This is a genomic window from Phytohabitans sp. LZ39 (assembly GCF_059359075.1).
This window is the reverse complement of the sequence record NZ_JCADBM010000028.1, coordinates 55,887-154,627: the sequence shown is the minus strand read 5'-3', so window position 1 is coordinate 154,627 and position 98,741 is coordinate 55,887. Positions and strand designations below refer to the sequence as shown.

Sequence of the window (98,741 nt, the reverse complement as noted above, 5' to 3'; positions counted from 1 at the left end):
GCCTTGGTGGTGACCTCACCGGCCACATGCACCTGACCGGTCGTGATCAGCGTCTCGACCGCGACCCGGCTACGCGGGTCCTGGGCGAGCAACGCGTCGAGAATGCCGTCACTGATCTGGTCAGCGATCTTGTCCGGGTGGCCCTCCGTGACCGACTCGGACGTAAACAGACGACGCGCCATCGACCTCTCCCTGGTGAGTTCGGCTCACCACATCGTCGCGGGTCCGGGCGGCGAGCGGGAGTGGACGGTTGAGGACGGTCCGGCGAGTGTCCGCATCGGACCAGCATGTTGACGTGTGGCCGGTGTCATCGGCCGTACGTCAGGCGCCTGAGTAGCCACTCAGCCGGTCCGCGTCGCCGACGCGACTCCATGGCGCTCGCGACCAGCACCGACGTGAACCACACCACGACGGCGGCGGCGAACGCGGTGTACGTGGAGCCGCCGAGGTCGAGGGTGAACGGGACGAAGAGCACGGTCCAGGCCACCGACTGGAACAGGTATCCGCTCAAGGATCGCCGTCCGAGCGTGGCGACCGCGTCGACCGCGGGCCGCCGCCGGCTGTCCGAGAACCGCAGTGCCAGCAGACCGAACAGGGCGACGTAGCCCGGGCCACCGGACATGCCGCTGGCCGTGTGTAGGTAGGTCATGGCATCGAGTGTGGCGGTGTCGACGTGAATGGTGCCGGCGGCGGCCAGCGCGTATGGCAGCCCACCGAGGAACGTGATGGCGAGAGCGCCGACCGCGACGCGGCGCAGCAGGACCCGGTGCGCCGCCGGTTCCTCCAGGATGTGGCGGCGGCCGGCCCACATGCCCAGCCAGACGATCACGATGAACGGCAGCACAGAGGCGGTGTGCGCCGGCCACTCCTGTATCCGGTCCACAATGGAGCTGTCGTAGGAGTTGGCGGCCAAGGACGGGTTAGGGGAGTTGGTGACGATCGCGTCACCGCTTCGGGCGCTGGCGGTCAGCCTGGCGGCGATCACCACGACGGAGGCGAGTTGCAGGCCCCACAGAAACAAAACGATGTGGTGGAACCGGTCGCCGCGGCGCAGCAGCAGGACCGTCGCCACGACCCCGACGATGCCGTACGCGCCGAGGTAGTCGCCGTAGTAGAGCAGTGTGGCGTGGGCGGCGCCGAAGCCGACGAGCAAAGCGTTGCGGCGCAACAGGACCGCGCGCGTGGCGGTGCCGGCGGCATCGCTTCGGCGAGCCAACTGCACCACGCCGTAGCCGAACATGATCGCGAACACCGGGTACGCGCGACTGTCCACAAAGGTTGCCAAGAAGAAGTTGAGGACCCGTTGGAGCCCATGCGGCGTACCGTCGAGACCGGGTTGGCCGGCGAAGGCGAAGTTTGCCGCGTTCGCGAGCGCGATGAACAACAGCATCCCGCCGCGGGCCAGGTCCGGCGCGAGCGCGCGGGCGGCGCGGGGTACCGGCCCCGCCGTCGCCGCCCGTAATGGCGAGGTGACTGTCGATTGTGTCATGGGCCCACGCTAGGCCGTTAGAGGCCCACCGTCGCTTGGGCAGAACATGCCACGTAGGGCACAGGGCTAGCGCAGGCCGGCGAAGAGGTCGTCCTCGCCACCGGATGGGTGGACGTCGCCGTGCTGAAGGATGAAGTATTCCTTCGCGAAAACCAGGTGCTGGATCTCGCGCGGCAGGAACAGGAAGAACATGTTCTCGCCCTGACTTGTGTGCGCCTCGAGTGCCTTGCACTTGCCCTCCGCGTAGGGAGACACGTCCACTCTCGTGCTGACCTCGTCGTCCGGGATGCCGAAGTCCTCCGGCGGCTCGAAGCCGAGCTCGATGCCGGCATCCCGCATGTGCTCGAACAGCTCTCGGAGCGCGCCACGGGGGATGGCGGTGTGGTAGAACTTGCGCGGAATACCGGTCGTTCTTGACGCTTCCACGGCGATGCGGTGGGCCTGGATGTGGTCGGGATGGCCATACCCGCCGTTCTCGTCGTACGTCACGACGACGTCGGGCCGGTACCGCCGCATCAGCGCCGCGAGGGGAGCGGCGGCGTCGGCCACGGGGATGTTGCTGAACGCCTCGGGGTGGTTGTTCGCCTCCCAGCCCGGCATCCCCGAGTCCCGGTAGCCCAGCAGCTCCACATGGTCGATGCCCAGGTGGCCGGCCGACGTCTGGAGCTCCTCCAGCCGAAGCCGGACGACCTCAGCCTCGTCGTGCCCGTCCTGGTCCGGCTTGATGCCGCCGGGGCCGTCGCCCTGCTCACCGTTGGTGCACGTCACCAGCACCGTTCGCACGCCCTCGGCGGCGTAGCGGGCGAGGATCCCTCCTGTGCTGATCACTTCGTCGTCGGGGTGCGCGTGCACCGCCATCAGTGTCAGTCCCATGCTCGCACCCTAGATGGCAATCTCAGCGGACCACAGAGAGCTGAACGAGAGGAGGCCGACAGGTTGGGGACACCGTACGCCCTGGCACGAACAGACCACTTCCGGGACGAGAAGGGGGCGCAAAAGATAGCCAGCGTAGGCGGTTGATGCCCCGTCCTCGGAAGGAGCCGTGCGGATGGCCCTCAATACCTCCACCGAAAAGTCCGGTGTCGGCAGACACGCGAGCGAGGTCCGCAGGCTACTGAGCCCCGTCGAGCGCTGGCTGTGGATCTCGCATCAGATTTCGCCGATGAACGGGTTCGCGTGGGTGCAGGTGCGCGGCCGGCTTGTTCCGGAGCAGCTGGCCTGGGCGGCGGCCGCGGTGGTCGCCGAGCAGCCCCTGTTACGGGTCTCGATCCACGCCAAGCCGGATGGCACCGATCCACGGTTCGAGCCCGCCACCGGCCCGGTCATGCCGATCCGGATCGTGCACGCCGATGCCGACGACGAGCAGGCGGCCGAACGGGAGCTCGACACCCGCGAGATGAGGGAGCCGGTGGACACCACCACCGCCCCGATGGCCCGGCTGGTCGACGTGGTGCGGGGCGCCGGCACCGACGCGGAGACCCACGACCTGATCCTGACGATGTCGCACACCATCGTCGACGCCACCGCCCGGGTCGGCATGCTCGCCCAACTGCTGCGCTACGCCGCGGAGTGGGATCCGAACAGTGACGAGCCACGCCGTGTCGTCTCCCGAGAGCCGGTGCCCCCGATCGGCTACGCGCTGCCGCGCGGCGTCCGCGGTCTCGGCCGCGCCATTGCGACGGTGTTCACCGAGCACATGGCGTCGCTTCGGGCGCACACGAAGCCCATGGCACCGGAGCGACACGTACCACCGGCGGACAAACGCACCCGACTGCTGCTCCGCAAGCTGTCCGGCGACCAGCTCGATGCGTTGCTGTCCACCTGCCGGCGCAGAGGCGTGACCGTCCACGCTGCGCTGTCGACAGCCACCGCCCGAGCGGTCGGCCGCGAGATCGGCATCACGAACGGCAAAGTCACCATCCGCACGCCCGTCCAAGCCCGCGCGGAGCTGTCCCCGCCACTGACAAAGAGCGACGTCGGAAACTACATGTGCGTCACGCAGACGTACGTGAACGTGGACCCGAACGCCGACTTCTGGGCCGTCGCCCGCCAGTTCAACAAGGACCTCAGGAAGCGATTGCGGCTGCGGGCACACCTGTCCTCCATCGCTCTCATGCGCAAGTTCGCGCCGAAGTCCCTCGCGACCAGCACGCGCTTCGTCGACGGGATCGACGACCGGGCGGCCGGGGCCGTGCTGGTCTCCAACCTGGGCCGGGTCGACTTCCCCGACCGAGTCGGGGACTGGGAGCTGTCGGCGGTTCAGTTCTTCTCCACCATGTCGGTCACCGGCCAGATGGCCATCTGCGCGGTGACGAGCAACGGCGTGCTCCACCTCAACACCTGCTATGTCGAGGGGCAGAGCTCGGCCGAGCGCGCGGCCCGTGTCACGGACGACACGCTGGCGATCCTGATGGCCGCGGTCGGTAGGGGATAGCCGATGATCAAGACCGACGCCTGGGTGCTGTACGCGCATCCGGCGCATGCGGAGCGACCGACCTTCGTCGAGGACGTGCTACGCCGGGAAACCTTCTCGTTCCCCGAGCCCGACGAGGACGAGGTGCTTGTCGAACCGCTGTTCGGGTCCTACGAGGCCAACATGGACCACGCGTTGACCCGCGACCCGATCGACGTGTGCCGGCAGCGCGGCGAAGAGTCGACGGTCATCGGCAACCTCGGCATCGTCCGAGTGCTGCGACCCGGATCCCTTGCCCGGACCACGTTGCGCGAGGGCGACGTGTGCATGGTCATGCCGTTCGGCAAACAAGACCGCCACGGCTACGCCGAACTCGTCTACGCCTTCGACATGCCGGGGACCGTCGGCCTGATGGCCAAACGCACCAAGGTGCGGGCCGAAAACCTGCTTCCCGTTCCCCAGGACAGCGCCTACTCACTGCCGCAGTGGGCCGCCTACGCGCGCTACTTCACCGCCTGGGACAACTGGAAAGTCGCCCTCCGCTGCTGGAAGGCGCAGCTGGACAACGTCGACCCGGGCGACCATCTGGTGTTCGGCTGGGGCGGCGGCGTCTCCGTCGCCCAACTGGAGCTGGCCCGGCGTGCCGGCTTTCGGGTGGCGATGACGGCGAGCAGCGACGACCGGCTCGCCTATGTGCGGAGCAAAGGAATCGAGCCGGTCGACCGCAGACTCTTTCCGGATCTGGCGAGAAACGGGCCCAGCGGGCAGTTCGACGCGATCGCGGAACGCCGCTACCGCGCCTCCGAACGGGAGTTCCTGCGGGTGATCTCCGACCTCAGCGACGACGCGGGCGTCGCGATATTCGTCGACTACATCGGCGCACCGGTGTACAAGGCAACGCTGAAGTCGCTGGCCCGGGAGGGCGTGGTGACGACCGCGGGCTGGAAAGGCGGGATGGACCTGCTCAACCGTCGAGCCACCGAATGCATCAAGCGCCACCTGCATGTGCACACGCATGTCTGGCGTTTCCAGGATTCGCCGGTGATGCGGGACTACCAGGAGGAGACCGGCTGGATCGCCGACATCGATCCGGACGCGATCTACGGCTTTGACGAGATCCCCGTGCTCGCCCAGGACTACCGGATGGAAAAGCTGAGCACGTACTTCCCGATGTACCAGGTCAATCCAGTGTAGGAGCGGTATCGATGACCGAGTCCATCCTCGCCAGCGCTGCCGAAGAGCAGTCGCTTGCGTTTCCCATGGCCCGAGGGTGCCCCATGCACCCGCCCGCCGAGTACGCGATGCTGCGCCCGGATCGGCCGGTCGCCAAAGTCACCCTGCCGTCCGGCCTGACCGCCTGGCTGGTCACCCGGCACGAAGAGGTGAAGCAGCTGATGGTCGACCCGCGGCTAAGCTCGGACCGCACCGCACCGGGGTTTCCGCTCATGCTGCCGGTGCCGCCGGGCATGCTCAAGCAGCTGAACCTCTCGCTGATCTCGATGGACCCGCCGGAGCACCCGGCGCACCGGCGCATGCTGATTCCCGAGTTCACGATGAAGCGGATGCAGGTCCTGCGTGCGCGCATCCAGCAGATCGTGGACGAACGCGTCGACGCGCTTCTCGCCGCGGACCGCCCAGCCGACCTGGTCGCCGAGCTAGCGATGCCGGTGCCCTCCCTGGTGATCTCGGAACTGCTCGGCATCCCCTACCCCGATCGTGACTTCTTCCAACCGCTCGCCATGCGGATCGTCAGCCGCGACAACAGCCCGCAGGTCCGGGCCGCGGCGGGCCAGGAGCTCGCCACCTACCTGCACGAGCTGGTCATCGCCAAGGAGAAGGACCCGACCGACGACCTGCTCGGGCGCCTGATCGTGAAGAACCGCGAAGAAGCCGTGATGACTCGTGAGGACATCACGAACCTGGCCCGGCTGATGCTGATCGCCGGACACATCACCACGACGGACATGATCTCGCTCGGCACCATCGTGCTGCTGGAGAACCCCGACCAGCTGGCCCTGATGCGCGAGAACCCCGAACTCGTCGGCAACGCGGTCGAGGAATCCCTGCGCTACTTCGGCATCGCGGACATGTCGCGTGCGGTGCTCGAGGACGTCGAGATCGGCGGTGTCGTGATGCGCAAGGGCGACGGCGTCATCTGCGCCGCCGTGGCGGCCAACTGGGACGACGAGGTCTACGAGCACCCGGAGCGGTTCGACGTCCGGCGCGGCGCCAAGAACCACCTCGGGTTTGGTCACGGCGCACACCAGTGCCTCGGCGGCAATCTCGCCCGGCTGGAGCTGGAGATCGTGTTCAAGACGCTGTTTTCCCGGATACCGACCCTGCGGCTGGCCGCCCCGGTGGAGGAGATGCCGTTCAAGTCCGACGCCACGCTCTACGGGGTCTACAGCGTGCCGGTCACCTGGGACGCGGACGCGAGCTAGGGGAGCCGACCGCGCAGGAGGCATCCCTTGCGTAGCGCGCCGCAGAGTGCCATATCGATATCAGGGCTGGTCAAGAACTTCGGACGCACGCGTGCGCTGGACGGTCTCGACCTTTCCGTGAACACCGGGGAGGTGCACGGGTTTCTCGGGCCGAACGGTGCGGGCAAGTCGACGACGCTTCGCGTCCTGTTGGGTCTGATCCGTCCGGACAGCGGCACGGTACGCGTGCTCGGCGGCGACCCGTGGCGCGACGCCGTCTCACTGCACCGCCGCCTCGCGTACGTTCCCGGCGACGTGACACTCTGGCCGACACTGTCCGGCGGCGAGATCATCGATCTGCTCGGCAGGCTGCGCGGCGGACTGAACCCGGCCCGCCGCGCGAGGCTGATCGACCGCTTCGAGTTCGACCCCCGCAAGCTAGGGCGCGCCTACTCGAAGGGAAACCGGCAAAAGGTGGCGCTGATCGCCGCGCTCGCGTCCGATGTGGAGCTGCTCGTGCTCGACGAGCCGACATCGGGCCTGGACCCGTTGATGGAGGCGGTCTTCCGCGACTGCGTCGCCGAGGAGAAGCAGCGTGGCCGCACCGTCCTGCTGTCCAGCCACATTCTGGCCGAAGTGGAGACGCTGTGCGAACGGGTCAGCATCATCCGCGCCGGCCGCACAGTGGAGACCGGCGCCCTCGCCGAGCTGCGCCACCTGAGCCGTACGTCGATCAGCGCCGAGCTGACCCGGCCTCTGGTCGGATTGGACGAGCTGCCGGGGGTGCACAGCGTGTGGATCGACGGCCGGCGGGTCAGCTGCCAGGTCGAGGCCGAAGCCCTGGACCTGGTGTTGAGCCATCTGGTCGCGGCCGGTGTACGCGGTCTGGTCAGCCGACCGCCCACACTTGAGGAGCTGTTCATGCGCCACTACACCAGGGGCCGGGCGGATCAGGTGGTGGGCACGTGACCGGTCTCGTCGGCACCGGCATGCTGGCCCGGCTGGTGCTGCGACGCGAGCGGGTGGTGACCGCGGTCTGGGTGCCGCTCCTCGCGGTCGTCCTGATCGGCTTCGCGGCTGGAGTGCAGTGGCTGTACCCGACAGCGGCGAGCCGGCAGGAGTTCACCGCGTCCGTGGCGGACAACCCGTCGCTGGTCGCCATGTACGGCCCGGTGTTCAGCTCCTCGATCGGCGGCCTCGCCGCGTGGCGCAGCGTGTTCGTCCTGCTCGGTGCGGCGATCGCCGCCCTGCTCACGGTCGTCCGGCACACCCGCGCTGACGAAGAGGTGGGGCGCCGGGAGCTCCTCGGCTCCACTGCCGTGGGGCGCCACGCGTCCGCCGCCGCGGCGCTGGTCGTCACGTTCGGCAGCACCGCCGCGCTCGCCACCCTCATCGTGCTCGGCCTGATCGGGCGTGGACTGCCGGTCGCGGGATCGGTCGCGGAAGGACTCGCGGTGGCCGCTGTCGGCATGGTGTTCGGCGCGGTGGCCGTCCTCTGCGCCCAGTTGACCGAGAGCGCCCGGTCCGCGCGCGGGATCGCCGCCGCGGTGCTGGGCGGCGCGTTCCTGCTGCGGGTCATCGGCGATCTGAACTCCGACAACGGCCTGTCCTGGCTGTCGTGGACCTCGCCGTTCGGCCTCGTGCAGCGGGTCAGGCCATTCGCCGACGAGCGCTGGTGGCTGTTCGCGCCGATCGCCGCGCTCGTCGCGCTCCTCGTCGGCCTGGCCTTCGCGGTCGAGTCGCGCCGAGACCTCGGTGCCGGCCTGCTGCCGGCGCGGCTCGGCCCGGCCGCCGGCGGGCCGAGACTCAGCAGCCCCTATGCGCTGGCGTGGCGGCTGCACCGCGGCGCCCTGTTCGCCTGGACGGCCGCGTTCGCCGTGGGTGGTCTGGTCGTCGGCGGCGCGGCGCAGGGAGCGGTGCGGATGCTCGACGACAACCCACGGCTGCGGGTGATGTTCGAACGGCTCGGTGGCAGCGGTGCGGCCGCCGACACATTCCTGGCGGTGGTGCTCGTGTACATCGGCACAGTCGCCGCCCTGTACGCGATCCAGGCGGTGCTGCGGCTGCGAGGCGAAGAGCTCGAGCACCGGGCCGAGCCGCTGCTGGCCACACCGGTGTCCCGGCTCGAGTGGACAGTGAGTCACCTGGGTTTCGCCTTCGGCGGGCCGGTACTGCTCATGGCGGCGGCCGGTGCCGGCGCCGGCGTGGTCCGGGGGGCGGCGAACGGCGACGTCGCGCACCACGTCGCCCAGCTGCTCGGTGCGGCGCTGGCGCAGCTACCCGCCGTGTGGGTGCTGCCGGGTCTGGCGATCGCGGCGTTCGGGCTGGTGCCGCGATGGGCGCCGCTCGTCTGGGCCGCCGTGGCGTTCTTCGCGCTGCTGGGAGAGTTCGGCGCGATGCTCGACCTCAACGGCTGGCTGCTGGACGTGTCGCCGTTCCACCACGTGCCGCGGCTGCCCGGTGGCACCTTCGCGGCCACTCCGCTGATCTGGCTGACGGTCATCAGCGGATCGCTCGTGCTCGTCGGCCTGATCGGCGTCCGCCGGCGCGACATCGGCTAGTCCGAGACGAACCAGAAGGGCGGAAGCATGCCGCACGACTCCGATCCGCGCCGGTGGTGGGTGCTGGGCTTTCTCGCGGTGCCGTTGCTCGCGATCGGCCTGGACGGCGCGATTCTCAACGTCGCCCAGCCCACGCTCGCCGCGGACCTGGGCGCCTCGATCACCGAGCTTCAGTGGTTCAACAACGCCTACACCTTGGTGCTCGCCGCAGGCATGCTGCCGGCCGGCCTGCTGGGCGACCGCTTCGGCCAGAAGCGCCTGCTGGTCGCGGCCGTCATGCTCTTCACCCTGGCCTCCGTCGCCTGCGCGTACAGCACCTCGCCTGAGATGCTGATCGCGGCCCGCGTCTTACTCGGCATCGCCGCCGCGTTCATGCTGCCGCTGTCCTTTTCGATACTCACTGTGGTATTCCCGCCCGAGGAACGCCGCAAGGCGCTGTCCATCTGGGCGACCGCCACCGCCGCCGGCATACCGCTCGGCCCCGTGCTCGGCGGCTGGCTGCTCGAGCAGTACTGGTGGGGTTCGGCCTTCCTGATCAACGTGCCGCTGCTGGTCGTGACGGCGATCGCGCTGGTGCTGCTGATCCCGCCCGCGCCCGGCTCCCGCGAGGTGCACATCGACCTGACCGGTATCGCGCTGTCCAGCCTCGGCCTCACCGCGCTGACGTTCGGCATGATCGACGCCGGACGGCACGGCATGCGGTCCGGGGTGGCACCCGCGGCGATGACCCTGGGCCTGGCCCTGCTGGTCGCGTTCGTCATCTGGTCGCGCCGGGCGAAGAGTCCACTGGTCGACCTGGGCCTGTTTCGCAACAGCGACTTCTCCTGGGGCGCGGCGCTGGGCACACTCGCGTCCTTCGGACTGATGGGCGCGCTGTTCATGCTTCCGCTCTACTTCCAGGCCATCGACGGCACCAGCGCACTGGAAACGGGTTTGCGCCTGCTTCCGGTCGTGGCCGGGATGCTCGTCGGAGTCCCGGTCGCCGAGCGGATCCAAGGCAGGTACGGTCCTCGTTCCGTCATCCCGCTCGGCTTCGCCCTCATGACCGCAGGCCTGGTGGTCGGCACCGCGACGCGGGTCGGCAGCGGGTACTGGCTGACCGCCGTGTGGCTGGCGATCCTCGGGCTCGGCCTGGGGTTCGCCCTGCCGATGTCGCTCAACCTCGCCCTCGGATCACTGCCCGTGGCGCGCAGCGGCGTGGGTTCCGGGCTCGTCCAGGTGCTGCGGCAGTTCGGCAGCACGGTCGGCGTGGGCCTCCTCGGCACGGTGCTCAACCTCACGTACCGCGCCGGCGTCGACGTGTCCGGACTGAGTGACGACGAGGCGCGGACCGTGCGGCGCAGCGCGACGGCCGGCGTCGACGAGGCACGCGATCTGGACCTGCCCCACCTGGAGGCGTCGGTGCGTGAGGCGTTCCTCCACGCCATGCACACCACCCTCTGGGTGGCCGCGGCGGCCATGCTCGCCGGGACCGGACTCGCCTACGTGTTCTTGCGCAAGCCAGTGCGGGAGCCGGCCGCGCCGGCCGTGTTACAGGCCGTCGACAAGTAGGCCCGTCCCGAACGCCGCGATGGCGACGGGGCTCGCCGCCGCTCCGGTGCCGCCGGCGAAAGCGACGTCGGTGGCACCTTCGCGGATCAGCCAGGCCCCTCGCCGATGGCATGCGCGCCTGAGGCGCGCGCCGTCGTCACGCTCATATTCGACCGCGCCAACCCAAGCGGATCGCGAGGACCGTGGCCGGCCCGTGCGGCCTGGACCGTCGGTACCGGCCCCGGGTGAGGCTAGACGTCAGCCGCGGTTCGAGAGAGCTGCGACTCGGTTTGCGTCCTTTCCCGGGCGACCTCCTCGGCGCCGTATACCTTTCCGCGCCGGTCGCGCCCGAACAGGCCACGTACGCCGTGGATCGCGCGGCGCACCGCGGTGTCAGCGACGTCGTAACCCAGCGCCCACGCGGTGATGACGAGGAGGAAAACCCCGAACGTCTTGGTAACGGCGGGTGGCCTGGAGCCGACCTTGAGGTCGATGAACGAAGGCTCCTTGATGGCCTTCATGGTCAGGTCCGCGCGCCGCCTGAACCGCAGGAACGGCAGCCGCCACAGCGCCGGCATCGGCGCGTCCGCCCGCATGGCGCCGGTGGTCGCGCGCAGGTTGACGCCGTGGTCCATCCGCCAGATGGCGCGCCGCGCGGCCCGCTCGTGCAGCCGTTCGACAAAACGCGCGACCCGTGCGGGATGCACCGAGCTGAACGGCACCACCGACTGGGACAGGAAAAGCCGTCGGCTCAGGCGCGTCCGTAGCTTGGCCAGGTCGGGCGTCTCGTTGCTGGTGTAGCCGTCGGTCTGGGACAGCCAGCGCGAGATCCCCCACCTGATGCCGGTGGCCGAGCCGAAGACGAGGTAGTCGATCCAGTGATCGAGGATGAAGAACCGGCTGTCCGCGATGGCCCGGCCGTACTTCGACTGGACCATGCTGCGCATGATCCGCCAGTCGGCGAGTACAGCGTCGTTCACCCGCTTGATGTACTTGGTGTCGAGGACACCCTCGCGCAGGTCGCGTTCGACGATGTTGGCGCCGTGCCACGAGGTGGCCAGCGACAGTGAGATGCCCTGGCTGTAGTAGGCGTCGATGATGGACGACGCGTCGCCGACGATGACGTACCGCTCGGGCGAGACGTAGGTGTCGCTGATGTACTGGAGATCGCGGTAGGCCGAGAAGTCCAGGACGTTCTCCGGCTGGAGCCAGTCGAGCATCGGGTAGCGGCGGATGATCTGCCAGAACGCCGTGCGGAGGTTGCGGTCCAGGTCGGTCCGGGTCTTGTGCAGGCTGACGCCCACGCTGATCCGGTCGTCGGTGAGCCGGATGAGCCAGATCCAGTAGCCGTCACCCCACAGGTGGACGGTGTCCAGGTCGCGCCGCACCACGTCGCCGTCGGGAAACTGGAAGTTCCACCGCTCGTCGAAGAACTCGTCGGTGCAGCCGGAGAACTGTCCCCAGACCGATGAGCTGACGAAGTCGTCGTCGAGGGGGACGTCGTGCCCAAAACGCTTGACGAGCAGCCGAGCCCGGCCCGAGCAGTCGACAAGCCAGCGGGCATGGACCGTGCCCTCGGCGCTGTTGTCCTTGGACCGCCAGGTCACGACGTGGTCGGCGTCCGATCCGCGTGAGCCGCCCAGTTCCAGGTCGCGGACGAGGCCGCGGTCGATCAGGGTGATGCTTTCGAACTGCTTGAGGCGGTCGCGGAGCACGGCCTCGATCTCCGGCCGGACGATCTGGCAGTCGCCGAACATGGTCCGCTGGAACTTCTTGTCGGTGAACGCGTCCTTCCAGCGCTCCGGGATGGCGTGCTGGAAGCCCCATTCCGAGACGTTGCCTTCGAAGCTGGTCTTGCCTTCCAGGCCGTAGCTGAACCAGACACCTCGCTTCTCGAAGGATTCGGAGAGCTCCTTGTCGAGCTCGCCGATCGTGCGCAGGAACGCGTTCGAGAAGATGAGCAGGGACTCGCCGACCTTGTAGGCGCTCTTGCTGCGTTCGGTCAGCTCGTCGACGACCACGACGCTGAATCCGCGTCGCGCGTACTGTAAGGCGTTGTGTAGACCGACGATACCGGCGCCGATGACGCAAACGTCAGCGCGCACTGTTTCGGACATCACCCGGCTCCCTTCACGACGCCCGACGACCGGTGATCTTGGCCGGGAACACCCCGGCCCTCGCCATGCCGGTGACGGAGTCGCCGTCGAAAGTCAGCTCCATCTTGGCGATGACCTTGATCGGCCGGGTGATCTTCGACGTCCAGCTCAGCGTGTTGCCCTCCAGTTGCGGATTCGTCAGCTCCTGCGCCTCTTCCTGCTCGTACCTGCTCTGGCCGGAGATCTGGTCGGGCCCGTGTTGCACCAGGTCGAGCTCGAACTTCCGGTCACCCACCGGAGTGGCGATCGAGAGCTGCCAGGTACCGGTCAACGACATGTTGGTCCTTTCCTTAGTCCTGGATGAGCGACAAGGCTTCGGTGGGGCACCCTTCGACCGCCGCCGTGACGGTGTCCAGTTGGTCCGGGGCGACGTGTTCGGCGAGGACGAGCACCGCGCCGTCGTCACCAACCTCGAAGACGCCTGGCGCCGTGACCTCGCAGAGGCCCATCCCCAAGCACGTGATGCGATCAGCAGCGACCTTCATGGCCCAACTCCCAGCTGGAGTCAGTCGCGGGTGGACACAGTTCCTTTCAGACCATGCTCACCGGCGCGGGCGCCGATCGGGAGTGGACGCTTCATGACGGTTGGCCACCTGTCCGCAATGGACCACCTGGGAAAACGTCAGGCGCCGTCGGTGAATCGCCTGACGATGCGCCGGCGCAGCGTGACGGCGACGGCGAGAGCGGTAGTGGCTCCGACGCAGCATCCGATCACGACGTCCGCGGCGCTGTGCGGGCGCCACTGCACGAGGGTGACCGCGCCCGGCGGCGTCAGCAGACCGAGCCAGCGCAGCGGTGAGGGCAACCACCAGGGCGCGACGGCCAACAGCAGGAGCAGTCCACTGAGGACCTTCAGGATCCCGACGCCCTGCGTCCGGTCACCGGCGAAGGCGGCGGCCGTTAACATGATCAGCGGCGCCTGCGCGGCACCTAGCACGATCGCCGGCAGCAGTGCGGGCAAGGCGTTGGGCACGAGGCCGCAGAGCGGCACGGCGACCAACAGGCTGGCCAGCGCCAGCAGGCCGGTGAACGCCATCCGGTACCCGAGGTAGCGCTCCAGCGTCACCGGCGTCACCCGCAACAGCTGGAGCCGGCGCTCGGCCACGTCGTCGAGCGTCAACAGCGCGCCCACCATGCCCATGATGAGCGGCACGTGGATGACCACACCGACGGTGAGCAGCAGTTGCCGGTACGGTTCGAGGTCGAATCCGGCGCGGTCCCGCACCAGGTCGGCCAGCCACGGGTACCCAAACCGGATGCCAACGGCCAGCGCGACCGGCACCACCGTCAGGAAGGTGGGGAGGAGGTCCAGGCGAGCGGTGCGCATGTCGGCCCGCGCGAACGTCACCACCCAGCCGCCCCGCCACTGGATCCGCCGTGTCCTGTCCACCCGGGCGGGCCGGGTGGCCGGGGCTTGCACCGCGTGCCGGTGGAAGCGCCGCCGCGCCAGGACGTACGCGCCGCCGATCCACAGCAGCAGGTAGCCGGTCGCCGCGGCGCCCGCTGCCGGCGTGAGCGCCCCGCCGGTGAGCCCGGCGGCGATGAGGTCGGCACCGCCAGTGGTGGGCAGCGCGTACAGCAGGGGATGGTCGGCGACACCCGCGATGTGCGCCAGCGGCGCGGCCAGCAGCGGAGCGATCACCATCGGCGCGGTCGTGAGGTACCCGACCAGGGTGCGGTGCGGCTGCACCAGCGCGAACGCCAGCAGCAGCGTGAGGATCGCGACCAGACCCACGCCCAGCAGTGCGAGTGCCGGCTGAGGCGGGCGCAGCCGGGCCGCCGCCAGCCCGACCGGCACCGCGGCGGCGAGCGACAGGCCGGTCAGCACGGCAAGCCGCACGCCGAGGTACTCCGCGAAGCGCAGCGGGCTGACAAGCAGCGCGGCGAGCGCGCCGTCGGTGCGCTCGCCAAGAAACAGCGCGGGAAGGAAGAACCCGCCGAACGTGGCGGTGTCCAGCACGAGAACGGCCGTGCCCAGCCGCCCCGCCACGGACGCGGGTACCACCGCCAGTGCGACCGTCCACATAACGCAGACCGCCGCCGCGACGGTGGGGATCTGCGCGTGCAGCTCAAGCCGCCACTCCAGGCGGGTCAGCGCCGCGATGCGCCGCACCGCTGGTGCGGTCACAGCCGCCCACCCGTGATCCGCACGAACACGTCGTCGAGCGAGGCCTCCGTGGTGTGGATGGTCTCCACCCGGCCGGCGCGCAGGAGCTCCAGGAAGTCGGGATCGGTTGGCAGCTCGGCGAGCCGGAACTCCCTGCGGGCGGGCGCGTCTCCGTCCCGGTACTCGACGGTCACGCCGTGGTGCCCGTACCGCAGCCGGAAGCCCCGTGGCGAGTCGATGTCGGCGATCGTGCCGGAGACCACGAAGGCCACCCGGTCGCACATCTGGTCCGCGGTGGCCATGTCGTGGGTGGTGAGGAAGATCGTGCGTCCCTGGTCGACCTGCTCCCGGATCAGCGCCCGGACCGCGGCCGTGTGCACCGGGTCGAGACCGGAGGTCGGCTCGTCCAGGAACACCAGGTCGGGAAGGTTGACGAAGGCCCGGGCGAGACCGAGGCGCACCTGCATGCCTTTGGAGAAGGTGGCCACCGGACGATCGGCCGCGTCCGCGAGGTCGACCCGTTCCAGCAGCCGGCGCGCGTCGGCGACCGGCGGCTCGAACAGCGAGGCGAACGCCTCGAGGTTTTGCGCGGCGGTGAGCTTCGCGAAGTGGGCCGGCAGCTCGAAGCCGACGCCGATGCGCTGGTAGTAGTCCGGCCCCCAGGCGTGGACCGGACGGCCGAGCACCTCCGCCCGCCCCTCGTAGCCGCGCAGCAGCCGGGTCAGCACCTTTTGCGTGGTGGACTTGCCGGCGCCGTTGGGCCCGAGAAATCCAAACACCTCACCGCGAGCCACGTGGAAGGACATGCCGTCGACGGCGTACCGGTCGGCGCCGCGGTAGCGGACCCGCAGGTCCTCTACCTCGATCACCGGACCGCCGTCACCTGGGTGGCTCATCGATCGATCGTAAGCAGTCCACCAAGGGCGTCCCGATGCTGGGCGGCCGTGCCCAGCGCGATCGAGTCCGCCTTGGCCCGCTTGAGGTACAGGTGCGCCGGGTGCTCCCAGGTGAACCCGATCGCGCCGTGCAGTTGCACGCACTGCTCCGCGGCGTGTACCGCCACCGGCCCGCAGTGCGCCTGTGCCAGTGCCGCCGCTACCGGCGTGTCTGGGTCTCCCTCGGCGAGGCAGCCGGCCGCGTAGCGGGCCACCGCGCGGGCCTGGGTGACCTCCACCCACAGCTCGGCCAGCCGGTGTTTGACTGCCTGGAAGGAACCGACCGGCCGGCCGAACTGGTGCCGCTGTTTGACGTAGGCAAGGGTGGTGTCCAGGCACCACTCGGCGACACCGAGCTGCTCGCTGGCCAGCAGCACCCGGCCGGCGAGCAGCGCCGCCGCCACCGCGGGTCCGGCGTTCGCCACCCAGGTGGCTGGTGCGCCGGCCAGCGTGAGGTCGGCCAGTGGCCGGGTCAGGTCCAGCGAGGTGACCGCGGATACCTCGACCACCTCCCGTGGCACCGCCCACAGCCGGCCGCTGGCGGGCACCAGCAACAGGTCCGCGGCCGCCGCGTCGGCCACGCCGCCGACCGTGCCGGTGAGCCGTTCGCCGTCGGCGGTGACGGTCGCGGGCGGGCCGACGCCGGGGTGGGTGGACAGCGGCAGCGCGAGGACCGCGACGACGGCACCGGTGGCCACCTTGGTCAGCAGTCCGCAGTCGTGGCCGGTCAGCAGTGCGGCGGTGGCCATCGCCGCGCCCAGGTACGGCACCGGCGCGACCGCCCGGCCCATCTCCTCGGCGACCACCGCGGCCTCCCGGTAAGAGCCGCCCGCCCCTGCCCGATCCTCGGGGATGACGAGACCGGCGCAGCCCACGTCCGCCGACAGCGTCCGCCACAGGTCGGTGTCGTAGGGTTCGGAGCTTTCCACCCGGGCCAGTACCGCCTGCCACGGCGCCCGGTCGGTGAGCACCTTGCGTACACCGGCGCGCAGGTCGTCCTCGATCTCGGAGTACCGGAGGCTGATCACGCGGTCACCTCGCGGGGCAGGCCGAGCACCCGCTCGGCGATGATGTTGCACAAGATCTCCGAGGTGCCACCCTCGATGGAGTTCGCTCTTGCGTACAGGTATCGGTAGGCCGGCACGCGCCCCTGCCAGTCCCTGATGGACGGTCGGCGCATCGTCCAGTCGTCGTAGCGCAGCGCCTCGTCGCCGAGCAGTTCCAGCTCGAACCCGGAGATCTCCTGGTTGAGCCGCGCGTGAGCGTGCTTGACCGCGGAGCCGTCCGGGCCGGGCTGCCCGGCGGCCAGTTGCTCGCGCAGCCGCTGTGCGGTCAACCGGCTCGCCTCGGCCGCGACCCACAACCGCAGCAGCGCGTCGCGCGCGGCCGGCGTGCGCACCTCGGGCCGCTCACGCCACTGCCGGGCGACCACACCGATCATCCCGTGCTCGCGCGGCACCAGGTCGCCGCCGAGCACCACCCGCTCGTTCATCAGCGTGGTACGGGCGACCCGCCAGCCCTGCCCAACCTCGCCGACCCGGTCCGCGTCCGGGATACGTACCCCGGTCAGGAACACCTCGTTGAACTCCGCCTCGCCGGTGATCTGCCGCAGCGGCCGTACCTCGACGCCGGGGGCGGTCATGTCGCAGGCGAAGAAGGTCAACCCATCGTGCTTGGACGCGGACGGGTCGGTGCGCGCCAGCAAAAGCGCCCAGCGGGCCTCGTGCGCCGTGGACGTCCACACCTTCTGCCCGTCGACGACCCAGCCACCATCCTGCTCACGCACCGCCCGGGTGGAGACGGCGGCCAGGTCCGAGCCGGCGGCCGGCTCGCTGAACAGCTGGCACCACACGTCCCGCTGGATCCATAGTGGACGCAGCCAGCGCCGGTGCTGCTCCTTGGTGCCGTGCCGCAGTATGGTCGGCGCCGCCATGCCCAGCCCGATGCCGATCCGTGGCTGGACATCGGGCGCCCCGGCCGCAGCGAACTCGGCATCGGCCAACGGTTGCAGATCCCACGGCAGGTCGAGCCCGCCCAGCCCGACCGGAAAGCTCACCCAGGCGAGCCCGGCGTCGAACCGGGCGCACAGAAACGGCAGCCGCTCGCTGGTGGCCGGGTCGTGCTCGGCGAGAAACGCCCGAACCCGCCGGACCAGTTCGTCACTTCGCATTCGAACCCTCGACCGCGTTAGTCCACAATGGTGACCCGAGAATTGTGCTCACTACTCGAACGGGTAAACAAGCAACTGCCCCATACGACCTTGTGGCCGCTTCCGGGAGCCTGGTCCGGGCTGGCAGCAACTGTCCACTACCGCCATAGGTGTGGCCGGGGAAGCATGACTGGGACGGCCGGGTCATACCGGCGCCGCCGAGTCACTCACTCCGGGGGCCGCAACGCCATGTCCGCAAAGAACGTCTTCCTGTTCGCCGGCCAGGGATCGCAGTACTACGGAATGGGGCGCGACCTGTTGTCCGGCCATCCGGTTTTCGCTGCGTCCATGCGCGCCTGGAGTACGGTATTCGCGGACCTCGGCATCCCCGGCATATTCGACGAGATCTATCGCACCGACCGCACGGCGGCCGACGCGTTCGACGAAATCCGGTTCACCCACCCGGCGATTCTCATGGTCGAGCTCGCCATGGCGGAGACGCTGCGCGCCGAAGGCGTCGAACCCGACTACGTGCTCGGCGCGAGCCTTGGCGAGTTCGCGGCGGCGGCGGCGACCGGCGTGCTCAGCGCGGAGGACCTGGCCAGCTCGATCGTGGAACAGGTCGGCATGCTCAAGGCGCACCGGGTGCCCGGAGCGATGCTCGCGGTGCTCGGCGACGTCGCGCTGTACCACGACGACGCGTCGCTACGCGCCGACGTCGAGCTGGCCGGCGTCAACTCGGACCGCAACTTCGTGGTCTCCGGCGACCCCGCCGGCGTGGCCCGCGCCGAGCGCCGCCTGCGGGAGCTGCGCGTGCTGTACCAGCGGCTGCCGGTCAACTACGCCTTCCACTCCTCAGGGCTGGACGCGGTCGCCGAGCCGTACCTGACCTCGCTGGCACGGCTGACACTGCGACCTCCCGCGGTGCCGTTCGTGTCGTGCGAGTCGGCCGGCTACGTCACCCGGTTCGAGCCCGAGCACTTCTGGCGACTCGTGCGGTCACCCATCCGATTTCGTGACGCGATCCAGTTCCTGGACCGGCAGGACCCCGATCTGGTGTACCTGGACCTCGGTCCGTCCGCCACGATGGCGAACTTCGTGGCGAGCATCGTGCGCGGCGACGGCCGGGCCCGCGCGGTACCCATCCTGGATCCTTTCGCGCCGCGCGGACGGTCCCTGGAAGCCATCAAGGCCCAAGCCATCCGGTCACGGCGCGGTCCCACCACAGCCCAAGGCCAGCGGGGGAGTCAGATGAGAGCGGTTGTATTTCCGGGTCAGGGTTCACAGGCGCGCGGCATGGGCGGTGACCTGTTCGCCCGCTTCCCCGAACTGACCGCCATCGCCGACGAGATCCTCGGCTACTCCGTCGCCACGCTGTGCCGCGAGGACCCACGCGGCCAGCTCGACCAGACGCAGTTCACCCAGCCGGCGCTGTTCGTGGTCAACGCCCTCACCTACCTGGCCCGCGGGCAGGACGGCGAGCCGGCGCCCGACTACTTCGCCGGGCACAGCCTCGGCGAGTACAACGCGTTGTGCGCGGCGGGAGCCTTCGACTTCGCGACCGGGCTGCGCCTGGTGCGCGAGCGCGGCCGGCTCATGGCGGCCGCCACCGGAGGCGGCATGGCAGCGGCGGTCGGGCTGAGCGAGGGCGCGGTGCGCGAGATCCTGTCGCACGGCGGGCTGTCCGGCGTCGACCTGGCCAACCACAACGCGCCGGACCAGTTCATCCTGTCCGGACCGCGGGAGGCGGTCGAATCCGCGCGCGAGCCGATGCTCGCCGGCGGCGCGCGGGCGTACCTGATGCTCCGGGTCAGTGGCGCCTTCCACTCCCGATACATGGCACCGGCGTGGCGAGAGTTCCAGCAGGTGCTCGCGGACTGCGAGTTCCAACCCCCGCGGGTTCCGGTGATGGCCAACGTGACCGGCCGCCCGTACGAGCCGGGGTCGGTACGGGAGATCCTCGCCGAGCAACTGGTCCGGCCGGTGCTGTGGGAGCAGACCGTGCGTCATCTGCTCGCCGCTGGTGTGACCACCTTCGACGAAGTCGGGCCGGGGCAGGTGCTGACCGGCCTGGTCAAGAAGATCCGGCAGTCCCCGCCGCCCCAGCCGGCAAAGGCTCCCGCGCCACCGGCGGCGGTGTCGCCCCTGTCACCGGCCGGCGCCGCGCGGTTGCGGCCGGAGGATCTGGGCAGTGCGGAGTTCCGACGCACCTACGGCACCCGGTACGCGTACGTGTGCGGCGCGATGTACCGCGGCATCGCCTCCGAAGACCTGGTCATTCGGGCGGCCGGTGCCGGCATCCTGGCGTTCTTCGGCACCGGCGGCCTCGACCAGTCCCGCATCGCGGCGGCCATCGACCGGCTGGCCGCCGAGCTGGGCGACGGCCGCCCGTACGGCATGAACCTGGTGCACAACCCGGCACAGCCCGACGTGGAGGACGCCACCGTCGGGCTGCTGCTCGACCGCGGGGTGCGCAACGTCGAAGCCTCCGCCTTCATGAAGATCACGCCGGCCCTGGTCCGCTACCGGCTCGCCGGGCTCAGCAAGGACACCGACGGCGAGGCGGTCGCCGCCAACCGCATTATCGCCAAGGTGTCCCGGCCCGAGGTGGCCGAAAGCTTCCTCTCTCCCGCCCCCCAGCGACTTGTCAGCCAGCTGGAGCAGGCCGGGCTGATCACCGCCGAACAGGCCGCGCTCGGCGCCGGCGTACCGATGGCGGACGACCTATGTGTCGAGGCGGACTCCGGTGGCCACACCGACCGGGGCGACCCGATCGTGCTGCTGCCCACGATGCTGCGGCTGCGCGACCGGATGGTCGCCGACCACGGGTACCACGCGCGGGTACGGGTTGGCGCGGCCGGCGGCATCGGCACTCCCGAGGCGGCGGCCGCCGCGTTCGTGCTCGGCGCCGACTTCGTGGTTACCGGCTCGATCAACCTGTGCACGGCCGAGTCCGGTATGAGCCCGGCCGCCAAGGACATGCTCGAACAGATCAACATCCAGGACACCGACTACGCACCAGCCGGCGACATGTTCGAGCTGGGGGCGCAGGTGCAGGTGCTCAAGCGGGGCGTGTTCTTCCCGGCCCGGGCACGCAAGCTCTACGAGCTGTACCGGCGGCACGAGTCGCTTGAGGAGATCGACGCCGAGACCCGGTCGGTCATCGAGACGCGATACTTCCGCAAGAGCTTCGACGAGGTGTGGCAGGACACGCGCGCGTTCTTCACGGCCCGGGACCCGCGCGAGATCGAAAAGGCCGAGCAGAACCCGAAACACAAGATGGCACTGGTGTTCCGCTGGTACTTCGGGCACAGCCAACGCGCCGCGATGGAAGGCCGGGAGGAGTACCGGGTGGACTTCCAGGTGCATTGCGGCCCGGCCCTCGGCGCGTTCAACCAGTGGGTCCGCGGCACCGCCCGGCAGAGCTGGCGCAACCGGCACGTCGACGAGATCGGCGAGCTGATGATGCGCGAGACCGCGGCCTGCCTGGAGGAGCGGCTCGAGCAGCTGGTGAATGCGGAGGGCCGATGATGGAGCAGACCGCGGTGGCGGTGACCGGCATCGGCTGCCGCGCGCCCGGCGCCCGCGACCACCGCGAGTTCTTCGACAACCTGCGCCGGGGAGTCAGCTCGATCCGCGAGGTCGACCGGCAGCGGTGGAACCCGGCCGAGTTCTACTCGCCGGACATCTCGATACCGAACAAGACCGTCAGCAAGTGGTGCGGCCAGATCGCCGACCCGTACGGCTTCGACGACAGCTTCTTCCGGGTCTCACCCAAGACGGCCAAGCTGATGGACCCCCAGCAACGGCTGCTGCTGGAGGAGACCTGGCACTGCATCGAAGACTCCGCCACGCCGCTGCGCGCGCTCCAGCAGTCTCGCACCCTGGTCTTCGTCGGCGTCGCCTCGCGCGACCACCTTCAGCAGGGTACCGAGCCCGGCACCACCGTGGAGGCACACACCACGTTCGGCGGCTCCGACTACATGCTCGCCAACCGGGTATCGCACGCGTTCGGCCTGCGCGGTCACAGCATGGCCATCGACGCGGCCTGCGCCTCGTCCGCGGTCGCGATCCACCTCGGCATGCGCGCGCTGCTGGACGGCGACGCCGACTTCGTCCTCGCCGGCGGCGTGCTGCTCAACCTCCATCCGTGGAAGTACATCTCGTACTCCAAGGCGCGGATGCTCAGCCCGTCCGGGCTGTGCCGGACCTTCGACAAGGACGCCGACGGCTTCGTCCCGGGCGACGGGGTCGGGATGGTGATGCTGCGCCGGCTGGACGACGCGGTGCGCGACCGCGACCACGTCTACGGGGTGCTGATGGGCAGTGCCGTCAACCACAACGGCGCCGGTCGTACCATCACCGCCCCCTCGGTGGCGGCGCAGCGCGACGTCATCACCGCGGCCCTGGAGCGTGCCGGCTTCGACCAGTCCACGGTCTCCTATGTGGAGGCGCACGGCACCGGCACGCCGCTCGGCGACCCCATCGAGGTCGAGGCGCTGCACAAGGTGATGTCCGCCGTGCCGCGCGAGGACGGCGGCTGCTGGATCGGCTCGGTCAAGCCCAACATCGGACACCTGGAGGCGGCAGCCGGGGTCGCCGGGCTGGTCAAGGTGCTGATGATGATGGCGCACCGGCGGGTCCCGCCGAGCATCCACCTGCGCACGGTCAACCCACTGATCAAAGTGGACGACGGCGTGCTCCGCCTGGCCCGCGAGGAGAGCACGTGGGAACCGGCCGGCGATCGGCCGCTGCGCGCGGGAGTGAGCTCGTTCGGCGGCGGCGGCGTCAACGCGCACCTGTGCGTCGAGGAGTACCGCCCGGCACCGGACAGCGGCGCCGACCCCACGGCGGGCACCGCCCAGCCGTTCCTGCTCTCCGCGCCGTCCGCCCGTTCGCTGGAGCTGCTGCTGGACCGCTGGCGGGCCGGCCTGACCGGAGACGGCTGGATCCGCGGCCAGGTCACCGACATCTGCGCCACCCTGGCCACTGGCCGCGAGCACTTCGCCGTGCGCACCGGCGGCCTCGTGTCCACTGTAGACGACATTGTGTCCCTCCTGGCCGATCCGCCGTCCCCGACCACCGCAGAGCCCGCACGGGACTGGGCGCTACGGGTGGGCGAGCTGACCATGCCACCGCTCGGGCAGCTGCGCGCCCTCCTCGACGCGCCGCCCGTCGCGGACGTCCTCGCCGCGATGGCGGCCGAGGCGCCCGAGGCCGGCGCGGAGCTTGCCGGGCTGCGCCGCGGCGGCGATGGGCCGGAGGAGCGTTTCCTGCTCACCTACCTGGTGGTGCGGGTGCTGCGACAGCTGGGATTCCGGCCAGCGACGGTGACCGGGCACGGGGCCGGCGTGCTGGCCGCGCTCGCCGCCACCGGCGCGCTCGACTGGCCGGCGGCGCTGCCGATCGCCCGGGGCGGTTCCGCGGACGTCGCGCTGCGCGCCCCGGACGTGCCGCTGATGCACGCCGCCACCGGCCGGACCGCCTACCCGTACCTGGTCTTCGGCGGCTACTTCAGCGATCTGCTGGACGGGCTCACGGTGGAGCCGGAAGTGGCCGCCGCGGTTGGCGCCCGGGCCGCCCCGATCATCGGCGGCCAGCGGGTGCTGCGCCGCGCGGTCGACGAGTGGAACAGGGTGCTCGGCCTGCGCGGGCTGGGCAACTGGCGCGTCCCGACCGACGAGGCCGGCCTCGCGGTGGGCGCCGGCGCCGACCCTCGTGCCGTCCTGGTCCGCGTCCTCGCTCTGGAGAACGCGTTCGACCAACTCAACCGGGAGTGGAAGCTGTCGCTGGACCGGCTGGTGCCGGACGCCCGGGTCACCGAGTTGCTGGACCTGCTCGCCGACGGCCTGGTGTCGCCGGACGGGCTGCTCGGCCTGCTGAGCGGCGAGTCGGCGGAGCGGGCCGCCACCGTGGACCAGGTGCAGCGCGGTGCTGCCGGACTCGTGATTTCCGGGGACAGCCGGTACCCCGTGCTGCGCGGCCGGGCGCGGATGCCCGCCGGACTCGACACGGCCGCGGCGTGGATGCGGGACGCCGCTGCCGGTGATGCCGGCACCTCCGAGGACGCGGCGGCGACCGTCTCCGTCGGCACGGTGCCCGGCATCCCGGAACGCAGCGACCACGTAGCGATCGCCGATCCGCGGGCGCTGGCCAACCAGCTCGCGACGCCGCTGATCGCGCTGTGGCGGCGCGGCGTGGACGTCGACTGGCTCCGGTTCTACGCCGGCCGTGGTGCGCGCAAGCTGCCGCTGCCGACCACCGAGTACGTGCGGACCGTGCACCGGCAGGCGCCGGCCGCACCGGCGGACCAACCGCACGGGCCCGACGTGCGGCTGGTCGAGCTGGAGGCCGGTTGGGTACCCGACGACGGCTCCGCGAACCCGGTGCGGGACAAGACGGCCCTGGTGGTGGCACCTGCTGTGCTGCTCGACGACGTCCGTGCCGCGGCGGCCGCCGCGCTGCCCGGGTACCGCATCGCCTTCGCCGGCATCGGTACGCGGTACAGCCACGAGGCCGTGGAGGTGTGGACGGTCCGTGCCGAGGAGGACGACTGGGACCGGCTGTTCGCGGAGCTCGCCGAGCAGGGTCTGCGACCCGGCTACGTGGTGCGGCTGGCCGGGCCGGACGGCACCGACCTGGCCCGGCGGGTCGAGGACAGCGCGCTGGTGCCGTTTCTGCTCGCGCAACGACTGCTCCGGCGCCGCGACGGGACACCGACCCTCATCCTCGACGTGGCCGTACCCGGCGCGCCGGAACCCGACGCGGCGGCGGCCCTCGGCCGCTGCGTGCGCTGGGAGAGCGGTTCGGTGCGGCTACGACCGATCACAGTGGACAGCGCACACGCGGCAGCGGAGACCTGGCGCCGGATCGCCGAGGAGTTCGGCGTCGCCGGCGACGACCCGGTCCGCTACAGCGGCGATGTCCGGTACGCCCGGCGCTTCACCGCTCGGGAGCCCGAACCGCCTACGACCGCGCCGGATTCCGTGGTCCGGCCGGGCGGCGTCTACCTGGTCACCGGCGGCCGGGGCGGCCTGGGCCAGGCGGTCGCGGCCCACCTGCTGTCGGTGCCCGGGGTCCGGGTGGCGCTGGCCGGCCGCAGCCTGATGAACACCGAACTCGCCCGCGACCTTGCGACCGTGGCCGAGGCCGCCGGCGACCGGATCGCGTACTTCCCGGCTGACGTGTCCGACCTGGAGTCCACCCGCAGGCTCGTGGCGGACGTACGGCACCGGTTCGGTCCGGTCAACGGCGTGGTGCACGCGGCCGGCGTACTGCGTGACCGGTACCTGGTGAACAAGTCCGTCGCCGACCTGCGCGCGGTTCTGGCTCCGAAGGTGCGCGGCGCGGCGAACCTGGACGTGGCCCTGGCCGACGAACCACTCGACTTCTTCGCGCTGTTCTCGTCGCTGGCCGCCGTCACCGGAAACCCCGGCCAGGCGGACTACGCGGTTGCCAACGCCCTCATGGAGACTTTCGCCGTCGATCGGGAGAGCCGGCGCGCGGCGGGCACCTGCCGGGGGCGCACCGTGGCGATCGGATGGCCGTGGTGGGACGCGGGCGGCATGACGGTGCCGGACGGAGCCGGCGCCGTGTTCTGCGTCGAGAACGGCTTCGCGCCGATGCCGGTGCCGGTCGGCCTCGCCGCCCTGGACTCCGCGCTGCGCGGCGCCTCCGCCCGCCGGCTGTTCGTCTTCGGCGACTCGGAGCGGGTGCTGCCGCTATGTCACGGCGGGGCCGGCGCGCCCGCACCCGCGCAGCCGTCCGCGGCCGGTGACAAGCCCGACGTGCCGTGGGCCTCCCAATACATCACGTCGCTGTTCTCGGATCTGCTGGACGTGCCGGAGCACGACATCGACCCTGGGCGTGGGCTGGACAGCTACGGCGTCGACTCGATCCTGGTGCGCAACTTCAACACCCGGGTGGAGCGCGACCTGGGCGCGATTCCGCACACGCTGCTGTTCGAATGCCGCACCCTGGCCCAGGTCGCCGCGGTACTCGCGAGCCACTTCCCGGACGTCGCCACCGCGCCGCGCGCGGACACCACGTCCGCGGCGGATCGTCCCGGACCGGCACCGCGGCGACCGGTCGAGCCGGCCGCCGCGCCGCCGCCAGCGGTTGGTGAGCGGGCACCGATAGCCATCATCGGCGTCTCGGGTCGGTATCCGCAGGCGCCGGACATCGACGCGTTCTGGCGCAACCTGGTCGCGGGCCGCGACTGCGTGACCGAGATTCCGGCCTCCCGGTGGGACTTCCGCGAGCGGTTCACCGAAGACCGGGAGGACGGGACGTACTGCAAGTGGGGCGGCTTCCTGGACGGCGTCGACATGTTCGACCCGCTGTTCTTCAACATCTCGCCCCGCGACGCGGAGCTGATCGACCCGCAGGAGCGCCTGTTCTTGCAGACGGCGTGGAACGCCTTCGAGGACTCGGGCTATCCGCCCTACCGGCTCGGCAGCCCGGACGCCGCCGGGGAGCGCGCGGTCGGCGTGTTCGTCGGCGTGACCACCCAGTCGTACCTGTTGTGGGGGCCGGAGCAGTGGCGCCTGGGCAATATGGTGACACCCACCTCCACGCTGTGGTCCATCCCCAACCGGGTCTCCTACTGCCTCGACTTGCACGGTCCGAGCATGCCGGTCGACACCGCGTGCGCGTCCTCGCTCACCGCACTGCACCTCGCGTGCGAGAGCCTGGCCGCGGGGGAGTGCCGCATGGCGCTGGTCGGCGCGGTCAACCTGTACCTGCACCCGAGCAAGTACGACTGGCTCTGCCAGATGCAGATGGTCTCGCACACCGGGCGCTGCCACACGTTCGGCGCGCGGGCGGACGGCTTCGTACCCGGCGAAGGCGTCGGCGCGGTCGTGCTCAAGCCGCTGTCCGACGCGGTGCGGGACGGCGACCGGGTCCTCGCGGTCATTCGCGGCACCGCCGTCAACCACGGCGGCCGGACCAGCGGGTTCACCGTTCCCAACCCCAACGCCCAGGCCGATCTCGTCGTCCGCGCGATCAGTGCCGCCGGGCTGGACGGCGCTGCGATCGGCTACCTGGAGGCGCACGGCACCGGCACGTCGCTCGGCGACCCGATCGAGATCGCCGGGCTGGGCAAGGCGTTCGACCAGTTGGGCCAGCGGGAGACCTGCGCGATCGGCTCCGTGAAGACCAACATCGGCCACCTGGAAGCCGCCGCCGGCCTGGCCGGGCTGACGAAGGTGTTGTTGCAGATGCGGCACCGGCAGCTCGTGCCGTCGCTGCACGCCGAACCGGCCAACCCGAGCATCGACTTCGCCGCCACCCCACTACGGGTTCAGCGCACGCTGGAGCCTTGGGTGCGTCACCGCTCACCGGACGGCACCGAACTGCCGCTGCGCGCCGGGATCAGCGCGTTCGGCGCGGGCGGCGCTAACGCCCACGTGGTGGTCGAGGAGTACCTCGGACCGCAGCCCGTACCCGACGCGACCCCCGGCGAGCACCTGGTCGTGGTATCGGCGAAGAACGGCGACCGGCTGCGCGCGCACTGCGCGAACCTGGCCCGGAGCATCCAGGAGCAGGACGAGCAGGTCAGCCTCGCCGAGGTGGCGTACCAGTTGCAGGTACGCCGTGAGCCGCTGGCCGAACGCGCCGCCCTGCTCGTGTCCACAGTGGACGAGCTGGTCGATGCGCTGGACGCGCTGGCCGCGCACCGGGCACCGGAGGTGCCGCACTGGTCACGTGCCGGGCGCTCAGGACCCACGCGACCCGACGGTGAACTGGGGCAGCTCGCCCAGCGGTGGGTCTCCGGCGCCGAGGTGCGGTGGGACGAGCGGTATCCGCGCCCGCTGCGACCGGTCGCCCTGCCCGGTTACCCGTTCGCCCAGGAGCGGTACTGGATCCCCGAGGTCGAGTCCGGCGAACCGCACCCCTTCCTCACCGGCTCCGGATCTACCCACTTCACCGGCGACGAGTTCTTCCTCGACGACCACCGCGTGCACGGCGAGCGCATCTTCCCCGCGGTGGGCTACCTCGAGATGGCCCGCGAGGCCGCCTCCGCCGCCGGGTACTCGGCGCGCCGCCTCTCCGGCAACGTCTGGGCACACCCGATCACCGTCTCCGAACCTCGAACCGTCCACGTCGAACTGACCGCCGATCAGCGCGGCGCCCGCTACGTGGTCTACAGCGACGGCGCAGCCGGCGAGCGGGTCGTGCATGGCCAGGGCCGGACCGACAACGCCGGCGACGCCGGCACGCCCGAGCGGCTGGACCTCGCCCGCATCCGCGGCCGTTGCACACAGAGCATGCCCGGCGGCGACTACTACCCCTGGCTGCACCGCCTGGGCCTTCAGCTGGGCCCGGCATACCAAGGGGTGCGGGAGCTGCACTGGGGGGACGGGGAGCTGCTGTCGGAGTACCGGCTGCCCGACCGGGTCGCGGACGGCGCCGCCCGGTTCACGCTGCATCCCTCCACCTTGGACTCGGCGCTTCAGGGCGCGCTCTGGCTGCTAGGCCAGCACGGCGGCCTGGACCACCTGCACCTGCCGTTCACGATGGGCTCGGTCGAGGTCTTCGGCCCGACCCCGCGACACGGCTTCGCGCACGTCGTCGTCCGCGCGTCCAGCGACACCGGCAAGAAGGTCGACATCGACGTCACCGACCCGGCCGGCGACGTGGTCGTGCGTATCCGGGACTTCTGGCTGCGACGCTGGAACACCGGCGGGCCCGAGCAGCCGGCGAGTGCTGGCACCTTCCTGCGACCCGACTGGGTAGCCGCTCCCCGTGCGGCTGCCGTGGCGGCTCCGGCGGCTCCCCCCGCCGCCGGAGCCATGCCAACCCTCGTCCTGGCGCCGTCGGCGGCCGCCGGGGACCTGCTCGTCGCGGCGCTGGAACGCTCCGGTGCAGGAGCGGTGCGGGTGGTGACGCCCGGCGCCGACGTGGCGGCGGCGGTCGCCGCCCTGCCGGCGGGCGGCGATGTCCGCCGCGTGGTGTACGCCTGGCCGCGCACGATGTTCACCGGAACGGCCTCGGGCGCCGCCCGGCAGGTCGACGACGGGTTCATGCCGCTGTTCCACTTGGTGGCCGCGCTGCTGCGGGCGGGCGGCAGGGAGCCCGTGCACCTGCTCGGCGCGTACCCCGCGACGGCGGCGGGTACGCCCGGATACGAGGCGCTCGGCGGCTTCCTGCGCACCGCCCGGCGGGAGAGCCCCCGGCTGGCGCACCGTCTGGTCGAACTTCCCGAGGGCGAGTTCGCGGAGCTCGTCGAAGGCCGCGGCCCGGCCGCCGACCGGCTGGCCGGCGAACTGGCCGACTTGCCGGGCGCACCCGAACACGTGCGGTACCGGCCCGGCGGACGCGAGGCCCACCGCTGGACGCGCCTGTCGCCGCCTACCGCGGCCCGCCCCGGCGCGCTGCGTACCGGCGGCACCTACCTGGTGACCGGCGGAGCCGGCGGGCTCGGCGCGCTGGTGGCCCGGTGGCTGGCCGAGACCGCTTCGGCGCGCGTGGTGCTCACCGGTCGCTCACCGCTGGGACCAGCCGCAGAGGCGGTGCTGGCCAGCGTGCGCGAGGCGGGCGGCGACGGCCGGTACCTGCCCGCCGACGTGTCCACAGCGCAGGGATGCGAGGCGGTGGTACGGGCGGCCCGCGCGGCGTACGGCGAGCTGCACGGCGTGTTCCACGCGGCGGGCGTACTGCGCGACGAGTACCTGGTGAATCTGGACGCCGGCCAGGTCGCGGACGTGCTCGCCCCCAAGGTCGCCGGCACCATGCACCTCGACGCGGCGACCCAGCGCGAACCACTCGACTTCTTCTGCCTGTTCGCCTCGCTCGCCGGCCCGATCGGCAGCGTGGCGCAGGCCGGATACGCCTACGCCAACAGCTTCCTGGACGCCTTCGCCGGCTGGCGGGAACGGCAGCGGGCCACCGGAGCCCGCCCCGGCCGGAGCATCTCCATCGACTGGCCACTGTGGATGGGCGGCGGGATGGCCGTCGACGACGAGGTGCGGGAGTCGATGTGGCGGCAGTTCGGGATGCGCCCACTGGAAACCGTGGAGGGCCTCAGCGCGCTCGCCACCATCCTCGACAACGTCACCGGCCAGGTCGCATACATCGCCGGCGACGGCAGCCGGCTCACCGCTGAGTTGGCCGGGAAGACCGCGCCGCCGCCGCAAGCGGCCGCCACCGGGGTACCGGAGCTTGAAGGGCTGATCACACGCATCGTCGCGGAGATCGTGAAGCTGGATCCGGCACGGGTCGACCCGGCCGAACCCATCGGGAGCTACGGCTTCGACTCGCTCGCCTTCAACCGGCTGGCGAACGAGGTCAACAAGGCGCTGGACCTCGACCTCACACCGGCCACGTTCTTCGAGTACACCACCGTCGCCGACCTCGCCGCGCACCTGCTGGACCGGTACCCGGCCCAGCTGGCCGCCCAGGTCACCACGCCGGCGCCTGAAGCACCCCCGGCAAGCCCCGTCTCGGCGGCTCCGGTGCGCGAGCCGATCGCCATCGTCGGCATGTACGGCCTGATGCCCGGATCCCGCGACCTGGCCGAGTTCTGGTCGCACCTCGACCGCGGCGACGACCTGGTGACCGACGTACCGCCGGACCGGTGGGACTGGCGCGACTACTACAGCGCGACCGCCGGCACGCCGGACAAGACCAATAGCAAGTGGGGCGCGTTCTTGTCCGAGGTGGACACGTTCGACGCCCGCTTCTTCGGCATCTCGCCGCGCGAGGCCGACCTGATGGACCCGCAGCAGCGGCTGTTCCTGCAAACCGTCTACCGCACGATCGAGGAGGCCGGTTATGCGCCGTCGGACCTCGGCAAGGGCCGCACCGGGCTGTTCGTGGGCGTCGCCAGCCACGACTACTACGACTTGCAGCGCGAGGCCGGTCTCCCGGTGGAGGCGTACACCACCACCGGCTACTTCCACTCGATCCTCGCCAACCGGATCTCGTACCTGCTGGGTCTCCGGGGTCCGAGCGTGCCGATCGACGCAGCCTGCTCCAGCTCCCTGGTGGCCATCCGCTCGGCTATCGAGTCCATCTGGGCGGGCAGCTCGGACGTCGCCATCGCGGGCGGGATCAACCTGCTGATCTCTCCGATGATCTACATCTCGTTCTCCCGTGCCGGGATGCTCAGCCCGACCGGCCGTTGCCGCACCTTCGACGCGGGCGCCGATGGGTACGTGCGCGGTGAGGGCGCCGGCGCCCTGCTGCTCAAACCGCTGTCCCGCGCGCTGGCCGACGGCGACCACATTCACGCGGTGATCCGCGGCAGCGCGGTCAACCACGGCGGCAAGGTCAACACGCTGACCACCCCGAACCCGAACGCCCAGGCCGAGCTCATCGTCAGCGCCTTCGAAGAAGCAGGCGTCGACCCGGAGACCGTCGGCTACATGGAGATGCACGGCACCGGCACCGCGCTCGGCGACCCCATCGAGGTCAACGGGTTGAAGAAGGCTTTCCGCGAGCTGCGCCGCCGGGCCGGAAAGCCCGAACCTATCGCTGCGGAAACGCTGATCGGCTCGGTCAAGTCCAACATCGGGCACCTGGAGGCCGCCGCTGGCATGGCCGGCGTGTTCAAGGTGATCCTCGCGATGCGCCACGGCCGGATTCCCGGAAACCTCCACATCGTCGACGTGAACCCGCACATCCAGCTGGACGGCAGCCCGCTTCGCATCGCCCGCACCACCGAGGCGTGGCCCCGGCTTGGTGACGTGCGGACCGGGGCCGAGCTGCCCCGCCGCGCCGGCGTCAGCTCGTTCGGGTTCGGCGGGATCAACGGCCACCTGCTCATCGAGGAGCACATCCCGACCACTCCCGCCGCCGCGCCGGAGCCGGCCGCACACGTGCTGGTGCTCTCCGCGCGTACTCCCGAGCAGCTCGCCGAGCGCGCTCTCGAGCTGGCCGCGCACCTGGAGCACCAACCCGGCCGGGCCGGCGCCGGTGTCGAGGCTGAGCTGTCCGACGTCGCGGCCGGCCTCCTGGACATGCCCGCGGCGGACCTACCGACCGGCGAGACGTTGGAGGACCTCGGCTTCGGCCTGGCACGGCTGCGCCAGCTCCACGACTGGATCACCGATCGGTACCCGGCGGCGGCCGGCGTAGCGGTCCTGCCGACCGACACCCTGGACGGCGTCGCGGCGCGGATCGGGACGTGGCGGCCGGCAGCCACCGCGACCGGATCGCTGCGCGACATCGCCTACACGTTGCAGGTCGGGCGGGAGCCGATGGCGCATCGCCTCGCCCTGGTGGTGGACTCCGCGCACGTCGCGGCCGCCGCGCTGCGCCGCTTCGCGGAGACGGGCGACCTGCCGGCGCGCGGATACATCGGACCGGCCGACCCGGCGCTGCGCGGTACACCCGCCACCCCGGCGGCGGACCTGCCGGAGCTGGCCCGGCACTGGGCGGCCGGCGGCGAGGTCGACTGGACGAGCGGTTACGGCGGGGACCGGCCGCGGCGGGTGTCGTTGCCGACCTACCCGTTCGCGCGGGTGCGGCACTGGATCGCGGCACCCGTACGGGAGCAGAGCGCGCCACCGCCGTCAGCATCCTGGATCACGTTCGACCAGCCGACCGGCGACCTGTCCACCGGGCTGGTGTACCGGACCCGGCTCGCCGCCACCGACCCGGTGGTACGCGAGCACCGGGTGCGCGGCGCGGCGGTCCTGCCCGGCGTCGGCCACCTCGAGATCGTCCAGGCGGCCGTGGCGCGGGTGGTACCGGAGGCCACTCGGCTGACCCGCGTGGTGTGGCTGCGCCCGCTGGCGGTACCCGAGGCCGGCCTGGACGTCCAGGTGCGCCTGGTCCGCACCGAAACCGGTGTCGAGTATCAGGTGCGGGCGCTCGACGGCGCCGAGCCGGTCACCTTCTCCCAGGGAGCCTGGGACGTGCCGGCCGCGGCGCAGCGGCCGGTGCCACCGCGCTCGCCGGCCCAGCTGCGCGACCGGTGCCCGCGGGTGTTGGACACCGACGAGCTGTACGCGCGCTTCCAGAGCCAGGGCATCGACTACGGCCCGTTCTTCCGTGGCCTGCGGGACGTACGGGTGGGCGACGGCGAGGTCGTCGCCAGCGCGCGGATGGCCGCGGCGGACCCGGCCCGGCCGTTGCATCCCACGCTGATGGACGCGGCCCTCCAGGCGGTCGCCGCGCTCGACCCGGACGGGCCCGCCCTGGCTCGGCTGCCGTTCGCGCTGGAGGAGATGCGGCAGTACGGTCCGCTCGGCGCGGCCTGCCACATCCACGTGCGGGCGCGCGGCGGCGACGGGTACGACGTGGACCTGCTCGACGACGCCGGCCGGGTGCTCGTCGCGCTGCGCGAGCTTTCAGTGCGCGAGGTGGCGGCCCGCGAGGCGGCCGAGCCGTTCTTCTACGCGCCGTACTGGGAGCGGCTGCCGGCACCGGCCGCCACGCCGCCGGCCGGGCATGGCAGCTGTCTCGTGGTGCATCCGGCTGGCGGCTTCGGGTTGGCCGGCGACCTCGCCGCCGCCTGGTCGGGCGGGCAGGTGCGCACGCTCCGGATGGACGCCTCCGCCGGCGGTGTGGCGCTCGCCGGCCAGCTGCGCGAGCTGGGCCCGATCCGGCATGTGTGGTTCCTCGGCGGGCTACGCGAGTCGGCGAGCGATTCGTCCGAGCCGGCGCCGGCACTCTTCGGTCTGGTGAAGGCGCTGGCCGAGGCCGACCGGATCCAGGACGTCGAAACCCTGCGGGTGCTGGTCAACGGCGTGCACGACGCGGCCGGCCGGCGCACCACGAACGCCGCCGCGGGCGCGCTCGTCGGCTTCGTCAAGACCTTCGGCAAGGAGTACCCGCGCATCGCCACGAGCTGCCTGGACATCGGCCTACCGGTGGGCGGCGTTCTCGCCGATCCGGATCGTGCCGCGCTGGTGCGTGCCGTGCTCGCCGCGCCACTCGACGGGAACGACGAGGTCGCGCTCGTCGACGGCCACCGGTACGTGAGGCGGCTGCGACCCGTCGCGCTGCCGGCGCCGGCCCGTCCGGTGTTCCGCGAGCGCGGCACGTACGTGCTCGTGGGCGGTGCCGGTGGCATCGGCCGTGCGCTCGCCCGACACCTCGCCACTACCCGGCGGGCCCGGCTGGTCCTGGTGGGGCGGCGGCCGGCGGACGCGGAGATCGAAGCCGAACTCGCCACGCTGGCACGGCTGGGCGGCGAGGCGATGTACCGCGACGCCGACGTCACCGACGAGATGCGGCTCGCGGCCGTCCTCGCCGAGGCGCGGGAGCGGTTCGGTCGCATCCACGGTGTCGTGCATGCCGCGATGGTGCTGCGCGACGGGATTCTGGAGCGGATGGACGCCGCCGCGTTCGAGGCGGCGCTCGCGCCCAAGGCACGCGGCACCGAGGTGCTCGGCGAGCTGTTGCGCGGGGACCGCTTGGACTTCCTACTGCACATGTCGTCGGTGCAGTCCTTCACCGGCGCCGCCGGGCAGGCCAACTACGCCGCCGCCTCGACCGCGCAGGACGCGCACGCCCGCCGGCTGGCCGGCCGGGGCGCCTACCCGGTGAGGGTGGTCAACTGGGGCTACTGGGGTGCGGTGGGCCGGGTCGCCTCGGAGAGCTACCGGCGCGGCATCACCGCACGCGGCTTCCACCCGATCGGTACGGCCGAGGGCATGGACGCGCTCGAGCGGGTACTCGCCTGCGACGAGTCGCAGGTCGTGGCGATTCCCGCCGAGCCCGAGGTGCTGGCCGCCATCGGGGTCCGGCAGCCTGACCCGGCGCAGCCCCGCCCGCCGGTACCCGACGCGGCGCCGTTGCCGGTTACGGGCGCCGACGAGGACGAGCGAGCGGCCGGCGAGGACTACACCGCCCGCGCCCTCCTGCGATCCCTGCGCCGTGCCGGACTCTTCCCGCGCCCGGACGCCGAGCACGCCGATCCGCACGCCGACCTGGGCGCGCTGCCCAGGTACCGGCGGCTGGTCGACGCGCTCACCGCCATCCTCGTCCGGCACGGGCTGATCGCCCACCGGGCCGGGCGCTACGTGCTGCTCGACCCGGCCGCCGCGGTGACCGACGGCGCCGCGCTGCGCGCCCGGTTCCCCGACCTGGCCGCCCGGCTGGAACTCGTCGATGCGTGCCTCGCCGGGCTGCCCGAGGTGCTGCGCGGCAGTGTGTCCGCGACCGAGGTGCTGTTTCCGGGCGGATCCACCGAACTGCTGGCCCGCGTGTACCGGGGCGAGCGGCTGGCCGGGTACTGCAACCGGATCGTGGCCGAGCAGGTAGCCGAGGCGGTGCGGCAACACCCGGCCGCCGAGGTACGGGTGCTGGAGATCGGCGCCGGCACTGGCAGCACCACAGAGGTGGTACTGGACGCGCTGCGTGCCGTCGGAACCCGGGTCAGCTACACGTTCACCGACGTCTCCGACGCCTTCCTACGCCAGGCCCAGCGCACCTTCGCCGGCGGCGGGCCGGTGCCGGTCACCGTCGGCCGGCTGGACATCGCCCGGCCGCCCGCCGCGCAGAGCTGGGGGCCGGGCGGCTACGACATCGTGCTGGCCGGCAACGTCATGCACGCGGTCACCGACGTGGGCGCCGCCCTCGCCCACGCCCGCGAGCTGCTCGCCCCTGGTGGTCGCCTGGTGCTGACCGAGGTCACTCAGGTGCAGGCTTTCCACACGGTCACCTTCGGGCTGCTAGATGGCTGGTGGCACTTCGCGGACGAGGCCATCCGGCTGGAGTCCGCGCCCCTTCTCGACGTTCCCATGTGGAGGCGCAGCTTGGAACACGCCGGGTTTCACGCCGTGCGGGCACTGGGCAGCGCCACCGTGCCGGCGGACCTGTCCCAGCGGGTCATCGTGGCGCACGCGCCAGCCGCCCCGCCGCAGCCGCCGGCCGCCACAGGCGCCGGTGGCGAGCCGCCGGAGCGGTGGCTGCGCCGGCTGATCTCCGAACTGACCGCGCAGACCCTCAACATGGCGGTCGCCGAGGTGACGCCGGACGAGTCGCTGGCCTCGCTGGGCGTCGACTCGATCGTCGGTGTGGAATTGATCAACCGGCTCAACACCGCACTGGGCATCACGCTCAAGACGATCGTCATCTTCGACCATCCGACGGTGGCCGACCTGACCGCGTTCGTCCTCGATCGGCACGGCGAGCAGGTCGCGGCGTGCGCGGCCGCCGCCTCGCCCGTGCCGCCTTCCGCCCCGCCCGTGGCGCCTTCCACCTCGCCGGTGCCGCCTTCCTCACCGGCCCCGCCGGCGCCGATGCCTACGGCCGCCGTACCCGCCCTGGTCGCGCCGGCCGGGTTCCAGGCCGTGCGGTTCACCCGGCCCGGCAGCCCGCGCGAGCTCAGCATCGCGCCGATCGAGCCGGCCGCTCCCGGACCCGGCGAGGTCGAGATCCAGGTCAAGGCGTTCCCGATCAACTTCTCGGATCTGCTGCTGGCCAAGGGCCTGTACCCGATCATGCCGGACTACCCGTTCACCCCGGGCGTCGAGGTGTCCGGGGTAGTCCGCCGAGTCGGCCCCGGAGTGACCACGCTCCGCCCGGGCGACGAGGTGATCGCGCTGACCCGCCCGGAGATGGGCGGCCAGGCCTCGGTCGTGCTCACCGACGAGAACTTCGCGGTACCCAAACCGCCGAACGTCTCGCACGAGGAAGCCTGCGGGTTCCCGGCCGCGTTCCTCGCCATGTACCTCGCCTTCGAATGGGCGCAGGTGCGCCCTGGCGAGCGGGTGCTGATACCGGCGGCCACCGGCACCAACACGCTGATCGCTGTGCAGCTCGCCCAGCTCGCCGGCGCCGAGATCGTGGCGACCGCCGGCTCGGCGGCGAAGGTGGACTTCCTGGCCGGGATCGGCGTGCCGGACGCCATCGACCACGGACGGGCCGACGTGGTCGCGGAGGTACTGGCACGCACCGGCGGGCGTGGCGTCGACGTGGTCGTCAACACGCTCGGCGGCCGGGCCATCCAGCAAGGGCTCAGCGTGCTGGCCCCGGAGGGCCGGTACGTGGAGATCGCGGTCTTCGGCCTACAGTCCTCGGGGCCGCTGGACCTGTCGCGGCTGGTGGACAACCAGCGGTTCTACAGCCTCAACGCGAAGAAGTACTTCCTGGCGCATCCGGAGCGGCGCACCGAGTACCTGCGCACCATGGCGGACCACCTGGCGTCGGGGAAGGTGAAGCCGCTCGTCAGCCATGTGCTGCCGTTCGACCGGATCCTCGACGCGTACGCGCTGAAGGAGGACCGCGCGACCGTCGGGCGGATCGTGGTGATGGCACCCGATCCGGCGCCGGCCGCGACGGAACCGGCCCGGGTCGTGGCGCCGCCGCGCGAGACGCCGCCGCGTGCCACGGACATCGCGGTCATCGGGATGGCCGCTCGGCTGCCCGGCGCGCGCGACGTCGACGAGCTGTGGGCCAATCTGGCCGCCGGGGTCAGCGCGATCCGGGAGATCCCGGCGGGCCGGTGGTCCAACGCCCGTTTCTACGACCCCGACCCGACCAACCTGGACACCACCTACTGCCGCTGGGGCGGGTTCCTCGACGACGTGGACCGCTTCGACGCACCGTTCTTCACCATCTCCGGCAAGGAGGCCGAGCAGACCGACCCGCAGCAGCGCGTCTTCCTCGAGGAGGCGTGGCGGGCGCTGGAGGACGCCGGCTACACCGGAGACAAGCTGGCCGGCAAGCCCTGCGGCGTCTTCGTCGGCGCCGGCGCCAGCGAGTACCTCACCCGGATGAACAAGGCCGGCGCGGTCAAGCAGGCACAGGCGTTCTGGGGCAACGAGGCGTCCATCCTGGCGGCACGCATCTCGTACTTCCTCAACCTCAAGGGCCCCAGCATCGCGGTGAACACCGCCTGCTCATCCTCGCTGGTCGCGCTGCACCTGGCGTGCCAGAGCCTGCTCGCCGGAGAGAGTGAGATGGCCCTGGCCGGTGGCGCCTTCATCACGCTCGCGCCGGACTACTTCGTCGTGGCCAGCAACGGAAACATGCTCTCGCCCGAGGGGCGGTGCAAGACCTTCGACGCCTCGGCCAACGGGTTCGGGCCGGGCGAGGGCGTCGGCGTGCTGGTGCTCAAGCCGCTGGACCGGGCGCTGCGCGACGGCGACCAGATCCACGGGGTGATCAAGGCGACCGCCATCAACCAGGACGGCCGGACCAACGGCATCACCGCGCCGAGCGGACTGGCCCAGACCGAGGTGGAGCTCGCCGCGTACCGGCGCGCCGGCATCGACCCGGCGACCATCGGCTACGTCGAGGCGCACGGCACCGGCACCCCGCTGGGCGACCCGATCGAGGTCGAAGCGCTGACCAATGCCTTCCGTACGTATACCGACCGCACCGGGTTCTGCGCGATCGGGTCCATCAAGACCAACATCGGGCACACCGCCGCCACCGCGGGTGTAGCCGGGATCATCAAGGTACTGCTGTCCTTCCGGCACCGGCAGATCCCGCCATCGCTCCACTTCGAACACCCCAACCCGCTGATCGACTTCGCCAGCTCGCCGTTCTACGTCAACACCGAACTGCGCGACTGGACGGCCGACCCGGCGCGGCCCCGACGTGCGGCGGTCAGCGGTTTCGGTTTCAGCGGCACCAACGCACACGTGGTGCTCGAGGAGCCGCCGTCGCGGGCGTCGGCGGTGCCGCCGGCCCAGCCGCCGTTCGCGGTACCGGTCTCCGCGCACACCGACACCGCCCTGAGCACCCGCCTGGACCGGCTCGCCGCCTGGCTGGCCGGACCGGGCGAGGCCTTCACCCTCGCGCAGATCGCGTACAACTTCCAGGTCTTCCGGGAACACCGCCCGGTGCGCGCGGTCTTCCTGGCCCGTGACCACGCCGACCTGGCCCGCCAGATCCGCGACCGGGCAACCCCTGGGCCGGCGACCGGGACGCTCGGCGACCTGGCCGGTCGGTACCTGGCCGGTGAGGACGTGGACTGGCGGTCCTGGTGGGCCGGTGCCAGCTGCGAGCGGATCCCGTTGCCGGGCTATGCGTTCGACCGCCATCGGTACTGGTTCGCCGACGTCGACACGGTCTACGCCGACGGCGCCGAGCCGGTAGGCACCGCACCCGCGGTGCGGTTCGAGCCGGCGGGCGGCGGGTCCGTGCGCACCACCCTGACCGGGCGGGAGTTCTACCTGCGCGACCACCTGGTGAACGGCCGGCGGGTACTGCCCGGCGTGGCGTACGTCGAGTTCGCCCGGCGCGCCGCCGAGGCCGCCGGTCTGCCCGCCGGCCCGGTACGCGACCTGCGGTGGCTGCGCCCGCTGGAGGTCAACGGTTCACCCGTCGACGTGACCGTCCACTTCAGAGACGAGGACGGTGGGCTCGGATTCGACCTACGCTCGGCTCCGGACGTGGTGCACGCACGCGGAAGGCTGCTGCCGCCCGACGAGGCCGGCACCGCGGGACGGGTGGATCTGAGCGCGGTCGCGGCGACCTGCCCGCGGACCGTACCGGTGGCCGACCACTACCGCAAGCTGCGCGCCCTCGGCCTGGCACACGGGCCGGCCCTCACCTCCATCCAGGAGATCCGCGTCGGTGACGGCGTCCTGCTGGCCCGGCTGCGGCTACCCGCGGCAACCGACACCGAGCCGGACGCCTTCGACCTGCATCCGTCCCTGTTGGACGGTGCACTCCAGACACTCGGCGCCTTCGACGGCCCGGACCACCTCCAGCTCCCGATGTCGGTTTCGACGGTGACACAGTCGCAAGCCCTGCCGGCGGAGTGCCTCGTGTACGTGACGGCGGCGCCGACACGGCCGGGGGACGCGGTGCGCGCCTTCGACATACGGCTTCTCGACGACGACGGTCACGAGCTGGCCGCCCTGCACCACCTCACCGTCAAGCGACCGGCCGGCGGCCAACCGGCCCCGGCCGACCAGGTGCGTGCGTTGCTGCACCGCCTGCGCACCGGTGAGATCAGCGAGGACGAAGCGGAAACGGCGATGGAGGCATCCCTTGCGAACTGACGCGCACGGCCGCCGAGCCGTCCTGAGCAGGGTCAGGTCCGGTGAGCTCGACGTGGAGGAGGCCGCCCGGCTTCTCTTGACGCCACCGATCGCGGAGTCGGCACCGCGAGACCTCGTGCTGGCGTGGCTGGCCGGGCTCGTCTCGGAAGAGGCGAAGATACCGGCGGAGCGGATCGTGCCCGAGGAGCGGCTGGACCGCCACGGCTTCGACTCGGTGATGGCGCTCAACCTGGTCCGCGCCCTGGAGCGGGACCTGGGCAAACTGCCCGCCACGCTGCTGTTCGAGTACCAGACGCTCGCCGCGCTCGCGGACTACCTGCTGGAGCGGCACGGTCACGCGCTCGCCGAGCGTTTCGGCGCACCGCACGAGGTCGCCGCGCCGGCCGCCGCCGCGGCGCCGGACGGACCCCGGGGGACCGGCGAGCCCATCGCGATCGTCGGGCTCAGTGGTCGCTTCCCGCTCGCCGACGACCTCGACGAGTTCTGGGACAACCTCGTCGCCGGGCGCGACTGCATCACCGAGGTGCCCGCCGGCCGGTGGGACGTCAACCGCCACTTCGACCCGACACCCGGTACGCCGGGCAAGACCTACAGCAGGTGGGGCGGCTTCATCCGCGACGTCGACGCCTTCGACAACGCCTTCTTCAGCATCTCGCCGCGCGAGGCGGAGCGGATGGACCCGCAGGAACGCCTGTTTCTGCAAGAGGTCTGGCACGCCCTCGAAGACGCCGGCCTGACCCGCGCCGGCCTGTCCGGCACCGCCGTCGGCGTCTACGTCGGCGTCATGTACTCGCAGTACCAGCTGTACCAGGCCGAACAGGCGCTGCACGGAAACGCGCTGTACCTCGGCTCCTCGTACGCCTCGATCGCCAACCGGGTCTCGCACTACTTCGACTTCCGCGGGCCGAGCCTGGCGCTGGACTCGATGTGTTCCTCCTCGCTGACCGCACTGCACCTCGCCGGCGAGGCGCTGCGCCGGGGCGACATCACCACGGCCGTCGTCGGCGGTGTGAACCTCACCATCCATCCCGCGAAGCACGTCGACCTCAGCCAGGGCCGGTTCGCCTCCACCGACGGCAGGTGCCGAAGCTTCGGCGCCGGCGGCGACGGGTACGTGCCCGGCGAGGGAGTCGGAGTCGCCGTGCTCAAGCCGCTGGCCGCCGCGATCGCGGCCGGGGATCGGGTGCACGCGGTCATCCTGGGCAGCGCGATCGGCCACGGTGGACGGACCAACGGCTACAGCGTGCCGAACCCCGCCGAGCAGACCCGGCTGATCCGGGCGGCGCTGGACGACGCGGGCGTGGACCCGGCCGACATCGGGTACGTCGAGGCGCACGGCACCGGCACCGCGCTTGGCGACCCGATCGAGGTGCGCGCGCTTGCCCAGGCGCTCGGCGAACGGGAGCCCGGTGCACCGGCGCGTGCGATCGGCTCGGTCAAGTCGAACGTCGGCCACCTGGAGGCCGCCGCCGGCATCGCCGGACTCGTGAAGATCGTGCTACAGATGCGGCACCGCACCCTCGTCCCGTCGCTGCACGCCGACCCGCCCAACCCACACCTCGACCTCGCCACCGCCGGGCTGCGGGTGCCGCGCTCGGCCGAGGAATGGGCGGCGCCGGAGGGCGGGCTGCGGACCGCCGGGCTCAGCTCGTTCGGCGCCGGGGGCGCCAACGCCCACGTGGTCGTCCGCGAGTTCCGGCCCGCGCCCGCGCCCACACCGGCAGCCGGCCCGCAGCTGATCCTGCTCTCCGCGCAGACGCCCGAGCGGCTGCGCGCGGTCGCCGCCAGCCTGGCCGCCGAAACGGACAGCCACACCGGCACCAGCGCCGCGGAATGGCTCGCCAGGGCGGCCCACACGCTGCGGGTCGGGCGGGAGCACTTCGAACACCGGCTGGCGCTGGTCGCCGCCGACACCGACGACCTCGGCCGCCGGCTGCGCGCGTTCGCCGGCACCGGCACCCACGGCGACGGACTTGTCCTCGGCAGCGTCGACAGCGCGACCCGGGCTGCGGACGCGGACCGGGCCCGGATCGCCGACCTGCTCACCCGCGGCGCCCTGGCCGAGCTCGGCGAGCTGTGGGTGCGTGGCATCGAGATCGACTGGTCCACACCGGACGGCGAACGTCCACTCAGGACAGCGCTGCCCGGCTACCCGTTCCTGCGCGAGCGGCACTGGCCGCGACTGATCGACGCGGCGGACGCGCCGGCGCCACCGCTGTCCTCGCCGCATCCGCTGCTGCACCGCAACGAGTCCACCTTCGACCGGCAGCGCTTCGTTACGTCGTTCGACGGATCGGCTCCGCTGGTGCGTGACCACACCGTCGGCGGCCGGGCCCTGCTGCCCGCCGCCGCCGCGGTCGAGATGGTGCTCGCCGCTGGCCGCGCCTCCGGGCTGACCGGGCCGTTGAGCGTACGGGAGACGGTACTGGAGGCGCCGATCGAGGTACCGGCGGGCGCGCGCCTTGAGGTCGCCGTCGAGCTGCACCGGCTGGAGTCCGGCGTCGCGTACACGCTGTCAGATCTGGACGGCGGCAAGGTGTACGCGCGGGGCCGAGTGGTCGCCGGCACCGTGCCCGCGCCGGACCGGCTCGACATCGAGGCGATGACAGCAGCCTGCGGCGCGCCGGTCGAGGCCGAGCGGTGCTACCGCGCGCTGGCCGAAAGCGGTCTGCTGTACGGGCCGGCGCTCCGCGTCCTCGAACATGTGCGGCCGGGCCAGAGCCGGGTACTGGCGCGCTTCCGGCTCTCCGAGAAGTCCGGCAGCGCCCCGTACGACGTGCATCCGGCGTTGCTGGACGGCGCGTTCCAGGCCCTCGTCGGCTTCAGCCTGGACGGACCGGCGCCCGCACGCGTCCCGTTCGTCATCGAGGAGGTGGCCACCACCGCCACCAGGCTGCCCACTACCGGCTGGATTCTGGCGACCGCGCGCTCCACCGGCGGACAAGCCGACGTGTTCGACCTCGCACTCGCCGACGACAGTGGCACGGTGGCCGTCCGTGTCACCGGACTCGCCGTACGGCCCGTGGCTGCCGGTCAGCCGGACAACCCACGCCACGACACCGTGGTGCTGCGGCCCGTCTGGCGACCTACGCCACTGCCGGACGAGACACCGACCACCATGGACGGTGGGACCGTGCTCGTGTTCGACCACGCGAACCTGGGCGACCAGATCCGCCGGGACCGGCCCGGCATCCACGTCGTGACGGTCCAGCCCGGAGACGGCTGGGAACGGGTGGACGGCGACACGTACCGGATCGACCTTGCCGACCACGGGCACTACCGGCGCCTGCTCGACGAGGCGGCACCGGGCCAGCTGCGCGGCATCGTCCACGCCTGGTCGTACGCCGCACCGGTAGCGGACGCCGCGGCCACCGAGGAGCACATGGCGCTCGGCTTCGGCTCCCTGCTCGCGCTCTGCACCGCCCTGGCAAACCACTCGTCGACCGCGGAGATCCGGCTCGTGTGCGCGCATCCGGCCGGTGTGCCGGCGTACGCGGCGCTGGGCTCCTTCCACCGGGTCGTGGCCACCGAGCACCCCACGTACCGGGTCAGCACCGTGGAGTCGTCCATCGAGGACCGGCCGCGCCGGGTGCTCGCGGAGCTGACCGTCACGGCCGCCGGCGCGGAGCAGGTGCGCTACGACGACGGCGTCCGGGAGGTGCTCGGACTGACCGAGCACACCCTAACGGCCGGCCCGCAGCCGCGCGAAGGCGGCGTGTACCTGGTCACCGGCGCCCTCGGCGGGTTGGGCCGGATCGTCGCCCGCCACCTCGCCGAGCGGCGGCACGCCCGGCTGGTGCTGACCGGCCGCTCAGCCCTGGACGAGGACGGCGCCGCCTTCCTCCAGGATCTGGAGCGCGCTGGCGGCAACGCCGTGTACCTGGCCGCCGACTGCGCCACGGGTGCGGGCGCGCGCTCGCTCGTCGACGAGGCGATGTCCCGTTTCGGCCGGCTCGACGGCGTCGTGCACCTGGCCGGGGTGCTGCGCGACGGGCTGCTGATCGGCAAGCGGCGCGCCGACGCGGCCGCGGTGCTCGCCCCCAAGGTCTGGGGCACGTACCACCTCGACGACGCCACACGTGACCTGCCGCTGGAGTTCTTCGCCCTCTACTCCTCGGCCACGTCGGTCATGGGCGTGACCGGGCAGAGTGACTACGCGTACGCCAACGGTTTCCTGAACTGGTTCGCGGACTGGCGCGAGCAGCGGCGCCAGGCTGGGCAGCGCTCCGGTGCGACTGTGGCGGTGGCCTGGCCGCTGTGGCGCTCCGGCGGGATGGACGTCGACGACGCCAGCAAGACCTGGATCGAGGAGAACCTCGGATGGGTGCCGCTGCCACCCGAGCACGGCACCACGCTGTTCGAGGCGTCGTTGCGTCAGGACACGACCCAGCTGACCGTGTTCCACGGTCACCGCGAGCGGATCCTGCGCGCGGTCGACGCGGCGGCGCCGCCCTCAGCCGAGGCGACCACGCCTCCGCCCGGCGCCGATCTCGACCTCGACACGCCCGCCGGACGGGCGCTGCTCGCGCACCTGCGGCAGATCGTGTCCGAGCAGTTGCAGCTTCCCGTGGACCGGTTGGACCCGCGTGCCCGCTTCGAGCGGCTCGGCCTGGAATCCGTGATGGTCATGAACGTCACCAACCGGCTCAGCGAGGTCTTCGGTGACCTGCCCAAGACGCTGTTCTTCGAGTACCAGACGCTGGCCGACCTCGCCGCACACCTGCTGCACCGGTACCCGGCCGCGGCACAAACCCGGTTCGGTACGGCCGGACCGGTCCGCCCAGACCCTGCCCCGGCGGCTCCCCGCGCGGACGTGCGACCGGTGGGACGGGAGTCCAGCCCGGCCCGCGACACGGACGAGCCCATCGCGGTCGTCGGGCTCAGCGGCCGTTACCCGATGGCCGCCACGCTGGAGGAGTTCTGGGAGAACCTGAGGCGGGGGCGGGACTGCGTCACCGAGGTGCCCTCCGACCGCTGGGACCACGACCGCTTCTTCACGCCGGGTCCTGGCGACGCCGGAAAGGCCTACTCCAAATGGGGTGGTTTCCTCGACGGGGTCGACGAGTTCGACCCGCTGTTCTTCGGCATCTCACCGCGCGAGGCCCGGCTGATGGACCCCCAGGAGCGGCTGTTCCTCCAGACCGCTTGGCACACGCTGGAGGACGCCGGGTACGCCCGCGCGGGCCTGTCCCACAGCCGGGTCGGCGTGTTCGTCGGCGTGATGTACAACCAGTACCAGCTCTACGGCGCCGGTGAGGCGATGCAGGCACGCGGGTTCGTGCCCAGCTCGCTGGCCGCCTCGGTGGCCAACCGGGTCTCGTACGTGCTCGGCCTGACCGGGCCCAGCCTGGCGCTGGACACGATGTGCTCCTCGTCGCTGACCGCGCTGCACCTGGCCTGTGCCAGCATCCGGGCCGGCGACTGCGACCAGGCACTGGCCGGCGGCGTGAACGCGATCCTGCATCCCAACCGGTACCTGCAACTGAGCCAGGCCCGGTTCGCCTCGACCGACGGCCGCTGCCGCAGCTTCGGGCTGGGCGGCGACGGCTACGTGCCCGGCGAGGGCGTCGGCGCGGTGCTGCTGAAGCCGCTGTCGCGTGCCGAGGCCGACGGCGACCACATCTACGGCTTGATCCGCGGCTCAGCGCTCAACCACGGTGGGCGCAGCAACGGCTACACGGTACCCACGCCGGTCGCGCAGGCCCAAGTGGTCGCCGAGGCGCTGGCCCGGTCGGGTGTCCACCCCGACGACCTCGACTACGTCGAGGCGCACGGCACCGGCACCGTTCTGGGCGACCCGATCGAGGTCGACGGTCTCGCCAAGGCGTTCGCGGCGGCCGGGTCGCGCCGCTCGGCGCCGTGCCCGATCGGCTCGGTCAAGTCGAACATCGGGCACCTGGAAAGCGCCGCCGGCATCGCCGGGATCACCAAGGTGCTACTCCAATTCCGGCACGGCGAATTGGTGCCGTCACTGCACGCCGACCGGCTCAACCCGAACATCCAGTTCGCCGACGCCCCGCTGCGGGTACAGCGGGCCGGCCAGTCGTGGCCAGCCCGGACCGCGCAGGGGCGGCCGTTGCCCCGGATCGCCTCGGTCAGCTCATTCGGCGCGGGCGGCGCCAACGCCCACGTCGTCCTGGAGGAGTATCCAGCCGCCACGGCGGCGCCCGGTCCGTCCGGTGCCCGGGAACTCGTCGTGCTGTCCGCACGCACCGCGGAACAGTTGCGCGAGCTGGCGCGCGACCTCGCCGACCGGCTCGACGCACCACCGGCCGCCGGCACGCCATCCACTGTGGACGCCGCGCTGCTGGACCTGGTGCGCGGCGCGGCCGCCCAGATCCTCAACGTGCCGCCGGCCGATATCGACCTCGACGAAGATTTCGAGAGCCTCGGCCTCGACGGCCTGGCACGGCTGGAGCTCGCCGAGCGGGTGCGGCAGGGGCATCAGTCAGCCGACCTGGAAGGCTGCGCCAACCTCCGCGGGATCGCCTCCCGGCTGACGCCGTCCGCGGTGGACGGTGGGACGGGCGGGGCGACCGGCGCGCCGACGCCGTCGCTGCGCGACATCGCGTACACGCTGGCCGTCGGCCGTGAGCCGCAGCGCGAGCGCCTTGGCGTCGTGGCCGGCGACGCCACCGATCTGGCAGCGAGGCTGCGCGCCTTCTGCGCGGGGCAAGCCACCGACGGGGTGTACACCGGGCAGGCGTCCGCGCCGGCCGGCCCGCTCGACACGCTGTTCGACGGCGCCGCGGGGGAGTCGTTCCTGGCCGCCCTGCGCGCCACCGGCGACCTCGACAAGTTGGCCCAGCTCTGGGCCTCCGGCACCGACCGGGCCGCCGCACCCACGGCCGGCGACCGCCCGGCCCGCCGGTTGTCGTTGCCCACCTACCCGTTCGCCCGCGAACGGTACTGGTTGCCCGAACCCGGTGCGGCGGACGAAGCCGCTGTGCCGGCACGGCCGGAGGTGCCACCCGCCCCGGCCGCCGACCGGCCCGCGGAGCGATCCTCCCGGACCGACGAGGTCCCTGTGGAGCGATCCTTCCGGGCCGACGAAGAACTGCCGGCCATGGCGTCGACGCCCCCGCTCGACTGGAACCGCGCGCATCGGGCGGTCGTCGATGCCATGGCCGCGGTGCTGGAGATATCGGCCGAGGAGTTCGAGCTCGACGTCCCGCACACCGACCTCGGTGTCGACTCGGTGCTCGCGGTGTCCATCGTGGACCGGGTCAACGAGGATCTGGGCACCGACCTGAAGCCCACCGACTTCTTCAACTACGCCACCCTGCGCAAGCTCGCCGACCACCTCGCGCAGTCCGTGCCGGCACCGCCCACCGTGCAGCGGCCCGTCTCCCCGCCGGTGCCCGCGCAACCGGTGGTCGGCGCCCAGGACATCGCCGTCATCGGTATGTCCGGCCGGTTTCCCAGGGCACGCAACCTCGACGAGCTCTGGGCAAACCTGCTCGCCGGCACCGACGCGGTAGGGGAGATCCCGGCCGCGCGTTGGGACGTCGCCCGGCATTGGGACCCGGATCCGGCGGCGCCCGGCAAGACGTACAGCAAATGGGGCTCGGTGCTGGAGGACATCGACAAGTTCGACCCGGACTTCTTCGGCATCTCACCGCGCGAGGCCCGGCTGATGGACCCGCAGCAGCGGCTGTATCTGATGGAGGCGTGGCGTGCGCTGGAGGACGCCGGCTACCCAGACCGGGCGCTGGACGGCATCGAGTGCCACGCCTTCGTCGGCACGTCGGCCGGCGACTACCAGCAGCTGCTGCACGCGGCAGGCACACCGGTCGAGGGGTACACATTCATGGGTTCCCACCCGGCGGTGCTGGCCTCCCGGCTCTCGTACCACCTGAACCTGCGCGGCCCCAGCCTCGCCGTGGACACCTCCTGCTCGTCCTCGCTTATGGCCGTTCACCTTGCCTGCGAGGCGCTGCGCGACGGGCGCGCCGACCTCGCGGTGGCCGGGGGAGTGGCCGCACTGAACACACCGGAGCTGCACATCCTCGCCAGCAAGGCGGGCATGCTCTCACCCCGTGGCCGGTGCCAGGCCTTCGACGACGGCGCCGACGGCTTCGTGCCGGGCGAGGGTGTGGGCGCCGTGGTGCTCAAGCGCCTGGCCGACGCGATCCGCGACGGCGACCCCATCCATGGCGTCATCGCCGCGTCCGGCGCCAACCAGGACGGCCGGAGCAACGGCCTCACCGCGCCCAGCGCGCCGTCGCAGGCGGCGTTGCTGCGGTCGGTGTACGGACGGTTCGACATCGACCCGGGGCAGATCGGATACGTCGAGTGCCACGGCACCGGAACCCGGCTCGGCGACCCGATCGAGGTGGAGGCGCTCACCCAGACCTTCCGCCGGTACACCGAACGGCGCGGTTACTGCGCCATCGGATCGATCAAGTCCAACCTCGGCCACACGCTGACCGTCGCGGGCATCGCGGGCCTGCTGAAGACCCTGCTGTGCATCAAGCACGGCATGCTCGTGCCGTCGCTGCACTTCGCCGTGCCCAACCGGCACATCCCGTTCACCGACAGCCCGTTCTACGTCAACACCGAGGCGCGGGCGTGGGAGCCGGACGGTGGCGTGGCGCGGCTGGGTGCGGTCAGCTCGTTCGGGTTCAGCGGCACCAACGTGCACGCGGTCGTGCGTGAGGCGCCGAGTCCGGCCGCCCGGTCCGCGGAGCAATCGGGCCGGGAGCGGCTGTGCCCGGTGTCCGCCAAGACCCCGGCGGCGCTCGCCGAGCGGCTCGACGAGCTGGCCGGGTGGCTGGAAAGGCACGGCCGGCGGCACGAATGGCGGGACGTCGCGCACACATTGGGCGCCGGCCGCTCCCACTTCCCGGTCCGCGCCGCGTTCGTGGCCACCGACGCGGGCGACCTGCGCGACCAGATCCGGGCCTGGCGGGCCGGCGAGACCGGCGGACCGCCGGTGACCGGAGCCGGTGACCTCGGCGACGCGGCCCGCCGGTACGTTTCCGGCGGCGACGTCGGGTGGGAGGCGCTGTACGGCGACGAACCGGCGCGGCGGATCCATCTGCCTACCTACCCGTTCGCCCAGGAGAGCTACTGGATTCCCGGTGCCGCCGCGCCCGCCGCGGATACCGCCGACAGCGAGTGGGTGTTTCCGCACCGCCTGCGGCCCGACCTGCCGCTCGTCCGCGACCACGTCGTGGACCGGCGGCCGCTGCTGCCCGCGGCCGGGCACCTGGAGCTGCTGCACGACGGGCTGCGTGCGGTGCTCGGCGCGGAACCGTTGACGCTCACCCGCCTGGTCTGGCTGCGGCCGGTCTTCGTCACCGACGAGCGCACTGTCGAGGTCGTGATCCGGTCCGCCCAGCCGGGGCGGTACGCGTTCGAGGTGCGTAGCACCGGCCCGGACGGTACCGCGCAGGTGCACAGCCGGGGCGAGGTGCGAACCGGTACGGACCGGAACGAGACGATCGACCTGCCAGCCCTCGGCAACCGCTGTCCCCAGTGGACGGATGCGGATCGGCACTACGCGCGGTTCACCCGGATAGGCGTGCTGTACGGGCCACACTTCACCACGGTCGAGGAGATCCGCCACAGCGAAGCCGAGGCACTGGCCACGCTGGTCCGGCGCGGCACAGGCGGCCCACTACCCGCCGGCGTGCTCGACGGCGCGATCCAGTCGGTCGCGGCCCTGCAACCCGACGCCGACGGGCAACGGCCGTACGTGCCGTTCGCCATGGACGAGATCCACCTCGCACGGCCGATACCCGAGCGGAGCCTCGCGTACGTGCGCCAGGTCAAGCCGGGAGAGTGCGACGTGTCCATCATGGACACCGACGGTCGGGTGTGCGTGGCGATCCGGGGACTGTCCTACCGGGAGCTGAAAGAGCCGGTACGCACCCGTCTGTACACGCCACGGTGGCGGGAGCTCGATCCGCCCGCGCAGGCCGCCATGACCGAGCCGGACAGCGTCCTGGTCGTCGCCCCGGCCAACGACTACGGCCTGGCCGAGCGGCTGGTGGCCCGGCACCGCCCGGGCACCGCCGACATCATCCGGCTGCGCGCCGGCGAGGCACCCGACGCCCTCAGCGGCCGGTTGCGCCAGATACCGCCGCCGGCGCGGGTGTACTTTCTAGGCGGCCTGGACGACGGGTTCGACGGTGCCGGCTGGGACTCGCTCGGCGCGGCCGAGCGCGCGCAAGAGTCCGGCGTGCTGTCGTTGTTCCGCGTGGTGACGTCGATACTCGCCGCCGGCGGGAGTCCGCGGCCGGTCGAGCTGATCTCCGTCACCGCCGACGCGCACAGCCTCGACGGCCGTGGGCCGCGCCGCCCGTTCGGCGCGGCCATCTTCGGCCTGACCCGATCGCTGGCCAAGGAGCAGACCTCGTGGCAGGTCGGCTGTGTCGACGTGGCCACCGGCGACCTCACGGGGGACGGCGCCGGCGCGGTGGCAACCGCGCTCGCCGCCGAACCCGGTCACCCGGACGGCAACGAGGTCGTGCTGCGCGACGGGCGCCGGTGGACGCTGGTGCTGAGCGAGGCCGAGCGGGTGGCGGTGCCCGCCGAGCCACCGTTCCGGCGCGGCGGCACGTACCTGATCCTCGGCGGCGCCGGCGGCATCGGTGCGGAACTCGCCGTGCACCTGGGGCGCCGGGCCGCCGCGAACGTCGCTCTGCTGGGCCGCAGGCCGTTGAACCCGGAGATCCAACGCCAGCTCGACCGGGTCGCCGCCGCGGGCGGCACCCCCGCCTACTTCGCGGTCGACGCGGGCGACGACGCCGGCATGACGGCCGCGGTGGCCGCGGTGCGGGAGCGCTTCGGGCCGGTACACGGCGCGTTCCACTCGGCGCTGGTGCTGCGCGACGCGCGCCTCGACGCCATGGACGAGGCCAATTTTGCGGCGGTGCTGGCGCCGAAGGTGAAGGGCGCGGTCGTGCTCGCGCGGGCACTGCGCGAGGAGCCGCTGGACTTCCTCACGTTCTTCTCCTCGGCACAGTCGTTCAGCGGCAACGCCGGACAAGCCAACTACGCGGCCGCGTGTACCTTCAAGGACGCGTTCGCCGCGCACCTGCGCGGCACCGGAGTGCCGGTGCACGTCGTCAACTGGGGGTACTGGGGCGAGGTCGGCATCGTGGCCAAGGCCGGCTACCGCCAGCGGATGGCGTCGGTCGGCGTGCACTCGATCGACACCGCGGACGGTATGCGGGCGATCGAGGCCGTCCTGGCCAACCGGCTGCCGCAGGTCATGGTGCTCAAGGCCGAACAGCGGGTGCTGGAACGTTTCGGCGTGCAGGACGGCCCGGCGGCGCACCAGGCGCCGGGCGTGCCCGATCCGGACCGCGGCGCCGGATGGGATCCGCTGGCCGGCCGGGCGCCGGGCGCCGCACTCGACGGTGACCGGCTGCTGGCCGCACACCGCCGGCTCGACGACCTGGGCGCCGCGCGGCTGCTCACCGCGCTACAGGAGATGGGCGCGTTCACCAACCCCCAGGAGCGGCGGTCCGCGTCCACCCTTGCGGCCGAACTTGCCGTCGCACCGAAACACGCACGGCTGTTCCTGACACTGCTCGACATCCTCGTCACGGCCGGGTACCTGACCCGCGACGGAGAATGGCTCACCGCGACCGCGGCGGTCGCCGGCCTAGCCGCCAGGGACCTGGCCGCCGAGAGTAGGCGGCTCGGCGGGCGGAGCCCCGAGGTGGCCGCACACGTCGACCTGCTGACCGCCTGCCTCGACAAGTACCCGGACCTGCTGCGCGGCGAGGTGGAGGCCACCACGGTGATGTTCCCGGGCGCGTCGGCGAGCAAGGTGGAGGGCGTCTACCGGGGTGACCCGCTGTCCGACCGGCTCAACGCGCTGGCCGCGCAGGCAGTCCTCGCGTACGTCGACGGCCACGGCGACACCGCCCCGGTGCGGGTCCTGGAGATCGGCGCGGGTACCGGCGGTACCAGCGCGAGCGTGCTCGCCGCGCTCCGAGACCGGGGCGACCGGGTCCGGTACGTGTACACCGATGTATCGCTGGGTTTCTTGCGGCACGGGCGCCGGGAGTTCGGCGCCGACCATCCCTTCATGGAGTTCCGCCGGCTCGACATCGAAAGCGACCCAGCCGACCAAGGGTTCCCGTCCGGCGACTTCGACGTGGTGGTCGCGGCCAACGTGCTGCACGCGACCCGCGACCTGCGCGAGACCCTGGACCACGTCCGGCACCTGCTGAAGGACGGCGGCCGGCTGGTGCTCAGCGAGACGACCGCGTTCAGCCCGTTCGCCACGCTCACCTTCGGACTGCTCGACGGCTGGTGGCGGGCCACCGACGGCGAGGTGCGGGTGCCGGGCTCACCACTGGCCGACGTGCCGACCTGGACCCGGCTGCTGCACGGCGCCGGACTCGGCCGCACCACCGCCCTGGCGCCGGCCGAGGTAACGCACGGCGAGATGGGCCAGCACGTTCTCGTCGCCGAGCGCGAGCCGGCCGCGGCGGTGGAATCGCCGACGAGCCTCGATCTGGCGGAGACCCGGCGGATCGTGTCGTCCACCGTCGCCGAGGTGCTCGGACGGGACAGCGACGACCTCGACGTGGACCGGCCGTTCACCGAGTACGGGGTGGACTCCATCATCCTCGTCGAGCTGGTGAACACGCTCAACGCGCGGCTGGGCACCAACCTCAAGCCGACCGCCCTGTTCGACCACCCGACGCTGGCCGAGCTCACCGAACACGTGTGCGCGGACCGTCCCGGCGCGGACGGCGGGCGTCGCGGCAAGGCCAACGGAAAGAGCAACGGACACGGCCACGGGCCAGCCGAGACGGTACCCGCCGACGTGGAGCTGTTGCAACGGCTCGCCGCCGGTGAGCTGAGTCTCGACGACGCATTGGCGAAGCTGGGGGGCGAGCATGAACGGTGACCTGAAGCGCGTGCTGGAACTCGTGCGGTCAGGGGAGATCTCCCCGACGGAGGGCAAGCGGCGGCTCGCCGCGCTGCGCGCCGGCGATCCCGCGTCCCCGGCGACCGGCCGCCGCGTCGCCGTGGTGGGCATGTCCTGCCGGTTCAGCGGCGGAGCGTCGCCGGAGGAGTTCTGGGAGTCGCTGGTTTCCGGCCGTGATTCGGTGCGCGAGGTGCCACGCGAGCGCTGGGACATCGACCGCTACTACGATCCCGATCCGCACGTGCCGGGCCGGACCAACTCCCGGTGGGGCGGCTTCCTCGACGGCGTGGACGGGTTCGATCCGCTGTTTTTCAACCTCTCCGGCCGCGAGGCGCAGAGCATGGATCCGCAGCAGCGGCTGTTCCTGGAGAGCTGCTGGACGGCGCTGGAGGACGCGGGATACGCCAGCGACGCGGTGTCGGCGACGAGCTGCGGGGTGTTCGCCGGCGCACCCGCCAGCGACTACGCCAGCGAATCCGAGCGGAACGGAGTGGATGCCGACGCCCGCGTCATGATGGGCAACGACACGGCGATCCTGGCCGCCCGCATCTCGTACCTGCTCAACCTGCGCGGGCCGAGCGTCGCGCTGAATACCGCCTGCTCGTCCTCGCTGGTCGCCGTCCACCTGGCCTGCCAAGCCATCGAGTCGGGCCAGTGCGAGATGGCGCTGGCCGGTGGTGTGTGCCTGTTCGTCGGGCCCGGCTTCTACCTCTCGGCGAGCAAGGCGGGCATGCTCTCGCCGACCGGTCGGTGCCGCGCCTTCGACAGCCGCGCGGACGGCTTCGTACCCGGCGAGGGCGTCGGCGTGGTGGTCCTCAAAGACCTCGAGGCGGCGCTGCGCGACGGCGACCGGATCCGCGGCGTGGTGCTCGGCGTGGGTACCAACCAGGACGGCAAGACCAACGGCTTGACCGCGCCGAGCTCCCGGTCGCAGACCGCGCTCCAGCTGTCGGTGTACGACCGGGCCGGCATCAGCCCGGAGACCATCTCGCTCGTCGAGGCGCACGGCACCGGCACCACACTCGGCGACCCCATCGAGGTCGAGGCACTGACCCGGTCGTTCCGCACATACACCGACCGGACCGGGTTCTGCGCCATCGGATCGGTGAAGAGCAACATCGGCCACACCGGCCAGGCAGCCGGTGTGGCCGGCCTCATCAAGTGCCTGCTCGCCCTGGAGCACCGGATGCTCCCGCCGACCCTGCACCTGGAGCAGGAGAACGAGCGGATCGGCTTCGCCACTACCCCGTTCTACCCGGTTACCGAGGCCATCCCGTGGTCGACAGTGGACGGTGCGCCGCGTCGGGCCGCGATCAGCTCCTACGGTTACAGCGGCACCAACGCCCATCTGGTCGTGGAGGAGCCGCCGGAGCGCCCGTTGCCCGCCGCGAACCCCCAGCCGCAGCTCATACTGGTCTCGGCGCGGACCGACGAGGCACTGGCCAGGCGCCTCGACGACCTGGAGTCCTGGTTGGACAGCGACGCCGGGCGGCAGCCGCTGGAGGCGGTGGCCTACACGCTGCACGCCGGGCGGCTGCACTTCGAGAAGCGGGCCGCGTTCGTGGCCGGCGGCGCCGCCGAGCTGAGTGCTGCGATCGCCGCCCGCCGCGCCGGCACGGCCGGCGGTGGCGCCCCCGTGGGCGAGCGGCAGTGGGTGGCCGAGGAGCTGCGCCGCGAGCTCCCGGAAGCGGCGCGGGGAGCCGAGCGGCGAGCGGCGCTCGAGCGGGCCGCGTCGGCCTACGAGCACGGCGTGCCGGTACCCGTGGACGCGCTTCACCCGTCCGGTGGACGGCGGACCGGCCTGCCCACGTACCCGTTCGCCCGCGACCGCTACTGGCACGAGACACGCGACGAACCGGCGCCCCCCGCCGCCGGGCTCGTGTTGGACCGCCTGCCGGACGGCGACGGACCGAGATTCCGTTACCGCCCGGCGGGCACCGACTTCGTGGTCGCCGACCACCTGGTCGGCGGGAAACCGGTGCTCGCCGCGACCGCATCACTCGAACTGGCCAGGGCGGCCGGGCAACTCGCCGGCTTCGAGGTGCGGTCGGTCGAGGACGTCACCTGGCACCGCCGCCTGCCGGCGGTGAGCGAGCAGGGGTTGGAGATCCGCCTCACCCCCGGCGACGGCGGCGTGTCCTTCCAGATCGGCCACGGGACTGGACCGCGGCCGGGTGTCGCCGGCTGGCTCAACCCCGTGGTCGCCGAGAGTGTCGCGCCCACGGTGGATCTGGCGGCGATACGGCGGCAGTGCGGCCGGACGCTGTCCGGCGCCGAGTGCTACCAGCGGTTCCGTGAACTCGGCCTGACCCACGGCTCAGGCTTCCAGGTGGTCCGGGAGGTGCGCACCGATGGCGAACAGGCGCTCGCCGAGCTGAGCCTGCCGCCCGAGCTGAGCGCCGGACTGCCCGGCTTCGGGCTGCATCCCGCGCTGCTGGACGGCGCACTACAGGCGGTGGTCGCACTGGCGCCGGACGCCGGCGCGGGCGGCCTGCGGGTGCCGTACGCGCTGGAGCGCCTGACCATGCACGCGCCGCTGCGCGCCTCCTGCTACGCGCACGTGGTGCCGCGCGGCGAGACGATCCTGGACATCGCGGTGACCGACGAGTCCGGCAAGGTGCTCGTGTCGCTGCACGGCCTGACCGTCGCCGAGGTGGAGGCTCCCGGCGGCCTGGATATCGTGACGCCGTTCGAGGCGGTATGGCGGGAGGCGGCCGTCGCCGGGACCGGGCGTGCGGAAGACGGCGTCATCCTGGTGTGCGACCTCGGCTCCGGACACGTGGATCGGCTGCGTGCCGAGCACCCGGGCCAGACGGTTGTCCACGCCGTGCCCGGCGCCGCCTTCCGCGCGATCGGGGAGCACAGCTTCGAGCTGCGGCCCGACTCGGCCGAGGACTTCGGGCGGCTCGTAGCCGCGTTCGAACCCGACCGGGTACTCGTTCTTTGGTCGCTGCACGACCGGCAGAACCTCGACGGACCACCCGACCTGAGCCTGAGCTTCCACACCACGCTCGCGCTGTGCCAGGCGCTCAGCGGCCGTCCCGGCGGGCCGGTCGCGATCCGCGTGGCCCACCCGCTCGACGGGGACGTGGCGGCGCCGCACCTGGCCGCGCTCGGCGCGCTGGCCCGGACGCTCCGGCTGGAAGACCCCGAGCTGCGGGTGCAGTGCGTGGGCGTGCCGTGCGAGCCGGACGGTTCGGCCCGGCTGGATTTGGCCTGGGACCTGCTGCTGCGCCGCGGCGACCCGGCGGACGAGCCCGAGCTCCAGGTGCGCCCGGACGGCGCGGTGCTCCGGCGCGAGCTGCGCGAACTGCCGCCGCTCGACCGCACCGCACCGTCGCCGGCCGGTAGCGGGGCCACCTGCCTGATCACGGGCGGAGCCGGCTTCATCGGTCGAAACCTGGCGCGGCGACTGGCAAGCGCCGGCGCCAACGTCGTGCTGCTCGGCCGTTCGGCGCTCACCGAGTCCGAAGTGGATGGGCTCGGCGCGGGCGGCGGCCGGGTGGTCTACCGCAGGGCCGACGTCGCGGACGCCAGTGCGATGGCGGCGGTGCTCGACGAGGTGCGGCGCGAGCTCGGGCCGCTCACCGGCGTCATCCACGCCGCCGGTGTGGTGCGCGACAGCCTGTTCGTCCACAAGACACCCGACACGGTACGCGACGTGCTCCGATCCAAAGTAGACGGCGCGCTGGTGCTCGACCGGCTGACCCGCGCCGACCCGCTGGAGTTCATGGTGCTCTTCTCGTCCCTGGTGCCGGCCCTGGGCAACACCGGGCAGACCGACTACGCGTACGCCAACGCGTTCCTGGACGAGTTCGCCGTGGCGCGCGAGCGGCTGCGCGGCGAAGGCAGCCGGCAAGGGCGGACGGTGTCGGTGGCCTGGCCGGCGTGGGCTGGCGGCGGCATGGGCGCCGCCGTCGCGCACGCGATCCCGGACATGCCCACAATGGACGTCGCGGAAGGACTCTCGGCGCTGTCCAGCGTGCTGCGCGCGGCCTCACCGTACGTCGCACTGGTCAAGGGTGACCCGGTCGAGATCCGGACGGCCCTACAGCGCCCGTCCGCCCCGGTTGCGGCGGCCACGCCAAACACCGCGGTCGCTTCGGGCGACCTGCGCGCGGCCGCCGAGTCACTGCTCGCCGAGGTGCTCGCCGACGAACTGCGGGTGCCGGCCGGGCGCATCGATCCGGAGGCGGCGTTCGAGCAGTTCGGCATCGACTCGATCATGGTCATGCGACTGTCCCAGCGCCTGGAAAGCGAGTTCGGGCCGCTGCCCAAGACGTTGTTCTTCCGGTACGGCACGCTGCGCGAGCTCGCCGGGTACTTCGCCGAGCGGCACCGCACGACCATCGAGAGTCGGCTCGCCATCCGACCGGGCGAAGTCCTCGACGCGGTGCGCGAGGCACCCGCGGTCGCCGTGGAGCCGAGCCCGCCCGTGCCCGCCGGCGACATCGCGGTCGTCGGGGTCAGCGGCCGCTACCCGATGGCCGAGCACCTGGACGACTTCTGGAGCAACCTGCTGGCCGGCCGCGACTGCGTCACCGAAATCCCGCCAGAACGCTGGTCGCTGGACGGGTTCTTCGACCCGGCCGGTGGACCTGGCCGCAGCTACGCCAAGTGGGGCGGCTTCCTCACCGACGTCGACAAGTTCGATCCGCTCTTCTTCAACATCTCGCCCAACGAAGCGGCCATGATGGACCCGCAGGAGCGAATCTTCCTGGAGACGGTGTGGCACGTCCTGGAGTCCGCCGGGTACACCAGAGCACAGCTGCGAGAGCGCACCACCGGCGTGTTCGTCGGTGTCATGTATGGCGAGTACGCGCTGCTCGGACAGGCCGCCGATGGCCGGATGGCGGTTTCCTCGCACGCCTCGATCGCCAACCGCGTTTCCTATTTCTTCGACTTCCACGGCCCAAGCCTCGCCCTGGACACCATGTGCTCGTCCTCGCTCACCGCCATCCACCTGGCGTGCGAGAGCCTTCGCCGCGGCGAGTGCGACACCGCGGTCGCCGGCGGCGTCAACCTGAGCCTGCATCCCCACAAGTACCTGCAACTGAGCCTGGGCCGGTTCGCGTCGACCGACGGCCGGTGCCGCAGCTTCGGCGCGGACGGCGACGGGTACGTGCCGGGCGAAGGCGTCGGTGCGCTGTTGCTCAAACCGCTGCCCGCCGCCTTGGCCGACGGAGACACCGTGCACGCGGTGATCCGCGGCACCGCGGTCAACCATGGCGGCAAGACCAACGGGTACACGGTGCCCAACCCGCGGGCCCAGACCGCCGCCGTCGTCACGGCACTGCGCGCGGCCGCGGTGAAGCCGGCCGATGTGGGATATGTCGAAGCGCACGGCACCGGCACGCCCCTCGGTGACCCGATCGAGCTCGCCGCGCTCACCGAGGCGTTCCATGAACTCGGCGCCGCGCCACACGACCCGGTCACCGTCCCCATCGGCTCGGTCAAGTCCGCCATCGGCCACCTCGAATCCGCCGCGGGGGTCGCCGCGGTCACCAAGGTGATTCTCCAGATGCGCCACGGCATGCTCGCACCCTCGCTGCACGCCGACCGGCTTAACCCGAACGCCGACTTCGCCGACTCGCCGTTCCGGGTGCAGCGCGAGGCCGCGGCCTGGCCACCGCGCGGCGACCGGCCGGCCCGCCGGATCGCCGGGGTGAGCTCGTTCGGCGCCGGTGGCGCCAACGCGCACGTGGTACTGGCCGATCACCCCCAGCCGTCGCACGACAGCCGGCCGGACGGACCGCAGGTACTCGTGCTGTCGGCCAAGTCCGCCGACCGCCTGGTCGTGCTCGCGGAAAACCTGGCCGCCTTCCTCGAACGGCGTACCGCCCCGGTGGTGCCGCTGCCCGCCGAGGCGGTCACGGCGGACCTGCTCGACCGGGTACGCGAGCTGCTCGGCCTGCACCAGAACGACCTTGGCACCACCGACCCGCTCAGCGAATGCGGGCTGGACCACGCCGCCCGGGTCCGCCTGGGTACCGTCGTCGCGCAGGCGTACGGGACGGCGTCCGACGAGCTGCCCGCCGCCCTGGACACGGTCGCCGCACTGGCCGAGTACCTGCTGGAAAACGCCGCCTTCCCGGGTCAAGTCCATCCCGCTCTGGCTGGCGGCGACGGGCTGACCCTCGGGGATGTCGCCTACACCCTCCAGGTCGGCCGAGAGGTCATGCCCGAGCGGCTGGCCGTCGTGGCGTCCAACCTGCCGCAGGCGGCCTCCCTGCTCCGGGCGTTCGCCACCGGTGTCCCGTCCGAAGGTGTCTTTTCCGGCCGGCCCCGCGAAGACACCTTGCACGAGTCGGACCGCTCACAGCTCGACCCGGCCACTGTGGCCTGGAGCTGGGTACGCGGAGCGGCGATCGACTGGCGGGCCCTGCACCGGGGGAGGACGCGACGGCGCGTGCCGCTGGTCGGCTACCCGTTCGCCCGCGAACGGCACTGGATAAACGAGATCCCGCGAGCGGCCGTGCCCGCTGCCCGGGAGGAAATGGTGGATCACGTGAACCCAGCGACGGACGCGCCGGCGCCTCAGCCCGATCTCCCGGGGCAGCGCGCCTCGATCGTGCGCGAGCTGATGGCGATGACGGCGGACGTGAGCGGCCTGGACCCGGGCCGCCTCGACGAGACGACCGGCCTCGGCGAGTACGGCCTGGAGTCGGTAGCGCTCAAGCAGCTCGCTGACCGGATCGGCGAACGGTTCGACGCGGCGGTGTCACCGACCCTGTTCTACGAGCGGCGCGGGCTCGGCGGGGTGGCCGACTGGCTGGTCGAGGAGTACGGGCCGCGGCTGGCGGCTCCGGAGAAGACCCGTCCGGCCGTGGCGGAAGTCGCGGCCGTAGAGCCGGTCGCGGCCGCTGGGGGCGCCGAGCCCATCGCCGTCATCGGCATGAGCGGCCGGTTCCCCGGCTCGCCCGACCTCGATCGCTACTGGGACAACCTCGCCGCCGGCCGCGACCTGGTGACCGAGGTGCCCGCCGAACGGTGGGACTGGCGGTCCCTCTGCGACGGCGTGCCCGAGGACCAGCAGGGCCGGTACCGCTGGGGCGGCTTCGTCGACGACGTGGACAAGTTCGACCCGCTCTTCTTCGGCATCTCCCCGGCGGAGGCCGAGATGATGGATCCGCAGCAGCGGGTCCTGCTGGAGACGGTGTGGGGCGCCATCGAAGACTCCGGGTACCGTCCCTCCCACCTCGCCGGCCGGGACGTCGGCCTGTTCGCCGGCGTGCAGTTCAGCGACTACCAGCACCTGCTGCACGAGGCCGGTGTGCTCAACGCACAGGCCGGTCTGGGCAACGAACACTCCATTGTGGTCAATCGCATCTCGTACCTGCTCGACCTGCGCGGACCCAGCGAACCGGTGAACACCGCGTGCTCCAGCTCGCTCGTCGCGGTGCACCGCGCGGTGCGCGCGATCCGCAACGGCGAGGCCAGCATGGCGATCGCCGGCGGGATCGCGCTCAACCTCGCCTCGTACTCCACAGTGGCCGCCGCGATGATGGGGCTGCTCTCGCCGCGGGGCCGCTGCCGTACCCTCGACCGCGGCGCCGACGGGTACGTCAAGGGCGAGGGCGTCGGCGCGGTGGTACTCAAACCACTGAGCCAGGCCGTGGCCGACGGCGACACGATCTACGCCGTCATCCGGGGCACCTCGGTCAACCACGGCGGCCGGGCCGCGTCCATCACGGCGCCAAGCACCGAGGCGCAGGCGGCGCTGCTGCGCGAAGCGGTCGAGGAAGCCGGCGTCGGACCCGAGTCCATCGGGTATCTGGAGCTGCACGGCACCGGCACCGAGCTCGGCGACCCGGTAGAAATCAACGGCATCAAGTCCGCCTTCCGCCAGCTCGCGCGGTCCCGAGGCAGCCAGCTGCCGGGCGAGCCCTACTGCGGCATCGGTTCGGTGAAGACGAACATCGGACACCTCGAGCCGGCGTCCGGTATCGCCGGCCTGATCAAGGTGATCATGTCGATGCGGCACGCGACGCTGCCCGGCCTGGTGCACCTCGACGAGATGAACCCCTACGTCGATCTGCGGGACAGCCCGTTCTATCCGATCCGCGAGACGGTGCCGTGGCAGCGGCTGACCGGTGCCGACGGGCGGCCGTCACCGCTGCGAGCCGGGGTCAGCTCGTTCGGCTTCGGCGGGGTCAACGCGCACGTCTTGGTCGAGGAGTACGCCACGGACGCACCGGCACCGGCAGCACAGCCACGGGACCGGGTGTTCGTCTACTCCGCCAAGACGCCGGCCGCGCTGGACAGCGGGATCGACCGGTTCCTCGACCGGCTGGATCGCTGGGAGAGCGGCACCGAGCCGGCACCGGGTCCCGACGCCGTCGAGTACACCCTGCGCGAAGGCCGGGAGGAGTTCGTCGAGCGGCTCGCGGTCGTGGCGGCCAGCCTGTCCGAGTTGGGTGCACGGCTGCGGGCGGTCCAGCGCGGCGAGGACCAGCCCGGTGTCCACCGTGGACACGCGGGCGCCGCCGGTACGGGTGCGCGGCTCACCGGTACGCCGGATGAGCTCGCCGCGGCTTGGGTGGCGGGGCAACCGGTGGACTGGCCAGGTGTCGCCACCCCGCAGCGGACCTCACTGCCTACCTACGCCTTCAACCGCACCAGGTTCTGGTTTACCGCGCCGGAGGGCCGCGCGGCGCGGCACGACGCGGGTGACGAGGAGACGCTTTCCGGTGAACCGTACATCCGCGCGGTGTTGCGCGACATCCTGCTGGACAAGCTCAAGCTGACCGAGGACGTTTTCGACGAAGACCAGCCGCTACAAGACTTCGGCGTGGACTCGATCCTCGGCGCCCTCATCGTCCAGGTGGTCCAGGAGGAGTTCGACATCCAGATGCCGGTCACCGCGCTGATCGAATACCCGACCCTGCGGGCGCTGTCCGGCTATATCCACACGGAGTTCTTCCAGGGGCGCGAGCCGGCGTCCGGCACCACCGCCCGCCGCAAGGACCGGGGCCGCGGCGACGCCGACCGGCTGCCGCCCGAGCTGATCCCGGTCAACGTGAGCGGCACCCGGCAGCCGTCGTTCTGGGTGCACGGCGCGGCCGGCTACGCGGCCTGGTTCCAGAACCTGTCTCAGGTGCTGGGCCCGGAGTATCCGGTCTACGCGTTCCAGGCCCGAGGCACCGACGGGCACTCGATGCCGCACACCCTGGACGAGATGATCGACTACTACGTGGACTGCATCCGCCGGGTGCAGCCCAACGGTCCATACGTCATCGGCGGGTACTCCTTCGGCGGCATCCCCGCCATGGAGATCGCCCGGCGCTTGCAGGAGCAGGGCGAGACCATCCGCCACCTCATCATGTTCGACACCTACCCCGCGACCCAGGAAGTGTTCGACCGCCACTTCGGCGGCTACGACGACGGATTCCTCCAGTTCTACCTCGCCAACTACTTCCTGAACCTGAACGACAACCCCGAACGTGCCATCCGCCAGGACGACGTGGCGCACCTGCCACCCAACCTACGGCTCGCCGAGCTGGCCCGGCTGGCCAAGGAGCGCAGCGGCAAGCTGCTCGACGTCGACGACATCTACCACTACCTGCGTGGCGGGATGGAGTGCTCCGCGCACGCCGAAGGCATCTACCAGACCTACAAGATGCGCCCGTACGACGCCTCGAACGTGCTGTTCTTCCGGGCGCTGGACGGCTTCACCGGCCGCTCCAGCGCAATGTACTGGCGGGCCCAGAACATCCTCGACGGCTACGACTACGTGCGCCCGTGGCGGGACGTCGTCGAGGGCGAGGTGCGGGTCGTGGAGCTGGACAACGACCACCTCAGCCTCCTGGACGAGCCCACCCTGAGCATCGCGGCCAAGCAGATCGAGTCGGTGCTGCGCGACCCGCCGCCGCTGGACCGCGACCGGTACCTCGACTTCATCACCTCGTTCGACGCGCTCACCGAGTTCGGCGGGCGGCTGCTCGCCGACCGGTTCCGCGGCGCCGGCGTGCTGCCGGTGGACGAGACGCCGGTGCCGGTCGCGCAGGCGCGCACCCAGCTAGCCGTGCAGGACGGGTACGACCGGCTTTTCCGCGCCTCGCTCGACATCCTGGAGCGGGGCGGATACCTGCGCCGGGTGGACGGCGAGCTCGCCGCCACCGACAAGCTCCTCGCCTCCGGCTTCGCCGGCGGGGCGGACGAGATCGAGCGGCACGCCGCCGAGATGGTCGCCGCACACCCGGACGTCCGCGACTACGTACCGCTACTCCTGGCCTGCCAGGCCGCGGTGCTGGAGGTGGCGCGCGGCGACCGGGAGGCCACCGACGTCATCTTCCCGGGCGGCTCCATGGAGCTCGTCGCGGAGCTGTACAAGGGCAACATCCAGACCGAGTACTACAACCGGCTGGTGGCCGAGCGGGTGGGGGAGCACGTGCGCCACTTCACCCGGCGGTTCCCGCTCTCCACCGCGCAGGTCTTCGAGGTCGGTGCGGGCACCGGCGGCACGAGCGCCTACGTGCTGGAGGCGGTCGCCGCGCACGCGAACCGGGTCCGGTACTTCTACACCGACATCGGCGCGGTCTTCGTGCAGGCAGCCAAACCACAGTTCGCGGAGCGGTACCCGTTCACCGAATTCACCGCCTACGACGTCGAGCGGGCGCCCGCGGGGCAGGGGTTCGAACCGCACTCGATGGACGTGGTCGTGGCCAGCAACGTGCTGCACACCACCCGCCGCATGGACGTGACCCTCGACCAGTGCCGGGCGTTGCTCAAGCCGGGCGGGGTCATCGTCGTCAACGAACTCACCCAGCGGCTCGACTACAACACGCTCACGTTCGGCCTCACCCCTGGGTGGTGGCTGTACGAGGACGAGGACGTCCGGATCAGCGGCTCCCCGCTGCTCAGTACCCGGCAGTGGCGGACCTCGTTGCACGCGGCCGGATTCGACGACGCCGAGCTCCACGGCCTCGCCGGGATCCCGGACGACGAGCACGCGCAGTGCGTCATCGTGGCGCGCGCGGTGTGACAGCCCCTATTTCCAAGGGGACCTACGGGTTACCGCGCCGAACCTAGGGGGTGATAGGGGAAAGCCCCGACCGCGCCGGCGGCTATCGTTCCACGCAGGACAGCGTGCCTTTTGGGGGGAACGATGCTTGAGGGATTGGGGCTGGATTCTCAGACGGAGGCCGTGTACCTGGCGATGCTCAAGGCACCAGCCGCCATGCCACATGACATAGCCTTGAGCCTCCGACTGGCGGAGCGTCAGGTGCACGACGCCTTGGGCGAGCTGGCGCGGATGTCGCTACTACAACCGTCCACAAGAGAGCCGCAGAGCTTGCGGCCGGTGCATCCCGAAGCGGCGTTACAGGCGCTCGTGGCCCGCAGGCAGGCCGAGTTCGCCCGTATGCAGCAGGAGCTCGAAGAGGGCAAGGCCGCGGTGGCGATGCTGTTGGCGGAGCATGCCGAGTTGAACCCTCCGGTTCAGGCGCCCGACGTGGAGTACGTGGAGGGTGCGGACGAGGTCGAGGCCCGGCTCCGTGACCTGACCAACGCCTCGCGTTGGGAGGTCTGCGCGTTCGTCCCGGCGCAGTCACAGCTGCCGCTGTCCAGCGAGTCCGGAGAGATGCTGCAAGCGCACGCGATCGAACGCGGAGTGCGATACCGCACCGTCTTCCTGGACAGCATCCGCAACAATCAGCCCGCGCTGGAGCACGCGCAATGGCTGATGGCGCTGGGCACCGAGGTGCGCACGGCGCCGCTGCTGCCGCTCCAACTGTTCATCATCGACCGGGCGCACGCGCTGGTGCCGGCCGACCCCGGTGGCGCCTCGGAGGCGGCGGCGATGGTGTCCAGCGCCGGCATGGTTACCGCGCTGCTCGCCCTCTTCCAGTCCACATGGAACGGTGCGGCACCGCTGGGCGGGCCGCGGCGGCGGGACGGCGACGGCCTGTGCCCGCAACGTAAGCAGGTGCTGCGGTTGCTCGCGTCGGGGTGCACGGACGACGTCATCGCCCGCCGCCTCGGCGTTTCCATCCGCACCGCCCGGCGGGTGGCGTCCGATCTGCTGAGCCGGCTCAACGCACGCAGCCGCTTCCAGGCTGGTGCCCGGGCGGTGGCCTGCGGCTGGCTGGACGTGGACGACCTCGACATGTGCTGACCGCGCGCGGTCAGCGCACGACGATCGCGGTGAGGAGCACGTCACGGCTGAGCAGCCACCGGCCCGAGAAGGTGTCGATCTTCTCGCCGGCCACCTCGGGCCCGGGTACGAGCAGGTTGGCGACAAAGGTGCCGGTCCACTCGCGCGGGTGCAGACGCACCAGGGTCGCGTCGAAGTCGAGCCACGCGCCGGTGAGCGTGAACCAGCTCTTGTACACGGCCTCCTTGGCGGAGAACAGTAGCCGGTCCCAGCACACGCCCGAATACCTACGCGTCAGCAGGTCCACATCGGACCGCTCCTCGGCGTGGCTGATGGTCGCCAGGAGGGTACCCGGCAGCGGCTCGTTCGGCTCGGCGTCGATGCCGATGGAGGTGGCCTGGGACGCCTCACCCACCACCGCGCCCCGGTACCCGGAGCAGTGGGTGATGCTGCCGACGATGCCCGCCGGCCAACGCGGTTCGCCGTGCGCGCCCGGCAGCAGCGGCACCGCCGGCCGGCCCAGCTGACGCAGCGCGCGGCGCGCGCAGATCCGACCTGTGGTGAACTCCCGCCGGCGCTTCTCCACGGCGTGCTCGACGACCTTGGCTTCTTCTGGAAAGAGCGACTCGTCGTTGGCATCGTCGAACGACTCCGCGTACGTCAGGTACGGAGGAAGGATTCGTTTTATCATGGCCCACCCTCAGATCGGCTGGTTTCCGTGTTTGCGCCCGGTCGCCGTAGAGGGCTTGGCGCGCAACAGCTCCAAAGCCCGGATGACCTTCATCCGGGTGTGGCGGGGGTCGATGACGTCGTCCACGAGGCCCCGCTCGGCCGCGTAGTAGGGGTGCATAAGTGTGCGGCGGTACTCCTCGACCCGGCGGGCACGTTGACCGTCGGGGTCCACGGCCGCGGCGATCTCCTTGCGAAACACCACGTTAGCCGCCGCCTCGGCACCCATCACGGCAACTTCGTTGGTGGGCCAGGCGAATGACAGGTCGCATCCGATCGACCGCGAGTCCATGACGATGTACGCACCGCCGTACGCCTTGCGCAGGATGACCTGGATCCGCGGCACAGTCGCCGCGCAGTACGCGTACAGCAGCTTCGCGCCATGCCGGATGATGCCGCCGTGTTCCTGGTCGACGCCCGGCATGAACCCGGGCACGTCCACGAGCGTGAGGATCGGGATGTTGAAGGCGTCGCACATCTGCACGAAGCGCGCGGCCTTCTCCGACGCCTTGATGTCCAGCGCACCCGCCAAGCGTCTCGGCTGGTTCGCGACGATGCCGGTCAGCTGACCGCCGAACGCGGCGAGCCCACAGATCACATTGCGGGCCCAGCCAGCGAAGAACTCGAAGAACGCCCCGCCATCCGCGATCTCGCGGATGACCGCCAACATGTCGTACGCCTTGCGGGGATCCGCGGGTACCAGATCCAGCAGCGCTTCGTTGGTCCGGTCGCGACGGTCCGTGCAGGGCAGCGGCGGCGGCAGTTCTCGGTTGTTCGCCGGCAGCAGGGAAAGCAGGTGACGGACGTCGGACAGGCAGGTCGTCTCGTCGGGGCGGACGAACCCCGCCACGCCGGACAGCGAGCCGTGCGCGTGGGCGCCGCCCAGCTCCTCGTGGCTGACGTCGGCTCCGGTAGCGGCGCGCACCACATCGGGGCCCGTGATGAACATCTGCGCGGTGCCGCGCACCATGAAGACGAAGTCGGTCAATGCCGGTGAGTACGCCGCACCGCCTGCGCACGGACCGAGCATCACGCTGATCTGTGGTATGACGCCTGAGAAGCGCACGTTGCGCTGGAAGATGCCACCGTACCCGGCGAGCGCGGTCACGCCTTCCTGGATCCGCGCGCCGGCACCGTCGTTCAGGCTGACGAGCGGAACGCCCGCGGAGTACGCCAGATCCATCACCTTGTGAATCTTCTCGGCGTGTGCTTCGCCGAGAGCGCCGCCGAAGATCCGGAAGTCATGGGCGTACACCATGACGTCGCGCCCGAAGACCTGCCCCCAGCCGGCCACCACACCATCGGTGTGTGGACGACGCGCGTCGAGGCCGAAGCCGCTGGCACGGTGCCGGCGAAAGAGCTCGACCTCGTGGAACGAGCCGGTGTCGAGCAGGGTGTCCAGCCGTTCGCGGACGGTCAGCTTGCCCTTGGCGCGCTGCCTCGCCGTCGCTTCGGCGTCGCCCGTGTGGGCGCTTTCGACGCACAGTTCGAGCTCGGTCAACCGGTCCCGCATCGTCTCTGGCGGAAGCTGGGTCACGGATGTCGGGACAGACTGTGCTTTTTCCTGCATACGCTCGTCGCCCCCGCCGCCAGCGTGGCTTCACCACGACCGTTCTGAAGAAACACGACGCTAGTCAGCGCGCGCGACCACCGAGAACCCCTACAGGCCCCTAACCTGCGCGGCCTTGACGGCTCATTCCCGCATCGCCACATAGGCTGTGTACGAGTTGGGGGAAAGCAACACTTCCACCTGGTGCGAGCGTGTCTCGTCCAGCACGCGGAAGGTGACCGCCACCTCGGGGTAGGCCGTGGTAAACCCGAGAAACGTGAAGTAGTGGTCGCTGTTGAGCGTCAGGCGGTAGGTGTGCCGATCAGACGTCGGCTGGTACCAATCCCTGACGCAGCCTTGACGATCGGTCTCGGCCTGCGCCAGGGGTATCCAAACTCCATCACCGACGCGTTCCAAGCGGACACGCACGCCGGCCGCCGGCTGGCCGTGCACGGCGTCCTGGGCTCTTACGGAAATGCTCACGTGGGACCCCACCGTCCGTCGGAATCCGCTGGCGACACCCGGGCTCATGGCATTCCGGGCGAAGGATGCGGATACGCTATCCGACAGCTCTATCGATCTGACATCGATCTACCGCTGGTGGATCGCACCGCCCGCTGAGTCGATGCGGTCATCGGCACCGCGCGGGCGTGCCCGCAGCCGGTCTCTCAGACGAGACCGCATCGGGTCCACGAGGCTGGCGTCGACCGCGGCGGCCAACGCGAAGGCATGCAGGAACGCCTCACGCGCGGAGGTCTTGTCACCGTCGGCCAGATGCGCCTCACCCAGCAACAGCAGCGTTCGAGCCTCGTGCAGCGGCATGCCCAACTCCCGCACCACGGCGTGGGCCTTCCGGAGCAGGTCGGTCGCGCGAGCCGGCTCGCGGCGCGCGAGTGCCAGGTCGCCGAGCCCCTTCAGGGCCAGCACCCGGATGAACCGCTGATCGCTCAGCTCGGCCAGCGTCAGCGCGGCGCTCAGCACATTGTCGGCCTCTTCCGGCTTGCCCAGCCCCAGGTGCGTGACGCCGAGTCCGTACAGCGCGGCCGCCTCCAGCAGCGGGTTGCCGATCTCCCGCGCGAGTTGCAGGGCGCGACGGAACTCGCTTAGGGCGGCGGTGTGTTTCCCGGTCATCAAGTAGGTGTGGCCCAGCCGGTGGGCGATCCTCGCCTCGGCGTAGCGCGAGTCGCCGTCACGGTTGAGCCGTTGCGCCTCGCCAAGCAGACGCATCGCCTCATCGGGCTGGTCTCGCTCGATGCAGAGCGCGGCCAGGTCGTGCAGCACGTGCGCCGCACCCGCGTTGTCGTGGATCCGGCGCAGCGTCGACAGGGCTTGGTCGCAGTGGCTCGCCGCGCCCTCCAGATGGCCGCACAGCCGGTCGATGTGGCCGATCTGGCTCAGCGCCCACGCACCGCCGCGGTCGTCGCTCAACTCGCGAAACAGGTGCAGCGACTCGATGAGTTCCTTCCGGGCTTCGGTGAACCGCTGGGTGGCCATGCTCAGCGCGCCCAGTGAGCAGAGGATCGCCGCCTGGCCCCGCCGGTCGCCGACCTGCCGCGCGGCGGCGAGCGCGACCTCGTGCGTCTCCCGCCAGTCACCGAAGTAGGACCGGGACTGGAAGAAGCCGGCGGTGCTGATCGCCAGGCCCCAACAGAGGTCGACGAGGCCCGCGCGGGCGGCCTGCGCGGTCGCGGCTACCAGCGTCCGGCGCTCCTGCTCGAACCACAGGCGGGGCGACTCGACGAGCTGCTCGACGAGCTCAGCAGGCACGTCATACGCGCCGTCGGGTACCAGTCCCGACGAGACGCCGTACACGCGGCGGTCGGCGGTGGCCGCGACGACCAGGAGGGTACGCAGGACGCGCGCGAGGACCTCGACGCGTTCGGTGTAGGAGTCTTCCACGGCGAGGCGTTCGCGAGCGAACACCCGCACCAGGTCGTGCATCCGGTATCGGCTCAGCGCGCGTCGGCCCGTGTCGACGGTCTCCACCAAGTGCGCGTCGGTCAGCTGGTCGAGCAGGTCGTACGCCTCCGCGAAGGGGCGGTCCAGAATCGCCGCCGCCATCCAGGCCGAGAAGCTGGGACGGTCGAGGATGGCCAGCTGGCGAAACAGCCGGCGGGCCGGCTCGCCGATGTTACGGTAGCTGAGCGACAGGCTCGCTCGTACCCCCATCTCGCCGTGGTTGAGCTCGTCGAGCCTGCGGGTGTCGCTCTCCAGGCGCTCCACGAGCAGCCCGATGCTCCAGTTGGGACGCGCCGACAGGCGGGCGCCGGCGATGCGCAGGGCCAGCGGCAGCCCGCCGCAGAGCTCCACGAGCTTTTCGGCCCCCGCCTGCTCCTTGGACACCCGTTCGGCACCGAGGATCCGGGTCAGCAGCTCGACCGAGGCGCGCGGGTCGAAGACGTCGAGCTCGACGCGCATAGCACCGGGGAGCGCGGCGAGGCGGCTGCCGCTGGTGACGACGACCGCGCACCCGGGATTTCCGGGCAGCAGCGGCAGCACCTGCCCCTCGCTGGCCGCGTTGTCCAGGACGAGGAGCACGCGCCGGGTGGCCAGCAGCGCGCGGAAGACCTCGGCCCGCTCCTCCTGTCCCTCCGGCAGCATTGTGCCGGGCACGCCGAGTACCCGCAGGAAACGCTCCAACACGGCGGACGGCGGCACCGGCGCCGAGTCGGTGCCGTGCAGGTCGGCGAACAGCTGGCCGTCGGGGAAGTGCTCGGCGATCCGGTGCCCGAGGTGGACGGCGAGCGCCGTCTTACCCACGCCGGACTTTCCCGACACGACCACGACCGGCACCGCGAAGTGGGTGGGCTGTGCCTCGCCGACCTGAAGGTGCCTCTCGATCGCCCCGATCGTCGCTGCCTGGTCGGTGAAGTCGGCGATATCGGTGGGCAGCATGCGTGGCGAGGCGATCGCCGGCGCGGCAGGCGCGGCGGCCGCCGTTCCGGCCCCCGCGGGCACGGCGAGGTCGTGGTCGCCGGTGAGGATCGCGTGCTCCAGCTGCTGCAACCGCTTCGGCGGCTCGATGCCGAGCTCCTCGATCAGGATGCGCCGGCCGTCCCGGTAGACCTGAAGCGCCTCCGCGTCGCGCCCGCACCGGTAAAGCGCGGTCATGAGCTGGCCGCGCAACCGCTCCCGCAACGGATGCGCCGCCACGAGCTCGGTGAGCTCGCCGATCAGCTCGCGGTGGCGCCCGAGATCCAGCTCGAGCTGTATGCAGTCCTCATTGGACATGACGCGGCACTCGGCGATCCGGCCGGCCGCGATGCGCACCGGCCGGCTTTCGATGCCGCTGAAAGCCTCTCCGCGCCACAGCGACAATGCCTTGCGGTAGAGGTTGACCGCCTCGTCCGCGCGGCCCTCGGTACGCGCGTGCCGTGCGGCCAGCACCAGATCCTCGAAGTGCTGGAAGTCGAGGGACTGTGCGGGCACGTTGATCGCGTATCCCTGCTGGTAGGTCGCGATGACGTCGAGCAAGCCGCGTGTGGCGAACGCCCGCCTCAGCGTCGACGTGCTGATCTGCACCTGGGCGCGGGCGGTGGCCGGTCGGTCGTCACCGTAGGCCGCGTCGACCAGTCGCTCGACGGATACGGTGCGGTTTGCGGAAAGCAGCAGCATCGCCAGCACCGTCTGCTGGCGCGCACCTCCGATGGGCACCGGCTGCTCGTTGACGCGGACCTCTAGCGGTCCCAGTATGCGGAACTCCACGTCACTCTTACCGCCGTTCCCCGGCTGCTGCGTCCCTTTTCGATTGTGAGGATTGCTCTTATCTCCGTGAATGACCGGCATCAAAAGGCCCCCGTGCCGTAAGACCGCCGTGATCAAAGGATTATGGACGCATCGTAGTACGCGCATCGCTCTATCTGGAACGGCGTGGTCGGCACTGTGTCCGCCGGTAGCGCTGCCATGACTTACCGTGCCGGGAGTACCGGCAGGATGTACGGACTTCTCGGCCCGAACGGTGAACGGCACTAATTAATGACAATCCGCATTCTGTCGGATCCGGGTGGTCCGGATGATGGGACATTTACGTTTCCTTGACGCGGCCGGGCCTTGACGCGTTCGATGTCCCTGGTTCCCACATTAGTTGACCGCTCGTGGCCAGCCCAGTGGCGTGTCCGGTAGTGGCCAATTCCAGCCACGGTGGTGTGTCGATGCCCGGGCAGCCTCATGCCCGGTCCGGGCCGGCGACTTTCCTTCGCCCCGACGCTAGAAATGACGACAACGGTGGATCGCGAGGGTCGCCGCCATGGTGTCCGTAGGGGGGCGGTCGTGACGAGCCGAGTCGCAGGCGGATCGGGCGGGATGGTGACTGAAGAGTCAGCCGGCCACGTCCAGCGCTGGCGCGAGGAGCACGGCCCCTCGACGATGCCGTCCTGGACCGAGTCCGGCATCCCGGTGGCCGCGCTGTACGGCCCCGAAGACGCCGCCGCTGACTACGGAACCCACCTGGGCGTTCCGGGCAGCCCACCGTACACACGCGGGGTCTACCCGACGATGTACTCCGGACGCGCGTGGTCGATCCGTCCGCTCGCCGGGTTCGGAACGGTCGAGGACACCAACCGCCGCCTGCGCCTGCTGCTGGACGAGGGCGCGACCGCCATCAACACGGTCTTCGACTACCCGACCAACCGGGGGTACGACAGCGACGACGAATGGGCCCGCGCCGACGCCGGGCTCGGCGGCGTCGCGGTGGACAGCATCGACGACATGGTCGACTTGTACGCGGGCGTGCCACTGGACGAGGTGAGCGTCTCCCTCGTGCTGTCCCACCCGGTCGCGGCGGGGGCGATCCTCGCCATGTACCTGGCCGCCGCGAAGCGCCGCGGGATCGACCCGGCCACACTGTCGGGCACGCTACAGAACGACTTCATGATGGAGACGGTCGTCCTGACCGCGCCGAGCGTCCTCGAACCCGAGTTCGCCTTCCGGCTGTCCATGGACGTCACCGAGTACTGCACCCGGCACCTGCCGCGCTGGCACCCGGTGAGCTTCACCGGATACAACTACCGCGAGGCCGGTGCCGACGCCGTACTCGAGGTGGCACTGGTGGTCGCGAACGCGGTCGCGACGATCGAGGAGATGCGGGCGCGGGGCCTGCCGGTCGACCCGGTGGCCCGCCGGCTCTCGGCCTTCTTCACCTCCGGCAGCGATCTGTTCGAGGAGGTGGCCAAATACCGCGCGGCGCGGCGGGTCTACCACGATGTGCTGACCGACCGGTTCCATCCGAGCGACGAGCGCAGCACCCGGCTCCGCTTTCACGTGCAGACCTCGGGTTCGGCGCTCACCGCCGCGCAGCCACTCAACAACGTCGCCCGAGCCGCCCTGCACGGTCTTGCCGCGGTCCTCGGCGGCGCACAGTCGCTGCACATCAGCGCGTTCGACGAGGCACTGTGCGTACCGTCGGAGACCGCCGCCCTGACCGCCCTGCGTACCCAGCAGATCCTGCTCGCCGAAACCGGAGTCACCCGGTCCATCGATCCACTCGCCGGCTCGTACCTCGTCGAACACCTGACCGACCAGGTCGACAGCCGGGTGCGCGAGACCCTGGCGACCGTCGACGAGATGGGCGGCCTGGTGCAGGCGGTGAACACGGGCTGGGTACACGCCCGGATCCTGGACACCGCGTGCCAGGCGACCGCCGACATCGACGAAGGCCGCCGCCCGGTGGTGGGTGTCAACGTCTCGGCGCACCAGGCACCCACCACTGTGGAGACCTTTGACGTGCCGGAGACCCTGCCCCGGCAACGCGAGCGGTTGGCCCGGGTGCGCTCCCACCGCGACAGCGACGCTGTTTCTGACGCGCTGCGCCACCTGGATCAGTGTGTGGTCAACGGTTCCAACACGATGCCGGCGCTGATCGCGGCGGCGGAGGTCGGCGCCACGCTCGGCCAGTGCTGCGACGTTTTCCGCCACCGCCACGGGGGCTGGCGCCAACCCTTGCGATGAGGTGAGACCGATGCCAATCCGAGTTGCCATCTTCAAGCCCGGCCTCGACTCGCACTACCGGGGTGCCATGACGGTCACCCGGCACCTGGCCTCTCGCGGGATGGAGGTGGTGTACCTCGGAAACCAGCTCCCGGCAGGTGCGGCCCGGGCCGCGCTGCAAGAGGACGTCGACGTGCTCGGCATCTCCAGCCTCTCCGGTAACCATCGCGAGACCGTGCCGGCCGTGATCGCCGAGCTGCGCGCGCAGGGCGGCGAGGACATCGTCGTCGTGCTCGGCGGGATCATCCCCGACATCGACCGGCCGCTGATGTTCGACGCCGGCGTACAGCGCATCTTCGGCCCCGGCACGCCGCTGGCGCATATCGCCGAGGAAATCGCGCTGCTGGTCGGGGAGCGCGACGCGGCCGAGGCGTCGGTGCCGATCGGGTCGCCGTCGTGACCTCCACGATCGCCGGACCACCGGCGACACGTACCCGCCCATTGGCTGAGCACGCGGTCGACGACAGGTTCCTGGTTTCCGAGGGACGCATTTTCCTCACCGGCGTGCAGGCGCTCGCCCGCGTCGTGCTCGACCAGATGCGTGCCGACCGCCGGGCCGGGCTGCGTACGGCCGCGCTGGTGTCCGGCTACCAGGGATCGCCGATCGCCGGGTTCGGGCAGCAGATCGACGCCGCTACGCGGCTGGAACCCGGCCTGCCGGTGGTGCACCAGCCGGGCCAGAACGAGGAGCTGGGCGCCACGGCGGTATGGGGCAGCCAGCTCGTCGGCCAACTGCCCCGGCCGCGCTACCAGGGCGTGCTGGGCGTCTGGTACGGCAAGGCACCCGGCCTTGACCGCGCCGCCGACGCGCTGCGCCACGGCAACGCGTGCGGCGCCGACCCCACCGGCGGCCTGCTGGCGCTGTGCGGTGACGACCCGCAGTGCAAGTCCTCGACACTGCCGTCGGCGAGCGAGAGCATGCTGGCCACGCTGGGCATGCCCGTGCTGTACCCGGCGAACGTCCAGGAAATCCTCGACTTCGGCCTGCACGCCATTGCCGAGTCGCGCGCCAGCGGACTGTGGGTGGCGCTGAAGCTCGTCGCCAACGTCGCCGACTCCAACGGCACCGCCGACGTCGCGCCGCACCGGATCCGGCCGGTGCTTCCGGTCGTCGAGTACGGCGGCCGGCCGTACCGGCACACTCCGTCGGGCGTCCTGCTCGCCCCGAAGTCGCTGGAGATCGAGGCGACGATGCGCGGTCCGCGCCTGGCCGCGGCTAAGGCGTACAGCCGTGAAAACCACCTCGACCAGGTGAGCGGAGCCACCACCGACGCGTGGATCGGCATCGCCGCCGCCGGCCCGGTGTACTTCGACGTCCTGGAAGCGTTGCGCCGCTTGGGCTTGCCCGAGTCCGAACTGGAGCGACGCGGGATTCGGCTGGTCAAGCTGGCCCAGATCTGGCCGCTCGACGACGAGGTCGTCACCCGGTTCGCCCGCGGGCTGGAGGAGATACTGGTCGTCGAGGAAAAGGCCGAGTTCGTCGAGACGGGCATCAAGAACGCGCTCTACGCGCAGGCCCGGCACCCACTGGTGACCGGCAAGCGCGACGAGCGGGGCGAGCCGCTCGTCCCCCACGCCGGGACGCTCGACGTCGACCTGATCGCCACCGCGCTCGCCAGGCGGCTGCACCGCCTCGGCGTCCAGGCCGCCCGGCCGCGGCCCACCCCGCTGACGCTGTTGCCCGCCGGTCCGCGCCGCACCGCCGCGTACTGCTCGGGCTGCCCGCACAGCCAGTCGACCGCCGCACCGGACGGCGCCGTCGTCGGTGTCGGCATCGGTTGCCACACCATGGTGATCCTCAACCCGGCCGGTCGCGGTGAGCTCGCCGGGCTCACCCAGATGGGCGGCGAGGGCGCGCAGTGGATCGGCCAGGCACCGTTCACCGACACCCCGCACATCTTCCAGAACCTCGGCGACGGCACATATGTCCACTCCGGATCCTTGGCCATCCGCGCAGCCATTGCCGCCGGTGTCAACATCACGTTCAAGCTGCTGTTCAACGGCGCCGTCGCGATGACCGGTGGGCAGAGCCTACAGCCGGCGCTGGGAATCGCGGGGCTGACGCGGCAGCTGGAGGCCGAAGGCGTGCGCCGGGTCATCGTCACCACCGACGAGCCCGGCAGGTACGACCGGACGCCGCTGTCCCCGATCGCCACGGTCCGCGATCGCTCCGAACTGCTCGCCGCACAGAAGGAGCTGGCCACGGTGCCCGGCGTCACGGTCCTGGTGCACGACCAGCAGTGCGCGGCCGAACGACATCGCATGCGCAAACGCGGCCGGTTGCCTACCCCGGCGCGGCGGGTGGTCATCAATCAGCGGGTATGCGAGGGCTGCGGCGACTGTGGCCGAAAGTCCGGCTGCCTGTCGGTGCGACCGGTCGAGACCGAGTACGGCCGCAAGACGGCCATCCATCAATCGTCGTGCAACCACGACCACACCTGCGTCGACGGTGACTGTCCGTCGTTCGTGTCGGTGTGGCCCGATCCCCGGCGCCGGACGACCGCGACCCCGCCGCCGAGCGACCTGCCCGCCCCGGCGACGCGAGTCGGCGAGGACGTCACGGTCCGCCTTATCGGCGTCGGCGGCACCGGACTCGTGACCGTATCCCAGATTCTCGGCGTCGCGGCATTCCTCGACGGGAAGCACGTGCGCGGCCTCGACCAGACCGGCCTCGCCCAGAAGGGCGGTCCGGTCGTGTCCGACGTACGCGTCTTCGGCCAGCGGCCGGCACACGCCAACCGCGCGGCCAGCTCGACCGCCGACGTATACCTGGGACTCGACCTGCTCGGCGCCGCCAACCCGCAGAACCTGGCCACCGCCCGGCCGGGTGAGACGGTCGCGGTCGTGTCGACCAGCCAGATCCCCACCGCCTCGATGGTGCTCGACCCGGCGCAGCGGTTCGGCGGCGTCGCCGAGTACCGCACCTTCATCGACTCACACACCAGGCGCGAGCACAACGTGTACCTGGACGCACAGGACATCGCCGAACGGCTGTGCGGCGACGCGATCGCCGCCAACACCGTCATGCTCGGCGCGGCCTGGCAACACGGAGCACTCCCCATCTCGCTGCCCGCCATGGAGCAGGCGATCCGGATGAACGGCGTCGAGGTGGAGCGCACCCTGGCCGCCTTCCGGTGGGGCAGATGCGCCGTCGCCTCACCGGAACTGCTGGACCGGCGCGGTCGAGGCGAGCCCGATACGCCACCGTCCGCGGACGCCGCGATGGCGGTCGCTCGCGCGTTCGGTTCCCGCCTGGCGGCCGGCGGCGAGCTCCACCGGTTGCTCACGGCACGTGCCAGCGATCTCGTCGCATACCAGAACGCCCGGTACGCGCAGGAGTACGTGGCTTTCGTCGCCCGCGCGTACGATCGCGAACATGCGACCGTGCCGGGCGCCACCGACGTGACCACCGCCGTGGCACGCAACCTGTACAAGCTCATGGCCTACAAGGACGAGTACGAAGTCGCGCGGCTCAGCGTCGATCCGGCCTTCGTCGAGCGGGTGCGTGGCGAGTTCGGCCGCCGTGCCCGTGTTGCCTACCACCTGCACCCGCCGATCCTTCGCGCGCTCGGGCTGCGCGGGAAACTCACCCTTGGACCCTGGTTCCGTCCGGTCCTGCGGGTCTTGGCGGCGATGCGCAGGCTGCGCGGCACCGCGCTCGACCCGTTCGGGCGTACGGAGGTGCGGCGCCTCGAGCGGCAGCTCGTAGTCGGGTACCGCGAGTGCCTGCTGTACGCGCTGGATCGCCTGCGCCCTGACAACCATTCGCTGGTGGTCGAGCTTGCGGACGCGCCCGATGAGGTCCGCGGATACGAACAGCTCAAGCTGGCCAGCGCCGCCGGGTACCGCGACCGGGTCCAGCGCCTGTTGGCGAGGCTGGAGCGTTCCACCGCCGAGTAGCTGGCCATCACCCCGTCGCCGACTAGTGAGGAGAAAACGTGCCCGTTGCCCCGATCCCCGCGAACGAGCTGCTCATCTTCCTGCTTCAGGTCGGCCTGCTCCTGCTGCTCGCCTCGTCGTTCGGGCGGCTGGCCACCCGGCTCGGCCTGCCCGCCGTCGTCGGAGAGCTCTCCGTCGGCGTACTTCTCGGGCCATCGGTCCTCGCCCACCTCGCGCCGTCCCTGTCGAGCTGGCTGTTTCCCGCGCGCGTCGAGCAGTTCCACCTGCTCGACGCGGTCGGCCAGATCGGCGTGCTACTGCTCGTCGGCATCACCGGCATACACATGGACATGGGTATGGTCCGCCGGCGAGGTGCGGCCGCGGCCGGGATCAGCATCGGCGGTCTGGTCGTACCGCTCGGCTTCGGCATCGCCGTCGGCCTCGCGCTCAGCGGGTCGCTGATGCCCGCGGACACCGATCCGGTGGTGTTCGCCTTGTTCATGGGCGTCGCGATGTGCGTCAGCGCGATCCCGGTGATCGCCAAGATCCTGATGGACATGCGGATGCTGCACCGCAACATCGGCCAGCTCGTACTGACGGCCGGAATGGTGGACGACGCCTTCGGCTGGGTGATGCTCTCGATCGTGTCGGCCCTGGCCACCACCGGCCTGCAAACCGGCAACGTGGTCACCTCGGTCGCGAGCATGTTCGCCGTGGTCCTGGCCGCGTTCACTGTCGGCCGGCCGCTGGCCCGCGCCGGTTTCCGATTCGCCGCCCGCACGGCGGATTCCGGACCTACGGTCGCGATCGCCGCGACGATGATCCTGCTGGGTGGCGTCGGCACCCACGCCCTTGGTCTGGAGGCGGTGTTCGGGGCGTTCGTCTGTGGCATCCTGATCGGGTCGGCGATCGGTCCCGGCCGCCCCCACCTGGCGCCGCTGCGGACCGTGGTCGTATCGGTGCTCGCGCCGATCTTCTTCGCCACCGCCGGGCTGCGGATGGATCTGACGTCGCTGGGCGAGCCGGATGTGCTTGTGGCGGGGCTGCTTCTCGTGGTGGTCGCGATCCTGGGCAAGTTCGCCGGCGCCTACCTGGGCGCCCGGATCAGCCGCCTCAACCATTGGGAGGGGTTGGCGCTCGGCGCCGGCCTCAACGCCCGGGGTGTCATCGGCGTGGTTGTGGCCATGGTCGGCCTACAACTGGGCATCCTTTCGGTGCAGGCGTACACGATCGTGGTCCTGGTCGCTATCGTCACCTCGCTGATGGCACCGCCGATTCTGCGTCTGACGATGGCCCGCATCGAGCAGACCGCGGAGGAGGAGCTGCGAGAGAACAGCTATCTCCAGGACGCCGCCCCCGCGCGTGTGGCCGATTCACCGACGCAGGTCTGACCCGTGACCGCTTTCCGAGCGCGGGACGTCGCACCCCGCGCGACCTTTGCCGGCATCGAACGCCAAGCGCTGTGCGACCTCCTGGACGAGGTGGGGCCGGCGGTGCCCACCCTGTGCACCGGGTGGAACGCCGCCGACCTCACCGCCCACCTGGTGTTGAGGGAGCGGCGTCCGGAGGCTTCTATCGGCATCCTGGCAAAGCGGTTCGGTGGGTACACCGAGCGGGTGCGCCAGCGCATCCTGGCACGGCACGAGTACTCCCGTCTTGTCGACCTGGTGCGCACCGCGCCGCCGCGGTGGGCGCCGCACCGGTTCGTCCCGCGGCTGGACGCGGCGATGAACACGGTGGAGTTCTTCGTCCACAGCGAGGACGTGCGCCGGGCGCAGCGGGGCTGGCGGGCCCGTCCGATCAGCCATGAGTACGAGGCGGAGCTGTGGAGGAGGCTGTCCGGGGGAGCCCGGTTTCTGCTGCGGTCCGCCCCGGTGACCGTCGTCCTGGCCAGCCCGGCCGGGCGGCTACGCGGCGGGTCGGTCCGTGCCGGCACCACCGTCACCGTGCACGGGCCGCCGTCGGAGCTGCTGCTGTTCGCATGCGGTCGGCAGAGCCACGCCGACGTCGAGTTCGAGGGCCCGGAGTGGGCTGCCGCCGCCGTGCGGGACGCCCGGTTCGGCATCTGAACGCCGCGCCGGCTTCAAGCCAGTGCTTTCAGGCCGGCGGGCAGGTCGGACCGGCGGGTCACGTCGAGCTTGCGGTATGCCCGCGTCAGGTGCTGTTCCACGGTGCTCACCGTGATCCACAACTTCTCGGCGATCTCGCGGTTGCTGTAGCCCAGCGCCGCGAGAACGGCCACGCGGCGCTCGGCGTCGCTGAGCGTGGCAGCGTGTCGCGCCACGTCGGCATCGTGGGTGGCGGGCGGCGTGGGAAGTGGCGTGATCACCTGTGCCTCGGCCGATTCCGGCGTCACCACCCGGGCGCGACGGGCGATAGTCGCCGCGCGGCGGTACTCGCCGAGCGCACGGTACGCCTGGGCGAGGTCGTGTAGGGCCTGGGCCATCTCGTACCGATCGCCACCGGCTTGCGACAGGTCGGTGGCGCGGTGCAAGAGGACGGGACGCTGATGCGGTTCGCGGGTCGCGGCCAGCAGGCGAAGGGTACGGCCCTCCGCACGCGGCGACGCCGGACCGCAGCGCGTCAGCTGGGCCTCGAGAAGCGGGCGCGCATCCTCCGGCCTACCCATCCGCAGGTACGCCTCGGCGGCATCGGCCCGCCACGGCACGAACGCCGGCATGTCCATCCGCCACTGGCCCATCAGCTCGCCGCAGAGCCGGAAGTCACGCAGCGCCAGCGGCCCGTTGCCGGTCGCCAGGCTGTGCCGGCCTCGGGCGTGCAGGTACTGAAGGCCGAACCTGGTCTCGAACATGGCCTCCGGTACCGGCAGCCCAAGCTGGTCGGCGGCGGCCTCGTGCTGTCCTGTCGCGGTGTAGGCAACGATCAGCGTGCTGAGCGGTTCGGCGATCGCGACGCCCCACCCGGCCGGGGGGACCAAGGCCAGCGCGGTCCGGGCCTGGCGCTCGGCGGTAGCCATGTCGCCGCGGCGCACGGCGATCTCGCTACGGATCCCGGCCAGCCGGGCGCTCCAGTTGGGCGCGCGCTCCGCGTCGACCATGGCGGTGACGGCCTCCCACCAGGCCTGGGCCTGTTCCAGGCGGTCGCCGTAGGTGAGCGAATGCAGCGTCCACACGATCGCGTCGAAGGAGATGACGTCCGGGCGGCAGCCGCGCAGGATCTGGTCAGCGCGTGCGGTGAGGTCACTCCGGTCACCGCCGGTCAGGACGTCTGCGAGCAGCTTCGCCGCGTCCAGCCGCCGTAGGGCCGCGACCGATGTGGTCGCCCGGTTGTCCTGGCCGGCCGGCAGCTCGTGCAGCCTGGGGGAGACCTCGAGCGGGTGGGTGCAGCGCATCCAGTCGCGCAGCACGACGACCTCGTGCGCCGTGCACTCGTGCTCGACCTCCGACCGGAGGACCGTGTCGAGCACCTTGCGGGCCTGGTCCGACTGGCCGTGCCAGAGCAGCGCGCGCACGAGGGCGACGGCGTATCCACCGGTCATGACGCCGCGTCGGGCCGCCTCGGCGAGCTCGTCGAGGCGGTCGACGGCGACGGCAGGGTTCAGACACCATTCCGCCCGTACCAGCTTGATGGTGATCTCGTTGCGGCGCCGGTCGTCGGCACAGCCGGAGAGCGCCTGGCGCAGGTACGCGATCGCCCGGTCGGCCCGGCCCTCGCACAGCGCGTGAGCGGCGGCGTCCTCCAGCACCGTCATGCCCCATCCGGGGGTTTCCCGGCCGGCGTGCGTCAGGTGCTCGGCGACGACGCCGGTCGACATGCCCCGCCGGTGCGTGACCTCGGCGGCGGCTCGGTGCAGGTCCCCGCACTCTTCGGCGCTCATGTCCCCTAGCACGGCACCGCGCGCGGCCTCGGCGCGAAAGGTCCCGCCGGCGGTGACGCCCGCGGCCGCCAGGGCGTGCAGGCTGCGGGCCAGTTGGTCGCCACGAAGATCGACCAGGTCGCCGAGCCCGTCCTCGCCGCCCAGGACTGCCAGACCGCGGGCCACCTTGATCACCTGCTCGCCGCCGCGATGCACGCAGGAGAGGACGGCCTGCCCGTACCTGGCGGCGGCGATCGCCACCGCGGCGGCCGACCGGTCATCGTCCGTAGCCCGAAGGCGGTCCCGGTGATCCTCGGCCAGTGCGGCGACGAGCAGCGGATTGCCGCCGCTGAGCCGCAACCAGGGCAGGTGCAGCCGTTCGCCGGCCTCGCGCCCAGCGAGGTCGCACGCCAGGTCACGCACGCCCTTTTTCGACAGCGGCGCGAGGTGCACGGTGTGGCAGTCCGACTGCCGGGCCAGGTCGGCGGCGACGCCGTGCTCGGCATACCCGCCCCGGTCCGTGTGGCTGACGACTAGGGCGATACGAGCGAAATGGACCCGACGCGCCAGAAACAGCAACGCGCGGCGGGACTCCGCATCGGTGTGCTCGACGTCGTCGACGCTGATCAGCAGGGGCTGGTCGGCGGACAACTCCAGCAGCGCGGTACACATCGCGTCGAGCGCCGGTAGGTCGACCCGCACCGCGGACCGCGAGACGGGCCGAAGGTCGGCAGCGCCGCCAGGCACGGCCAGCGCCAGCGAGGCGACCGATGCCCGTTCGTCACGTCCGACAGCGACGGCCCGGACCAGCTGGGAGAGTACGCCCGAGGGCAACTCCCGCTCGGCGGGTGCGGCGGTCGCGGAGACCACGACGGCACCCAGTTCCTCCCCGCGTCGGTGGAACGCGTGCAGCAACGCGCTCTTGCCGAGGGCGGTCGCGCCCTTCACCACAATGACGCCGCCCTGCCCCGACGATGCCCCCCGCATCACTTGGTCGAACAGCCGTAGTGCATCTTGTCGATCGATGAGGTTCACAATCAGCCTCCCCGGTGGCTGAAGGTGTGGTAGACCGTGCCGACCCTATGACTGTCATCATTCGAGGCGCTATTCGTCGCTTATCCGCTGACCGTGCGGCGCCGTCCGTAGGACCCCGTCGCCGGTCGTGACCAGGGAAATACGCCCTGTTGTAAATTTGGCGTGTCGGATTCGCGTGTTTGGCTCATGTCTCGTAAGGCGTGGCCCTCAGAATATAATGGATCTTTCCGGCTACAACCGGCGAGCCGGGCAGAGTCGGACAAAGAGTGCGCGACCGATGGGCACGCGGATCTTCCGATCTTGCTGGTGTCGAGGCCGGACCTTAGGGGACAAAGGGTCCTCATCAGAGAAGAACATGGTTTGACGGTTCAATTCCGGGCCCGTGCGATGCGTATTGCTTTGGGACGTCGAGCCTATCGTGCAGATTACCCGAGCCGGATGCATCTCAGCCCGTCGGGTCAGTTGGCTCGACCGGATCAAGACACCGTCGCCACTGGCATGAAGAGACCACTTCCGAGCAGCGAAGAAGCGCGCAAAAAATAGCTACCAACGGCGGCTGTTGCTCATCCCCGGCAGGATGCAAACCGCCGCGCGGATATGTCTCTAATACTTTCGAGGAAATAGTCGCATTTCGCCGAAAGCTCCACCGGCGTCTTGAGCCCTTAATCGAGTTGCTTACCCGGATCCGATCCCCGGTCCGAGCCCGCCGCGGACCGCAATGCCGATCCGCATCATGCGTGCCCACGCTCGCGCCGAGCGTGCGGCCGATCGATCGCTCTTGAAGTAGGGAGGTGACCTCGATGAAGAAGCTTTCCGTCCGCCGGCTCGAGCCGGTGAAGACCAGTGCCGCTGCGGCTTGCCCCGCGGAGGCGTAACAGGTCGACCGAAGGTCTGCGGGGGTCGGGGATTTCGCCCGGCCCCCGCACGATCGCCGCCACGGGGGCACGAAGAAGGAAATGGCGCAGGGGGAGAGAAGATGGCCGGGTATACACCTGACTCGCTCGTGACCGTTCGTCCGTTCAACCATCGGACCGAAGGCGACACGGTCATCCTCGGGGACGTCGATCGTCACGTGTTCGTGGCCATCCCGGCCGAGGGACTGGACATCGTCGAAGCGCTGGCCGACGGCAAGACGGTCGGCCAGGCGGCTCGCCTGTACGAAGAGAAGTACCACGAGACCGCCGACATCGAGGACTTCCTCGACGCCCTCGAAAAGGAAGGCTTCATCGGCGAAGCGTCGGCCGTGGCGGCCGGCAAGACCCCGGAGGTCCGGCAGGCCCACTGGCGCTGGCGGTTCGAATGGCTCTCCCCACGGGCCGCGCAGCGGCTGGTGAGCTGGCCGGTGCTGGTAGCGAGCGGCCTGCTCGTCGCGGTGAGCGTAGCCATGGTCGTCGACGACCCGAGCGTGCTCCCCAAGGCCGGCAACGCGCTGCTCTTTCCGCAGCATTTCGCGGCGCTGACCTGGGCCTGGATCTTCTTCGCCATGCTCGGCCTGTTTCTGCACGAACTGGGCCACCTGGTCGCCGCCCGGGCATCCGGTGTACCCGCGGGCATCGGCGTCGGCAACCAACTCTGGGTGCTGGTGGCGCAGACCGACATGACCGCCATCTGGATGAAGCCGAGGCGCCAGCGCTATCTGGCCTTCGCGATCGGCATGGGAGTGGACGCTGTCCTGGCCGCCCTTCTGGTGGTCTTCATCTGGTCCGCCCATCGCGGCTGGATCAGCGCGCCCGAGTGGGCGGTCCTCCTGGCGACCGCTGTACTCCTCACCCCACTGGCGCGCATCATCTGGCAGTTCTTCTTCTTCCTGCGCACCGACATCTACTACATCATCGCCACGGCCTTCCACTGCAAGAACCTGATGGGCGACACCGACGACTACCTGCGCAACCGGTGGGCCCGGCTGCGCGGGTCCGGGCACCAGGTCGACCAGTCCGGGATCCCCGCCCGCGAGATGCGGATCATCCGGCGGTACGCGCTGCTCTGGTTCTTCGGACGGGTCGTGTCGATCGCGTCCTACGTGCTCATCCTGCTGCCCGTCATGTGGGGCTACGCCTACCAGTTCATCCTGTTGCTGACCGGCAAAGAGACGCAGTTCAGCTCCTTCGACTTCGCCACGGTCGGCATCCTCGTCCTGCTCATCAACGGCGGCGGTCTGATGATGTGGCTGCGCGGCATGTACCGCGGCGGGCGAGCGCGGCACCGCCAGGACCGCGCGCGGCGCGCCGACGAGGCGACGCAGGCCCCCGAGCCGGCAGGCGTCGCCTAGCGATCCGCCACCGCCACGTACGCACGTGCGAGCGCGCCGTCGCCCCTCGGCCGGCCAGACCGGAACGAGGATCGCGACGGCGCGCCGCGCTTGGCATGAACTGGCCACTTACGCGCTGGACAGCAATCGGGAGATCGTAGTTCAACCCCATGATTGAGTAGAGGGCCAAACGTGACCGATGACCGGTGGTCCGGCAAGGGAAACGATCGCGTCGCCGTGGTGGGTATCGGCTGCCGGCTTCCTGGCGCGCGCGACCACCACGAGTTCTACGCCAACCTGCGGCAGGGCGTCTGCTCCGTCCGCGAGATCACCGCGGACCGGTGGGATGTCGATGAGTTCTACTCGCCGGACATCACGGTGCCCAACCGCAGCATTAGCAAGTGGTGTGGCCTGATCGACTCTCCCTACGCGTTCGACCACGCGTTCTTCCACATCTCGCCGCGTGAGGCGGAGCTGATGGATCCACAGCAACGACTGTTGCTGGAGCAGGGCTGGCGGTGCGTCGAGGACTCCGGCACCCGGATGGCAGACCTGCGCCGCGCGCGTACTTCCGTGTTCGTCGGAGTGATGGGCCGCGACCACCTCCAAGCCGTCTCGGACCCCACCGCGCCGGTGGAGAGCCATTCTGCGGTAGGCGCCTACGACAGCATGCTGGCGAACCGCGTCTCTCATGCCCTCGGCCTACGCGGGGCGAGCCTGTCCGTCGACGCCGCCTGTGCCTCCTCGCTGGTAGCCATCCATCTCGGTGTGCGGGCCCTGCTCGACGACGAGGCGGACTACGTGCTGGCCGGTGGTGTCAGCCTGAATCTGCACCCCTGGAAGTACATCTCCTTCTCCAAGGCCCGCATGCTCAGTCCCCGCGGTCTATGCCGGACCTTCGACCGGACCGCGGACGGCTACGTTCCAGGCGACGGGGCAGCCATGGTGCTGCTTCGCCGGCTCGGCGACGCCGAACGCGACGGCGACCACATCTACGGCCTTGTCGCGGGGTCCGCCGTCAACCACGGCGGGCGGCGGCCCACCATCACCGCGCCCACAGTGGAGTCTCAGCGCGAGGCCGTCCAGACGGCGCTGGCTCGGGCCGCATTCGATCCGTCGAGCGTCAGCTACGTGGAAGCACACGGCACCGGCACGTCGCTCGGCGATCCCGTCGAGGTACAGGCGTTACGGCAGGTGTTCGAGTCACCCTCGTTCGGCGGCCCCTGGTGCACGCTCGGTTCGGTGAAGCCGAACATAGGCCATCTCGAGGCCGCCGCGGGCATCGCCGGTCTCGTCAAGGTGTTGATGATGCTACAGGGACGCCGGATCCCGCCGAGCATCCACGTCGACGCACCGAACCCGCTCATCGACCTGTCCACGGGCCCGTTCCGGCTCGCGACATCGGAACAGCCGTGGGTGACCCACCGCGGATCCGGCCCGTTGCGCGGCGGCGTCAGCTCGTTCGGCATGGGCGGGGTCAACGCCCATGTCTGCGTGGAGGAGTACCGGCCGCCCGGCACGCGCGGCGGACCCGCCTCGCCCTCAAGCCGCTACCCTTTGCTGCTGTCCGCCCGGACGCCACAGGCACTCGACCGGCTGATCGAGCGGTGGCGCGAGCCTTCGCAGCGGTCGCGGACCGCGGACCCCGCGGACATCTGCGGCACGCTGGCGCGCGGCCGGGAACACTTCGCCGTCCGTGTGGGCGCCCTCGTCAAAAGCCGGGACGACATCGCCGCGGTGCTGGCCGACGTCCGCGCCGAGGCCGCCAACGAGCCGACTACGGCGTGGTGGATACGCGTCGGCCCATCGCCCGTCGAGCCACCCACGCGGCGGTGGAACGAGTTGCTCGACGGCGGCCCCTTGGCCGACGTCACACGATCTACTGTGGACGAGTCGCCCGCGCTCGCGCCAATCCTGCACCGGCTCGCGCACGGCCAGTGGGGAGCCGGCGAGGCATGCCTGTTCACCTACTTCGTCCTGCGGTTCTTCCTGCGGATGGGGCTGCGCCCGCAGGCCCTGACCGCGACCGGTCCCGGACTGTGGCCCGCGCTGGCCGCCGCGGGCGCGCTCGCCCCGCGTGCAGCGGTCGACCTGGCGACCGGCTCGGCCGCGCCGCTCGAGCTCCAGGCCCCCGCCCTCGTATTTCGCGGCCCGAGCCCGGAGCAGGCCATCCGACCATCCACGATGGACGAGGCGTACCTCGGCGACCTTCTCGGCGACGCGCGGGTGACGCCGGCAGAGTTCGCGACTTTGCGGGATCGGGCTGCGGCGCTGGTGGAGCAGCACACGTATCGCGCCAATCTCCAAGAATGGCACCAGGCGTGGGAAGCGCGCGGCCTTGGCCGCCTTCGGCTGCCGCTGGACGGGCGGGCGCTGGCCGCGGTGTCCACCGGTCAGGCACTGGACACCCTGATCCGGGTGCTGGCCATGCACCACGCGCTGGACCGGCTCAACCGCAAGTGGTCGCTGCCGCGACTCCTGCTGGTCGGCGATCCGCGCGTACGCGAACTGCTCGATCTGCTTCTGGACGGCCTCTGCCTTCCCGAGGAGCTCCTCGCCTTCGCCTACGGCGGCACGGACGAACAACGATCCGCGGCCGGGTCCGCACAGCGCCGTGCCGACAAGATGAGCGTGGATCTGCACCGGTACCCGATCCTCGCGCGGCACTCCGGCGACCGCGCCGGGTCCAGCGCGACGGCGGCCTGGGTCGACCGCCTTCGGGACCCGGAAGCCGTCCTGCCGGCGCCCCCCGACGGCATGGGCGTGCTCGACATCGCGGGCGCGCGTGCCGCACCGTCCACACGGCGGGCCATCACGGTCACCACCGCGTCGGTCACGACCGATCGAGCCGCCCAGCCACTGCTCGATCTGTGGCTGGCCGGTGTCGACATCGACTGGGACATGTACTGGTCCGACCGCCCGGTCAGCAAACTGTCCTTGCCGGCGTATGAGTTCGACCGCATCGAACACCGCACGCCACGAAGGTTGCCGCGCGCCACGGCCGCAGGCGCCGAACCGGTCGAAGTGACCGCTCGCTGGACGCGTGTCGACGAGCACGGCCTCGATCATGTCGCCGATCCGGCGGCACCGGTCCTGGTCGTCACCCCCGCCGGCGGCGCCGGAGTCGAGCAGGCGGCCGCGCTCGGGTTGGGCACAGAGCCGATCCTCATGACAGTCGACGCCCTGGCCGATGTGGACCGGCCGCCACACCGGATCGTGCTGCTCGCGCCTGAAGTGTCGACCGGCGACGATGAGGCAGACGAGGATGGAATGGCGTCCACCATCCTGCTGATGCGGACGCTGCTGAGGCTGGCAGACGAGGCGCCGATACGCGTGCTGCTCGCCCAACCACGCGGCGCCCGGCAACCACGGCCGGAGTGGACGTCCTTCACCGGTCTGGCGGCGTGTCTGGCGCATGAGACCAGCCGTTTGCGACTCACCTGCGTCCTTGCCGACAGCGCCGCGGACGACCCAGCGATGTGGTCTGCCTTGCGGACGGAGTTTGGTCAGACCGACACCCCCTTCCTCGTGCGCTACGAAAGCGGCCGGCGACAGATACGTGAGTACCAGCCGGCGCCGACCGGCACGGCGCCGCGATCCGAGCTGGCGCATACCGGCGTCCGTCGCGACGGCGTGTACCTGATCACCGGTGGCGCGGGCGGGCTGGGCCGCAAGCTGGCCGCACACCTGCTCGCCGTGCCGGGCGTGCGGGTGGCGCTCGCCGGCCGGTCGCCAGCACCACCCGATCTGGTGCCCACCGTCGCCGCTGAAGCCGGCACCGACGCGCAACGGCTGCTCTACCACCAGACTGACGTCACCCTTCAAGATCAGGTCGAGGAACTTCTCCGCACTGTCTGGGCGGCGTTCGGACCACTCAACGGGGTGTTCCACGCCGCGGGCGCCTTGCGCGACCGGTTGCTGAAGGACAAGAGCCCGCAGGACGTGCATACCGTCCTCGCGCCCAAAGTGCGGGGCACACGCAACCTCGACCATGCCACCCGTCACGAGCCGCTCGACTTCTTCGCCCTCTTCTCGTCCGTGGTGTCCGTCATCGGCAATGCGGGGCAGGCAGACTACGCGGTCGCCAATGCCTTCCTCGGCGAGTTCGCCGAACAGCGGGAGTCGTGGCGGGCCGCCGGGCGGCGCACCGGGACGACCGTGGCGGTGGACTGGCCGCTGTGGGACGGCGGCGGAATGCGCGTGCCAGAGATCGGGGCGAGCGTGTTCCGTCCGGTCACCGGGCTGTCCGCCATGCCGGTCGACGTCGGGCTGCGCCTGCTCGACGACGCGCTTCGCGGCGGAGGCCGGCGCACCTACCTGTTCGGCGACCGGGAACGCGCCGTGCGCCTGCTCGCCGGCCAGGTGCGGCCGTCCGCGTCCGCGGAAGCGGGTGCCGCCCCGGCCACCACGCGCGAGCAGGCCCTGGCCTTCTTGCGGTCGCTGTTCGCCGAGCTCCTGCACGTCCCGCCCGACGATCTCGACAGCGACCTGCCGTTCGACCAGTACGGCGTCGACTCGATCTTCGTGGCCCAGGCCAACACCCGGCTGGAACGGGACTGGGGACCGGTGCCCCACACGCTGCTGTTCGAGTGCCGCACGCTCGACCAGGTGGCGGATCGCCTCGCCCGGCCGCGCTCCAGCCGATCGGCGGATCCACCGGTGAGGCCCGGTCGCCCCGCGGCCGGTATCCCGGCGGCCGACCAGCCCACCGGCAGTGCGGTCGCCGTCATCGGAATGGCCGGGCGCTACCCGATGGCGCCGGACGTGGCGGCCTTCTGGCGCCAGCTGTCCGCCGGACAGGACTGCGTCTCCGAGATCCCTCCCGCCCGTTGGGACCGGTGGCGACACGGCCTCGCCGTACCGGCGGACCCAGCCGACAACGGCATCCACCGCCTGCGTGGCGGATTCCTGGATGACGTCGACAGCTTCGATCCGCTGTTCTTCAACATCTCGCCCCGGGAAGCGGAGGTGATGGACCCGCAGGAGAGGCTGTTTCTGGAGACCGCCTGGCACACGTTCGAGGACGCCGGATGGCCGCCGCATCGGCTCGGCAACCCGAACCGGCACGGCGACCGCGCGGTAGGCGTCTTCGTCGGAGTCACCACGCAGAGCTACCTGCTGTGGGGGCCGGACCAGAGCCGCGCCGGACATGCCGCGATCCCCACGTCGACTCCGTGGTCCATCGCCAACCGGGTGTCCCACTGCTTCGACCTGCACGGGCCGAGCATGCCGGTCGACGCCGCCTGCGCGTCGTCGCTCAGTGCGGTCCACCTCGCGTGCGAGAGCCTCGCCCGGGGCGAGTGCCGCATGGCCCTCGCCGGCGGCGTCAACCTCTACCTGCACCCCGTCAAGTACGAGCGGCTGCGCCAGCGACAGATGCTCGCACCGCAGGGACGCCGCCACGCCTTCGGTGACCAGACCAACGGGTTCGTGCCGGGAGAGGGCGTCGGCGCCGTCCTCCTCAAGCCACTGCACGCGGCGCTGGCTGACGGCGACAAGATCCTGGGCGTCATCCGCGGCACCGCCGTCAATCACGGCGGCCGGACCAACAGCTCTGCCGCGCCCGGCCCTTCCGCACAGGCCGAGCTGATGCGGTCGGCGCTGCGTCGTGCCGGCATCGCGCCTGGCGGCGTCACCTATGTCGAGGCCCACGGCACCGGGACGGCGCTGGGCGACCCGATCGAGATCGCCGGCCTGGCCCAGGCGTACGGTGCCGCTCCGGAGGGCGCACCGGCGGCGGACGGCGCGGTCGGGGAGTGCGCCATCGGCTCGGTGACGACCAACATCGGCCACCTCGAATCGGCTGCCGGGATCGCGGGACTCACCAAGGTGCTATTGCAGTTGCGCCATCGCGCGCTCGCGCCGTCTCTACATGCGGAGGGGCCGAACCCGCGCATCGACCTCACCGCCTCGCGCCTACGACTCCAACGGACGCTGGCGGCGTGGCCGGCTTCCGCCGCCGCGGGCAGCGACGGTGAACGCCTGCCGCGCCGAGCCGGCATCAGCTCGTTCGGCGCCGGTGGTGTCAACGCCCACGCGATCGTCGAGGAGTTTTCGACCACCGAGCCGCCACCGCATGACGTCCCTGGCGAGCACCTCGTGACCGTCTCCGCGCACGACGCGGAGCGGCTACGTGCACACTGTGCCGGCCTCGCGGCGTCGCTTCGCGGCCGGTCCGACGTCACCCTGGCCGAGGCCGCCCACCAACTCCAGGTGCGGCGGGAGCCGCTACGCGAACGCTGCGCGGTCCTCGTCACCAGCCTGGCGAAGCTGGTCGAAATCTTGGACGCCATCGCCGCGGGCCAGCCGCCAGGGGACCACTGTTGGCGTACCGACCCGGCATCTCGACGGCGTCGTAACGCCGAGAACTACGACCAACAGGTGGCGCGGGCTCTGGCCGAGCGCGACCTGGCCGTTCTAGCCGCTTTCTGGGTCGCCGGTGCCGCCGTCACGTGGGAGGCCTTGTACCCGGCGCCGTTGCGCCACGTCGACTTGCCGGGGTATCCCTTCGGGGCGGAGCGCTACTGGCTGCCGCCGGCGGCCGCGTAGCCGCGCATGGGTTAGTCGCCCTCGGCGGCCGGTTCGACGGACATTTGGGGTGCGAAGGAAACGGTGGGGCCAGGCCCGAGCTGGAGGCGGTAGCCCATGCCCGGCTCGGTGAGCAGGTGCTGAGGGTGGGCGGGATCGGCTTCGAGTTTTCGGCGCAGCTGAGCCATGTACTGGCGCAGATACTGGGTTTCGTTCACGAACTTGGGTCCCCACACCTGTTCCAGTAACTGGCGCTGGCCGACCAGCGCGCCAGGCTGCCGGGCGAGGATCTCCAGCAGGTGCCACTCGGTGGGGGTTAGCCGAACCTGAGTGCCGTCAGCGCCCCGGACGAGCCGAGCGGCCAGGTCGACCGTATACGAGTCGAGCTGAAGGGTCGGCGATGCCGCGGATGTGCTGGTGCGGCGGCTGGCCGCGCGAATGCGGGCGAGCAGCTCGTCCAGGCCGAAGGGTTTGGTGACGTAGTCGTCGGCGCCGGCATCGAGGGCGTCGACCTTGTCGGCACTGCCGCTGCGTCCCGACAGCACGATGATCGGCGCGTTGTTCCATCCACGCAGGTCGCGGACGACCTCGACGCCGTCGCGGTCGGGCAGGCCGAGGTCGAGCACGATCAGGTCGGGCCTGCCGGCGGCGGCCGCATGGAGGGCGGCGTCGGCGTCGGCGACAGTGTCGACGTCGTAGCCGCGGGCCCGCAGGTTGATCCGGAGTGTTCGCAGGATCTGCGGGTCGTCGTCGACGACCAGGATGCGGCTCACACCTGCTCCGTCCCGGTACGGCTGGGGTGGTGTTGGCGTCCGACGATAGTCCGGTCGGCCAATGCCGTGGGGTGCGTTGCGCGCGCGGCCGACGGCGGCCGCGCGGCGGGCAGAGTGAGCACCATGGTAAGGCCGCCTCCCGGGGTGGTTTCCGGTGTGAGCGAGCCGCCCATCGCTTCGGCGAGGCCGCGGGACAGGGCTAGTCCGAGGCCGACACCGGTGCCGTTGGAACGGTCGCCGAGTCGTTGGAACGGCTGGAACACCCGGTCCCGGTGTTCTTCGGGGATGCCTGGGCCGTGGTCGATGACCCGCAGCTCGACCTGGCCGTCGCGGTCGCTGCCGGTGATGATCGGAAGCTTTCCAGGCGAACTGAACCGCAGTGCGTTGCCTATGACGTTGACCAAGATGCGTTGCAACAGGCCGGGATCGGCGGTGACCGTGGCAAGGTCGTCCGGGATACGCACACGGACGAGCCGGCCAGGTTCGCCGATCTCGTCCAGCGCCGTGGGAACAGCGTCCTCCAGCCCTACCGCGGTGGCGAAGACGCCCAGGGCGCCAGCCTGTAGACGGCTCATGTCGAGCAGGTTCTCGATCAGTCGGCGCAGGCGTTCGTGCGACTCGGCGGCAGTGGCCAGCAGTTCCTTCTGGTCCTCAGTGGAGAATTCGACGTCGCGGCTGCGCAGGCTCGCCACCGCGGCCATCGCGGAGGCCAGCGGGGTCCGCAGGTCGTGGCTCACGGCGGCGAGCAGCGCGGTGCGCATCTTGTCGGCCTCTTCCAGCGGACGGGCTTTGGCGGCCTCGGCGGCCAGGCGTTCCTGGCGTAGGGCAAGAGCGGCCTGAGCGGCGAACGCCTCGACGATGCGGCGGTCGCTAGCCGGCAGTGCCCGCCCGCACAGCACCAGGGCGAGGTCGTCGTCGACCGGTACGGTGGCGTCGCCCTGCCCCGGTGCCTGGCAGGGTGGGCCGCCCACGGTGGCAGCGATCCGCCACGCGTCGCGGGCCTGCTGGTCCGGCGCGTCCGACCAACCGGGCACGCGCTCGAGAACGGTTACCGAGGCCAGGCCGAAGGTTTCCCGGAGCCGTTCCAGTAGGGCGGTCAGGGGCCGCGTGCCGCGTAGCACGCTGCCGGCGACGGCGGCCAGCGTCGAGGCGTCAGCCGAGGCTGCGGCGGCCTCCCGGGTGCGTCGGGCGGCGACGTCGACCACCGTGGCCACCGCGACGGCGACGACGAGAAAGACGAGCAGAGCCAGCAGGTGTTCGCTGTTGGCGATGTCGAAGGCGTCGAACGGCTCGGTGAAGTAGAAGTTCAGCAGCAGGAAGCCGATCACGGCGGCGGCCACCGCCGGCCACCGGCCACCCACGAGCGCCACGGCGACCACAGTGGCCAGCACGAGCAGCACATTGCTGGACAGCGAGAGGTCGTCCCGCAGCGGATACAGGACGGCGGTAAGCATCGGCAGCCCCAGCACGGTGAGCGCGAAGCCGGCGAGCTGGCGTGACCGCGACACGGGGCTACGGGCTGCCAGACGCAGTCGGCCCCGTCCGACCTGTTCGTGGATGACAAGATGCACGTCGATCGGCCCGGACAGGTTGGTGGTGGTGACACCGACGCCGGGGGAGAGAATCTGCGCCAGCCGGCCGCGCCGAGACGCGCCGAGCACGAGCTGGGTGGCGTCGACGCCGCGGGCGAAGTCGATCAGTGCGGCGGGTACGCGATCGCCGGTGACCTGGTGGTAAGTGCCGCCGAGGCTCTCGACCAGCACCCGCTGCCGGGCTAGCGAAGCGGGGTCGGCGCCGGTCAGGCCGTCGGCGCGGGCCACGTGGACGGCCATCACCTCTGCGCCCTTCGTGCGGGCGGCGATGCGGGCAGCCCGGCGGATGAGTGCCTCCCCCTCGGGACCGCCGGTAAGAGCGACGACGAGCCGTTCGCGGGCTCCCCAGGCGCCGCCCACGCCACGTGCTGCTCGGTACGCGTCCAGTTGCTCGTCGACCTGGTCGGCCAGCCACAGAAGCGCCAGCTCGCGCAGCGCTGTGAGGTTGTCGACCCGGAAGTAGCCGCCCAACGCGGCATCAACCTGGTCCGGTGGCAACACGTTGCCGAGCGCGATCCGGCGGCGCAGAACCTCCGGGGTCACGTCGACGAGCTCGACCTGGTCGGCCAACCGGACGAACTTGTCGGGCACGGTCTCCTGCGGGCTAACGTTGGCGATCTGCCACACCGCGTCGTTGAGCGACTCCAGGTGCTGGATATTCACAGTGGATAGCACCGTGATGCCGGCATCCAGCAGCTGCTGGATGTCCTGCCACCGCTTGGTGTTGCGCGAGCCAGGAGCATTGGTGTGTGCCAGCTCGTCAACGACCACCACCTGCGGGCTGCGGCCGACAACGGCGTCCACGTCCATCTCGGCAAAGTTGGTCTCTTGACCACACAGGGTCTTGGGAGGGACCACCTCCAGGCCGCCGACGAGCCGTGCGGTGTCCTCGCGGCCGTACGTCTCCACGAACCCGACCACCACGTCAGTGCCCTGCTCCTTGCACCGGTGAGCCTCACTGAACATGGCGAAGGTCTTCCCGACGCCGGGGGCCGCACCGAGATAGATCCGCAACCGGCCACGCGCCATGGCTCGATTTTGCCGCGCCTGGCAAGCCCGTCGCCGTCCCGTCGATGGCTCGGCGATACAGACAATGCGGAAGTCCCTGCTCGGGGCGCGAGAAACGCGAGAATACGCGTTTCTCGCCAACCACCCCGGCGCTCTTGCGGACGAGACATGACGAGATGTCTGGAGAACCGGCTATCTCGGCTTTGTCACCGGATCCCGCGTGGGGCGTCTCTGGGCTTTCCAGCGGTCGATGAGTGCGGGTAGCTCACGGAACATGAAGGCGTAGAAGTCCCGCATCTCGGTGAGGCGGTGGGCGGCCGGGCTGTCCGGGCCCGCGGCTTGGATGCCGCGGTCGGCGGCCTCGAACATGGCTTGGACCATGCCGTTCTGTGTGGACATCAACGTGGCCCAGGCGCCGTCGCGCAGGCGGTAGTGCTCGCGGCGGCTACCCGGCGCCGGTACCCGCTCGATCAGTCCGACGGTGGAGAGCATCTTGATTGCCCCGGAGACCGAGCCGGAGCTGATCGTCAGCTGCTCGGCGATCTGCGGTGCGGTGAGGCTGGCGGTGTCGGCGAACAGGAACGCGGCCAGTACCCGGGCGGTGGCCTTCTGTAGCCCGCCTTGGGTGAGGGTCAACGCCATCCGCTCCGCGGCGTCGGTGGTGTCCGCCAAAGCTTGCCCCTTATGTTCGAGATCTTGACGACATCCTAACGCCTCCAAGTCTTCAGAGATTTCTGAAGACTTTGATAGATTCATGGCATGGGTGCGATCGAGCTCAACGAGCTCACCAAGACGTACGGCACGCGACGCGGGCTGGCCGGCCTGACGCTGACCGTTGACACCGGCGAGGTGTTCGGCTTCCTCGGCCCCAACGGCGCCGGCAAGACCACCACGATCCGGCTGCTGCTGGATCTGATCCGCCCGACCTCCGGCACAGCCCGCGTGTTCGGCTTGGCGCCCCGCGCGGACGCGATCGAGGTGCACCGGCGGGTCGGCTACCTGCCCGGCGACTTCGTCGTCGACGGCCGGCAACGGGCCGGTGAATGCCTGGCTTTCCTCGCCGCGCTACGCGGTGGCGTACCAGCCGCCCGGATCGCGGCATTGGCCAGTCGGCTCGGCCTGGATCTGCGGGCGCCGGTGAAGAGTCTGTCGAAGGGCAACCGGCAGAAGGTCGGCCTGGTCCAGGCGTTCATGCACGACCCGGAGCTGCTGATCCTGGACGAGCCCACGACCGGCCTCGACCCGCTGGTCCAGCAAACCTTCCTCGACCTGGTGGTCGAGGCCAAGCAGGCGGGGCGGACGGTGTTCATGTCCAGTCACGTCATGAACGAGGTCGAAGCGGTCGCCGACCGGGTAGCGATCATCCGCGAGGGTCGCCTGGTCGCCCTGGACACGGTCACTGACCTGCGCGCCCGCTCCTTCCTGCGGATGTCGATCACGTTCGCCGGCGCATCGCCGGCCGCGGAGTTCGCCGCCCTACCGTGTGTCACCGACCTGGCGGTGGACGGCGCCACACTGTCGTTCCGGATCGACGGCAGCCCGGACCCCGTGGTCAAGGCGGCCGCTCGGCATACCGTCATCGGCCTGCGCGCGAATACCCAGAACCTGGAAGACCTTTTCCACACCATCTACACCGGCGGACAATCCGCCCCCACTTCGACCGCCGTTGCTGGCGGCTGACGAACGGCAGGACGATGACGACCTCGACCACCTCGCGCACGAGCCGGGCCCCGGGCGTCACCGGCATTGGCGGCGCCGTCAACGGCTCGATGTTCACCCGCACGCTGTGGGACAACCGGCGGATCTTCCCGGTCTGGGCCCTCGCCATCGGGCTGCTGGCGATGGCCTACGCGAGCTTCTACCCGCAGGTCACCGCCGACACGATGGCCACCGTGCCGGAGGCGATGCGCGGCTTCGGGTTCGAGGACGCAACCACCCCGGCCGGTTACCTGCGCGGCGCCGTGTTCGGGCTCCTCGTCCCCCTGCTGGTCACCTTCTACGGCGCTGCCACGGGCGCCCGCATGATCTCCGCCGACGAGGAGTCCGGCTACCTCGATCTGCTGCTGGCACACCCGATCAGCCGCACCCGACTGCTCCTACACCGCTTCGCCGCCCTCGCGGTCGGCGCCCTGCTCATCGCGGCCGCGGTCTTCGCCGCGATGCTCGCCGTACGCGACAGCGCCGACCTGGACGCGATCAGCGTCGGCCAGTTCGCCGCACAGGCCCTCAACGTTGCCCTGCTCGGCCTGCTCTTCGGCGCCCTCGCCACCACCATCGGCGCTGCCACCGGCCGCTCCCGAGGCGCCGTTTTCGGCGCCACCAGCGGCCTAGGTGTGCTTGCCTACGCGCTGCACGGGCTGGCCCCGCAAATCGGCGCCGACTGGCTGCGCCACCTCACCCCGTACCACTACTACATCGACCACCAACCACTCACCAACGGCATGCACACCGGCGACACCGCGGTGCTCGCTGGCACCACCCTCGCACTGATCACGGCCGGAGCCTGGCGGCTGAACCACCGAGACCTCGCCCGCTGACAAACCGCTCCCTACGCGGCCGGCGGGGTTGCCGCGGCGACGTCCGCGGGGCGGGCCTACATCCATCCCTCGGCGGTACTAAGGTCCGTGTCTGTGCGCGCAAGATCCCCGTCGGTCCGCCGTGCCGTGCAGCACCCGGCCCGGATAGTGCCGATCGCGTTCCTGTGCGCGATCGCCGTGGGCACCTTGCTGCTGGCCTTGCCGGTGTCCCGGCAGGGGCCGGACGGTGCCCCGCTGATCACCGCGCTGTTCACCGCGACCTCGGCGGTGTGCGTGACCGGCCTGGTGGGAGTGGACACCCCGACGTACTGGTCCGACTTCGGCCACGGGGTGATCCTGGCGTTGATCCAGGTTGGCGGGTTCGGGATCATGACGATGGCGACGCTGCTGTCCGTGCTGGTGTCCCGGCGGCTGGGGCTACGCGGCCGGCTGATCGCGCAGGCCGAGACCCGTACCCTCGCCCTCGGCGACGTCCGCGCGGTGCTGGGCCGGATCGCGGTCGCGATCCTGGCCTGCGAGACCGCCGTCGCGGTGCTGCTGGCGGCGCGGTTCTGGATTGGCTACGACTACCCGCTCGGCCGGGCACTCTGGTACGGGCTGTTCCACGCGGTGTCGGCGTTCAACAACGCCGGCTTCGCCCTCTACACCGACAACCTGATCGGCTTCGTCGGCGACGCCTGGATCTGCTTACCGATCGCCGCTGCGGTGATCGTCGGCGGGATCGGCTTTCCGGTACTGATGGAGTTGCGCCGCGAATGGCGCCAGCCCGCCGCCTGGTCGGTGCATACCCGGATTACTGTGTGGGGCACGCTGGTCCTGCTGGTGGCCGGGTTCGGGGTGATGCTGGGATTCGAGTGGGGCAATCCGGGCACGTACGGGCCGCTCGGCGTCGCCGAGAAGATCCTCGCCGCGTTCTTCCAGGGCACCATGCCTCGCACGGCAGGTTTCAACAACGCCGACTACGGCGCGATGAGCCTGGAGACCATCACGGCCACGAACGTGCTGATGTTCATCGGTGGCGGCTCGGCCGGCACCGCCGGCGGCATCAAGGTGACCACCTTCTTTCTGCTCGCCTACGTGATCTGGTCCGAGGTTAAGGGCGAATCCGATGTGGTCGTTGGCCGCCGGCGGATCACCGACGAGGCGCAACGCCAGGCGTTGACGGTGGCGTTGCTCGGCGTCGGTGTCATCACCGCTGGCACCATGGCGTTGATCTACTTCACCGATCACCTGCGTTACGACCAGGCCCTGTTCGAAAGCATCTCCGCGTTCGCCACGGTCGGGCTGTCCATGAACATCACCCACACCCTGCCCGAGCCGGCCCAACTGGTGCTGGTCGCGCTGATGTTCGTGGGCCGGGTCGGCACTATCACCGTGGCCTCCGCGCTGGCCCTGCGCGGCCGACCTAGGCTGTACCGATACCCGAAGGAGCGACCCATCGTTGGCTAACACTGGCAAAACCCGCGCCGGCGACAACGGCGTCGTCGTCATCGGCCTGGGCCGCTTCGGCGGCCAGGTCGCCGCCTCCCTGGTCCGGCTCGGTCACGAGGTGCTCGGCATCGACGAAGACCAGCGCATCGTGCAGTCCTGGTCCGAGCGGCTCACCCACGTGGTGCAGGCCGACTCGACCGACGAGGAGGCCCTGCGCCAGATCGGTGTGCCCGACTTCACCCGCGCCGTGGTCGGGATCGGCACCGACATCGAAGCCAGCGTGCTGACCGTCCTGGCCTTGGCGGAGATCGGCATCACTGAGATTTGGGCCAAGGCGATCACCGCCAAACACGGCAAGATCCTGTCTGCGGTCGGCGCCAACCACGTCATCTATCCCGAGGCGACCATGGGCGACCGGGTCGCCCACCTGATCACCAGCAGGATGATCGACTTCATCGAGTTCGATGACGGGTTCGCCATCGTCAAGACCCGCGCCCCGGCCGACAGCGTCGGGCGCACCCTCGCCGACTCGGCCCTGCGCACCCGGTACGGCGTCACCGTCGTCGGCGTCAAACAGTCCGGGCAGGACTTCACCTACGCGCGACCGGAGACTGTCGTCCCGCCAAACGCCATCCTCATCGTGGCTGGCACCCTCACCCAGGTCGAACGCTTCGCCGCGGCCACCTGACCGGTGCGGTCTCATGCCAGGGCGAAGTAGCGCAGCCACAGGTAGGGCACCGCGAGCGCTACCGTGACGACGGTGACGACCAGGCCGTACTTCGTGAACTGCCAGAAGGTGATGGGTCTGCCGGCGCGTTCGGCGATGCCCAGCACGACGACGTTTGCGGAGGCGCCGACGGCGGTGGCGTTGCCGCCCAGGTCCGCGCCAAGGGCGAGGGCCCACCACAGCACCTGGGACTGGCTGGTGTTGCCGTTGCTGTTGACCATTTCGGCGACGACGGGG

General features: G+C 71.1%; 41 protein-coding genes (1 of these 41 only partly in view). 22 read left to right on the top strand and 19 right to left on the bottom strand.

Features of this window, described 5'->3' with window-relative positions; genetic code table 11:
• From AC5L36_RS38985 to AC5L36_RS38975, 3 genes are all read right to left on the bottom strand, one after another.
• Positions 1-182 (bottom strand): S-adenosylmethionine synthetase N-terminal domain-containing protein (locus tag AC5L36_RS38985; RefSeq protein WP_441223715.1); only part of this gene is annotated, 182 nt, incomplete at its 3' end.
• 125 nt (positions 183-307) lie between these two features.
• The gene (locus tag AC5L36_RS38980; protein WP_441223714.1) at positions 308-1,489 is read right to left on the bottom strand and encodes a DUF418 domain-containing protein; all 1,182 of its coding nucleotides are present in this window, start codon (positions 1,487-1,489) and stop codon (positions 308-310) included.
• 66 nt (positions 1,490-1,555) lie between these two features.
• Entirely contained in the window at positions 1,556-2,362 is an 807-nt protein-coding gene (locus AC5L36_RS38975) for a PIG-L family deacetylase (RefSeq protein WP_441223713.1), read from the bottom strand.
• 289 nt (positions 2,363-2,651) lie between these two features.
• On the opposite strand from AC5L36_RS38975, the gene AC5L36_RS38970 reads away from it, so the two are divergent.
• The 6 genes from AC5L36_RS38970 to AC5L36_RS38945 are packed head-to-tail and all read left to right on the top strand — an operon-like array spanning position 2,652 to position 10,434.
• Positions 2,652-3,923: a phthiocerol/phthiodiolone dimycocerosyl transferase family protein gene (locus tag AC5L36_RS38970; protein WP_441223712.1), complete on the top strand. Its 1,272-nt coding sequence runs from the start codon at positions 2,652-2,654 to the stop codon at positions 3,921-3,923.
• Between the two features lie 3 nt (positions 3,924-3,926).
• Positions 3,927-5,096: a hypothetical protein gene (locus tag AC5L36_RS38965; protein WP_441223711.1), complete on the top strand. Its 1,170-nt coding sequence runs from the start codon at positions 3,927-3,929 to the stop codon at positions 5,094-5,096.
• Positions 5,097-5,107: 11 nt separating this feature from the next.
• Positions 5,108-6,343: a cytochrome P450 gene (locus AC5L36_RS38960; RefSeq protein WP_441223710.1), complete on the top strand. Its 1,236-nt coding sequence runs from the start codon at positions 5,108-5,110 to the stop codon at positions 6,341-6,343.
• Positions 6,344-6,370: 27 nt separating this feature from the next.
• Positions 6,371-7,291 (top strand): ABC transporter ATP-binding protein, encoded by a 921-nt coding sequence (locus AC5L36_RS38955; RefSeq protein WP_441223709.1) that lies wholly within the window; start codon positions 6,371-6,373, stop codon positions 7,289-7,291.
• Positions 7,288-8,883 (top strand): ABC transporter permease, encoded by a 1,596-nt coding sequence (locus AC5L36_RS38950; protein WP_441223708.1) that lies wholly within the window; start codon positions 7,288-7,290, stop codon positions 8,881-8,883. The genes AC5L36_RS38955 and AC5L36_RS38950 overlap by 4 nt, the downstream gene beginning before the upstream one ends.
• Positions 8,884-8,910: 27 nt before the next feature.
• Complete coding sequence (locus AC5L36_RS38945) at positions 8,911-10,434, top strand: DHA2 family efflux MFS transporter permease subunit (RefSeq protein ID WP_441223707.1); 1,524 nt, start codon at positions 8,911-8,913, stop codon at positions 10,432-10,434.
• Between the two features lie 230 nt (positions 10,435-10,664).
• Here the strand turns inward: AC5L36_RS38945 and AC5L36_RS38940 are convergent, their stop codons facing one another.
• From AC5L36_RS38940 to AC5L36_RS38910, 7 genes are all read right to left on the bottom strand, one after another.
• Positions 10,665-12,530 carry an NAD(P)/FAD-dependent oxidoreductase gene (locus AC5L36_RS38940; RefSeq protein ID WP_441223706.1) on the bottom strand — a complete coding sequence of 622 codons (1,866 nt, stop codon included), beginning with the start codon at positions 12,528-12,530 and terminating at the stop codon, positions 10,665-10,667.
• A 13-nt stretch (positions 12,531-12,543) separates the two neighbouring features.
• Positions 12,544-12,846 carry a hypothetical protein gene (locus tag AC5L36_RS38935; RefSeq protein WP_441223705.1) on the bottom strand — a complete coding sequence of 101 codons (303 nt, stop codon included), beginning with the start codon at positions 12,844-12,846 and terminating at the stop codon, positions 12,544-12,546.
• 13 nt (positions 12,847-12,859) lie between these two features.
• Positions 12,860-13,054: a ferredoxin gene (locus AC5L36_RS38930; protein ID WP_441223704.1), complete on the bottom strand. Its 195-nt coding sequence runs from the start codon at positions 13,052-13,054 to the stop codon at positions 12,860-12,862.
• A 137-nt stretch (positions 13,055-13,191) separates the two neighbouring features.
• Positions 13,192-14,697 (bottom strand): fluoroquinolone export ABC transporter permease subunit, encoded by a 1,506-nt coding sequence (locus AC5L36_RS38925; RefSeq protein ID WP_441223703.1) that lies wholly within the window; start codon positions 14,695-14,697, stop codon positions 13,192-13,194.
• Positions 14,694-15,572 carry an ABC transporter ATP-binding protein gene (locus tag AC5L36_RS38920; RefSeq protein WP_441223702.1) on the bottom strand — a complete coding sequence of 293 codons (879 nt, stop codon included), beginning with the start codon at positions 15,570-15,572 and terminating at the stop codon, positions 14,694-14,696. Before AC5L36_RS38920 ends, AC5L36_RS38925 begins: the two co-directional genes overlap by 4 nt.
• Positions 15,569-16,639 (bottom strand): acyl-CoA dehydrogenase family protein, encoded by a 1,071-nt coding sequence (locus AC5L36_RS38915; RefSeq protein ID WP_441223701.1) that lies wholly within the window; start codon positions 16,637-16,639, stop codon positions 15,569-15,571. The genes AC5L36_RS38920 and AC5L36_RS38915 overlap by 4 nt, the downstream gene beginning before the upstream one ends.
• The gene (locus AC5L36_RS38910) at positions 16,636-17,781 is read right to left on the bottom strand and encodes an acyl-CoA dehydrogenase family protein (RefSeq protein ID WP_441223700.1); all 1,146 of its coding nucleotides are present in this window, start codon (positions 17,779-17,781) and stop codon (positions 16,636-16,638) included. Before AC5L36_RS38910 ends, AC5L36_RS38915 begins: the two co-directional genes overlap by 4 nt.
• A 27-nt stretch (positions 17,782-17,808) precedes the next feature.
• Here AC5L36_RS38910 and fabD point away from each other — a divergent pair, with 27 nt between their 5' ends.
• From fabD to AC5L36_RS38885, 5 genes are all read left to right on the top strand, one after another.
• Positions 17,809-21,291, top strand: coding sequence for an ACP S-malonyltransferase (gene fabD / locus AC5L36_RS38905; protein WP_441223699.1), 3,483 nt, complete (start codon positions 17,809-17,811; stop codon positions 21,289-21,291).
• Positions 21,288-39,674 (top strand): SDR family NAD(P)-dependent oxidoreductase, encoded by an 18,387-nt coding sequence (locus tag AC5L36_RS38900; RefSeq protein WP_441223698.1) that lies wholly within the window; start codon positions 21,288-21,290, stop codon positions 39,672-39,674. Before fabD ends, AC5L36_RS38900 begins: the two co-directional genes overlap by 4 nt.
• On the top strand, positions 39,664-52,551 hold the full coding sequence (locus tag AC5L36_RS38895; protein WP_441223697.1) for an SDR family NAD(P)-dependent oxidoreductase: 12,888 nt from the start codon (positions 39,664-39,666) through the stop codon (positions 52,549-52,551). The genes AC5L36_RS38900 and AC5L36_RS38895 overlap by 11 nt, the downstream gene beginning before the upstream one ends.
• Complete coding sequence (locus tag AC5L36_RS38890) at positions 52,541-63,556, top strand: SDR family NAD(P)-dependent oxidoreductase (protein ID WP_441223696.1); 11,016 nt, start codon at positions 52,541-52,543, stop codon at positions 63,554-63,556. Before AC5L36_RS38895 ends, AC5L36_RS38890 begins: the two co-directional genes overlap by 11 nt.
• Positions 63,557-63,796: 240 nt before the next feature.
• On the top strand, positions 63,797-64,687 hold the full coding sequence (locus AC5L36_RS38885) for a LuxR C-terminal-related transcriptional regulator (protein ID WP_441223695.1): 891 nt from the start codon (positions 63,797-63,799) through the stop codon (positions 64,685-64,687).
• Between the two features lie 10 nt (positions 64,688-64,697).
• On the opposite strand, the gene AC5L36_RS38880 is transcribed toward AC5L36_RS38885, so the two are convergent.
• The 4 genes from AC5L36_RS38880 to AC5L36_RS38865 form a co-directional block, all read right to left on the bottom strand.
• Positions 64,698-65,357: a 4'-phosphopantetheinyl transferase family protein gene (locus AC5L36_RS38880; RefSeq protein ID WP_441223694.1), complete on the bottom strand. Its 660-nt coding sequence runs from the start codon at positions 65,355-65,357 to the stop codon at positions 64,698-64,700.
• Positions 65,358-65,366: 9 nt separating this feature from the next.
• Complete coding sequence (locus AC5L36_RS38875) at positions 65,367-66,908, bottom strand: acyl-CoA carboxylase subunit beta (RefSeq protein WP_441223693.1); 1,542 nt, start codon at positions 66,906-66,908, stop codon at positions 65,367-65,369.
• Between the two features lie 180 nt (positions 66,909-67,088).
• Positions 67,089-67,427, bottom strand: a complete 339-nt coding sequence (locus AC5L36_RS38870; RefSeq protein ID WP_441223692.1) for a hydroxyisourate hydrolase — start codon at positions 67,425-67,427, stop codon at positions 67,089-67,091.
• A gap of 108 nt (positions 67,428-67,535) precedes the next feature.
• Positions 67,536-70,598 (bottom strand): AfsR/SARP family transcriptional regulator, encoded by a 3,063-nt coding sequence (locus AC5L36_RS38865; RefSeq protein WP_441223691.1) that lies wholly within the window; start codon positions 70,596-70,598, stop codon positions 67,536-67,538.
• A gap of 651 nt (positions 70,599-71,249) precedes the next feature.
• Between AC5L36_RS38865 and AC5L36_RS38860 the strand changes: the two genes are divergently transcribed.
• From AC5L36_RS38860 to AC5L36_RS38840, 5 genes are read left to right on the top strand one after another with little or no spacing between them, the layout of a single operon-like run.
• On the top strand, positions 71,250-72,890 hold the full coding sequence (locus tag AC5L36_RS38860; protein WP_441223690.1) for an acyl-CoA mutase large subunit family protein: 1,641 nt from the start codon (positions 71,250-71,252) through the stop codon (positions 72,888-72,890).
• Between the two features lie 10 nt (positions 72,891-72,900).
• Entirely contained in the window at positions 72,901-73,329 is a 429-nt protein-coding gene (locus tag AC5L36_RS38855) for a cobalamin B12-binding domain-containing protein (RefSeq protein WP_441223689.1), read from the top strand.
• Entirely contained in the window at positions 73,326-76,829 is a 3,504-nt protein-coding gene (locus tag AC5L36_RS38850; RefSeq protein ID WP_441223688.1) for an indolepyruvate ferredoxin oxidoreductase family protein, read from the top strand. The genes AC5L36_RS38855 and AC5L36_RS38850 overlap by 4 nt, the downstream gene beginning before the upstream one ends.
• Positions 76,830-76,867: 38 nt before the next feature.
• Positions 76,868-78,199 carry a cation:proton antiporter gene (locus tag AC5L36_RS38845; RefSeq protein WP_441223687.1) on the top strand — a complete coding sequence of 444 codons (1,332 nt, stop codon included), beginning with the start codon at positions 76,868-76,870 and terminating at the stop codon, positions 78,197-78,199.
• Positions 78,200-78,202: 3 nt separating this feature from the next.
• Positions 78,203-78,877 (top strand): TIGR03085 family metal-binding protein, encoded by a 675-nt coding sequence (locus AC5L36_RS38840; RefSeq protein WP_441223686.1) that lies wholly within the window; start codon positions 78,203-78,205, stop codon positions 78,875-78,877.
• A gap of 14 nt (positions 78,878-78,891) precedes the next feature.
• Here AC5L36_RS38840 and AC5L36_RS38835 read toward each other — a convergent pair whose 3' ends face one another.
• Positions 78,892-81,660 (bottom strand): AAA family ATPase, encoded by a 2,769-nt coding sequence (locus AC5L36_RS38835; protein ID WP_441223685.1) that lies wholly within the window; start codon positions 81,658-81,660, stop codon positions 78,892-78,894.
• 1,003 nt (positions 81,661-82,663) lie between these two features.
• Between AC5L36_RS38835 and AC5L36_RS38830 the strand changes: the two genes are divergently transcribed.
• Together AC5L36_RS38830 and AC5L36_RS38825 are read left to right on the top strand one after the other, a co-directional pair.
• Positions 82,664-83,929 (top strand): zinc metalloprotease, encoded by a 1,266-nt coding sequence (locus AC5L36_RS38830; RefSeq protein WP_441223684.1) that lies wholly within the window; start codon positions 82,664-82,666, stop codon positions 83,927-83,929.
• A gap of 171 nt (positions 83,930-84,100) precedes the next feature.
• Positions 84,101-90,457, top strand: a complete 6,357-nt coding sequence (locus AC5L36_RS38825; RefSeq protein ID WP_441223683.1) for an SDR family NAD(P)-dependent oxidoreductase — start codon at positions 84,101-84,103, stop codon at positions 90,455-90,457.
• A gap of 11 nt (positions 90,458-90,468) precedes the next feature.
• Here AC5L36_RS38825 and AC5L36_RS38820 read toward each other — a convergent pair whose 3' ends face one another.
• The 3 genes from AC5L36_RS38820 to AC5L36_RS38810 all read right to left on the bottom strand — a co-directional run bounded on the left by AC5L36_RS38820 (position 90,469) and on the right by AC5L36_RS38810 (position 94,481).
• A complete protein-coding gene (locus AC5L36_RS38820) occupies positions 90,469-91,209 on the bottom strand; it encodes a response regulator (protein WP_441223682.1) in 741 nt (246 codons plus the stop codon).
• Positions 91,206-93,830: a sensor histidine kinase gene (locus AC5L36_RS38815; protein ID WP_441223681.1), complete on the bottom strand. Its 2,625-nt coding sequence runs from the start codon at positions 93,828-93,830 to the stop codon at positions 91,206-91,208. Before AC5L36_RS38815 ends, AC5L36_RS38820 begins: the two co-directional genes overlap by 4 nt.
• Positions 93,831-94,001: 171 nt before the next feature.
• Entirely contained in the window at positions 94,002-94,481 is a 480-nt protein-coding gene (locus tag AC5L36_RS38810) for a GbsR/MarR family transcriptional regulator (RefSeq protein WP_441223680.1), read from the bottom strand.
• Between the two features lie 87 nt (positions 94,482-94,568).
• Here AC5L36_RS38810 and AC5L36_RS38805 point away from each other — a divergent pair, with 87 nt between their 5' ends.
• The 4 genes from AC5L36_RS38805 to AC5L36_RS38790 all read left to right on the top strand — a co-directional run bounded on the left by AC5L36_RS38805 (position 94,569) and on the right by AC5L36_RS38790 (position 98,465).
• Complete coding sequence (locus tag AC5L36_RS38805; protein ID WP_441223679.1) at positions 94,569-95,489, top strand: ABC transporter ATP-binding protein; 921 nt, start codon at positions 94,569-94,571, stop codon at positions 95,487-95,489.
• 14 nt (positions 95,490-95,503) lie between these two features.
• Complete coding sequence (locus AC5L36_RS38800) at positions 95,504-96,346, top strand: efflux permease Rv1217c-related protein (protein WP_441223678.1); 843 nt, start codon at positions 95,504-95,506, stop codon at positions 96,344-96,346.
• Between the two features lie 93 nt (positions 96,347-96,439).
• Positions 96,440-97,795, top strand: coding sequence for a TrkH family potassium uptake protein (locus AC5L36_RS38795; protein ID WP_441223677.1), 1,356 nt, complete (start codon positions 96,440-96,442; stop codon positions 97,793-97,795).
• Entirely contained in the window at positions 97,788-98,465 is a 678-nt protein-coding gene (locus tag AC5L36_RS38790) for a potassium channel family protein (protein WP_441223676.1), read from the top strand. Before AC5L36_RS38795 ends, AC5L36_RS38790 begins: the two co-directional genes overlap by 8 nt.
• 11 nt (positions 98,466-98,476) lie before the next feature.
• On the opposite strand, the gene AC5L36_RS38785 is transcribed toward AC5L36_RS38790, so the two are convergent.
• Positions 98,477-98,741 carry the 3' portion of an SLC13 family permease gene (locus AC5L36_RS38785; RefSeq protein ID WP_441223675.1) on the bottom strand. 191 nt of this gene lie beyond the right edge of the window, so the window shows 265 of its 456 coding nt (coding positions 192-456); its start codon lies beyond the right edge, outside the window; its stop codon occupies positions 98,477-98,479.

What these genes read in the sequence shown, in the direction of transcription:
- AC5L36_RS38980 (WP_441223714.1), bottom strand. Translation starts at nt 1,489, where the DNA reads ATGACACAATCGACAGTCACCTCGCCATTACGGGCGGCGACGGCGGGG.
- AC5L36_RS38975 (WP_441223713.1), bottom strand. Translation starts at nt 2,362, where the DNA reads ATGGGACTGACACTGATGGCGGTGCACGCGCACCCCGACGACGAAGTG.
- AC5L36_RS38970 (WP_441223712.1), top strand. Translation starts at nt 2,652, where the DNA reads ATGAACGGGTTCGCGTGGGTGCAGGTGCGCGGCCGGCTTGTTCCGGAG.
- AC5L36_RS38965 (WP_441223711.1), top strand. Translation starts at nt 3,927, where the DNA reads ATGATCAAGACCGACGCCTGGGTGCTGTACGCGCATCCGGCGCATGCG.
- AC5L36_RS38960 (WP_441223710.1), top strand. Translation starts at nt 5,108, where the DNA reads ATGACCGAGTCCATCCTCGCCAGCGCTGCCGAAGAGCAGTCGCTTGCG.
- AC5L36_RS38945 (WP_441223707.1), top strand. Translation starts at nt 8,911, where the DNA reads ATGCCGCACGACTCCGATCCGCGCCGGTGGTGGGTGCTGGGCTTTCTC.
- AC5L36_RS38940 (WP_441223706.1), bottom strand. Translation starts at nt 12,530, where the DNA reads ATGTCCGAAACAGTGCGCGCTGACGTTTGCGTCATCGGCGCCGGTATC.
- AC5L36_RS38935 (WP_441223705.1), bottom strand. Translation starts at nt 12,846, where the DNA reads ATGTCGTTGACCGGTACCTGGCAGCTCTCGATCGCCACTCCGGTGGGT.
- AC5L36_RS38930 (WP_441223704.1), bottom strand. Translation starts at nt 13,054, where the DNA reads ATGAAGGTCGCTGCTGATCGCATCACGTGCTTGGGGATGGGCCTCTGC.
- AC5L36_RS38920 (WP_441223702.1), bottom strand. Translation starts at nt 15,572, where the DNA reads ATGAGCCACCCAGGTGACGGCGGTCCGGTGATCGAGGTAGAGGACCTG.
- AC5L36_RS38910 (WP_441223700.1), bottom strand. Translation starts at nt 17,781, where the DNA reads ATGCGAAGTGACGAACTGGTCCGGCGGGTTCGGGCGTTTCTCGCCGAG.
- fabD (WP_441223699.1), top strand. Translation starts at nt 17,809, where the DNA reads ATGGTGACCCGAGAATTGTGCTCACTACTCGAACGGGTAAACAAGCAA.
- AC5L36_RS38900 (WP_441223698.1), top strand. Translation starts at nt 21,288, where the DNA reads ATGATGGAGCAGACCGCGGTGGCGGTGACCGGCATCGGCTGCCGCGCG.
- AC5L36_RS38890 (WP_441223696.1), top strand. Translation starts at nt 52,541, where the DNA reads ATGAACGGTGACCTGAAGCGCGTGCTGGAACTCGTGCGGTCAGGGGAG.
- AC5L36_RS38880 (WP_441223694.1), bottom strand. Translation starts at nt 65,357, where the DNA reads ATGATAAAACGAATCCTTCCTCCGTACCTGACGTACGCGGAGTCGTTC.
- AC5L36_RS38875 (WP_441223693.1), bottom strand. Translation starts at nt 66,908, where the DNA reads ATGCGGGACCGGTTGACCGAGCTCGAACTGTGCGTCGAAAGCGCCCAC.
- AC5L36_RS38855 (WP_441223689.1), top strand. Translation starts at nt 72,901, where the DNA reads ATGCCAATCCGAGTTGCCATCTTCAAGCCCGGCCTCGACTCGCACTAC.
- AC5L36_RS38815 (WP_441223681.1), bottom strand. Translation starts at nt 93,830, where the DNA reads ATGGCGCGTGGCCGGTTGCGGATCTATCTCGGTGCGGCCCCCGGCGTC.
- AC5L36_RS38805 (WP_441223679.1), top strand. Translation starts at nt 94,569, where the DNA reads ATGGGTGCGATCGAGCTCAACGAGCTCACCAAGACGTACGGCACGCGA.
- AC5L36_RS38800 (WP_441223678.1), top strand. Translation starts at nt 95,504, where the DNA reads ATGACGACCTCGACCACCTCGCGCACGAGCCGGGCCCCGGGCGTCACC.